This window comes from Legionella nautarum, from assembly GCF_001467895.1.
In the GTDB taxonomy this organism is placed as follows: domain Bacteria; phylum Pseudomonadota; class Gammaproteobacteria; order Legionellales; family Legionellaceae; genus Tatlockia; species Tatlockia nautarum.
On the sequence record NZ_LNYO01000013.1, the window covers coordinates 777,134 to 892,476 of the forward strand.

Genomic DNA, 115,343 nt, shown 5'->3' on the forward strand with positions numbered 1-115,343 from the left:
ACTCAGGTAGTTAAGTTCGATTTACGTACGCAAAAAGCTGACGAAGAAGGCGTGATACCAAGCAAAGAAATGCTTAATCTGACTCTTAAAACCTCGGTTAACTACCATCTCAATAAATCTAAAATTGGTGATATTTATAACAGCGTAGGCGTTGATTATTTCAATAAACTAATAGAACCTCACATCCGCTCAAGCATTCGCCAGATAACAAGTAATTACAATGCAGATCAGTTCTTCTCAGGAGACAGATACGAAATAGCTGCTAATATTCAAAAATCATTAGTACAAGAATTAGAATCAAGAGGGGTGATTATTGAGTCGATAATGCTTAAGGAAATATTGCCTCCCGAATCAATCCGCCGAGCAATTGAAAATAAACAAGCTCAACAACAAGAAGCTGAAGGGATGAAATTTAGGCTACAGCGAGAAAAACTGGAAGCAGAGCGTAAGAAAATTGAAGCCGAAGGTATTCAACAGTTCCAAGAAATTGTTAAGCGCGGAATAGACCAAAATTTATTGGCATGGAAAGGAATAGAGGCTACCGAAGCTTTAGCTAAATCGCCAAACACTAAAATTATCATTATTGGAAATAATGAGAAGGGTGGTTTACCGCTGATAATGCCAACTAAAAATTGAAATCCCGCGCCATATAGAGATTTAAAACTGTATGAGGAATAAGGAGTCCATGACCGCCAGCAATATAGATTAGGTCTGATTAATAGATAATCAGACCCAATTGCTTAACCGTTCGCAACGTTGATTAAATAATTTATATTTAGCAACATTGTGAAGCGTTAACATGAAAGTTCAAAAAATAAAGCCCAGTCCTTATGACTATAGCCGGATCGTTCTTGATAATAATCATTTGCCAATTAAGCAAAATTTATTAAGTTTTTCAATTGGTTCAATAACATTGAGTTGATGAAAATTCAAACGATGAATAAATTCCAATATGGTGCTCAATCAATTAGGATTAAGTGCATTTAGCAAAATAATCGAGTCAATCAATGAAACAATATATTGGAATGGTGTATGACTAACAGAACATCAGATTTTCAAGAACAGCGAGTTCTTAAAATTTCTATAATAATTACCTTTCTTCTCGCAGTAGCAGGTATTTGTTTTGGATTGGTGTCGGGGTCATTAGCTATTATATTTGATGGCATGTTTAATATGGTTGATACTGCCATGTCCATATTATCCCTCTTAGTCGCAAGGTTATTAACGAGTAAAGGAAGTCGTAGATTCCAGTATGGTTATTGGCATGTTGAGCCTATGGTACTTGTCTTTAACGGTAGTATGCTCATATTGATTTGCGCCTACGCAATGATTAATGCGATTGGTAGTTTGCTATCAGGTGGTCGCGAATTGAATTTCGACTGGGCTTTTGCTTTTGCATTATTAATGTCTGTGGCTTCAATTATAATGTATGTCTATGTACGCCAGGCAAATCTTAAACTTAATTCTGAATTTTTGCGGCTTGATAGACAAAGTTGGTTAATCTCAGCATCTATTTCTAGCTCACTTTTGGTTGCTTTTGGTATTGCTAATCTCACTGAAAAAACTCCTTATAACAATTTAACCCCCTATTTTGACCCTATTCTTTTAGGAGTACTTACTTCATGCTTAATTTTTGTGCCTATGGCCGCCGTCCGAGATGCTGTGCGAGATCTGTTCTTTGTTGCCCCTTTTGAGCTGGATCAGAAGATCAGATTGTTTTTAAATGAATTGATAGAAAAACGAGGCTTCAAAACCTATTCAAGTTATATAGCAAAGATAGGTCGCGCGCAATTCATCGAAATACATATTGTTGTACCACCAAACCATTCTATTTCAAGCATGGAGAACTTAGATACTATTCATCGTGAAATAAGAGATGCTATGGGTGGAGATAATCCTCAACTTTGGTTAACAGTTGCTTTCACAGCAGACGAAAGCTTGATCTAAAGAGAACTCAGATCGAAGTCGAATCGCAACTCCTCATTACTGAGGAGCGCCCTCTAGGAACGATGCGGGCTAGTTTCCCAGCACATCGCTCAAGTCTTCATAAGGAAGTTTGTTTAATTAATTTTTTCATCAGGACATGAGTTCCGGAGGATTGGGCCATTTAGGGCGATAACGTACGCTAAAAAAATTAATCATAAGCACACGCTTGGAACTCTTTTTCAAGTAAATGCGATTTGTTATTAGTAATTTGGCCACTTAAGTTGCCCAACTCTCCTTGAGCTTGAGTTAACATCCAAATAAAAAGAGATTCTAAATCATTTCCAAAACGTTTCGTGATTTCAAAATCATCAAAATATATTTTAGCAGTGTAAGTAAACACTTTAATTCTCGATATAAAGGAGATAAAGACGCAAATATGAATGCGAACTAGAGAAGGTATAGTATGACGAGGTCGAAAAGAAAAAACGTTTATACACTCTAATTTAATTATCGCTCAGATACCATAATAATTTTAGGGTTTAAAAAACTTATATATTAAAATAAATGAAACTCCTGCAACAGCACAAAAAACACTTGCCAATAGTATCCCTAAGCGAGCAGCATTGATAGTTTCTTGAGAGAACGCTAAATTAGCGATAAAAATAGCCATGGTAAATCCAATCCCTGTTAATATACTGCCACCAGCTAACAAAATCCAATTGAGATCTTTAGGTCGAGTTGCTAATCCAAAAAACACGGCGATAAAACTAAACCCAAGAACTCCTAAGGGTTTCCCTAAAACGAAGCCTAAAAAAACCGCAGCGGTTATCTCGTGGTTAAAATCTGCAGAAGATATAGGTATGCCTGCATTAGCTAAGGCAAATAAAGGTAAAACTAGATAGCCTATCCATGGGTGTAAAAAAAACTCCAATCGTTCAACGGGAGAAAGAGCTTCACGAGCAGCTACTTCGGTCACGTGAAGTGCTTTGCGGTCTTCAGTATCGCCACTCCAGTGCTCTCCAGGTGGATATGAAACCATATGTTCTAAAATTTTATGTAGTCGTTTATCACTTACCCACGTTTTAGTCGGAGCGATTAATCCTAAAATCACTCCGGTTACTGTGGGTTGAATTCCTGATGCATCTATTGCAATCCAAATGAAAAAACCAACAAAAAAATAGGCGCTAATATTACGAATCCCTATTGTTTTCATTATCTGTATAAAAATCAATCCTAATACCGATATAAAAAGGGATGTCCAAGAAATTCCATGACTATACCCAATGGCAACAACCAGAATTGCACCGATATCATCAATAATTGCTAATGACAACATGAATATACGAAGACTTTGAGGAATATGTTTACCCAGAAGTGCCAAGCAGCCAATTACAAAAGCAGTATCAGTTGCCATAACCGTACCCCATCCTCTCTGTCCTGGATCACTTGGTTGGAGTATGAGGTAAATTAGAGCAGGAATAAGCATACCGCCCAAGGCGGCTGTAATAGGAAATGCAGCCTTCTTTGGCTCTCGTAGCTCACCAAACACTATTTCTCTTTTTAATTCTAAAGAGACAAAAAAGAAAAACAACGTCATTAAGCCATCATTAATCCATGTATGCATTGAACGAGAAAATTCGAAATTACCAACGTGGATTCCCAATGATATTTCCCAAATAGATAAAAAAGATCTTGACCAAGGAGAGTTTGCAATAATTAATGAAATAATGGTAAATACCAATAATAAGCATGCTGTACTTGTCTCAACACGAATATAATACGCCAACGGTTTGGATACCAAATGAATGGGCTCTTTAGGCAATTGCGGATTTAGAGGCACTAATTATAACTCCATTTAATGTGTCCTATTATTTTTAGGGTTCTGTTGCAAAACAGGTTTTAAAAGAGTTGGTTTTACCTATTAACCATCATCAAAAATTAACCAAAGCAAACTAAGAATTATATTTTATGTTAAATTAAGCACTTTACAAATATGGTTTATTTTCTGTTCTATTCTCTTAACTCGTATCTCAATGGCAACCAATTCATCATAGAGTTCCCGCATCAGCTCACGCGATGAGGCAGTCAACTCGCAATACCATATTCTAAATTTAATCCTCTGATTTCATTTATTAATGCTGTTCTGTTCTTGACTAATCGACTGCGTACTCGGTGTATCGACTGAATATCTTGCTGCTCCACTTGTTTAATCGGAACATAATGCATCGAAGGACGACTTCCGTACATATTTTATACAAATCAATCTTCAATGTTTCGTCAACTCATAAGATCAAAAGGGGCTGACTCGATTGATTTTTTTATTCAAAATAAGTCGAGTGTGTCCCCTTTGATTTCAGCCTTATACAATTTGACACATGCATATAATATCGCTAAAATGTTTAAATTTTAAACCGGCAGGTATGGGGCTGGTTGGTTTCAAAAAGTTAGACATCAAGAGCAAATTATTATGAAAAAGTATTACATAGTAGCACCAAAATCAAAACTCTATCCTCTCAGGGATGGTATTTCTGGATCTGTGAAGAGGAGCTATGAAAATCTATTGGATGAGAAACAAGTCTTTGTTTTTTATGAAAATAAAGAAGATGCTGAACAGGTCCATAAGCATGGAAGTCTTATTTTTGAAATTTTGGTATTAGACGAGGATAAATTTAAATCTTCGAAAGAGGGACCACAAAGCAAAGAGATTAAGTCTCCGTTTCAGCCTAGTAAAATAATCCATTTCAAAAATAAGACTTACGAAGCAACTTTTGACCTCCGAAATATGATTGCCATGAGCCTCGAGGGATCATATACGCCTTGGCAAGAAGAAATCCAAATTAATATGCCAAATCCTAAACGGGTGCCAGAAAAATACTGTGGTTTTTTTAGAAAGAACTCTAATTTCCATGATTATTTTACTAAAACCCCCAAGAAAGAAGCTAAAATTACTGCTTCAGAAGCAATTGATGCAGCGATAGATCTGTTTGACGACTATGCTAAGAAATCATGGTTTAATCGAAGTACTGACAATGCAAGCATTACTGATTGGCTAGTATCATGGTTTCATTATGGACGCAACCATGCAGAACTGGCTCGTAGGATAAGCTCGGATTTATCAAGTAAAGAGGGAAATGCGGATGAGGCGTTAACCTATCTTATAATGACCCGAAAAACTCTTGCTGAGAGAGGAGCTAATATGTCAGGCTCAATGATACGCAGACTAGATTTTGCCATCTCTAATTTAGCACAGATGACCTCTGATAATGAAGAAACACTTGACAGTGAAAGTAGTTCCGTTCAACCAAATTAGATCTTCCTTTAATTAAATCAAAGGGGCGATTGATTTTTCCAACGATTTTCAATCGAGTCTGCCCCTTTGATTGTAATACTTCTCCGACAATGCCATCCAACCACTTTGCGTGAGTACAAATCCATCACAACAGCCAGGTAAAGCCAGCCTTCTTCTGTCCAACAATAGATATCACTCACCCAATAAATACTTCTGGAAATTACGAGTAAGTAATCCTTATGTTCATTAAAATGTAAGCACTATTTGTTGAATACGGCGCAAGAATAGGGTGGCCATTGCTATTGTTTAAAAATAGGGACAACCACCAGTGCCGAAGGATAGGAAGAGTTAACTTGGTTTCTAAAGATCCTAGGCGCTTAAACCTAATTTAATTAGAAGAAGGACCTTTAGACTCAATAATAGCTTTAGACTCTTTAATTACTGATGAGTTCTTTGGCTTCTCTTCTTCTATTGAAAATAACTGAAGGCTAGAACTGTTACTTCTATAGCTTTGTACTTTTCTATGAGCAATCAAACCCCTATCTAAAACAGACGTCTTTGCTTCTAAAGGGCTTGGAGGTACTGGTTTTTTTGCAGTTTCAACAGCCTCCGTTGCTTCTTTTAGCAAATCTTCAGCATTAGTTTTTTTTATGGATTTAGTAGGTTGGTTGTTAAGCTTCATAGAATATTCCTCATCATATAGTTACAAATTTTACATCTGAGGACGTAAAATCAAGGTTGCTCTTAGCTCCTTAGCTAATAACTAGATCACTGTTAGCAGAACCAGAAAAGCTAGGCCATCTAAAAGATATAAATTAAGCGCATTGTAACAAATTAATACAGAAAGATAAATAGCCCCCCGTCAACCTAACTATCCTTAAGGCAAAAAAAAGGTCGAATATTAGGCGCAAAGAATCTCTGCAGCAACGGCACTTCAAATTCTTCTTCAGCAGAGGAGTTTCACCCGAGCTCATCCTGACTCCTTCAAGGACCTCATTCATTAAATCCAATAGCGTATAATTTGAGGCGACTAAATTCTTAGCATATTCAAGGACTCGAGGTTCTTTCGAATCGGATTTTAACAATTCAGCAAACCCTACGATGCCCCAATTCCTGCAATGACATCAAGAAGAGAATTCAAACGTTGCTCCATTTCACTGAAGCGTGAAGGCTCCGCTTTTTGTTCTTTAATAACGGCTTTCCGTTGTGTGATTTGAGTGTTTGAATTCTATCGCTAGTCCATTAGAGAAATCCCATTGTGTGGGCGATAATGGCTTTTTGCACATGCAAGCGATTACTGGCCACATTATAAATAACTGAGTTTTTTCCACTCGCGACCCTATCTTCCACTTCGCTCCCTCTGTCGATGGGCATGGGGTGGGTGAAGATGGCTTGGTCTGTGGTTTTCATTTTGGACTCAGTCGTTATCCAATCGGGATATTGCAAAGCTTTGTCAATTTCGTCTTGTTTCGCAAATTGCCCGTCTTTATAGGCGTGCTCTGAAATCCAATTGCGTGAATACACAATATGTGCGCCCTCATAGCCTGAGACTGGATCGTCAATGACCTCAAATTGACTACCCTGTGCCTCACAATTTTGTTTAATTTGTTCATAGATAGCTAAATCCATATCATAGCCTTCCGGGCGCGCGAGTGTGATATCAAGACCAAATCGGCTCGCTAAGAGCAAGCTTCCTTGAGGACTGTTCCATGAGCGCGCAAGTGAGCCATGCCCCCAAGTCACTAATAATTTTTTACGTTTAAGCACACTAAAATCTATGGCTTCCAATCCTTGAGAAAACCATTCTGCCCATCCCATGAGGTCGGCTAAGGATTGACAAGGGTGGCAGACATCATCGGCCATATTAATCACAGGCACTTTGGCGTGTTTTGCGTATTCTCGTATCATCTGGTGCCCTTCCCCATAGTGAGACAGCGAACTTTCCATAATGCGTATTCCTATGCCTGCCATATATTGCGACATCACGTTCGCCGCATCCTCAATGGTTTCCCCAGCGGTTGTTTTCGATTTGAGCTTACTCATTGTCGTTGGTGCTAAATATTGGGCATGCCCTCCCAGTTCGCTGGCTGCTGTGGTAAAGGAGAGATGAGTCCTAACAGAAGGGCTAAAAAACATCATAAGAAAATTACGCCGTTCAAAGGCAGTGGCCCATTTTGGATGAAAGCGCTCGGCTTTCATGGCAATGGCTGTTGTTAAAAGAGTTGAAAGTTCGTCAATAGTCCAATCTTGCGTACAGAGTAAATCTTTTCCATAGAGGTTAATCATGAGTTACCTTTATCCAAAAGACTAAATTTTAATTATTCATAAGCGATAGCAATGCCTCTAAAGCCTCATCAATATGATTCTCATCAAACACCTGGACACCATATTTTTTTAATAAAGCTGCCGTAACGCCCTCTCCCTGAATAAGCGTTCGCGTGAAGGTTCCATCGTAAATTTTATCCGAACCACAAGATGGGCTTTTCGCTTTTAAAATCGCTACAGAAATATGATGTTTTTTTACCAGTTCAAGCGCTTTTTCTGCGCCTTTTAGAAAACACTGCGTCACATCCTGCTGAGTATTTGTTTTTACCAGCGCTCTATTTTCTAACACAGCATAACCAGATTGTTTATTTTGAATTTCCGCTGGTGCTCTTGGAGTAGCTAAGCCACCCACTATTTCTGGGCAAATGGTAATTATTCTTCCTTCTTTAAACCACTGCTGCAAGGCTGGATGATTTTGGAAACAATCCCCGCCATCATAACGGACTTTTTGTCCTAAAAGGCAGGCACTCATCAGTATTTTGACTCTATCCACTCTCTAATTCTCTAATGAAATCATTTCAACAGGTTTGATTATACCATCGATAGCCGCTTAAAAAATTTGGTAGTTCTGATAAATTGTAATATTTTAGATTAAACGCTAGTTGGCCTAAAAATAATGGATAACATCTTTTCTTATAAAAATGCAATGACTAAATTTAGTCTAGTAATACTTATTTCCTTCCTGTCTGTGACACAAACCTATGCTTTTTTATCCACGGACAAACAGCAAGCTCAAGCCGCCGAACTTCAAGCTAAACACCGTCGTGAAGTCGTTGTATTAATCCATGGCCTAATGCGAACTTCTTTGAGTATGAGCTCGCTTAAATACTTCCTCCAAAGCTATGGTTATCAGGTTTATGTCTACAGTTATCCTTCGACGCAACATGATATCCATGAGCATGGCATTGATTTATATCAATTTATTGCAACTTTATTAGAAAAGAATCCTGATATAACAATTCATTTTATTACGCATAGCCTCGGCGGTATTATTATTAGAGAATCTTTAGCTAAATTTAGCAAAAAAGAACTAAACCACGTTGGCTGTTTGATTATGTTAGCGCCTCCTAATCAAGGTTCTTTACTTGCAAAATTAACTGTAAAAATGGTTCCAATAATTAGCAATATAATAAAACCACTTGCTGAATTAAGTTCTGATGAAAATGCTTATGTACATCAGGTACCTATACCCAATATTAAAATGGGTATTATTGCCGGGCGATTCGACGCAAAAGTTCCACCTTCTTCAGCACGTTTACCGGGACAAACCGAGCCAGTCGTTATTAATACTAATCATGCTTTTATTATGAATAATTCGCAAACAAGAGAGCTCATTTTAACCTTTTTAGAAAAAGGAAAATTTGAGGAATAAACTGAAAAATTAATCTTATCGCCAATTAATTAAATTAGATGTAATATACCCGGGCTAAATTTTTAGCGAGTTGATTTTTACAGATTAGATGGAGTACGTACTTAATGACTGATTTAACCACTGTCACTGAAATTGCTAATTTGCATCGTGATTGCATTATCCGATGGAAAAATAGTGGACTCCAATTAAGTTATCAACATTTTTTAGCCCTTGTTGAGGAAAATCATGCCTTTAACTATCAATTGTGGCATGCAGAAGATAGAGCTAGGCGCGACGATATGGGCTATGAATTCGTTTATTTAGCGAAACGAGAAATTGATCATTGTAATCAACAACGAAATAATCGCATGGAGGCTATGGATGAATGGCTTTACAACAGCCTTCAACCTAAAAGTCCAATGAATTGCCCAGTTCATTCTGAAACACCAGGAATGATGATTGATCGACTGTCTATCCTTGCGCTTAAAGCCTATCATATGAATTTGCAAGTTGAGCGGGCTGAGGTTGATGAAACACATCGCGAAAACTGCCGGCGAAAATGGGAAACTATCCTCGCCCAGCAAAATCAATTATTGGATTGTTTACAGCAGCTCATTGATGAGATCAAGGCAGGTTCACGCAGTTTTAGAGTTTATCACCAATTCAAAATGTATAATGATCCGGCCCTTAACCCCCAACTGTACTTAACTACTGAGGAGTCACTCTAAACTCTGGTTGGCTGCTGTTCTCTAAACTCGCCTGGATGAGTAGGATGTTCAGTTCTACTACCGAAGAAAGAGCATAATGTATACCAAACTGAGGTTGAACGTTGGCTGTCTCTTCCAGTTTCTGCAGTAGTGGATACATCTCCACTTCTTAGGTCTAATTTCGGGTTCTTTTCGCCTCTGGTGTGTTCTTCTAGTTTGCCTTCATCACCATGAACTATCGCGGTTGGTCTTTGGCATTCGAACGAATCACATGAGTTATCTAATGAAGTAAAATCCGAATCGTTTCTATCTTGTTTATTGACCATAAAAGGCTTTTCGAGAGGATCTTTTCCCATTCGAGCATAGGCCCTCGCCGCTAAGGTAATGGTATGGATAAAGGCACTAAATGCAATAAATCCCATCATAATCAATGACTCATGATAATGCCCTTTATCATCAGTAACTTCTAAGGGATTCATCATAAGCCCAATCGCTTTAGATCCTTTTCCAACGCCAGAAAAAAAGGAGCGAATCACTTCAAACCATTCTTCAAAGAAAAACTGAGGCGTAGGATCAATAGCCATTCCATCTAGAACAGCTTCTTTTACTCTTTCAGGCTCAAGGTGTTGGACATCACAGCTAGCGTCATAAAGCCATTTAATATGGATTAATTTTTCATCCTCGATAGGACACATAGTACCTAGCTCAGCCTCTATTATCTCTTTTTGCTTAAGGCGATGTTGATGAGTAGTAATAATCGAATGAGCAATAAAACCAATTAGCAAGAGCATGCCAATGCTAATACAGCTAACCAATAAAAAAGGAGGAAAAGGCGTTGAAGCGAGAACAAGAATAGTTCCAACTGCAAAAACGAGACTTGCTAAGGCAGAATAAGCATATAACCCTCGTTTTGCGCCCGCTAAAACAGCTGAGGTATAGGATAAAGTGGTTATAGAACGGTAATTTTTGCGTTTCTGTTCGAATAATTGTATTGCTATATTAAATTGCTCAACTAATTCTTGTTGTTCCTTTAACAAATCAATATTATTCTTTGTGCCAGCAATTTTTAGATGTAATAAGTGTAATTTTTTAACCATTAATTCGATGGTTTTGCCACTGTGGGCTAGTTCTATTTTTGCCTCAGCAATACGCAACTTACGCTGATAATCATATTCTTCATAAATACGTGTAGCGATACTGGATAGCATATAGATACTAGAAAATACCGTCATTGCAATTAAAAGTGGCGGAGCAAGACTGCAAAGACCAAAGACACCGATATACAGATAGAGGCCGTCAACAACCCCACCATAAGCGGCTGAAAGTAACGCCGCTAATCTTACAGGCTTGCTTTGTCTTTTTATTGGGTTTGGATTATCGAGATCAGTTGGATCATCGGTGATTCTGGGAAGAAGGTCGAAGTCTGTCGTGTTTTGAATTTCTTCCAATAATTTGGCATTTGCCTTCATCATCGTTTTGCGCTCAGTGAGCATTCGACGATACCAAATACGGTTTAAAACCGATATCCCTCCTAACGCTAAACCGATTGGGACGAAGAGGTGGGCCAGACTTTGCCCGCCACTCAGGGTCTCAATCAATTGAAGCATGCTGCGAGAGCCTTTATAAGCATTTTTCAAACCCTTCATCGTATCGCGACAATAGGGCCAAACAATAGCTATATAGCGTTTAAATAGGTTCTCATCATCGTCACTATAATGATTAGCGAGCATTGAGAAAACAATTAAGGTAATCGAACCACTTGCGGCAGCCAGAGCACCTTCAGGCTCAATCAACCAATCATGCATCTCATCTGAATTAGAGGCACTCCCAAAAAGTACGTCCCAAAGGTATTTGATCATACTGTAGGACAGACTTAAGCCATCTAATGCGCCATATATTCCATAAATAAGATGCCACTCGTGTAATTTTTTCGCCAGGGGCGGTGGGCTCTGATCCTTTCTCCTAGCTAACAGATCCATATAATAATCTGATGATTCTTTAGACATGGAATTTTAAGGCATCGACTAAGATGCGATGAATTGTACCTAATCTTGATGTAATTGACAACTAAATTTTCATGTTGGATTAAATTAGAACAAAAAGTATACGGCCATCGACGATTTTATCATAAAATTTACTGTAAAAGCTCTAACTCTAATGCAAAGATTTGGCAAAAAATGACCTTACTAGCCATTGCTTGGGCATTTTAAAGACGGGAATATTATTAGACTTTTATTCTTGCCTCTGTGCGTTAGCCTACAAATCTGCTAGCATTAGACTATTTGCAAGTAGTTTAAAGGTTTATTGATGAATTTGCGTAGTTTTTCTTGTGTAATTTTATTATTGCTATCAGGATTTTCCATGGCAGCTGATACAAAAATAGTTTATGGTTATGTTGAAAAAGCAACACTTGTTGATAAAGCAATGACCTTGTCGGCAAAATTTGATACGGGTGCAAAGTCAGCTTCACTCAGTGCAGTAGATATCCGAGAAGTGGAACAAAATGGCAAGCCTTATTTACGCTTTAAAGTCCCAGGTAAAACAGAAGAAGTGGAGTTTACCTCAGAGTACTTAGGTAAAGTAAAAATTAAAGTACGCGCGGGAGAACATGTATCTTCCCAAAACAAAACTGCTCCGATTAAACGGCCAGTGGTGATGATGCGTATCCAAATCGGCAATAAGGTGCGTAATATCCCTGTCAATTTAACCAATCGAAAACGCTTTAATTACCCACTACTTCTTGGTAGAGATGCAATCATTGCCTTTGATGGTCTAGTTGACCCAAGCCATGCATTCTTGATCAAAACCCAGAAAGTGGTAAAAAATGAAGTCAAATAAACGTCATGTCTATGGCTTAATTATAAGCCTGTTCGTATTAGGTATAGGACTTTTTCTATATCGACATCTTGTCCTTGATGTGCCTCTCACCGATACTGAAACGGTGAATAGCTGGATGGTAGAGGCCAATTTACGTTTTGTTGCTGATCGCAACACACCAGTGAAAGCAAGCTTTACTATTCCTTATATGCCGCCTTATTTTGCTATTTTGGATGAGTACTTTGTCTCCCACAATTATGGGGTAACAACTAATTTAAGTGGTTACAATCGTCAAACTGTATGGTCACTTCGACGAAGCTCTGGCGATCAATCGCTGTATTATCGCGCTATTTTTCGTGAAATTGATAACAATGAATCTTCCCTCACTAATAAACCACCGGTCGTAAAAGCACAACCTCTTATTGAAACGCAACGCTCTGCTGTTGATGCCATTACAAACCAAGTCCGTCAATCCTCGGCAGATATTCAAACCTTTGCACAAGGCACTATTAAAGAACTCAACAAACGCGACGGTAATGCAAAATTGTTGGTAGGTAATGATTTTACCGATGACAACGTCATCACTGCCGCCATCACTGTTTTAAATCAAGCTAAAATTTATGCCATGCCAGTGAAAGGTGTCTATTTAGGCAAACAAAATAAAGCCGATTTAAAATCTTTCATGGTCGTTCATAACGGCAAAGAATGGACTTATATCAATCCCCGTACTGGCGGAGCAGGCTTTCCGAAAGATTTTCTAGTTTGGCAATATGGCTCTGACCCAGTCCAAGAAGTGGTTGGCGGCAAAAAACCGATATTCAATCTTACCGTATCCCCAACACCAATTAACGCCCTAACCATTGCCAAAGCACGTGGCTTACAAACTGACTCACAATTATTACGTTTTTCCTTATTACAGTTGCCCGTTAATGTGCAAGAAATTTATAAAATCTTGCTGACGGTACCCATTGGGGCATTCATTATTTTGTTATTACGCAATTTTATTGGGCTAAAAACCTTTGGTACTTTTATGCCCGTACTAATTGCTTTAGCTTTTCGTGAAACCCATGTTATTTGGGGAATCACCCTTTTCACAATTATTGTCTCTTTTGGCCTACTAGCTCGTTTTTATCTCGACCAACTGCGCTTACTCCTAGTGCCGCGACTAGCCGCAATTCTTACGGTCGTTATTTTGTTAATGATCTTCATTAGTGTTATCAGTCAAAATCTAGGGTTGGATTCAGGCTTGTCGGTCGCTTTATTCCCGATGGTTATCCTCACGATGACTATTGAACGCATGTGCATCACTTGGGATGAGCGAGGCGCTTCTGAAGCCATTAAATCGGGAGCAGGAAGTCTTATCGCAGCGGTAATTGCCTACGGTGCAATGAATTATGCCCCCATGCAATATCTAGTCTTTGCCTTCCCAGAACTTTTACTCGTATTGCTCGCGTTGATTTTGTGGTTTGGCCAATATCGAGGCTACAGACTTTTCGAGCTATTCCGCTTTAAAGCACTTGCGGGGAAAGAGTGATGTGGAAGTTATATCGTCGCTTACGGCAGCGGGGTATCTTAAGTATTAATCAGCGCAACAGTGATTATGTACTTCGCTATAACAGCCGCAAACGTTATCCCCTGGTTGATGACAAATTGCAAACTAAGCGTTTAGCAATTCAAGCAGGAATAGCCGTACCCAAGCTCTATGAAATTATCGAAAGCGAACATCAAATCAAGAATATCGAAAAAATCCTGGAACCTTATAAAGATTTTGTAATTAAACCTGCACACGGAGCCGGAGGTGACGGTATCATCGTTATTGCTGATCGTGTTTTCGGACGTTATCGCCAAATCAATGGCAAACTTATGACCACCAATGAAATGAGCCATCATTTATCTCGTTTACTCTCAGGCGCTTATAGTTTAGGTGGACATGCTGATTACGCCATTATTGAACATCGCGTTGTGGTCGATCCTGTATTTAAAGAAGTAAGCTATGAAGGAATTCCTGATATCCGCATTATTACTTTATTAGGTTATCCCGCCATGGCAATGGTGCGTTTACCAACACGATTGTCCGGCGGTAAAGCGAATCTTCATCAGGGGGCGATCGGTGCTGGAATTAATTTGGCAACTGGAAAAACCTTAGGTGGTGTTTTCCATAATGATGCCATTGATTTTCATCCAGATACCTTAGCACCGATTGTCGATATCACCGTGCCTTATTGGGATAAAATTCTAGAAATTGCAGCAAGTTGCTATGAATTAACTGGGCTTGGTTATCTAGGCGTTGATATTGTTCTTGATAAAGATCACGGACCTCTCATGTTGGAACTTAATGCACGCCCTGGTTTAAATATCCAAATTGCTAATCGCGAGGGCGGCCTTTCCCGTTATAAACTCATTGAAAGCAGAGCAGCACAAGGCCCAGAACCTATCACCGCTCGTGTCACTTATAGCAAGGAACAGTTTGCTCGCTAAGCTATTACCTCAGGGAACACAATTAATAAAGAACTGAACAACGTTACTCGCTAGTTTCTCCCGCTCACTCTCTTCTCTAAAAAAGTCAAAATAAGTGGTCGAGGTTAGCGAGTCAGTCCTCTGAGAATGTTTACGAAGAAACTCGATACTTTGATTCCCTAATTCATCATATTGTGCAATCGAAACCTCTGACAATTGAGTTTCGATACTCGCTAAATTTTGTGCGCTGGGCGAACGAACCAATAATTTAAGTTGGGGGGAGATCATAGCCGTGGAATCTTTAAATTGTTTGACATCTCCTTTTTCATCCAGAGATAGACCAAAAGGCCGTGCATCGGCATGAGCGCAATGTCTATGACTTAATCTGATGATTTGCTGGCCGTCCTCTCCCACTTCCTCCACACAAGTTACTATTTTGTGAGCTAAATTCATTTCTAGGAGAGTTTCTTGTTTGTAACCAAATAAACCGAAATGTTTTGCTAAAAACCGTTTAAATTTCATGCGCCAGGATTGATGAATAGAGGAATCGTAGACCAATACCGCGTCATCCTTTATTTCTTTACCTTCTTCTGCATAAGAGCTATGAATAGCGAGTTTCGTATGTGCAACAGTGTACCAAGTTCTATCATCAGGCAGACTTGCAAGATGCTTAGCGGTATCTGCGAGCCATTGAGTCCCCCATAAACCGAAGGCGAGAACAGGGCGCAATAAATAACCCAACAAGGTTCCCGCGAAAGGGATTTTTCGCACATAAGAAAGACCAACGTTGGTGGTAGAGGAAAAAGTTCGAGACACATAACAGGCACCTAGTGTTTTTTCAAGTGCATGGAAAAAACTAGCCACATGGCTCGCAATCGCCCCCCCTAATGAAAGCCCGTACAATTGTATGTTTTCATACTTGATTCCTTGAGTAGATAGCCGTTGAACCTGCGCGACCCCGGACAAAACCAGATCATCAATAGTAGAAGGAAAGCCCGTGCTATTTAATACACCGGGATAATTAAAGCGGATCATATGAACTGGAATCCCTTTTTTCGCGCAAGCTTCTAAATAATAAGCATCGAAGGGAATTTCATCTTGATAGCAACCACTATTACCGTTGAAAAAAATAACGTAGGGAATTTGCTCATTATCCGAATGAGCCTCAGCTAGGCGATTGCTCGCCTCAATGCCTGCAACTTGAGATCCATCAGGCATTTCAATATAAAACTCTTTAAATTTGATTGTTTCATCATCAATCTGATATTCAATGTCATCCGTTTCTCTATTTCGATGAGATTCCACCAACTTTAATGCATGAAATTGCTTACTTAATACGGGATCAAGCGTGAGACTACCATCTTGATTGATTTGCGGTTTTTTTGAACCGCCTGGAAAAATAATACGCCTTAGGATATCCGATAAAGTACCCGGCTCCGTTCGATAGTAGGGATTTCCATAGTTCGCTATCGTCGCAATAATTAATCCAATCGTGTATTTGAAAATAATATTATCGAAAATTAAGGTTCTTAAAACGATTTGCAATCCGCTATTTAACCAATAAAAGGGGGTCAACAGCGTTTGTTTTAAGGTTTTTTCTGGCATTTCAAAGCGATAATCGCTTTCTGGCTGAGGAAAAAATCTGCTCTCTTGGCTTTCCCTATTTTCTTGACAGAGCTCATTGTCTTTTTTAAGTGTATCGTAAAGCCCGCTTAAAACAGGATGGATTTTCTCTTCATCATTGACTTTAACCTTATCTTCATCCCCGTTAAATTGCCAAGACAATTGATTTTCTGTTATTTCTATTGTTAAAAAATCTATTTCACGTGGGCCCATATATTGCACGAACGCTTGCGATTGACTCAGTGAAATACCTACGGGGGAAGAGGGATTGGAAGGGTAATCGATCTGCTCTTTAAGGTCATCGACTTCCTCATCCGTTAAATAGACTGGAGCCGATAAAGAACTCAGATCAGAGCGGTAATAAAGTTGATTATTCCATAACAAATAACCGACCTGCACCGAGGTATCGGTTTCTGGATCCGCTTCTAAAAAAAAGCAGGGACGTTGGTCGCAATACTTAACGACTAATCTATCCATTCCTCGTCTGCGCAGATAAGGTTCTAACTGCTCGCGAAAAGGTTGAGCAATGATCGGGAATTCTTTCATCGTTAAAATCAGCAATATCCATTTATAGTTGGACCATTATTATCCAGAGAGAAATTATTTTCCAGAGAGCATTAAGTTCTAGATCGAAATTTGCCTAAAACTTTTTCTCTTAGCTGCACAATGACTCGCCGAATCTTTTGCTCAGGCCGAGGTCTGTACAGGGGATTTGTCAATGAATTGAAGTTGAAATATTCTTCGTCTTCAGGTGATTGTTCAGAAAAAAAATAATTAAAAACACAGCAGCGAGGAGCATCGCATAAAACTCGATTTACTGAATGCCAAGATCGACGATTAGTTTCCATCACAATGAGACGATTGAAAAGGCAGGGGACGACAATTTGATTTTTAATTGACTCATCCCATAACTCATAATTTCCACCATTTTCAAGTTTCCAATTGGGAGAAACATAATAAAGGATATTGACTGTACGATAGAATTTTCTATCCACATCATGCGAGTTATCCAAATGAGGATTAATATAATAGCCTCTGAGTAGGGTACTAATCCCACCAGCAAATCGAGAGGGATCAGGAATTTGATTTTTAATCCCTGTGATCTGTTCTATTTCAGCAACAACTCGAGGACTCTGAAAAGCGGCGTTAATTTCTTTTATAAGATGGGAGGTATTTTTAAGATGGCTAAACTTTAATTTCAACTGGCCCAAGTGACTTAATACATGCATTTTCTTTGGTTTAGGAAAACTAGCATAAATTTTCTCTGCGATTTCAGTCGGAAGCACATTATCAAGTGCAAAATGGCGGGCAACTTTAATCGGATGCTCTTGAAAAAATTGCTTTTTCAAATCTTCTCGCGCCTCATTTAACCTTTGAACGATCAAATCGGTTAATTGATTTTTCATATAACTGGCCTTCCTAATACGATGCGAGACTTCGGGACGCGCAAGCGCCCCCTCAGTCTGAATGGTTTATTATTGTGGGCCAAGGCCCCACTTTTTTACGCTGTTTAGCAAGTTGTTCTTACACTATACAGTCTAACCTTTAAACTGCTATACTGCCACGCAAAGTCCTTGTTTCTAGACAATTAATTCGTGAAAAAATACCGAAGCATTGTTGCTTGCATTATAGGGAATGCGCTTGAATGGTATGAATTTAGTTTATTTGCCTATTTGTCTCCGGTCATTGCAAGCTTATTCTTCCCCGATCATAATCCTCTAACCAGCCTGCTAGCTACCATGCTAGTTTTTGCTGCTGGTTTTATTGTCCGTCCTTTAGGCTCTGTGGTCTTAGGGCATTTGGGCGATCGGTTTGGGCGCGCGCAAACGCTAAAATTTACTATTTTGCTGATGTCGATTTGCTCTATGCTCACTGGATTTCTACCTAGTTATGAGCAGGTAGGATTGATAGCCCCTCTGTTATTAATTATTTGCCGCTTACTGCAGGGATTTTGTATTGGGGGCGAATTTGCTGGTTCAATGATTTATCTCTCTGAATCGGCACAAGCTAAGCATCGCGCGCTGATCTCTAGTATGACGAACAATGGCTCCAATATAGGGGTCTTAGCCGCTATTCTTGCTTGCACGACTTTAAGCACAATAATTGGCAAGGAAGCATTGGCCGCCTACGGTTGGCGGATTCTTTTTATCTCCGGAGGAATACTGGGGGTAATAGGATTGTGGCTCCGGCGCGATCTGTCCGAATCAGACACTTTTTTGCAGCTACAACGTAATATTCATGAAAAATATTTACCCATTAAATATGTCTTTAGGCAGCAGCTTCAGCCCATGATTCACATCATTTTATTGTTATTTATAAGCGCTTGCGGCAGCTATACCCTGATGGGTTATCTCTCCACTTATTTACATGAATTTTTGGATTTACCCCTACAACAAGCTTATGGAATACAAACCTTATTCATTGTTCTGTCCCTATTATTTGTCCCAGTATTTGCCTATATTTCAGATAAACTGGGTCGCAGAACAATTTTAATTTTCTCAACCACAGGTTACCTAGTCTTTGCACTCCCAAGTTTCTGGTTGTTACAAACGACCCCGGCTTGGTGGGTGTTACTTCCTCTAATTATCTTTTATAGCGCCGAACAAGCTGTCACACCCGTGGTAATGGCTGAAATGTTTTCCGGTAAAGGGCGTTATACAGGTATTTCCATGGCCTACAATGTCAGCATGGCTTTGGTAGGCGGTTTTTCTCCGGCAATTAATACCTGGCTAATCAATCGCTTTGATACGCTGATGATTGCTTATTATGTTATGTTTTGCGCATTTGTTTCTTTGCTTGTTATCTTAAGGCATTTACCGAAAGAATATGGTTTGGAAAGAAATTTGGCCGCAGCTTAGGCTCTTTTAAGGATTTAGCTGTTTATTTTTTTTAAACGCAATCGTTCCATCGCCGATATTTCTATATCCGGAGAAGAGAGTTTATCCAAACTCCAGTGGGATTTGGAAAAAGCTTCAAGAATCACTGGAATATGCACATAGGGAAAGCGCTTCAACAGCATATCTTTTTGCATAAAAAGAGAAAAAGTTTTGCCATGCAATAACGGAATTTCTTGAATAGTCAGTTTCTTTTCAATAATGTTGAGTGCTAACCAGGCGGCAGTATAACCCTGCTCCATACTCGAAATTGCAATGGCAAGCATCCCTCCATCGATAATAAAAGCTTCATATACCCCGACAACCGGAATCTTACTATGCTCGTTCATCCAGCGAACTAATTCTCTGGGATTGACCTGTTTATTACCATCCATGATGGTGTAATAAACTGAAACCAGCAAAATATCCGCATGTCTTCCTGCTTCTTGTACCGCAGCCTTCCATTGCGAAAAAGTTTTCACCCGCTGATGAGCAACTAACTCAAAGGACCCCCAATCCTCTTTTGTGATAGATTTGTCTAAGGTTTTAGCCACGGCAGAATTGTCCGATAAATAATAAATACGTTTTTGGTTGCGAAACATAAGCGATAAAATTTCGCGAATCGCTTTCACCGGTATTTGCTCGGTAATTCCCGTGACATTAGGGGTATGCTCATACTCTAACCACCGCCTAGAATCTGTGATCCCTGCTAGAATGACTTTGATCTTGGGTGAATGCCCAAATTCACGAACCGCTAAACTCTGAGCATCATCATCAAAAGCAATAAGAATATCGGGATTCCAAGTTTCAATAGTTGATTTAATCACTTTCGAGACACGTTCTATATAATCTTTCGAATTAGGCTGCCTCGCATTCATATAATAATGACGCAGGCTGATATAAGCTTTATCACCAAAAACGGTTCTAATCCCTTGGTTCAAACTTTGTACCCAAGGCATATTGACGTTATAGCTATGCAAAACAAAAATTCGTGGCTTATGGACTCTCTGATAAGCTAGAAAAGAAAAAACAATCAATAAGAATAAACCGGTACATAAGGTGGTTAAATTTTTAACGCTCATAGCACCCCAATTCTTTGCCAGAATGGAATGCTTAGTAAAATTGCTAAAAGCCGCAATACTGAAAAACACGCATTAACCGACAGCGTTTTTCTAAGATCATAGGCTTGGCTTTCCTTCGCCCATTCTTCGAAACATAAATAATAGCTGGATTGATAAGGAAAAACCCAAGCCTCCGTTGCCATTAAAATAATGAAAGCGACAAGCCAAGCGTTCAGCATTGCCTGTTGCGCAACGGGCATTAACAGCGTAAACATAAGAGCCGGTGCAGCCATGGTGCCAAATAACAAACCACCCAACCAACTAATTATATACACTAAAATAATAAATAAAATTTGTTGGTTGTAGGCAATATCCCCAAGCCAAGATAAGTAATTAATAATCCATGCTTCAATACCAATTTCCTGGACACAGCGCATAATGCCAATAATCGCCCCCAAGTAAAACAGAAAAGGCCAATTGATACCATTTTTGAAGTCCTCTTTATTCAATACACCTGAAGTCAATAAAATAAAGAAAATCGCAAAACTCACCCATGCACTGGGAATTTGATGTAAAGATGAAAACGCTAAGCCTAAAATTAAAGCAACAATACTTAGAATGGCAGCCCATTCATAAATCGTTAAGCTGCCCATTAAATCAAGTTCACGCTTAATTTCTAAGGGATTAACAATTAAGGCATCTTGACTGCGAAATTGAATAAACAGTAAAACAAAAAAGGAAATAACTAATAAAGCACCAGGAACAGAGGAAACTATAAGCCAATTCATCCAACCATACTGCCATTGCGCCTGTTCTGGTAACATCCCAAAAAGAACAAAATTGCTGGATTTGCCCGTCAGAAACATCACCGATAGTAAGATACAACCATTAAAGGCTGAACAAGCAAGGCTATTCGCTGCAATAGAGCGCGGACTAAGTCCTGCAGTTTTGCGCATATCTTCGAGGAGTGGCGCAATCAACGACACACGAGCGCTTTGAGCCGTCATCACTGGTGTTAGCAAGACACCGATAAAGAATAAAACAATTTGGAGTAAAAATTTGTTTCTAGGTAAATGATTCAAAATGAGCAAAGATAGACGATAAAAAAGACGCGATTTCACTAAAACTGCGCCAATACCAAAAACACCTAACGCTAAAAAGAAACTATCAGAACCAAACCCTGATAAAAGAACTGTTTGCTGCGCTAATCCGAGCAACATCGTTGCTAAAATCACAAAAACCGCCGGAACATATTCTGGTAGTAAACGAAAAATCCACATAACTAATGCTGCTGAAAAAATAACCACGAAATTGATGCATGCCCAATTCATCGTTGTTTCACGGAGAAGATATGCAAGGAGAGCCGGAAGAATTAAAGCAGTCAACCATCCAATAACATCAAAAATATAACTCGGATAACGCAAAACTCGCATTAGAAATCGCACTAGTAGCCAATAGTTGTCTATTTTATTTCCAAACTGATAAAAATGCAAAAAAACATGAAGGATTAAGAGCTGGACTATTGCGAATTTTTTAAAATCCTCAGGCGCAAAAGTGCTAACAAAAAAGCGCTATCTTCAGCTAGGAGGGGTATAGTATGCTTTCTAGCACAGGACGTCATTCACTCTTTTTGGAATCAAAGACTATGCTTATTAAGACCGATCATCCCATAATTCTTCATCGAAATAAAATTACTCATAAAATTGCTAATTACTGGGACCAGTTATCCGAAGGCTGGCGCCTTGTCTGGGGACCGCATATTCATCATGGCTATTATGAAGATTCTCATGCGATAAATCCGCAAGACGCACAGGAAAAACTAATCAACAAATTGGCCGATATGCTTGAAATTAAAGTCAATGATAAAATTTTGGACGTTGGTTGTGGTATGGGCGGGTCTAGTCTTTATTTGGCGCAAAATTATCAGACCAAGGTCACAGGAATTACCATCAGTCCGAAACAAGTTGGGATAGCAACCCAGCAATCTCAAGAAAAAAACATTAAAAATGTCAGTTTTATAGTTGAAGATGCTCTGGATTTAAAAAGCATGCAAAATGACTCCTTTGATCTTGTCTGGTCTTTAGAAAGTTGCGAGCAATTTTTTGATAAAAGCCTTTTCCTTCAGGAAGCCTATCGCGTGTTGAGGCCTGGAGGCCAACTGATGTTGGCAACCTGGTGCTCGAATGCAGAACAGTATTACGGCAAATTTGCCAAAAAATATCGAAAACTCTGCTTCGCATTTGATCTTCCATATATGCCAACAATTAAATACTACCAGCAACTCATTAGTAAACAGCAATTTGCTTTAAAAGCAGTAGAAAATTGGTCCCCTTTTGTTAAACAAAGTTGGGATATAGGAATCTCTCGTTTGCAGGCTTACAATTTCTTACAGATCATTAAAATTGGCGGCTGGCGTGGATTTCGCTTTGCAAAACAAGTCAAATTAATGCAAGAAGCCTTTGAGCAAAATAGGGTTCAATATGGGGTGTTTATTGCTAGTAAACCAGAGTAGGTCTTGGGGTTCGTTCGAGCTCTGAGGTATGCTCACGAAATGAAATAGACTGTTTAGTTCCTTGATCGTTTTGTTTATCCCGTTCGCACTGAGGAAGCGCGCAGCGCTGTCTCGAAGTGTCGGCAAAAGGCTCCTCCCCTTCGAGAGCCTCAGGACAGGCCTTCAAGGGCATAGGGACAAGCTCCTTCGAGGAGTCCCCTCAGGATAGGCTTCGAGACGCACGCCATGCTCCTCAGCCCGAACGGAATAAAATTAATACAACTCTTTAGATACTCATTTCAATGGGGCGATACCTCAGAGCCCGACGGTTAATTAGATAAAATTAAAGCAATTATTTGATTTAATTGTTACAATTCCCTCTCTTTTTTGCGCCAATAATTTAGAGAATCTTCATGAAAAAACTCCTTCTTTTCTTCAGTTTATCTTTCTGTTTTATGTTATTTTCATCTTTCTCTTATTCTGAGAATAACAATCAACCATTTTCCATAAAAACCTATAAATTTACTTTCTCTAAAGAAGATCAATTCAAGGTTTCTTTTGCCGATTATCCGAAAGGTGAAGAAGATTTTTATGAGCTGCAATTTGCAGAGGATGCCCAATTACCCGCCGAGATTACAACCACTTCACGGAGCTTAAAAATATCAGGTAACAATCACAGCGATGACTTATTTATGTACGCTTATAAAAAATTAGAAGGGCTTAAAGCGAATACCAAATATCAAGTTCATTTTTCTGTAGAATTTGCGAGTAATGGCGCTGCTGATAGTATCGGTACAGGTGGGTCGGCTTCTTCTGTTTATGTAAAACTAGGTGCGGTTGCTGAAAAGCCTCAACGATATTTAGATGAAGCTAATTTTTATAGAATGGCGCTTGATAAAGGTAATCAATTAAGTGATGGTAAAGATATGATTTTGTTAGGCTCTATTGGCGTAGATAGTCAAAGCGCCGTTTATAGAATTAAAACCTTATCCAATTTATCAAGTCACTACAGCGCGACCACTAATTCAAAAGGTGAATTATGGTTGGTACTAGGCACTGATTCTGCCTTTGAAAGTAAAACAACGATTTACTACACAAATATTATCGCTACGTTTAAGGAAATAAACAGTGACTAAGAAAAAGTGGGAGCATTTTGTCCATAAAGCAGATATTGGCGTGAGAGGAATAGGCCCCTCTCTGGCGAGTGCTTTCGAAATGGGAGCAGTTGCGCTAACCAATGTAGTCACCGACAGCAAGAGTATTCATGCCACACAGGAATTACAGATCTCCTGCAGCGCCCCTGATCTAGAAATTCTCTTTGCTGATTGGCTAAATGCTATTATTTATAAAATGGATACTCTAAATCTATTGTTCTCTGAATTTCATGTGCAAATAAATGAGTTAAGCTTGGAAGCGGTCATTAAAGGAGAAAAGCTTAATAGACTTCGGCATCAACCTGCCGTCGGTGTTAAAGGCGCCACTTATGCTGAATTAAAAGTTTACCAAGAGAATGAAATCTGGATAGCCCAGTGTATTGTTGACGTTTAGGATTTAAATCGATGGATCTCAAATTATTCGAAAAAATAAGCGATTACGAATGGCAAATTGTTCCGCAGCAATCCATGCGAGTTCCGGCTGTTATTTTCGCGTCTGAAGCACTGCTTTGCGAGATGGATTTGAAAGTCTATGAGCAATTAGCCAATGTGGCCAAATTACCAGGAATTGTTGGCAGCGCATTAGCCATGCCGGACGCGCATTGGGGTTATGGTTTTCCTATCGGCGGTGTAGCTGCTTTCGACCCTGAAGAAGGGGGAGTTGTTTCTGCTGGTGGCGTAGGCTTTGACATCCTCTGCGGAGTCAGGTTATTGACTACCGGGCTTCACCGCAGCGAGTTTGAACCCTTTAAAGAACAATTAGCGGACGCATTATTTGCGCGCATTCCGGCTGGGGTTGGTAGCAAAAGCCGCATTAAATTAAACAAAAAAAGCATGAATGCCATGCTGGAAGGTGGCGCACAATGGGCAGTACAGCAAGGCTATGGCGAACGCGAAGATTTAGAACGTATTGAAAACCGAGGCTGCCTTGAAGGGGCAAGACCAGATCAAGTGTCTGAGCATGCCAAAGAACGACAAAAAGAAGAAATGGGCTCTTTGGGTTCGGGAAATCATTATCTTGAAATTCAAGAAGTAACCGAAGTCTATCAGCCAGAAGCAGCAAAGGCCTTTGGTCTGAGAAAAGGGGAGATTGTAGTGAGTATCCACTGCGGCTCGCGAGGCTTAGGTCATCAAATTGGGACCGATTATTTACGCTCGATGACCATTCATGCTGAGCACTACGGTATCAAATTAGCTGATCGCGAATTGGCCTGCGCCCCTATCTTATCCCCTTTAGGTGAAAATTATTTGGGCGCGATGCGGGCCGGTGGTAATTGTGCGCTTGCCAATCGCGAAATTCTGACTCATTTTCTGCGCGAAACCTTCCAGGATGTTATGCCCGGAACAAAAATCGGCTTGGTTTATGATGTCTCTCATAATATTTGTAAAGAAGAATGGCATGAAATCAATGGCAAAAAAAAGCGCCTATTTGTGCATCGCAAAGGAGCGACGCGTGCCTTAGGCCCAGGAAACCCAGAATTGCCAAACGATTTTATCACTGTTGGCCAACCAGTCATTATAGGGGGCAGCATGGGTACCGCGTCTTATGTTTTAGTGGGAACGACAACGGCTGAAAAAAAATCGTTTAGCTCGGCTTGTCATGGTGCAGGACGAGCAATGAGTCGCCATCAGGCAATGAAAAAATGGCGTGGTCATCAGATCATCGAGGAATTAGCAGAACGAGGAATCCTGATTCGCAGTAGTTCCTATCGGGGAGTTGCTGAAGAAGCACCCGGGGCTTATAAAGATGTTAATCTGGTTGTTGACGCGGCCCATGATGCAGATTTAGCCAAAAAAGTGGTGTGCCTAGAGCCTCTAGTTTGTGTTAAAGGTTAGATGATGTAAAACTAAGACAAGGACTAAAATGGTGAGGACTACTAGCGAATAATGCTTAATTAATTTGAAAAGAGCCTGTTTTATCCCGTTGCGAGCAAACACTCTTAAGCTAGCATTTTTTTGTTCGCGGTTATCAACTAATTTCTCATTATTAGAATTAACCAAATTACCATCTAATTTAAACTTAAAAAGCTCAAGCTTATCAAAATATTTTTTACTGTAATTAAACAATAACTGGTCACCTTTTTTAATATCTCTGAGCGCAAAAAATGCCATTACTTCGATACCAAAAATATTATAACTTATTGAGATAAGATTCGCTGTCATAAAAGAAGGAGGGCAATCTTTCGCATCAGGAGCATGGTTTATGAATCTTGCGATATTTCCACATTCTCTGGCATCAATGCCCATATTTAAACTATCTAACTTAGGATGGAAAAAATAATTCATTTTTTGAGGTTTTAATTTTTTCTTTCCGTAATAAAACGAAATACAAGTTCCTTTGCTAAGATTTTGTCGAGCAAAAACACCAAATCCGATGAAATGATTGATATATCGTAACTCTAAAGTTTCAAAATCATCGGCTTGCTCGAGTAACTTCATTAGTTTTTCATCTTTTGTATACAGTGCATCACCATCCACTTCAGCGGGTAAGTCACTATAATGAAATTCGGTGTTAATAACTAATTTATCTTGAAACTGAAATTGAAAATCAGAAAAATAACTGACGATATTATTTAATTGATTAACAGTGATTCTTTCTTTTGCCTCCCTATGAAAATCAAGTGAAAAGGGAATTTGATAGATGGTTTTTAATTTATAAAAAGAGGCTGAAGGGGAAAGCGTGAACTTAGTATCAGCGGAATTATTATTGTGAATCAGAGCGCCATAAATTCGTCTTGGCAACAACCATAAATCGGCTAAATCGTCAAAGTGATAGCAATAAGAATTTGTTGGCGAATGATCTAAGGTCTCGCTCAATAAAGGGTGAGAAAAATCCAATTTCTTAAAATAATATAAGTTAATTTTATCTTCATTGTTGAGTAAGCAAGTACGCTCAGAGAGATCCACAATCGCCGTTTTATAAAGCGAGTTGCTGTTTTGATTAGTCAGAGCAATTCTTACCATATTCAAATCCCAAAATAACTATTCAAAACGACTAATCTCTGAGTGGATGTTTAACTATCATCTGACATTTTAAGGTCGAATTTGTCCGTCGCCTCTAATCAACCATTTATAACTGGTTAAAGCTTCTAGAGCCATTGGGCCTCGAGCATGTAATTTTTGCGTACTAATCCCTATTTCGGCCCCCATCCCAAATTCGCTTCCGTCAGTAAAGGCAGTGGATGCATTAACATAAACAGCAGCCGCATCAATTTGGGTAAGAAAATAAACAATCGCCTGCTCATCTTCTGCAATAATTGCCTCGCTATGCCCAGAGGTATGGCGTTTGATGTGTTCAACCGCTTCTTTTAGAGAATCTACTGTTTTTATTGCCATTTTATAAGAAAGAAACTCTTGGCCAAAATTTTCAGGGCTTGCTTTATGAAGTAAAGCGCTTGGATAGGAAGATTGAAGCGCTTGATAACTTAATTCATCCGCAAAAATTTCAACCTCTGCTGCAGGGAGTAATTCAACTATTCTAGGTAAATGGGCGAGGGATTTTTCATGAATTACTAGGCTGTCTAAGGCATTACAAACACTGACCCTTCTAGTCTTAGCATTATTAATAATTAATCGCGCCTTTTCTACATCGCCACTGACATCAAAATATGTGTGCACTATACCCGCGCCTGTTTCGATCACGGGAATTTTGGCCTGGTCACGGACAAAATCAATTAAGGCTTGACTACCCCGTGGGATACAGACGTCAATTAAATCTCGCGCTCTTAGCAAGACAGAGGTTGCCTCACGATGAGCAGGTAATAAATAGATAACCTGACTATCAATTGCCTGGGCTTCTAACGTTTGTTGGATGAGTGCAGTAAGTATTTTATTACTATGGGCGGCTTCTTTGCCACCTTTTAAAACACAGGCATTACCCGTTTTGAAAGCTAAAGTAAACACATCAATAGTTACATTGGGCCTGGATTCATAAATAACCGCTATCACTCCAAGCGGCACTGAAATTCTTTGCATGCGCAAACCATTTGGCCTCGTTTTATCTTCAATGATTTTATTGAGTATCTGCGGTAATGAAGCCACTCGCTCGACATCATCGGCGATAGAAAAAATTCGCTCTTCCGATAGCAATAGCCTGTCATAGCGCGGATCATCCTTGGGCATCAGAGCCAAATCTTTCTGGTTTTCTGCGATTATTTTTGCGGCTTGCTGGCGTAAATTGTTTGCAAGACTCAATAAAACGCTTGTCCGCTTTTCCTCATCTAAAGCGACCAAATGCTGGCTTGCTTCTCTTACAATTCTTAATTGACTTACTATTTCATTTTCATCAATCACTATGAGCTCCTAGAAGATATGCAAATGATCATAATGAATAAAATCAGGTCTATCTTTCTGTCCCAAATATTCTCGGAGTTTATTAATATCATATTTGGCAAGACCAACCCCAATTTTTTGGCCGTCTGATGTTAGAATCTCTACGACGTCTCCTTTTTTGAACTCCCCTTTGCATGATTCTATTCCTACAGGCAAGATACTAATTACTCGTTTATTTTCTTTTAGAATAGCAAACAGCCCGGAATTAATTGAAATTGAACCGGTTTTCTTTTCACCACTATAGGCTATCCATCGTTTGATATTTGATTTTTTCTTGCTGGGTAAAATCGTTGTTCCTAACTGTTCTTCTGAGATGATACGCATAATAACAGATGGTTTCTCGATGGTTGCGATATGAGTGGTGATACCTAGGCTTGACATTTTTCTTGCCGTTCCAAGTTTAGAAATCATACCTCCACGGCCCTGGGTACTTTTCAGAGCAGAAACTGCCGGCCAATCTTCTTCGTGACGAATAATAGGAATAAATTGAGCTCCGGGTTCATCAGGATGTCCGGTATACACACCCTCAACATTAGATAAAATAATTAACTTATCCGCATTCATTTGTGCAGCAATCAGTCCGGCAAGCTCATCATTATCGGTAAACATGAGTTCTTCAATAGCAACGCTATCATTCTCATTGATGATGGGAATAATATTTTTTTGCTCTAAGATTTCGCGCACTAATCTGGCGATATTTAGGTAATGTTGCCTCGTTTGAAAATCTTGCTTGGTCAGAAGTAATTGGGCCGCGAGGAGATTGTGCGTTTTAAACATAGAGGCATAAATATTCATTAATTCATGTTGACCTAAAGCGGCTAAAACCTGTTTTTCGCCAATAGAACTTCCATACTGGCGGCTAAAAAATTGTCGAGCTATTTTTCGCCCTGAACCTACCGCACCCGAACTAACTAAGACAACATGATGCCCCGCTTTTTGCAACGTTGCGATTTGCTCAACTAACTGCCGGACAATGGGTTCGTAGGGTGTTCCATCATGGGCTAAGATACTTTGCGTTCCAACCTTAATCACAATTTTCATCAAAAACTTACCTTCCACTCATAATTAATATATCTCAGAGTACCGCGACATCATTCTCGCAAAAATAGCGACAAAATATAACTAGCTATTTGACCCTGCAAAAGGATCTTATTTCCAGCAAATTACGAAAAGAAAAAATTGCTTTGCAGAATATCCTGGGAGCTTAGTGGGATAGTTTTTGGGTATGAATAGATTCTTCAAGGTTTTCTATTAATTTTTCTCGATCTTCAAGAGTAAATAATTCGCAATAATCCACAGGTTCTTTTTTCTTAGAATGGAAATGCCCAGCTAATTCTCTAACCTTTTTTTCAGCCTCGCGCCATGGAGTTTGACCTTGCTTTGCATCATTAATATATCTTAAATGGAATCTGATGAGGGGGGGTAACTCTTTTGGTTTATCTGTATCCCAGTTTGCGGCAAGATACTTTTCTAATACTTCTAATAATTGTTTAGCTTCATTATCTTCTTTTTCAAAATAAAAACTATCTTGAATACTAGGAAAGTACTCATTATTGATAAAGTCTCTAATCTCTTTATCTAAAAAAGGAACTGATTCATTGGTTGAAAGTACCTCAACGTTATGTACTAATGGACTATAAGGTGTATATCTATTGCATCCTTTAGAAGCAGAGAAAAAATGTAGTTTATGGGGTTCATTTGATAATTCAAATACTAGATTGAGTGAGGGATCACAAATCACACGGTGAGAATGATCGCCAAGACTTACAACAATATGACTTCTTTTATTAATACCAAGGAGCTCAAGATTTAGCTCATTGAGTTCCAGGGCAGGATAATTTTTTCTAATATAATTAAAAGCGAGTACGCTATATTCTTCGCAATTACCTATCTGATGCAGAATAGTTAATTTTTCTAAAACTTGCATATGAATAGCTCTATGACGAGGATCTTCCGTTGATTCAATATTGAATTTTTTACAAATCTCATCGGTAATCCTTTCCATTACCTTTCTTATTTTAAATTGGCGCTCGCTTAATTGATAACGTCTTACGTACTCTACACCAGGGGCAGTTTCACTTTCTTTAATATGATACCTGGCATATCTACAGGCTTCCTTAGCAATATCAACTAATCTGTTAGGATTTTGCATATTCACTCATCGCTAATAACTTTATTATTACTCAGTTTAGGCGATTATGAGCATTTTTTCTACTGAGAACTCGGTGTAGGTTGAGCCTTGGCCCAACCTATTGTTGAATCTGATACTTTCGACTAGGCAGACTTATGTGCAGGATTGTCATAAACCGATAAATCACGGATTCTAGCTACTTCGATAGCAAGCAACTTGAAATAATCGTAAGACATATAAAAATCGCCTTGATTCCCTACTTTTTTACCCCAGGAGTTACGTAAGGTAAACAGACCACGATGCTCACGACCTTGATCATCTATCGCCACCGCATCATCGTCATAACCAGTAATTACCATTTCATGGCCACCAAAGTTTGGTCTTAAATAAACATCTCTTGCAATTTCAGGCGTTAAAACCCAGGTATCGCTTTCAGCTTGATGTTTCCCCACAGCACCCATGATTCCTAAATCAAAATCAAGTAATAATACGCCAAACGTTAAGCGATCACCGGCATTTAACGCTGCTTTGATATTATTGATTGTTTTATTCGTATCGATGCGATCAGCGATTGCATCATAAACATCTAAAACAGGTGACCAAAGGACTTTATCGTTTAAGTCTTCGCTCATTTGACGAAAGTCTTCTACTGACATAGCACCTTGAATATCAGCAGTATCATTCAGCGGATAGCTATTTAATCCAGCACAGCCTTGAGCTTGTTGCTGTTCTTTATTAATAACGCCAAAGGTCTCTATCTGACCTAAAATATAACGACCCCAAGAACCTTCCCAACCACTGACGGAATAAGCATTTTGCTCTAAATAATTACCCAATTGCAGTGAACACAGTTGGCTCACATAATCACCTAGCTTAAGTGCTGCATCAATAGCAGCAGTCACAGCAAAGGTGACGCAAGTTCCATGCATACCTTGGTTAAACACTGGTACGTTATTCATACCTAACTGCACTTGCTCTGGATAAGCTGACACTTGTTTAGTCGTAGCAAATTGTCGGGTATGGGATAAAGCGTTTTTTGCTTTGTGAGCAAGGGATTCTTTTGCTTTATCAGAAAGTTCGACTTTTAATAAAGAAATTTTTTCAATTGAATCAGCAGCTCTAAGCGCATTTTTCGTTGCTTGCGCCTGAGGAATTTTCACTGATTGAGTGATCGTACCCACGATTTTTACATCCTGTGCTATCAAGTTTCCACTAAACATCGCTGATAAAAGAGCAAAATGGACTAATTTCATATATGAGTCTCCAATGTAATCCACGGGATCGTGGGGTTGGACAGTATATCATATGAGTTAATTTTATCCATTAAGATCTAGTCAGCCGCCCATAGCCGGGAACGGAAATACGTTGTCTATCTTGTAAGCGCAGAGCAGTTAAATCTCCCCCCCATAAACAACCAGTATCAATTGCAAAAATAGTAGGATCTGGGGAGAGGCCCTCTAAAGCAGCCCAATGACCGAAAACAATATCAGCATTAATTTTTTTACGATTAGGCACCTCATACCATGGCATTAAATTGGCAGGAGCATCCGCGAGAGTACCTTTATAGGTCAAAACCAAGTTACCTTGCTTATCGCAAAAACGCATGCGCGTAAAATAATTAGTAATCACACGCAGTCTTTCTATACCAGTTAATTCAGCGGACCAATGATCCGGTTGATTACCATACATATGCATCAGGAAACTGCGGAAATTATCGCCGGCTAAAACAGCTTCTAATTCCTGTGCACAAGCTTTTGCTAAAGCGAGATCCCAAGCTGGAGCGATACCGGCATGACAGATCACCACCTTGAGCCCTGGATCATGGTATAAAATAGATTGTTTACGTAACCAATGACCTAATTCTTCGCCATCATCCGCGTTGAGTATTTCAATTAAGGTGTCATCTTGATTTCTAAGCGTTCGTTCAGCAAAAAGGCTGGCTAGCAAATGCAAGTCATGATTTCCTAAGGTGATACGTGGTGTAAGTGGTAAATTCTTAATGAACCGAAGAACGGCCAGGGATTGTGGGCCGCGATTCACTAAATCACCCACAAACCACAGCCTATCCTCTTTTTCATTAAAGTCGATTCGGTCAAGAAGGCGCTGTAATGGGTCATAACAACCCTGTACATCGCCAATAGCATAATCAGGCACGCGTCAATACTCCGGGCCGAAGAGAATCCTGGTGGGAAACAGAGTGCTCAGCTACCCATCGCCCGGAAGCATCCAAATGAGGCATGGGCTCAACCGCAAGAACTGTTTGTTTTGAAGTAAAATAACTAGAATTAAACTGAGCTTGGTGAATGAGTTCCGTTGAGGAAACTGTGCTGGTTTTACCCGTATGTATATTATAAAGCTGAACTGTTTCAGGCAAGGCAACCGCATAATTTTCAAAAATAATTCCACTATGCATTTGCTGGTTAGACGCTTGTTCAAAGCGAAAAACAGCATTGCCATCTGCTCCTAAGCGATGCATACCCAGCGATAAAAATCCGTTTCGAATGGCTTGTAAGGAGTTATATTGCGGATTTCCCCTCATAAATAGCTCCCACATCTCAGGGCAGATCAACAATCCACCTGGGACCATAAGTAAAGGTGCCTTGTTGATCATAATCATTCCAGATTCTAATGATTTACTGAGCCATTGGATAAATTCAACCCCTATTTGCTGTTCTATATCAGCAATCGATTCTGGAGTACGATCGGTAAAAGTGCCCATACGACCATAACGCCCCCCTCGTCCGGAACCATAACCTCTTAAAGCTAATTGGTTGAAATACCGTTGAATCGCAATCGCATCCGCACGCACTAAAATAGCACCGAGCGTTCCTGCGCCTTCGATGTCTTCATTGAGTAAAGCAAGCCAAACCGCCAACACTTCGGGATTAGAAGCAATCCATGCGAAACCATTTGCTGGCATTAGCAAACGCGCAAGCAACAAATTGAGACGGCGACGAAAATCTTCATTGGATTCTTTTTGAAATTCATAACTATAATAACTACCCGTAGACACCAGGTTGTCCAATAAAGGGTTCCATGGTTTTAAAAATTGCCCTTGGTTGTCATATAAATCGATCTGAAAATCGATTTGTAATTTACCAATACCTTGCAGAATTGCCGCAGAAAACAAGACATATTGCCATAATTTTTGCTCTTCGGATGGTCCCTCTTGCCCGTCTTGAATTAAAAAATGTTGAAATAGACCCAATGCAGCTTCGGTACGATTTAAAGCATGATCTAATAAACCACCTGGCTGAGAGTAATAACTGGATGAAGTTTCGGGTAAATTTTGGCAATGGTTAACCAAATTATGCACAAGAGTAGCGCATAAACTGTCATAACGCACTTCCTCTAAGGCAGAAGCGTCTTGAATTTGTCGTAATAAAACATCGCGTTTTTCGTCACCAAGCAATAGGGATGCAGCAACGATACGTGTTAAGTCTTTTAGTGACTTAGTTTGCGACGATTTTACTCTTTTTCCATAACGATGAAACAAAATCAACCTCCACTAAGCAGTACTGTATTAATTTTACACTAATTAGCGATTGATTTTGCTATTTGGACATATTCCATTACAGAAATCTGTTCCGGTCGAGCAAGCGGATCTATGCCTAAATCGCATAATTGTGCAGCACTAAGCAAGGGCTTTAAATTATTCGCAAGTGTTTTTCGACGCATTGCAAAAGCCTTTGCTACTAATTGCTCAAGTGCATTCACATCCACTTTTGGATAAGGTGATATCTGATATGGAATTAAACGCACAATAGCCGAATCAACTTTTGGCACAGGATAAAAAGCTTCAGGCGGGACATCAAATAAAGATTCAACCTCACAGTGATACTGCATCATCACAGTTAATCGTCCATAAACCTTAGTACCCGGTTGAGCAGCCAAACGAGCAACTACCTCCTTTTGTAACATAAAATGCATGTCCTCAATAAAAGAGGAATAATTAAGTAAGTGAAATAATAAAGGCGTAGAAATATTGTAGGGCAAATTACCAACGATACGAAGTTTAGGTCCCCATTGACTGTAATCAACAGTTAAAGCATCAGCAGCTACTAAATTTAACTTGCCGCTAGTCATTGGCAAAGTGCCGAGGTGCTCCTGTAAATCGGTATCGATTTCAATAGCAGTTAAATTTTCTATGCATTTAAGCAAAGGTTGAGTTAAAGCCCCTAAACCTGGACCAATTTCAACTACATTGTCATCCTTTTGCAGATGCAAAACATCAAGGATTTCATTGATAATATGCTTGTTTTGCAAAAAATTCTGACCAAAGCGTTTACGTGGACGATGACTCACTTTGATTTCACCTAAAAACAGAGGGGGATTATACCTTTTTTTGCCGTAAAGTGCACTCTAAACAGCAAGAAACATTGGTTTTTCAAACATTATAACCTTTTTTTAAGAAAAAACTGTTTTTTGGACGTCAAAAATTATCTTCGTGCGGTTTTTTTTATCAACTTGCAGATATTTTTATTTCCCGATGACGATTTACTGTACAATCCTTCAAAAAAACAGCGTCGACCCTATTGCGATCGGAGTTTTATATGCTCAAACAATTTCACCATCATCCTTCTATACGCCATACCACAGAAATTAATCATTTATGTGAACCGCTAACTCTTCTTGATATCACTAGTTTTTCTCATCTGCGAGTATTTAAAAATAATCAACTGACTGTGCTCTGTAATCAATCGCAATTCTTGCTGAATTATTTGGATAAAAAATATTATGCCGCCGATCCCTGTGTTAATATTAACCCCGAATCGACTGAGCTGGGGGAATATCTGATCTGGGATGCAGTCGATTGTTCAGGTCAAACAGCTCAAATGCTGGCAGACTCTGCTGCTTTTGACTTCAAACACGTCTTTACCATCATCAAAAAACAAGCTAATTACAGGGATTTTTATCATTTTGGCACCCATCTTTCGAATCCAGCTATTCATCAAATTTATATCAATAACCTTGATATTCTCGATCAATTTATTAGATTTTTTAACTCAAAGATTAACCAGTCAAAAGAACTGGCTCACGCCTATGATATTGTGCTTAATGCGGATCAAATTTCTTCACAAGTTGAGCTAAATTTATTGCAGAATAAACAAGTAAAACGCGACTTAATCTTAGAAATGTTAATCCCTAAAGAGCCATTTTTGACAGCAAACGAAATTAAATGTGCAGAATTAATACTGGAAGGTAAGACTGCAAAAGAAATTGCAAAAATATTAGCTTTGTCTTACCGAACTATTGAGGATCGAATTAATGCTTTAAAAATAAAATATAATGCAAAAAATAAAGCAGATTTGATTGTAAAATTAGTTAAAACCGGTGAATCATATTTAAAGGCTAAGGGTACGATTAATAATGTGCTGGGCGACTAATTCTTGCATCTGATGCAAATACAGTGGCTTGGAAAATACTTTATTCATACCAGCCTGCAAACATTTACCCTCCGACTCGCCAAGATCATGAGCGGTCAAGCCGATAATTGGAATTTCAGTTTTCTTTAAAGATTTTTCCCATTCACGAATAAGATAAGTTAACTCAACTCCAGAAATTCCTGGTAGGCCTATGTCAGTAATGATGAGATCAAAAATATCATTTTTCGCTAATTCTAAGGCTTTTTCACCATCAGTCGCCGAGATAAAGCGACATCCCGCTTGTGAAACAATGGTTTCTACAAAACGCAAAGCAACAAGATTGTCCTCCACTAACAGAATAACAGGAGCCTCATTTGATACAGCAGTTTTTTTGATAATAGCCATTTTTATTGTATGAAAGTAATCAAGTCCTTAATTTGCTCTATCTTACAACTTTGAGCTTCTAGAACTAAGATATCCCGTTTGTACATGAATTTTGAGTAAATTATTAGGCTCAAATGGCCATTCTTGCCTTCGCAGTGATGACAACCATTGTAGGATATATCAGTTTTGGAGGATTATACTCACTATCTTAAAGAAAAAGATGCTTAAAATAAGCGTTTTTTGCAAAAAAGTCGAAAATAATTAACCTAAAGCAATAGATTTGCTCAAATTTAACAATTATAAAATTGCCATCTTTTTAGTAATGGTTTATTTTTAATACATAGATGGTATTCTTTGCTCAGCTAACACTAGGAATTAGGGGGCCAGACTTAAAGATACGGTGAGCAAGCTTAACTTGTATTAAGAAGCCTAAAGTATCTTAGGAGGCGTCCACAATGAACTACAGAACTGTAGCAGGAGTACCATCCCCCATTTTAGACTCTTGAGTGGATCTGGTACAATTCTCCAACAATTCCAGCTTATTTTTGATTATGCTAAATCACTTGCTAGAACTTCGAAGGCGCATTCTGTACGTTTTTTTATTTTTTCTCGTCCTTTTTTTTCTCTTTTTTTTCTATGCAAACCATCTATTTCACGCTTTAGTAAACCCTTTACTTAAGGCTCTAGCAAATCAAGATTCTATGATTGCTACACAAATTACTTCGCCGGTGCTTATACCCATCAAGCTCGCTGCGGATGTCGCTATGCTTTGCTCAGCTCCTTTTGCTTTATTACAACTCTGGTGTTTTGCCGCTCCAGGACTCTATAGGAAAGAGCGCTTTCATCTACGTAATGCGATAATTACTAGCTTATTACTATTTTGCCTCGGAGCTTTATTTTGTTTTTACTGCATTTTGCCCTACATGTTCCAATTTTTTGCTAAATCAGTCCCTGAAGGCGTTCATCTCATGCCAGATATGGCTGAAACCTTAGATTTTATTACTCGCATGCTGCTGCTTTTTGGCCTTTGCTTTCAAGTGCCTCTTCTTTGTTTAACCGTCGTGCGTTTAGGCTGGGTTGAGTTGGCCGTGCTAAAAAAAATTAGACCCTACATTATTGTTATGGCGTTTGTAGTGGGAATGCTGCTAACACCACCTGATGTATTATCACAAATCATGCTGGCTGTGCCGCTATGCTTACTTTATGAGCTTGGTATTTTCTTAGCATCTCGCAAAACTTACAATTCAACAGGCGATTTAAGGGGAAGAGACATCGACAAGCGAGAAATTTGAAACTGCACCATTCTCTTAATCATTTCTTCGAAATTGACGGAGGGTTTCCAACCCAACAGTTTTTTTGCTTTTGAAGGATCAGCGACTGTTTGAGTTGTTTCTAGTGGTCGAACAAAAGCTGGGTCACTGATAACATGATCCCGCCAATCTTTGCCCACATAATGGTAGGCTACTTCACATAACTCTCTAAGCGTATGGAGTTGTCCTGTACCAATAACAAAATCGTTGGGCTCATCTTGCTGCAACATTAGCCACATTGCTTGGACATAATCAGGCGCATAACCCCAATCTCTAGCCACCTCAAAATTACCTAAAGCAAGTTTGCCTTGTGAAACAATAGGTAAGCCTCGCTCATTACGATCAGGAGAATTGATGATATCTAAGGCAGCGCAAGCAGCACCGTAAGCAACTTTCTGAGTGACAAAATGCAAGGGGCGCCGCTCACTTTCATGATTGAATAAGATCCCGCTGGCAATAAACAACCCGTAACTCTCCCGATAAATCCGCACCATTTGGTGGGCATAAACTTTGGATGCCGCATAAGGATTAGTCGGGTTAAAGGCAGTCTCTTCAGTTTGAGGACTGATTTTAGTCTGCCCAAACATTTCCGATGAAGAAGCGTGATATACCTTAGCCGTTGGACAGGCTGTCCTTACTGCTTCAAATAGGCGGATTGCGCCTAATCCATTAATACAAAGGGTTTGCGCTGCTTGAGCCCAGGACTCTCCTGGTCTTGATTGAGAGGCAAGATTGTAAACTTCATCAGGTTTAACTTGTTCGATGGCAGAAGTGATATCTGCTTCTTCAGCAATGTCACCGTAAATAAGTTGTAGCTCACCAGGCAATTGAGCAGTTATTGCTGTTTTTTGCTGGCTTTCACGCGCAAATCCAACTACACGATAGCCTTTCTTAAGTAATAATTCAGCTAGGAAATAACCGTCTTGTCCGGTAATACCTGTAATTAAAGCGCTACGCATTCAGTATCCTCATAATACCCCAGCCCTATATGGTAAAAATATCGGATAAATACTCCAGAGCAGAGCGCTTAACCTGATAACTCTTAATTAAACTGAAAAGCTATCTCACCATAAAGTCAGCAATCATCCTTATTGATTTGCCTTTTTCACAATTTTTCGCCAGAGTACTTTTTCCATCAAAAAAAGTCAATGAGCATAGCTATGAGATCTTTTATGCCATCTGGTATACTATCGCGTTCTGAGAAATCGAAACAACACAATTTTTGTTCAATGAGAGAGTTACTCCACAACCTTAAGGAAACAAGGATCGAATTTCATGCTGACTAATCATAAAATGCATATTGGCTTTGATATTTCCCAAACGGGGAGTGGTAAAGCCGGCTGTGGCTTTTTTGCACATGCAATGATCCAAGCAATGTTAGATCTTGCCCCAGAGCATCGCTATTCACTTTATCCAAGTTTTGGCGATTTCTATTTTGACGCCTTAATGCCCCTCCAAAACCCCTATAAAGTAGGGCATTATGGTCCGCGGCATCTGACTCGTGATCTGGCCGCCTCTTTTTGGACAAAACAAGAACTGGAAAACTCCTTAGGAATACCTGATATCATCCATGCCAATAATTTTTGGTGCCCGACCCAACTTAAAGCAAGCCGACTTATTTATACCTTTTATGATATGGGTTTCGTGGTGAATCCCAACTGGTCTACGGAAGCGAATCGTCTAGGCTGTTTTAATGGTGTTTTTCGCTCGTCTCTCGCTGCTGATTGGATAGTTGCCATTTCTGAGGCTTCAAAAACACATTATTTAAGTGTATTTCCTCATTTTCCAGAGGACAGAATTCGCGTGATTTATCCTTGCTCACGTTTTGCTAATACTCAATTAGAAGGCAAACGCCCCAAGGCACTTAAATCAATTTCTCCCGGTCAATTCTGGCTCAATGTCGGCACTATTGAGCCGCGAAAAAATCAGCGTTGCCTAGCACAAGCCTATGCGCGCTACTTAGCTCTCAATGGCAAACCTATGCCCCTTGTCTTCGCAGGTGGTGAAGGTTGGCTAATGAATGATTTTAAAGCCCATTTGCAGGAACTAGGCATTGAGTCACAAGTTATTTTTACAGGTTATATTTCCGATGAGGAATTGATTTGGCTTTATCAAAATTGCTATGCAAATCTTTATTGCTCGCTGTTTGAGGGCTTTGGCTTACCTATTTTAGAAGGCATGCAATTTGGCGCCCCCACGCTCAACTCCCATTCCACTTCTATGCCAGAGATAGCAGGAGATGCAACAGTATTACTTTCCCCTGAACATGCTGAAGATTGGACACAAGCGATGCTAAAGTTAGCCACAGAGCCCTCAGAAAGAGAAAGGCTTAGCTTAGCTGCCCGAGAGCAAGCAGCTACTTTTATTTGGAAACAAAGCGCTGAAGCCTTGCTGGAGCTTTATAACGAAGCACTGGCAGCCCCCAAACGAGAACAGTTAGCAAAACCTCCAAAAATGATGGAGGTTTTGTAATGATTAAACCTGTCATTCCCTACGAAAAAGGAGAGTAAATGCGCAGATGTTGGTGTGGTGATCATTCACTTATTTCTTTTAATGAAGAATATGTTGTTTGCCAATCCTGTAAAACCTTGATTTCGCAAAGCGAACTTACGAATGACCAATATTTAGTGACCAATGATGAAACCGATTTTTACGGTAAACAGTATTGGCTTAGCCATCAAAGCCAAGAGTTGGGTATTAGTGATATCTATGCGCGTGCACGCTTAGATTTGGGCGAAAGAAATCTGCACTGGCTCAAAACGATATTGAAATACAAATTGCCTCCAGCCAAAGTTTTAGAGCTAGGTTGTAGCCATGGCAGTTTTATCGCCTTATTACGTCAAATTGGCTATGACGCAATGGGTGTCGAACTCAGCTCCTGGGTTGTTAATTTTGCCCAACAAACCTTCAATGCACCGGTCTCTCTCGGCCCGCTAGAGAATTTAAGCTTATCCAAAACTAGTTTTGATGTCATTGTTCTCATGGATGTTCTTGAGCATTTACCTGATCCGCTAGCAACCATTAAATTTTGTATGAGCCTGCTTAAACCCGAAGGTTTTTTATTAATACAAACACCGCAATTTCAAGAAAATCTGAACTATAGTCAGTTACTCGAGGAAAAAAGTCCGTTTTTAACGATGCTTGTTAAAGATGAACATCTTTATTTATTTAGCAAAAAATCAATTAAAGTTTTTTTTAATCACCTTGAGGTTCAATATCTTCACTTCGAACCAGCTATATTTGCACAATATGATATGTTTTTCACCGCCAGCCGAACGCCGCTAAAGACTAATTCATCTGCTGAAATTGAAGCAACTCTTCTTGCTAATCCGCAAAATCGATTTATCTTAGCCTTACTCGATTTACGGGAGCGCGAATTACATTTGAGCAAATTACTCGAAGAATCTGAAACGGATAGAGTTGCTCGCTTAGAGCAAATTCATACTCTGACCGCTATGATTAAAGACCATGAATCCGCGAGCTCTGCCCGCAGAAAACAAATTGAACAGCATAAAGCTAGCTTAGATACTTTATTTTCTCGACCAATGTTTCGCTTGTTAAATTGCTTTGCTAAATGGCCTGAGCTCAAAAAATTACAAAACTCGTTTAAAAATACAGGACTCAAAACCATTGCCGTCGATCTGACGCCAATTCTCCCAGGAGGAGAAAATGGGGGAGCAAAAATTTTTGTGCTTGAGCTGCTTAAGCAATTAGCAGCATTAGCGCCTGAAACCCAATTTATCTTACTTACCCAAGCCGCCTCTCACGAGGAACTTAGCGCGTTAGAAAGCAGCAACATGAAATGTATGATGGTGCTCGATAAACCGGTAAAAAGCTCTCTCTGGTATCGCCTGTTGTCTGCGAGTGCGCGAAGAATTCCTTATCTACCGCGAAAATTATCCTATTTAGGCTATCGTCTGAATGTTTTATTGAAGAGAAAAGGAAGCAACTCCTTATTGCACAATCTCGGTGCTGACTTACTGTTTTGCCCCTTTACTGCACCCACGTATTTTGAGTTAGGCGTACCGACTGTTTGTACACTTTACGATCTACAATATAAAACTTATCCTGAATTTTTTACTGCCGAAGATGTCGCTCATCGCCAACATACTTTTGCTGAAGCCTGTCGTCGAGCCTCAATGCTGACCGCTATTTCAGAATATTCCCGCCAATCCGCCATTACTCATGGAGGTATTAGACCAGAAAAAATACGGACCATTTATTTGCAAATGGCACAGCGCATTTTGCCTGAGGCGGCTCAAGATAAAACTATCTTGACGAAACTTAAACTTAATACAAAACACTACTTGTTATATCCGGCCAATTTTTGGAAACATAAAAATCACGAAATGCTGCTAACCGCATTTGGCATGGCTTGTAAGCAAGGGTTAGCCTCCAACATCAAATTGGTTTGCACGGGAGCAGAAAACGCCCGCTTAACTTTCTTAGCCGATGCTGCAGAAAAGATGAATCTGGGTGAACAAGTTGTGTTCCCAGGCTATTTGAACAATAGCGAATTATCAGTCCTCATGGCGAATAGCTCCGGGGTCATTTTCCCCTCGCTTTATGAAGGTTTTGGTTTACCCGTTATTGAAGCAATGGCGGCCGGTATTCCCGTTGCCTGCAGTAATTTAACTTCTCTGCCTGAGGTGGTGGGTGAGGCTGCTATACTTTTTAATCCCCGTATCCCAACGCAGATTGCTGAGGCTATTATCTCCTTGCAAAATGATAAAAAATTACGCGAACAACTGATTGCAGCAGGAAAAGAACGGGCAAAAAGCTTCTCAGATTCTCAACGTATGGCCCAGGAATACTGGTATCTATTTCAACATGCCATTAAAGAAAATCATCATGAGGATGAACTCACTGGCGCCTATGAAGATGGTTGGGTAGGTTCACGTATGAATGTACAAGTTGCGCCCCATACCTCTAAACAAACACTCGAATTGGAATTGTATGTACCCGATTGGCTGCCGCAATCGAAGATCCTAGTCAAAGCCGTTCGCGATGGGGTAGACCAAAACAATCCTCTTGAGATTAGTCGCGGCAAGAAAGCCTTATTGACGCTTCCTCTCACCACTGAAGGCGGGCATTATGAAATCAGGATGGAACCTACTTTCGTTCCTGCAAAAACGGGGTATAGCAGTCATGACCAACGAGAGCTTTCCTTGATCGTTCAACGTTGCTCTGTTCTTCGCAATGGCGAATCCGTTCAATTAATTGCAGAGAAAGGACTAGTATGAAAATAAGTATTATCACTCCCTCGTTTAACCAAGGACAATTTATTGAGCGCACTCTATTAAGCGTCGCTCAGCAAACAGGGGGGGAAATTGAGCATGTTGTATTCGATGGTGGAAGCACCGATAACACCGTTGATCTGCTTAAAAAGGCAAGTTCTTTAACGAGCTGGGTCTCTGAAAAAGATAAGGGGCAAACGGATGCTGTCAATAAAGGCATCCGCGCAACCAACGGTGAAATCATTGGCTGGCTTAACTCCGATGATGTGTATTATCCCGGCGCGATCGAAGAGGTTCTCAATTTTTTTGCAGCAAATCCTGAAGTTGATGTGGTTTATGGTATGGCCGATCATATTGATATCAACGATCAAGCTTTTGAAACCTATCCTACCGAAGCCTGGGATTTCGAGCGCTTAAAACAAACTTGTATCATCTGTCAGCCCGCACTCTTTTTTCGACGTAAAGTTGTAGAAGAACATGGTTTATTGGATGAATCCTTGAACTACTGCATGGATTACGAATACTGGCTGCGATTAGGTAAGGCAGGCGTCCGATTTGCCTACCTTGAAAAAAAACTTGCTGGCTCCAGACTCTACGCAGAAAACAAAACGCTTGGAGCAAAAGTCAAAGTTCATTATGAAATTAATAACATGTTCAGAGATAAGTTTGGCAAAGTCCCCGATCGTTGGTTATTTAATTATGCGCATGCAGTAGTAGAAGCTAAGACCATTCGGCAAAAAAATCCCAATCGGTTTATGCTTTCTCTTTTCTTATCCTCAGTCTGGTCTACTTTCCATTGGAATAAAGGTCTCTCTGCTAGCTTTACCAAAAGCTTATTTGGTTGGAAAAATTTATAACCGGTGGTTACAATTTGGCGAATTATTTTCCGATATGAGAGCAGTAAAACCCATTATTTTGGATTGCATTATTATTTCGCATTGTAAATCTGAATAACTAAACTTGATGTACCTAGCCTTCTCTTAATAGCAAAAACAAGGCTTACCCCCATTCTTCTTTGAGTCTTTAAGTATGAAAACTTATTATGAAATATTAAACGTTGCAAAAAACGCAGACTCTGCGGAAATCAAAAAATCCTTTCGTGCTTTAGCACTAAAATGGCATCCTGATAAAAATAAAACTGTAGGGGCTCGAGAAAAATTCGAAGAAATAAATAAAGCTTATTGTATTTTAATAGATCCTGAAAAACGTAAACGATACGATGAAGCACTACAGAAACGTAGCTCTTCCTGTTTTAATGTAGATCTCGATGATTTGCTGTATAGCAATTATAGTAAGCAAGGATTGCAGGCTTTGTTAACGGCCTTAATGAAAGAAATAACAATTTTTTCTTCGAAATCATTTGATGGATTTTTCGTTAATAAAACTGAGATGATTTCAGCATTCCAAAAGTTTTATCAAATTGGGCACCGGCACCGATGTTCAGAATATGGTTGGGATGTGGAAACAGTCGATTTTAGCAAAAAAATGCTTGCTCTCCTATTAAAATTAAATGATGGCAATAGCGAAAATATTGAGGATATTATACTTAGATTTGGTGAAAATATTGGCTATTATCCGGGGTTTAATAGTGCAGAAATGGGTGAAATTTTCAATGCTATTATGCTTAATAGCATCGGCATCACACTCGAAGAAACAGATGTTTACAGGCTCATAGGTTTAGATAAATTGGATACTGAAATCAATCGTCTCAGTAAACTTACAAGCAAATCCGTCGCGACAGCCCCACATCAGCAATTTTTAAATTCTTTATTACACTTTAGAACTGAAGTCAGAAAAGACATAGAAATCATAAAAGCCAGAACAGTTTCTGATCAACAAAATACAGAGATAATGCAAAGCGCCACTGTAGCGATCGTTAAAGATACTGTATCCATGTTATCAGCACTGCATTATTTACCATCAACTCAACAAAATGACATGGAACTTCTTAATGCTTATAAAAAACAATGCCAGTTTTACACACCTTCATTTTCAAATTTCATGCAGGCTATCGGTGTTGTTATGTACTGTGCGTTTATTCATGGCATCACTCTAGGAGTTTTAGCTTGTGTAATAGGCAATGATTTAATCTTATCGGATGGTAAAAATCTATGTGGCATTCCACAACATGAAAGCATTTTAAAAAGATTAGTATTTCAGCCAGCAAATCATGCTCCACTAGCAGCTCATCAGGTGATAAAAACTGCGAAAAACTTTATTCAGCCTTCACAATACAATTTTTGTTTTTTCGCCCATGATGGGTCTGAAGGGAATAGTAATATACCTAATGCAACTGAGCTGAGTCCTGCATGATTATTAAGCCCTAGCCCTAAACAACCAGCTCTCACTCAGCTTGCGGATTTCCAGGAAGAAAAACAGAACGCCGACGCAGTTTCAAGAGGGCTGAACTCAACTTTTTACCCAAGTTGTTTGATGGAACTTCGATCCATCGATAAGTCAGGCTTGACAGTAAGATAACGAGAGCTAAATAACCAAGAGTAAAGCCAAGCATATTAAAATAAGTGCCGGTGAAGTTATATTGGGTCTTCAGATATAAAAATAGAGGGAAATGAATTAAATAAATACTAAACGAGATTTTTCCCAAATACCGTATCGGGGCAAGTCGAAGGAAAGCATTAAAATAAGACTGCTTTTGGGAGGTGATAAATAACAAAATAAATGAGCAAGCTAGGATTTCGGGAAAAACCCAAGATTGCCAATGACCATAATTCCAATCTCTTAGGCCAAAACTAAACTGTGGTGCTAAGAGCAACATCATTGTCGCTAAGCCTAAAAGCAGAAAGCTATAGTTTTTCGGCATAAATTTCGTCGCTTTTGGACTCAATTTGTCAATAATCAATCCCGCATGAAAGAAAACAAGAAATTGAATATAGATAGGATCCTGCCAACAAAAACTTAGGTAGCTGAATAATATAAACAGAGCAAGGTTAAGTACTTTGCCGCCAAATTCAAACAGCAAGAAAATAGCTGGAAAAACAATACTACAATACAACTCAACTTTTAATGACCATAGCGGCACATTAAGGTTTATATCATTTAAGAATAAAGTGCTAACTAGAAGTGAATACTCGAGCTTCGTCATTAAATTCAATAAGAAAAACGCAAAAACTGTAGTCGCCCACATCAAAGGAATTAATCGAAATGCGCGTCGACAAAGATAAGCTAGAAACGAAAACAGATCGGCTATCGGTTCCTTTCTAAGTTGACGCCCTAAAACAAGACCACTAATCGTAAAAAAAAGCAGTACCGCAGGCTGAGGATCAAACAGACCGGCTATGAGAACCGCGATGGGATCATGGTGGGAAGGGGTCACTGGACGTCCAGCATATAATAGCGGTAAAAAAAGAAGCAAGTAAAGATGCCCCATAACAACCGCAAAAGAAGCGACGCCTCGCAAGGATTCAATCTCAGGGGAAAAAGAGCTCGTTTTGGGTTGAGGACTTGTTTTTTCTACAGCACCTAAAGTAGTGACCATAATGCCTATTAAACCGTATGATTGGGTTACAAATATAAGGGAAAAATCCATTTGTGCTTCAGAAATAACAAGTACTTCCCTTCGACAAGCAACTCGGGTTGCGGATTTCCTATAATAATCCTTTGCTCTATACTCCACAAGCTCTAGTGGAGGTTCGGCCTTAGCTAATCCCGACCTATATCAGCGCTCCATAACTAACCGACGCCATCCCTTAAAACCATTCAGAAAGTAGACAGGAAATTTTATTTTACTCGCGCCTACAAGTAGGTGAAATATGGACAAAAATCAGTATAATCCCGTATCGACTCAAAATTCTACATTCAAGAATTAGCAATTGAAAATGAATATCGCTACACTCTTGGCTACTTAATAAGGCAAAACAATAAACTTGGACAGTTATAGGACACTAAGTTTCGTTGTAGATAAGGGGATTTTATGAAGGCAGTCATTTTAGCGGGCGGCTTAGGTACAAGAATCAGTGAGGAAACATCGGTTCGCCCAAAACCAATGATTGAAATAGGAGGCAAACCTATTTTATGGCATATTATGAAGCTATATTCTGCTCATAATATTCATAATTTTGTCATTTGCTTAGGCTACAAAGGTTATGTAATTAAAGAGTATTTTGCCAACTACTTCTTACATATGTCGGATGTCACTCTCGATATCACCAATAATAAAATAGAAATCCATCAGAATAATGCCGAGCCTTGGCTGATTACTCTCGTTGAAACAGGAGAGAGAACAATGACTGGTGGGCGAATTAAACGCATTGCTAATCATATAGGAAATGAGGATTTCTGCCTCACTTATGGTGATGGCGTCTCAGACGTTAACATTAGTGAACTCATTTCTTTCCATAAAAAACAGAAAACCCTGGCTACTTTAACTGCCATTCAGCCTCCCGGCCGCTTCGGTTCACTTCTTATGGATGGTGACAAAATTACTGGTTTTAAAGAAAAACCTCAGGGCGACGGCGGCTGGATTAATGGTGGTTTTTTTGTTTTATCACCCAAAGTTATCGACTATATAGAAGGCGATGACACCATTTGGGAAAAACATCCTTTAGAGCGCCTGGCAGAGGAAGGCCAATTATCCTCATTTACTCATGATGGTTTTTGGCATCCGATGGATACCCTTCGCGATAAGACTTATTTAGAAGAATTATGGGAATCCGGTAAAGCACCATGGAAAACATGGTAATTATTGGGGATATCTAGTCTTTAAATTTTTAGAGAGAAATAATAATGAGCACTCAGCAATTTATCCATGTACCTTACGGAAAAACTGTACACGGCGAAGAAGAAATTGAAGCAGTTGTTTCCGTGTTACGCACCTCCACACAAATGGGCAAACACGTGCGCGAGATGGAAGAGAAAGTCGCCAATTTATTTAGCAAAAAACATGGAATTATGGTTAATTCCGGCTCTTCTGCTAATTATTTGGCCATTGAAATCCTCGATTTACCGGCAGGCTCCGAAGTGATCACGCCAACTTTAACGTTTTCCACTACGGTAGCGCCTCTTATTCGCAATAATTTAATTCCTGCTTTTGTGGATGTTGAAGAAGGTACTTTCAATATCGACGCCAATCAGGTCGAGGCCATGATAACCCCCAAAACCAGGGCGATGATGATCCCTAATCTGCTAGGAAATCTGCCTAACTGGAAAATGCTCAGAGAACTAGCTGATAAATATAATCTCATTATTATCGAAGATTCTGCAGATACTTTGGGTGCAACAATTGATGGTTCCTCTGTAGGCCGCTTCAGTGATCTTAGTACAACCAGTTTTTATGGTTCACACGTCGTCAACTGTGCTGGAAACGGCGGCATGCTCTGCGTTAATGAAGATCGGCTCGCTTCTCACGCAAAATTATTACGAAGCTGGGGCCGAAGTTCTTCTTTATTTATTGAATCAGAAGCTATTGAAAATCGCTTTAATATTCAAGTAGATGGTATCGATTACGATGCAAAATTTGTCTTCGAAGCACTCGGTTATAACCTAGAACCTTCCGAAATGGGTGCTGCTTTTGGTTTAGTACAACTCAGTAAACTAGGACAAAATATTGCGGCGCGTGACCACGCATTCAAATTGCATACGGAGTTTTTTAGCCGCTACAAAGATTGGTTTATTCTGCCAAAACAATTGCCTAACTCGCATACAGGTTGGCTAGCGTTTCCATTAACAATTAAAGATAGCGCACCATTTTCACGCAAAGAATTACAAATCTTCTTAGAAAAGCGTAATATCCAAACTCGTACTGTCTTTACTGGTAATATCTTACGCCAGCCAGGATTTAACAACATCGAACGACGTGAGTCTGCGAAAGGCTATCCTAATGCCGATCGTGTGATGCGTGGTGGGATTTTGCTTGGTTGCCATCATGGCTTAACTGCTGAAATGATGAACCATATTCACCACTCATTTGAGCTCTTTGCTAAAATTCATGCTGGGGTAACTGCCTAAGCATTCCCTTTTTAGCGGAAGATGAGTCTGGGTGACTCATCTTCCTTCACTGACAATTAGTTGAGAATCTCTTATGAAATTAATCAGTATTGTTACGCCTTGTTATAATGAAGAAGCAAATGTTGAAGAAATACATCGACAAGTCAAAGCAATATTCGACGAAATTCCCAATTATCGCTATGAGCATATTTTTATCGATAATGCCTCAACCGATAATACAGTAGCTATCTTAAAAAAGATTGCTGAACAGGATTCTCATGCCAAAGTTATCGTGAATGCAAGAAATTTTGGCCATATTCGTTCACCCTATCATGCCATGCTTGAAACAAATGGTGATGCAACCATTTTGATTGTCGCTGATCTGCAAGATCCACCCGCTATGATTAAAGAATTTATTCAAAAATGGGAGCAGGGTTACAAAATTGTAGTGGGCGTAAAACCTGAAAGTCAGGAATCAAAATTGATGTTTGCTATTCGCCGTGCTTACTATAATTTCGTCACGCGAATTGCCGATGTTAAATTAATAAAAAATTTCACGGGGTTTGGCTTATACGATAAAGAAGTGATTGATATCTTACGTACTCATAAAGATCCTTATCCCTATTTTCGCGGCTTAATTGCCGAAATTGGGCTTGAAATCGCCGAAGTTCCTTATAATCAACCTCGCAGGGCCCGTGGCGTGACAAAGAATAATTTCTATTCCTTGTATGATATGGCGATGTTAGGAATTACCAGCCATTCCAAAATTCCTTTGCGCTTAGCAACCATGGCTGGATTTTCGCTTTCTATCATTAGCCTACTCATTTCTCTTAGCTTTTTTGTTTTGAAATTATTTTTTTGGAACAGTTTTAATCTTGGTGTAGCACCTATACTCATCGGTTTATTCTTTTTCTCATCCGTACAACTATTTTTTATTGGATTATTAGGAGAATATATAGCTTCAATCCATACACGGGTTACTAAGCGTCCTTTAGTTGTCGAAAAAGAACGTATTAATTTTTCTCAATAATATGAACACTAATCCTTTAGCCAATGATTTAAACTACATCCTTGATAAAACCTTGCCACTGTGGGAAGAATTACGTGAGCAACGGATTTTTATCACCGGTGGAACTGGTTTTTTTGGCTGTTGGTTATTAGAAAGTTTTGCCTGGATAAATAATAAACTTGATCTTAATGCCGAGGCCGTTGTACTCACGAGAAATGTTGCTCGTTTTGCTAATAAACATCCCCGACTCTTTCATTCACCCTCACTAAGATTTCATGAAGGTGATGTTAGAAATTTTGCCTACCCTCCGCAGTCTTTTTCCCATATTATTCATGCAGCAACCGATACGAATGCAAAACTAAACCAAGAAGATCCGCTCGCTATCTTCGATAGCATTTTACAGGGCACAAAACACACACTTGAGTTTGCCAGGCAGGTTAAGGCAAAAAAAATTCTTTTAACTAGCTCCGGGGCTATCTACGGCAAACAACCTTCCGAACTGACGCATATTCCAGAATCCTATCCTGGCCAAGCTTATTTGACTACGCCTCAATCCACGTATGGAGTGGGTAAATGTGCTGCCGAACACCTGGGCTATTTATATGCTAGACAACATGGATTAGATATAAAAATTGCTCGCTGCTTTGCCTTTGTCGGCCCCTATTTACCCTTAGATGAACATTTTGCAATTGGCAACTTTATCCATAACAGTTTGCAGGGGCAAAGCATAGAAATCAAAGGCGATGGGACACCATTCCGCTCTTATCTTTATGCTGCTGATTTAGCGATTTGGCTTTGGACTATTCTTTTTAAGGGTAAAACGGCTTACCCTTATAATGTTGGCTCTGATGAAGATTATTGTTTAGCTGATGTGGCACAGGTTGTAGCAAACACGAGTGATAAATCGATTACAGTCAATGTCAGACAGGCTAAGCCAGAAAATCACCAAGTTGAGCGCTATGTTCCTAACATCGATCGAGCTCGAGAAGAGCTCAAATTAGCCCCGCAGATCAAACTAACCGATGCTGTTCATCGAACGAGAGCCTGGCATTTAAAATCCTTAGAATACGAATCGTCATAACCCAAGAGGTTGGTTAAGACATAATTTGGATACAATAAGATGAGTTCAAAAGAAGAGTTAATAAGATATATTTTAGTGGGTATTTTAAATACTTTATTTAGTTATTTATGGTATGCCTTTTTTATTACTATAGGGCTGCGATATCCTGTCGCTTTATTATTCTCAACTGTTTTAGGTGTTTTATTTAATTTTAAAACTTTTGGTAAACTTGTATTCAAAAATTCCAATAATCAACTGATTTTTAAATTTATCGGTGTCTACACTTTTCTCTATTTTTTTAATATCACGCTAATCGGTTTTTTAAAACAGATATCAACCGATCTCTACCTTACGGGATTTATTTCAATCATTTTTTCTGCAGGTTTAGGCTTCATTTTAAATAAACATCTTGTTTTTAAGACAAGTTATTAAATTTTTCAACAAAGGCCTTTAATACTGTTGGGGAGCATGATAGATTCGGCATTTTATTTTTAGGGGTCTATACAATGAAAAAACGCTCAATCGCAGCTGCCTGCCTGATTAGTTTAATTCCTATGTTCTCTTTTGCTGGTAAAATCGACTTCAAAAAAAACTTCTGCAGTAATATGGAATTTTTAGGTAATCCAGCCGCAAAACGTCCCCATTTGCATTGCAGCACAACTTTTATGGCTTACAAAAAACCAACGGGTGATCATTTGAATATTTCTGAACTCGGCAATTGCAATCGCACAGATTTAGCCTTTGATCACTTAAAAGCAAATCGTGGAGCGTTTGAAAACTTCCAGGCTATTTATAATGCACTTGTGCTCTATCATCAAGCGGGTTGTCCAAATCAGTAATCCACTCAGACTAATGTTGGTTGGGCGCAAGCCTAACCTACCCAAAGCTCTAGCGATTCATAACCAGCGTCTAAACTTTAAGTCGCTTCCATACCCACAGGCCTTGTAAGCGGTTCCATTTCTGTAATTGGTCGGCCAAAGGCAATCTTAGGATAGGCATTTGCACGCATATCGACCATGACTTGCAGCAAAGCAGCTTCTTCATTATCCCAGAACCACTCGAGATTCGATTCAATTTCCTCGGAAACTACAATTGTTTTTGCTGGGATACCATAAGCCTTGGCAATGGCCTCAAAATTAGGCGCACTGTAGCCCCAATAGGTAGATAAATAGCGGCTGTTGAAATAACTATCCTGAAATTGTCGGATCATGCCTAAGCAATTATTGTTCAGCACAATCATTTTCATTGGAATTTTATTTCTAACTATGGTTTGTAATTCTTGAATATTTAATTGGAAACAACCATCGCCAGCAATCACGACAACCGGACTCTTATTATGTGCTAAAGACGCACCAATTGCGGCAGGTAAAGCAAAACCCATTGCCCCCATGCCTCCAGAAGTCATAAAAAACTGTTGCGGATTGATTTCGAGGGATTGGGCCGACCACATTTGATGATTACCTACATCGACAACATACCCTTTCGCTTTTTGCGAAGATTGCGATAATAAATGCATAAAATGGTTAGGGTTAATTCCGGATATCTCTTGTAATTCTTTGGTATCCGGCCATTCTTTTTTCAGCTGAGTAATTTCATTAAACCAAGGTTTATTCAGCGCTAGCTTTTTATTATCAAGAATCGTTAATAGCTGCTCAATAAAATCTGCAGCATCCATAACTATCGGTACGCAATTTTTAACGCGATTATTAATTTCACTCGGGTCACAATCAACATGGAATATTTTCTTATTGAGGCGAAATGATTCTACATCGGCGCCAGTTTGCCGTATATCTAAGCGGCTGCCGATAACGATTAATAAATCGCTATGGCCCAAGGCAATATTTGCCCAACGATTCCCATAACTACCGATAAATCCAACACGTAAAGGATGCTCAAAATCGATTGCATCAACCGCTAAAAGAGAAGTAACCACGGGAATCTGTAATTTATCGATTAAATGGCGGAATTCTTTGAGAGCACCAGCACCATTAATACCACCGCCGGCTAAAATTAGCGGTTTTTTCGCTTGCATAATCGCAGTTAATAGCACATCAAATAAACCGCTATCTACGGGGTTATCGATTTTTTTCCTAGTGATTTTTTCAATTGGGGCGACTTCAATTTCCGCTCGTTGCAAATTCATTGGGATATCAATCAGTACCGGTCCTGGTCTATCGCTAATCGCAATTTCATAAGCTTCTTTAAGGACAGGTTCAATCTGATCTGCCGCTGTGATGTTATAGCTTTTCTTGGTGATAATACGAGCCATGGAAACAATGTCGGTTTCCTGAAATCCGAGCTGCCGGATCCCTTTATCTTTCTTTTGCTCATGAGTATTAACTTGGCCGGTTATAAAAAGGCCGGGGGAGGAATCAAAATAACAGCTTGCAATCCCAGTAATTAAATTTGTGGCCCCAGGTCCGCTTGTAGCCATACCTACCGCCACATTTCCGGTGCACCGTCCATAAGCATCGACTGCAAAAGCTGCCGATTGTTCATGGTGCATGCTGACAATATCAATGCCGCCTTCTTGATCAATAGAATCTAAAATCTGAGTGATCATGCCTCCCGACATTTCAAAAATAAATTTTATGTCTTGGGCTTTTAAAAATTTAGCAATGTAATCACTCGCTTTGATTTTCATTTTAATTTTATATCCTTAAATACAATAAGAATGGCTTATTTTCTCATATTTCGAACGAGCAAAGCGTACTTTTTTAATTATCTAAAGTCAATTGAGCCTATTTTCAGCATGAATTAAGCTTATTTCTATATAAATCAAAGACCTTTAAGGATTTCATCCTTATTTTGACTTACTAACTTGGATTGGTTAGTCTTAGCTGCATTGTTAAAGAAATCAGTGATTTTTAGCATAAATTAAGAAGTTATTTGGGATAATTTAAGCAATGGACAATAATTACTTCTCATCGATTAAAAAAACTCATGACCTAGCTTTAACTATTTCACTACTTCTCTTATTTTTTATTATTTCTTCGATTCCCTTATTTCAATTTGGTTTTTCAGGTGATGATCTATATAACAGCCAGATTAAAGGTATGTTAATCACCCAAAATCAAACCATGTTTGCCTTTGCAAAAGGCATCATTATCCAATGGATAAATAGCGGTAGATTGTATCCTATTTCCTTCATCACAACCTATCCACTGTTTTATTTAATTGGTGATAATGTCATTCTTTATAATTTAATTCATTGGCTTGCAACCTTAGTTAGTTTAGGATTTGTCTGCTTATTTTTATACAAGTTCAGCAACAAAAAGGAATATAGTTTATTGTTTTGCAGTTTAGTTCCGTTCTGTTGGTTTCTTTCCCCTAACTCACCTTGGGTTGCCCAGGCTTTTCTATTGCCGCTCGTTATTTCATTTAGCATGCTGACTTTAATTAATTATCTTAATTTTATTCAACAGTACAAAACTAAATATTTGTTCTATATGCTGCTATTTTTTAGCTTATCACTGCTCACTTATGAAGTGGCTCTCATAGTTCCTGTGCTAATTCTTGTCTTACATTGTTGGGGAAAGGAATGTGCTAGCCATGCTAAATTAACTGGCACTGCGGCTATCCTATTGCTCATGTTGGCTTATTTTGTAGTTATTGTTTATCTGCGCCGATCTTATGGAGTAGGTTATGAAGGAACTTCTTTAGGTAGTATGCAATCTTTTATTCCTACTTTTTTCAAACAGTTTATGGGTGAATTTCCGCTAGTCAATCTTTACCTATTTCGTGAAAAATTATTTTATTATCCACTTTCAAAAAGCACTTATTTTATTACTTTATTACTAGTGTTTTATTCAACAGTGCTTATCTATAGGCTGCTCCATAAGGTCTCCACCATTAAGCACTCCAGCTACGTTTTTTTGCTAAGCTTGCTGTTGCAAATCGCTCCTGCTGCACTGATAGGAATGAGTAAACGATATCAACTCGAATTGCAGTTTGGTATGAGCCATATTCCAGTTATCTTGCAACAAATTGGGCTCTGTATGATGCTCGCGTTAATTATCAACAATACCCTTTCATTTTTATCAAATTATTTAAATAAGCAATTAAACTATCTAAAATTATTTTTTGCGATCTTGATAAGTAGCATGATAAGCATTTCATTCCTAGCCAATCAAATGACTGCTAACTGGTACAATCAACTGACTCGCTACTCACGTGAAATATTTGAAAAATCACTTAAAAATGGATTATTCAATAACTTACCACCTCATGCGATGGTAATCACTCATTTTGCAGGCGCCGAACCTTGCTGGAATTCAACACAATTAAGGGCACAATTAATTAATCGTGCTGATCTCTTAGTTTTTGATTTAAACGGCGAGGCGCCTTTTACAGATAAACACTATGAAAGCGATTTTGCAGAAAAATTTGCTAGACTGACGCCGAATAATTTTTATTATCTCGATTACGAACATTTAATAAAATCACCGAAATCTGGTTATGCTTTACTCGCTCATATTAATAACTATTCTGGTATACAACCTCAGTTAACTTTCGCATTAGATAAGATTAAAATATTTTATTTCGCAGAGTCTAAAAAAGATTTAAAAAATTTGCTGAGCAAAATCTCAAAACGATATCAGCTTAAGAACCTTGAAAATAATCGCGCTGCCAATTTATCGGGATTTATTAGCGTCCCTATGAAAATAGCTTTTAGCACTGAAGGGCTAAATAATCGACATTTGGCGTCTTGATTACGCCATTGATTAGGAATTAAAATGCAATCCAATTTTTCTCACAATTTATCTTTTTGGCATCCTATGCGGCATGATTGGAAATGGCTATTTATTGGCTCTGTTTTTTCTGTTTTATTTGCAAGTGTCTTACTTTCTGGATGGCCATCAGGATTAATCCCTCACTTAGATTATCCTTATACGTATAGCGGTGATACGAATTTTACCTCTTGGCTGGTGCAAAGAGTGATGGATGGATGGCTGTTTGATAACCCACGGAGCGGCTATCCTTTTGGCTCGAATTTTTTGGATTATCCGCAATCTGATAATGGCAGTCTACTTGCTCTTAAATTATTTGGAATACTAACAAGCTCTTATTATGGCGCACTCAATTTATACTTGCTTCTTAGCTTCCCCCTTGCTTTTATTTCAAGTTTTTTAGTGCTTAAAGCATTCTCATTCAGAGCCGTTTACGCGTTCTGTGCAGCCCTTCTTTTTACCTTTACTCCCTTTCATTTTTGGCGTTTCTTTGGCCACATTTTTTATACTTGGTATTTTGTAGTTCCGATCTATTTTTACTACGGCTGGAAAATATTTTTAGCTGAACCTTCCATTTGGCCTTTCTCTAGCGTGAAGAAATTTATCTTCCTATTTGCGACCTTTATTTTTCTAAGTGCATTCGGCGTCTATTACGCATTTTTTGGAATAATTAGTTTTGTTGTTTCTGGCTTCGCTTCCGCAATTAAAAATAGATCGGCTCGAGGCTTAATTATATCCATCATTTTTTCCGGCATGCTTGCCTGCGGGGTAGGTCTTAATATTTTACCCAACTTAATCTATCAGCATAAACAGGGTGCTAACGTGGAAGTAGCGCATCGGGAACCCAAACAAACTGAAACCTATGGGCTTAAAGTAGCGCCTTTACTCTTCCCAACGTCTAATCACCGGATTGCCAAATTTTCGAAATTAGTTACTGCCTACAGCAAGTATTTTGAAGTGACCGAAGCCGTTTTTTCAGAATCCTTAGGTATCATGGGGTCTGTGGGATTGCTTGTCCTGCTTATAGCGCTTTTTGCTGCTACACTCGGTAAACAAATTGATCTTAGGCTGCGCTTCTTTTCACTTCTAGTTCTCGCTTATATACTGATTGCAAATACAGGTGGTTTAAGTGTTTTATTTGCTTTAATTATTTCACCAGCCATTCGCGGCTGGAATAGGATAAGCATCTTTATTTCTTTTGCTGCCTTAGCGGCATTATTTTTAGTTTTACAACAAAATAAAAAAATTGAAGCCTTCTATAAAAACAAAAAATTAGTTTATTACGCTATTCCATTAATACTGTTATCGGTCGGCCTTTTTGATCAAACCCCTTCATCCTATACCACCATAACAAACAGCGCCAAAAATAGGTTTATCGAAGACAGGGATTTTATTAAAAAAATCGAAGCGATGCTGCCTCCTGGCTCAGCAATTTATGAGTTACCTTATATGGGATTTCCTGAGTATGGCAGCAATGTTAACTTAGCGGATTATGATTTACTTGCTGGCTGCCTAAATTCAAAAACTTTACGCTGGTCTTATGCCGGAATGAAAGGGCGAAAAGGGGATTTATTCTATCGTTATCTTTCTAAAGAATCAGTTGATAAACAACTAGAAGTAATCAAGCGTTTAGGTTTTGCAGGTATTTATATCGATCGTAATGGATTTGCTGATCAAGGAAAGGCATTGATCGGCCAATTAAATGCCTTACTAGGTAGTCCGACGCTGGTAAGAAATGATGATCGGGTACTTTTTTATCGCATTAGCCCATCTTCCCATGTGGAGCTTGATTCCTTGAGTTTTAGACAAATCATGGAACAAGCAGGTTATATCATTACAGAATCTGGGCCTTCTTATCGTGCGACCTTGGCTGAGGGCATTGATTTTACTCGCAGCGGGCTACCTTTTTTTATTAAAGATATTAAAGGCCTATCCGGTGTTGAATCCTGGGGTAGATGGTCTGATGCCAAATTAGCCCCTGCAGTGCGTTTGGATTTTGCCAAACCCTTACCCAATCAATTTGATTTAATACTATCAACTACCGCTTACGGTCCTAATGTGGGCCATAATTTAAAAATTATTGCAGGCACAGAGACTTATTATATTACCCTTCACGATAAATTATCTGAATCAAAACTAACTATCGATCTCAAAGGAGAAAAAGTAAGCTCCATTGAATTGGTTCCTCCTTTTCCTGCAAAATTTGAGTCGAGAAAATTAGGGTTTGGCTTAGCTCATTTGAAAGTAATTGACAAACTTGGAAGATAAAATCTTTGATAATTTCTATTGCTGTCAATTTAATTAACAAAGATAATCATCCATCTTAAAATAAATTATTTACTTCGCAAAATGTATAAATTAACTTCATATAAACTAGCTATTCTCGTAGTATTAAATGTTCTCTCTCTGTCTACAGCCTCGGCTGACAACGAGAGATGTGATGATAATACTTATCATGAACGTACCATTTATAATTATTCCACACAAACATGGTTTATTACTGGAAGAGGTGTCGGGGTTCTTGGTTTAGGTAGTACTTCCGTTCGGTTTAACCCTTGTAATGAAAAAACAAGTTTTGGTTGTGCTATACCTGCTAAGGGCCAAATAAATATTTCATATGCTGGTAACGGCGGGCTGGTTCCCCGTCCCCCTGCGGGATACATTACAATTACTGATACGAACGGAACTGCTCAAGAATTTTTCTTTGGATGTAATAAGCAAGATATTTACATTTTCGGCTCCGCTGATTCTACCGTGATGTTACTTAATCGGCCTAGAAATGGAGATATTATGATAATCAATATTAAATAAGATTTTATTTTCCTCTTCTTAGAGAAGCCCTGTGGTTTGACCACGGGGTCGATTTTAACAATGACTAGAAAGTCTTGCGTTTCAAGAGTCAAAAGCCGTGGAGAGTCACCTGAAATTACTCGCTCAAGCGTAGAAAGAATTCCTTAAGCCAGTTGCTGGGTTAAATTTGAATCCCAGAACGCCAAGCGTGAATCTGATTCAAGGTTAACTCTCTTACCGCAGTTGGGTTAGCATAATAATCTCGGTACCAGGCCGCGGTTTCTGCGATGATGCGCTGAGTATCCCAAACAGGTTGCCATTTAAGTAGGGCTCTGGCGACGGAGCTATCAAGCGCAAGAGCATTGGCTTCTGGGAAAGGGTTTTCCATATAAGTTAATTCCGGGCGCTGCCAATGTTGGCTCATTAACTCAAGCACATCGCGCACTGAATAAGATTGAGGATCCTGTGGGCCTAGATTCCAAGCACGGGCGTAGGCTGATGGATCATCAGATACTAAGCCAGCCAATAACATTAAATAACCATGTACCAGCGCGAGCACATGCTGCCAAGGGCGAGTTGCATTCGGATATCTTAAAGTTAAGCTTTGATTTTCGATGATAGCGCGTACAAAATCCGGAATTAAGCGATCTTCGGACCAATCACCGCCCCCAATAATGTTCCCTCCTCTCGCTGTAGCAATGGCTGGGCCTTTGTTTTCACTCCAAGGATAAGAAGCAGCATAACTTTGAATAACCATTTCAGCAGCGGCCTTAGAAGCACTGTAGGGATCTTTTCCCCCTAAGGGATCTTCTTCACGATAGGGCCATAACCATTCTTTATTTTTATAAACTTTATCAGTAGTTATACACAAAACAGCGCGCACGCTTTTGACTAAGCGAGCCGCTTCAAGCACATGGACAGTTCCTTGAGAATTGACCGCAAAGGTACGAACCGGCTCGTGATAAGAGCGTCGCACTAGCGGTTGAGCAGCTAAATGCAGGATAAGTTCCGGTTGAAAATTATCAACTGCAGCGAGGAAATTGGGATAATCACAAATATCACCAAGAGTAGTCTGAACGGAATTTTTTAGGTTCAAGTCATTAAATAACGAGGGCGTTGTGTTAGGAGCTAAAGAATAACCGGCAATCGTCGCTCCAATGGATTGTAACCAGAGGCAAGCCCAGCTCCCAGTAAAACCAGTGTGACCTGTAATTAGTATTCTTTTGTTAAGAAGTGACTGTTCAAAAGCCAGCAAACTCATCTTTAGAACTCCATCTTTTGATAAAGATTAACCAAATTCCTATTTACTTACCCTTAATTGAGTGATAAAAAGAGCCCATTCAATGTTATAGGTTCGGATAGTACGATACCTCAGGTAGTAAATGCAATTTGGTTAGGCCTTTATTTTTATATCTATTGAACAGTTCCTTAGGCAAAACAACCGTAAAAAAATTCGCTTATCTACAACAAAGTGCTAGTATATGCAACACTTAGGAAATTCAAACTTTATCATCAATAATTGGCAGTACGCATTGATAACTAGAAAAATAGAGACTAGGGAGAGTTTATGTATTTAATTCCTACAATTCTATGCGGTGGAGAAGGGTCGCGCCTTTGGCCTGTTTCGCGTGAATTACATCCTAAACCTTTTATTCGTTTAGACGATGGACAAAGTCTGCTGCAAAAAGCCTTTCTGCGAGGTACAGCCTTACCCAACATCCAAGAAGTTTTAACTGTGACAAATCGAGAACTTTTCTTCAAAATTGAAGATGAGTTCCGCGAAGTGAATAGAGCAGGGATTTCTACTTCTTTTATTTTGGAACCGTTTAAACGCAATACCGCAGCCGCTATTGCTGCAGCTTCACTACAACTCATTAAAACTTATGGTGAAGACAGTTTGATGCTGATTTTAGGCACAGATCACTTAATTAATGACCAAGATGCTTTCCAGCAAGCAATTTCAGATGCTATTATCCCAGCCACAGAGGGTAAATTAGTTGTTCTTGGGATTAAACCTGACGATGAAAACAGCCATCATGGTTATATCGAAGTAGAAGATAATAAAATCCTTGGTTTTATAAAAAACCCAACGTCAGAACAAGCACAAGAAGCACTTAAGACAAACCGTTTACTCTGGAATTCTGGTATCTATTTATTTAAAGCTGGAACAATTTTACAATCCATGGAAAAATACTGCCCAGATATTTTATCCACGGTTAAAGCCTGTGTAGAGCAATCGCCAACCATCGAAGGAAAAGATTTTGCCCGCCTAGAGCTTGAAGCCAATAGTTTTTTTAATGTTCCTGAAAAAGATATAGAAGCTATAATTATGGACAGTTCTGCTCAGGCGGCTGTTATACCTTGTAACCTTCGTTGGACTGCATTGGGTTGCTGGGACTCTTTCGGTGAGCTTATTGAAGCAGATGCGAATGGTAACCGTCTTGAGGCAGAAACATTCTTGCATGAGGTAGCCAACTGCTATATCCAAAGTGATAGCCGCCTCGTTGGGGCTGTGGGAGTTGAAGATCTCATTATTATTGATACCCCGGACGCTTTACTGGTAGCAAAAAAATCACATGTAAAAGAGATCGAACAAATTTATACGCAATTGAAAAGCCAAGGGCATGATGCACATAAACTCCACCGCACGGTTCATCGCCCTTGGGGAAGTTATACTGTTTTAGAAGAAAGTACTCGCTTTAAAATAAAACGGATTAGAGTGAAGCCGGGAGCAAGTTTAAGTCTACAGATGCATCATCATCGTAGTGAACATTGGATTATAGTGAGCGGAATGGCCAAAGTAGTTAACGGAGACGAAACTTTTTTTGTGAATACCAACGAGTCCACTTATATCCCTGCGGGACATAAACATCGCTTGGAAAATCCAGGCGTACTTGATTTAGTGATGATTGAAGTACAAAGCGGCGAATATCTTGGTGAAGATGATATAATACGCTTCCAAGATATCTACGGACGAGTTTAATAGATCTCGGACTTGAGAAATCTTCCGAGGAAAGTTGCATACCCCCTGAACGCTTACTCCGAAAACCTAGCATTTCGAAGTAGCTGGGGTATAATTCCCTGAACTTGATATGATTCAAAGGAACAAAATGAAAAAAGCGTTAATTTTAGGCGTTACAGGACAAGATGGTACTTATCTTGCCGAGCTACTACTTGAGAAAAATTATATTGTACATGGTATTAAACGCCGCGCGTCTTTATTTAATACTGATCGAATCGATCATCTTTATCAAGATCCCCATACCGCTAACCGTAATTTCATCTTGCATCATGGCGATCTAACAGACTCCACAAACCTCATCCGCATTATTCAAGAAGTACAGCCGGATGAAATTTATAATCTCGCTGCAATGAGCCATGTCGCGGTTAGCTTTGAAACGCCAGAATATACTGCAAACGCAGATGGCATCGGAACCTTACGTATTTTAGAAGCTATCAGATTACTTGGACTTGAGAAAAAAACACGTTTTTATCAAGCATCTACCTCTGAACTTTATGGTTTGGTACAAGAAGTCCCACAAAAGGAAACTACACCGTTCTATCCTCGTAGTCCTTATGCTGTTGCCAAATTATATGCCTATTGGATTACTGTTAATTATCGCGAGGCTTATGGTATCTATGCTTGTAATGGTATATTATTCAATCATGAAAGCCCTCTTCGTGGAGAGACCTTTGTTACTCGTAAAATTACTCGTGCCTTAGCGCGGATTAAATTAGGGTTACAAGATTGTCTCTACCTCGGTAACCTCGACGCTTTACGAGATTGGGGACATGCGCGCGACTATGTCGAAATGCAATGGCTAATGCTGCAGCAAGATGAACCTGAAGATTTCGTCATTGCTACTGGCGAGCAATACAGTGTTCGTGAATTTCTTGAGACGGCTGCTGCTGAAATTGATCTAAAAATTACTTGGCAAGGTACTGGAGTTGATGAAATTGGTACTGATCAGAACGGAAAAGTGATTGTCCGAGTCGATCCGCGCTACTTTAGACCTGCAGAAGTAGCTACTTTGCTAGGTGATGCCACCAAAGCGAGAGAAAAACTTGGGTGGGTTCCCAAAACGAGCTTCCAATCATTAGTCGCTGAAATGATGCGTGGAGATCTAAATGCTGCAAACCGTGATGAATTAGTAAAACGCCATGGATTTGCAGCCTACGATTACCACGAATAAGGAGCCAGCAAAGTGAATACCCCTAAAATATATATTGCCGGCCACCGAGGCATGGTAGGCTCTGCCATTGTAAGAAGACTGGAAGAAGCCGGCTATACTAACTTATTGCTGCGCACTCATGCCGAGCTAGATTTAACCAATCAAGCTGAAGTGTTTGATTTTCTCGCTCGAGAAAAGCCAGATTATATTTTTCTGGCCGCTGCTAAAGTAGGGGGTATTCATGCGAATAATACTTATCGTGCTGAGTTTATCTATCAAAACTTGATGATTCAAACCAATATCATTCAAGCCGCTTGGAAAGCGGGGGTACAACGCTTACTATTTCTCGGGTCAAGTTGTATTTACCCAAGAAATTGTCCGCAACCTATTAAAGAAGAATATTTGTTAACGGGCTCGCTTGAATATACCAACGAACCTTATGCAATTGCCAAAATTGCGGGCATCAAACTTTGCGAAAATTATAACCGTCAATATGGCACACAGTATGTCAGTGTTATGCCGACTAACCTCTACGGCCCTAATGACAATTACGATTTAAATAATAGTCATGTATTACCCGCACTTATCCGCAAATCACATGAAGCAAAAATCCATGGTGACAAGCAGCTTATCGTCTGGGGTTCAGGTACACCCATGCGTGAATTCCTTTACGTGGAAGACATGGCCGATGCCTGTGTGTTTCTAATGGAAGAACAACCATCTGACGGTCTTTTTAATGTGGGTACTGGTACAGACATTAGCATTCGTGAGTTGGCTGAAACCGTTATGGACGTGGTAGGTTTTACCGGTGAAATCGTTTTTGATGAGACTAAACCTAATGGCACCCCACGTAAACTGTTAAATGTTGAAAAAATGAAAAATCTTGGTTGGCAAGCCAAAACCGATTTGCGTACCGGCATCGCCAAAACTTATAAAGATTTTTTAAAAACTGAACAAAATAGCTATGCCTGATCAACCACAAATTACCATTGCTGTTCCCTCCTATAATCAAGGACGTTTTTTAGATAAAGCACTCTCTTCAATTTTTACGCAAGAAGTTCCAGTTGAAGTGTATGTGTTGGATGGCGGCTCCACTGATAACTCCGTTGAAGTCATTCGTAAATGGGAAAGTTACTTAGCTGGGTGGCGAAGCCATCCGGATCAGGGACAATCAGCAGCCATTAACGAAGGAATCGCCAAGGGTAAAGCTGATTTTGTTTGTTGGCTAAATAGTGACGATTGGTTTTTGCCAGGTAGTTTAGCGAGTTTATTAGAAACTTTGAACAAAGCTCCCTCAGCACCAGCAGCCTATGGGAAGGCATGGAATTTCCTTGAAAAGGATCAAAGTTCGCACCCAGTTTGGGTAGAGGCATTTAATGTTCGACGCCTTGCTTTACGCTGTATTATAGCCCAACCAGCCACCTTAATTAGACGCTCTGCTTGGGAAACAATAGGTGGGCTCAACGAAAGCTTACATATGGCAATGGATTATGACCTGTGGTGGCGCTTATTTAAAACCTTCGGCCCCTTGCAATTCTTGGATGAATTTGTTGCCGTTAATCGTGAGCATGATCTGACAAAAACAAAAAATAATCGTCGTTTACATTATAAAGAGGCGATGCAAATAGTGAAAAAATATAATGGATCTTTGCCCTTAAAATGGTGGTTGGCGCAACCTTACAAAGTGTGGTTCCAATCCATTATAAAATAGTTATAACTCAGCCCAATGCTGATGGTTTCTGCTATTAAGTTAAGGAATTGCTCCTAACCCGATGTCTCAGGGCTTGTCCGCGCAATCCAGCAATCCCAGAGACTCTATGGAGCCCGCGGACAAGCAGCGGGACGTCGACAAAGGGGTTTCGGCAGTGATGCTAGTGATAGGTTGCGATAAGGAACGAAATTGAAAGCGAGTTACCAGCAAATTGCATTAAGAACAGAAACTATTTTTCTGCTTATGTTAGCTATTGCACTAGTATTTAGCTTCTTTTTAATCAACGTGCTAGGGCAGATCTCATCAGAATCATCAGCCGCTCTCAATTTATTTACTCAAGGGGCTCAGTTCTTAGTCCATCCCAAAGCAGCAGAGCGCAATACTTTTCTGATTGTAACCGCAACGCTTCCCATTCTCATTTTATTTGCAACTAAATATCAAACCCGTTTCGACAAAGTGGCTTATTCTAAATACGCTTCCATTGCCCTGCCATTAATTGTCGCAGTCCTTTTATTTTTGCCAATCTATAAATCAGATTTTTTAATGATGCTTATTTTTGGCAAAATTTTTTTCATGCTCCATCCCACGGTTTTAGTCCTTATTTGTTTGAGTCTTGCGACCCTTTGGTGCTTTAGCATAGCTAATTTTCAACCGCTAGTGCTGGCACCGAAAACAACAGCCACTGTGATTTGGGTTATTTTTATTCTTGCTATGCTGCTCCAATTATTATCTTGGCGGATAGCGAGCATTAACTCCGTATCCTATGATCCCGCCTGGACAAACCATGCGGATGCAGCCTTTTATGCTTTGAGCCAAGTCGTTGCAGGAAAAACCTTATTAGTTGATTTACCTTCCCAATACGGTCTGTTTCCGGAATTAATCGCTCCCCTGTTTAAATGGATCGGGGCAACTATTTTAAATCTGAGTTTGTTTTTTGCGAGCTTACAGTTTATTTCACTCTTTGGTTTATTTTTTGTTCTTTCTAAATTGGTTAAAAACCCAGTTTTATTATTACTGGGCGGGCTAAGCCTACTGACCTTAACCTTTGGCACAACCATTTATTTTTCAGGTTCGCATGACCGATATTTTCAATATTGGCCCATTCGCTTTTTTTGGCCCGCTTTTTCCGTGCTTGTTTTTTACTATTTCGCTCGCAATAAAACTCTATACAGGGCTACAGTAGTTTCTTTAGTGAGCGCTATTGGTACATTTTGGATCATGGACACCGGTTTGTTTATTTTCTTGTCTTTTACGGCTTATCTTACGGGGCGCTGCATTATTTTATGTTCTAACGATAAACCGAATAGGTTGATTCACCTTAAAGAATATCTCCTTGCAATCAGTTTGCATATTCTGATTACTGGAGCAGTTATTGCCGCATTACTGGGGGTAATGTGGCTTAAATCGCATCAACCTTTACAGCTGCATCGCCAATTTGAATATCAAAAACTATTTTATGGCTTAGGTTTTGCCATGCTACCTCTTCCTAAGCAAATTCATCCCTGGATGTCAGTTTTAGGGGTTTATTTATTAGGAATAATTATTTCATCAGCTGCTTGGTTTCAAAACAAGAAAGATAGTATTCGCGTCGATCTCATTTTATATCTAAGCTTGCTCGGTATTGGACTTTTTATTTACTACGAAGGCAGAGCTCATGTTGCCAATTTGATCACCGTCTGCTGGCCCGCTTTAATGGTCATGCTCATTGCAACCGATTGTACGATTAAAAAGATTCGCGAAAAAAACTTAGCTTTCACGCAAATGGCTATACCCATTGCAGCCATTGGTTTCCTACTCCTCTGTAGCGTTAACTTTATTGCCCATGTACCGAAGATGTTTCACGACATGAAATATGTTTTTAAAACAAGACAAGTCATTTATTTCCCCTATATTGCGAGTGAGTTAGCTTTTATCAAGCAACAGGCGCAATCAAAACATGAGTGCCTCATTCTATCTAAACGTCAAAGTATTTATTATGCAGAAACTGGATTGGCCTCACCAATCAAAGGACCTGGCCTAGTAGAAACTTTGCTCAAGTCAGATGAAGAACATTTCATGACAGAATTATTCAAAGGGCAACTTGACTGTGTTTTCCTCGGCCTAGGGGAAAGTAGCCCCTTCTTAATCATCGATACAGCAAAATTAACTCAGATTTACAAAGTGTCCAGCATCAATTCAGAGCATACTATGCTTTATCTCACCCCAAAGGGTTAGCCCTTATCGTTGTAACCACGGTTGGTTGGCTAGCCAAATGACCCAGTGATTCAGATGTTGGCGGAATACAAGGACAAAAAATAGCAATCCTAGCACTGCATACCGATCAATGTAATATGCTATTCCGAGTTTCGTGGGCAAAATTGGAGCTTGCCTCATCAACCAATTTTTTATTGCTAGACAAACTGGAAAATAGAGTAATACAAAGATTTCGCTGAAAATTCGAGACTCCATAAAATTCCCAACTGATAATAAAGCAAAAAAATAAAATAGAGCAAGGTAGCGTAAGGGCCTTAGCTGCAAGGGAAGGTAATCGAAAAAAGAAAACCAAAATAAGGGCAAACCAACAAGAGCAAAAACAAGTAACAAGATATTTTGCCCTTCTAAGAGCCAAAGCAAATTCACTTCAAAATAAGTATGAGTTGAGAAATGAAAATACCAATCCATTAATTGGCCTGGAACCTTATGTAAGACAGTAAGAATAAGTATGCGCGCTAATAAATAGGACAATAGAGCGAAAATGAGCGGCTTTATAATCCTACGAATTTGCTGCCAATACAATGCCGGAATCAATAACACCAGCAGAATGCTGCTTTCGCGATTTAAGGTAGCAATAAATACCCACGGAATATAATAAGTCCATTTTGCTCGTAGACAGAGTAAGAAGCCCAGGGTCATAAAAAACAGGGCGGCAGTATCAGAAGGATAAAAAAAGGGGGCACTCCCATAGACTCTGAAACGATAATTAACGACTGTCATCAAGGGCAACAGCAAAATACTAAGCCAAGCTAATAATTGTGCTTGTCTTTGGTTAAATTCTAGTTTCAGTAATTGGAATAAGCTGAAATAAAATAAACTAATAAATAACCATTCCAGTAAAAAAAATAGTTTATCCACCGTAAGCGGAAAAACCCGAGACAAACCATTAGCCAGCGCCGGAACTAATATACGTTGCTCGAATGGCAACCGCGCAGAAAAATTCATCAGTTGCTCTAAGCTGCTTTCTGTATAAACTCCAGACAGTTGGGTATGAATGAATGCATAACCAAGAAGCAAAACTACGCTTATAAATCGATACTTATAATGCAAGATATCCTTATTGATCATGTTGCTTGGAATCCCGTTCAAGATTTATCGAGGCTAACCGATATTAGAGAAGGAAAGCAAGTTCTCCAAAAGAATAGAATAATGACACTGGTCAAACCAGGAGGGCAATGATGAAAGATATGGCAAAATTTAACGTGGGCGAGCGAGTAATCCATCTAAAATTAGGTTATCGGGCTGTGATCATCGACGTTGACCCTCTCTTTCAGGCATCTGGCCGGTACAATCCCCAAGCCTATAAACGCGAATTCGCAACTCGCAACCCCTGGTATCGCTTACTCGTTGATGGTAGCAGCCAAATGACTTACGTTGAAGAATGTTTTTTAAGAACGGATCCAAGTGAGTTAACCATTGATAATCCGCAAATTAAGCAATATCTGAATGAGTCTCAAGGAGGCTATCATGCAATTACGAGCAGACATTAGATAGGTTCGCAATAATCCGCTCGTGCTCTGAGGTATCACTTCGCTGTCATCCGCTGCCTTCGCAGGAATGACAATTCAAGCGCAGAATTACAAATAGCGCAGCATAAACACTAAAAAAGCGATGAATGCAATTAAAATGAGCGCTAAAAAACCCATTGTAGAAAAGCTCTTACTAAGATTTTCACGACTAAATTGCTCGGGCCGACCTTTTATCATTCGATACAAAATCCAAACAATAAGCCCTGCTCCAAGGAGCCCGAGTATTTGATACAAAGTTTCCATCACTTAATCCCCTTTCCCTCAAAACTAAAAGCATCTGAAAATAATTGCTCAGGTGACACGCCCTGTGCAAGCAAAATATCTCTTGTGGTATAGACCATATCAAAAGGGCCACCAATGACAAACTGCCAATCTTTCAGATCAGCATGATGCTGACCAAGAATGATAGAGGCCAAGGTGTCTTTAGAACTATTTGATAATAAGGAAAAATACTTAAATTGAGTAACATGCGATTGCCATTGACTCACTTTTTCATTCATATACAAATCGTTTTGAGCACGTGCACCCCAAAATAATTCAAAAGCTCGTTGATCACTCGATGCTAATAATTGTTCAATCATGGCCTTAATCGGCGCAAAACCAGTGCCGCCAGCAATAAATAAGATAGGTTTATCTATCTCCAACTTATCCAGATAGCAATCACCCAGTGGCAGATGGAGCCTTAATTCTCCTTTTTGCTTGATTTCATTAAGTAATTGCTGATTGTAAGGATTATCTAGGCTATGGCGAATATGTAATTCATATTTATGCGAACCTAAAGGCGCATTGGCTATTGAATAACATAAGGTTTCACCTGCTGACAGAATTTCTAAATATTGACCGGCCCGATAGTCTACATAAGTTTCTGGCGTCAAAATAAGCTGCAAAATACTATCTGTTAGCGGAGTAATACTCTCAACTTTTGCAAGAATGGATTTATTCTTCATACATCCAATCCAAGTTCCGACCAATAATTATCAACTCGTTGCACAATTTCCTCATTCATCGTGATTGCTTGTCCCCATTCTCTCTGCGTTTCACCCGGCCATTTTGAAGTCGCATCCATTCCCATTTTTGAGCCTAAACCGGAAACAGGCGACGCGAAATCAAGGTAGTCAATTGGTGTATTATCTACCATCACTGTATCCCGCAGAGGATCCATTCTTGTCGTAATCGCCCAAATCACATCTTGCCAGTTACGCGCATCGATATCATCATCACAGACTATAACAAATTTAGTATACATAAATTGTCTTAGAAACGACCAAACTGCCATCATGACCCGTTTTGCATGCCCGGGGTACTGTTTCTTGATGGTGACCACTGCTAAACGGTAAGAACAACCTTCCGGCGGTAAATAGAAATCAACAATTTCTGGAAATTGTTTTTGCAATAAAGGAATAAATACCTCATTAAGCGCCAAGCCTAAAATCGCAGGCTCATCCGGTGGACGCCCTGTATAGGTACTATGATATATAGGCTGTTCGCGATGGGTCACACGCTCTACTGTAAATACAGGAAAAGTTTGTACTTCATTATAGTAGCCTGTGTGATCACCAAAAGGACCTTCTGCTGCTTCTTCCCCCGGCTCAATGTATCCCTCAAGAATGATTTCAGCACTTGCTGGCACATGCAAATCATTGCCAAGGCAACGAGTAAGTTGTGTACGTTGCCCACGCAATAAACCGGCAAAGGCATACTCCGATAAACTATCAGGGACCGGAGTGACTGCCGCGAGTAAAGTTGCTGGATCTGCCCCTAAAGTCACTGCCAAAGGAAAACGCTCGCCGGGGTATTCCTGTTGCCAAGCTTGATAATCTAAAGCACCCCCACGGTGAGATAGCCAGCGCATGATTAACTTATTCTTACTCAGCAATTGTTGTCGGTAAATTCCCATATTTTCACGGGCTTGATGAGGCCCTTTAGTCGTCACCAAGCCCCAAGTAATAAGCGGTGCAACATCGGCTGGCCAGCACTTCTGAATGGGTAAACGCGTTAAATCAACCTCATCCTCTTCCCACACGTATCTTTGGCAAGCCGCATCGCTAACATATTTGGGCGCCATATTTAGTGCTTGCTTCAGCAAAGGTAATTTTGCAAAAGCATCTTTAAATCCTTTAGGCGGCTCGGGCTCCTTTAATGCGGCCAACAGCTTACCCACTTCACGCAAAGCGCTAATGGTTTCCTCACCCATTCCAAGCGCTACTCGTTCTACGGTACCAAATAAATTAGTGAGCACAGGCATGCTGCTATTTTTAGGATTCGTAAAAAGCAGGGCAGGTCCGCCAGCTCGTAAGACTCGGTCACTCACCGTAGTCATTTCGAGAAAAGGGGACACTGGATAATTAATTCGCTTTAGTAATCCGCGAGTTTCTAGTTGCGCGATAAAATCGCGTAGGTCGGCATATTTCATGAGCAAAATTTAAGAAAATTAATTGCAGGGATTATGACACAGGCGACGGTTTAACAAAATAAAGACCTTTGTTTTGGGGGGTATTGGTATTTTTGTAGGTTGGGCCAAAGTCCAACCTACCTATTTTATCCGTTCGGGCTGAGGAGGCCGTAGGCCGTCTCGAAGCCTTATTTTGGGATGTACCAGCTTCGAGACGGCCTACGGCCTCCTCAGCCCGAACGGATCTGTCATTTCAACTTGCGAAGAGCTCTTCAACCACAACAGCCATCTTCTACTCTTGGCGCTTCATCGCCTCAAAGAACTCTGCATTGGTCTTATGATTTTTCATACGTTCCAGCAAGAATTCAATCGCATCACATTCATCCATAGACTGTAGAATTTTGCGAAGAATCCAAGTACGGTGCAATTCTTCTGGAGATAGCAGTAAGTCTTCACGACGGGTACCTGAGCGGTTAATATTAATAGCAGGGAAGACGCGACGCTCAGAAATATTACGACTTAAGTGGATTTCCATGTTCCCGGTTCCCTTAAATTCTTCATAAATGACCTCGTCCATTTTAGAGCCGGTGTCAACAAGTGCCGTTGCAATAATCGTTAAGCTACCACCTTCTTCAATATTACGTGCAGCACCATAAAGACGCTTAGGTCTTTGTAAAGCATTCGCATCCACACCGCCAGTCAGTACTTTTCCTGATGATGGAACAACGGTATTGTAAGCTCGGGCTAAACGAGTGATCGAATCGAGTAAGACAACCACGTCTCGTTTATGTTCAACTAATCGTTTTGCTTTTTCAATAACCATCTCCGCCACTTGTACGTGACGATTCGCTGGTTCATCAAAAGTACTAGCTACAACTTCACCTTTTACTGAGCGCTGCATTTCAGTCACTTCTTCAGGGCGCTCATCAATCAGCAGCACGATCAAATAACATTCTGGATAATTCTTCTCAATTGAATGAGCTAGATTTTGCAGCATTAACGTTTTACCTGCCTTCGGCGGAGAAACGATAAGACCACGCTGGCCACGGCCAAAAGGAGCGCAAAGATCAACAACGCGAGCAGTTAAATCTTCTGTACTGCCATTGCCCTGCTCCATGACCAAACGCTCAGTGGCAAACAAGGGAGTTAGGTTTTCAAATAAAATCTTACGTTTTGCACTCTCAGGCGAATCAAAGTTAATTTGATCAACTTTTAATAAAGCGAAGTAGCGTTCGTTATCCTTTGGTGGCCGAATTTTACCGGTAATTGTATCACCAGTACGCAAACCAAAGCGTCTAATTTGACTGGGGGAAACATAAATATCATCAGGACCAGCTTGATATGATCCATCTTCAGAGCGAAGGAAACCGAAACCGTCAGTTAATACTTCTAAAACACCACCACCAAGAATGTCTTCACCTTTGTGGGAATGGGCCTTGAGAATGGCAAAAAGGATATCTTGTTTGCGCATGCGGGCAGTATTTTCAGCCCCCATGTCCTGTGCGATGTTGACAAGTTCGGCAATAGGTAATTGCTTAAGTTCACTAAGATTCATACTTCTCTCTTGATGGGTTGGTTAAACGAAATGGGTTTTCCGGGATAATTTAAATTGAAGGACAGTTTGGTAAGCCGCTGTCCACTAGCAATCTCTCAAACTCTCCGAATTCATTACTCTATCAGGTCAACTGCTCATCAACGATTAGTGTTCGATAATATCCCAGTTGTAAAACAAATTGGGTAACTTGAAAAGGCAACCTGAGAACGTGGCTACACATTGAGATAACAGCCTAGCATAGCTTTTTAATCAGATCCAGAGATTTTTCTCTTTCTACTTAAAAAAGTTAGAAAGAGAAAAAAGAGAGTGTGAATATTAGACATTGCTCTCAACAAAAGCACTTAGTTGTGATTTTGAGAGCAGCCCCATTTTCACTGCCTCCACCTGACCATTCTTAAATAAAATCAGAGTGGGGATACTCATAACACCATATTTAGAAGGAGTCTGTGGATTTTCATCGATATTAATTTTGGCAAAAACAATATTATCACTATGGTTTGCTGCCACCTCTTCGAGAATTGGAGTTAATGCACGGCATGGACCACACCACTCAGCCCAAAAATCAACCAAAACCGGCTTGCCTGAATTCAACACATCCTGTTCAAAACTAGAATCAGTGATTGTCTTTATATTAGCACTCATGAATAAAACCTCAGTTATTTAAAATTAGATGATCTGAGAAACATTATAGATCACCACAGACAGCTTGCAACACGCTAAGCGCTGTAATTGCTGCTGTTTCGGTACGCAATACTCTTGGCCCTAAACATAAGGGCTTAAAATCAGCAGCAAAAATCTGTTGGAGTTCTTCTGGACTAAACCCGCCTTCAGGACCAATAACTAGACTAAGTTCAGCTTCATCGAATTGATAATCGCGCCAGGTTTTCGCACCTCCGGGGTCTAATACTAATTTTAATTGACCCTCATTTTTCTGCAAATACTCATCGAGCATCATCACAGGATTCACTGTAGGAATTTGATTGCGCCCGGATTGCTCACACGCTGCGATAGCAATCGCTTGCCATTGAAGACGCTTTTTTTCCATTCGTCCTTGATCCAATTTCACCACAGAGCGTTCCGTAATCAGGGGACTGATGCTACTGACGCCCAATTCCACCGCCTTTTGCATGACAAATTCCATGCGCTCGCCCTTGGAGAGCGCTTGAGCAAGATGAATTATGCGCGGTGATTCTCTGCTTACTTCTCGCTCTGTTTCGATATTCACAATTACTTTTTTCTTATTTACACTCTGCAATGCGGCATCAAATTCACGATTATCACCACAAAATAAAACAATTTTATCACCAGGCTGCATCCGCAAAACAACGCCCACATGCTGGCTTGCTTCTTGAGTAAGTTCTATAGTTTGGCCAAGAACGAAAGAACCGGCCTGATAAATACGAATTTTTCTCACCACTACTCACAAAAAATGAAATTAAATTCTGGTTTTACTATACCCAAACTACTCCAAAATGCTAGACGAAGTGCTCTCCTGTTTTTTGAACATGAATTTGAGCTCATTGCCTTATCATCCTATACAGGGATGAAAACAATTCCTGGGAATATATCAGAATGGGTATATACTGCACAAAATGTTGATGCTATGTTAGCGCTTTTATTTTTAAGAGGATTAATCGTCATGAGCAATACACGTATTGAGACAGACAGCATGGGTGAAATTGCTGTTCCTGCCGATCGTTACTGGGGCGCGCAAACCGAACGCTCTCTACATCATTTTGATATCGGGCGCGATATTATGCCTCGCGAAGTGACTCATGCTTTCGGTATTTTAAAAAAAGCCGCTGCTTTGACTAATCTTGAGCTAGGCAAGCTGCCACAAGATAAAGCGGAACTGATTGTTAAAGCGGCAGAAGAAGTTTGCTCCGGTCGCTTAGACGAGCATTTTCCCTTGCATGTTTGGCAAACAGGCAGTGGCACGCAATCGAATATGAATGCCAATGAAGTCATCTCCAACCGCGCAATAGAAATGGCTAAAGGCACTATGGGCTCTAAAGCACCCATCCATCCTAATGATCATGTCAATATGTCGCAATCGTCAAATGACACCTTCCCAACCGCTATGCACATCGCAGCAGCAATCGCTATTTATCATAAATTGCTCCCTGCGGTGCGTAATTTGCGTGATGCCTTAGCCCACAAAATGCGAGCGTTTAAAGATATAGTAAAAATTGGCCGCACTCATTTGCAGGATGCTGTGCCAATGACTTTAGGGCAGGAATTTTCAGGATACGTTGCGCAATTAGATGCCTGCATTCAGCGTATAGAGCAAACTTTGCCCGAATTGTATGAACTGGCTTTAGGCGGTACTGCAGTAGGTACTGGATTAAACACGCATCCTCAGTTTGCTGTTAAAGCAGCAAGCCATATTGCTAGCATTACCAAGCTTCCTTTTAATTCTGCTCCGAATAAATTTGCAGCCTTAGCTTCTCATGAGCCCTTAGTTATGGCTCATAGCGCTTTTAAAGCCTTGGCTTGTGCCTTAATGAAAATAGCGAACGATGTTCGCTGGCTTGGTTCAGGTCCTCGTTGCGGTATTGGCGAACTTATTCTGCCTGAGAATGAACCGGGTTCATCCATCATGCCAGGTAAAGTCAATCCGACTCAATGCGAAGCAATGACCATGGTCTGCGCTCAAGTCATTGGCAATGATACCACCGTAGCGCTTGCTGCTAGCCAAGGAAACTTTGAGTTGAATGTATTTAAGCCCGTTATTATTTTTAACGTTTTACATTCTTTAAACCTCTTAGCGGATACCTGTCGTTCTTTCCAAGAATTTTGTGTTGAAGGCTTGGAGGCAAATCACTCCGTGATTGATTATTATTTACATCATTCTCTTATGTTGGTGACCGCGCTCAATCAGCACATTGGCTACGATAAAGCCGCCAAAATTGCTAAAACAGCTCATCACGAAGATATTTCATTGCAAGAAGCAGCGATCAAACTTGGCTTTTTAACGGCTGAACAATTCAGTGAGTATGTTAAACCCGAGGAAATGGTTAATCCTTAAGATAAACGGAGTTGATGCCCTAGGGCGTCAACCTGATATATCTGTTGTCAATCTCCGCGAAAATAGGGATGACAACAAACCATAGAAATGACTATTGAGTACAATGAGAATAATTGCTAATTAGTTAAATCGCCTTAGTTCTTCTAAAGACTGGGCGATTAAACTGACATTATTACTAAAAATCCATTGCAAACCACGATTTAATTCTCTGTATAAGCTAAATTTTGAATCAATCATTCCCACACCGACTCGCTTTTTTGCTGAGCGCAACCGTTTAATTTTGCTGTCATTAAATAAAAGATAATGACCTAACACACCGCCATACTTTTTTTGTAGGCAAAGGTTTAAGAACTGGGTCACATTATTATGTACAGCGACTAATAACAGACTTTCTGGTAAAAACGACTTGAGGGAAGCAAAAATAGGTTCGCTGAGACTAAGCAAATGATAATCAACGCAAGGGGTGAGTAATTGTAAGTCATTGTAGAGACTTGCTTCGGCGTGGAAGGGTTCTTTTAACTCAATAAATAAATGAAGACGCTTACCATAACGCTCCACCACCTCTGCCAAGGTTAATATTTCAGGAACCAATTGTCTTAATTGCTTAAAACTCAAGTCTTTGATAGCAACATTTTTGCTCCAAAGCCGCTGTAAAGTAGGGTCGTGATTAACCACTAAAACCCCATCAGCCGTTGCACGAAGATCAAACTCAATGCCCCAGCAACCTAAATCCAGTGCAGCAGCAAAAGCCGCATCCGTATTTTCAATAGTATTATTTTTTTTATCATGCGCGCCGCGATGGGCAATAATACAAACATCTGAAACTTTTAAACAATCCGGCTGTTTTTGCGGTAAAAAGGAGAAAAAATAATCCACTGATTTTTCAAGAGCTTTTAAAAAACACATAGTTATTAACACAGCAAAGAGTTTGGGAAATTTTGCAATTTTTTTTGTATAAAAACTACAATTATTAGAATCTTCTTCCATTTAATTTAAAAATTAATTTAATAAGAAAGAGTTAATTAGTTCTCCACAATGTTCTTAAGCGCAAAACTGCTCAATAATTATACTGCTTAATATTCCGGTAATTTTGTCAATGTAAACTGTATCTATAGGGAAAGAATACAGTTCAAGAACGGCATAAATTTTACATGAGGGTGTAATCATGAGAGAAAAATTACTTAACAACCTCAAAGAACTCCAAATATTGACCAACGTTGCTGATGATAATGAACAGATCAATGAGTTTAAAAAAGAGCTTAACACCCTAAGTGAAATAGTCAAGAGTACAGATGGAGCTCCTTTAGCTAAACTTGATAGCACGGTTAAGGAACTGCTTAAACGCCCAATTGTACTCAAACTCAGATTACTCAATGAATTAGAAGCAACTGCTTCAATGATTATCTCTGATTCAAACCTCTCTCAAAAATACTTAGAAGATATCTCAAAATATATTTCCCAAGCCTGCGACACTGATAAGTTTGATGAGTTAACCAAAATACAATCAGAATTTCAATTAATTGCAAGACCCATACAATTAGCTCTGCTAAGGTCGATGATTCAGCCTTTAACTACAATGACCACTTCTCCAGAAACTGAAATAACCAGTGCTGCCCCTAAAACAGCTCAACCAAATCAAGCGTCTGCAACAGGAAAAAGTCAATCAGGCTGGATCAGTATAACTAGCAACCTAGCCTCTAAACTATCTACTTTTGCTAGCGAAACCAAAACTAAATTAGCCGATTATACAGCAGAAAAATTGAGTTCAAGCTCCCCCCAAACAGTGCTTCTAGACTCACTTAAAAAATACCATAGAAATCTTAGCGAAATTAAAAATTTAACTTACCCAGCAGCCAACATGTTATCCCTTAAAGAACAATATGATGGGCTAACTTCATATCCTCTTGCAACAGTCACTGCGGAAAGCAAAAAATCAAAATTAACCAGAAAAAAAGTGAAACGCCGAATCGCTGAAATTATTGAACCCAAGGATCGGGAACTTAGCCAAAATGCCTATCGAGAATTACTAAAATTTCAGGAATTACAAGAATTAGATAAATTAACTGAAGAACAGCGTGAAGAATTTAAAACAGCCGGGATTAGTGAAGAAACAGTCTATGAATTGATAAAAATGAAATCTTTCCTTAGCCTCAAAGCTCAGGAGGAATTTATAACTGCCTTTAAAGCAGCAGGGATTAATGAGGAGGATAGTCGTAAGGCTCTTGAAGAGTTACAAAAAATGGGAAAACTTAGCGCGAAAACCATCGCTGTGTTTGCAGAAATGAAGGTCGGTGTAGAGTCGCTTAGAGCACTACGAAAACAGTCAAGAGTAGCGAGATTTGAAAGAATTGGCGTTCTCAAAGATGAGCTTAAAGAACTAACGACCATTAGCGAAGACCTATTGAAAACTGAGGGAGTTACGATTAGCTCAAAAGCCCTTAACGAATTACATCAGTCAAAATTGAGCATAAGAGCCCGTGAGCAATTAGAAGATTTAAAAACAATCTTCGAAGGACTAGAGGAAGCACTTCAAAAACAGCGAGAAGAGATGGGAGAAGAGGTTAGCAAACTAGCCGCGCAAGAGAAAACTCAACCCTTCTCCGAAAGGTTGCTAGCCTATCAAAAAAGCAGAGTTAGCGAAGAAACTCTCAACGAATTAGAACATAGTCATCTGAGCGCAGAAACCATCCAAGAATTCGAAAAAGCGGGAATTAGTCCTGAAATTCTGGCAAAAATACAGCGCTCAGAAAAGGTGGACTTTCAAGAAACTAAACTTAATGACAAGGTTCTCAAAGAACTGCAAAAACCCAAGCTTAGTGAAACGACTGTCAAAGAATTGCAAGAACGAATCACTTTGGCAGAATTAAAAGAACAAAATGATGAGTTAGATAAAGAGGTTGCCTTCCTAATAGGAGAATTAAATGGTTACCTTAACCTTGCTAAAACTAGAGAACTTACCTTAACAAAAGAAGTATTGGCTCATCCATTGATTAGTACTCAGCTAGGGGAAATTAAGGCATTACAACCATTAATAGAAAAAAATATTGGAGAATTTAATGGACTAATCATTGAAGTAAGTAATGTAGCAAACTGGAAACATAGGCATACCAAGCTGAAACTGATACAGGATGCCCTTAAAAAATCTTATGATGATATTGAAGTGGCTACAAATCGAATCAATGCGCAAATTGAAGATCTAAAAGCCCAAGCCAATGAATCTTTTACAGCTTCCCCCTCACAACCACCCAGCTCCACTTTCGAAAGGTCACAAAGCATGAAAGGCGAGTTACAGCCATCTCAGCTAACTGACCATCAAACTCAGACTCCAATAATTGAAACAGCGGTCTCTGCCCCCCCTTTAGTTGAAACAACCTCAACCCTAGAAAGCAATGCTCAGAAAAAAATCAGTCTTGAGACAGAATCCACAAAAGAGCAGCCTTTCAGCACTTTGAGAGAAGAATGTAAAAAATTAGAAACCACGTATTTTGCTCGAGTAGAGAACATTAATAGTGCAATTGATCGCTTTGCAACAACCAGAGCAGTAATAATCAAGACTCTTAACTTAGAACAGACTGATGATGGAAAAAAGGCCCCCCCTAAAGAACCAGAATCCACTTTTATTGAAAGGAGAGTTAAAGAAGTTAAAAGTATTGAAAGGGGTGTTAAAAGTTTATTGGGAGCAAGTGAAGGCTCCGTCAGCGAGAATAAATCAGCAAAACCGATGGACAAACCTGTGTTGACAGAAACCGCTTTCCAAAAACAGATCAGGTTAACAAAGTCAAATTTACTGAGTAATAACGCTTTTATGGAAGCTCTAGAGGATTACAATGCTTTGGTGGATGAGTTTTATAAGACAACAAAAACTAAAGAAGAATCCTTGGTGGAGCTGTCTAGCGATAACTCCAAATCCACAATAAACGATAGTGAAAGACTCAGACGACAAAACGAGGCTATAGCAAACTCTAATCTAGCTTTACAAGAAGTAGAAACTTCGCTGACAGCCACAGTGGCAACTCTCAATAACCTAATTGCTAAAGAGGACGAAAATAGAAAGAATTTAATAGCTGCTAAAGGAGAAGAAATTTCAAAATTACTCTCTACACTAAGAGATCTATCTAAAAAAACTAGTGAAAACTCTAGCTATAGTGGCATTATTATCAACGACAAAGAAGATGGTAATACTTTAGATATCGCAAAATTCGAAGCAAAGGTTAAGAAAAATGTAGAAAATTTATTAAATTTTTCAACGGACCGAATTTCGGTTGATGCAAGTTTTCAAAAAGAAAAAATCGAGAAATATATCTCAACTTTTGAGAAAGCAATTATTGATGTAAATATGAGATATTTAGCCAATTATGAAGCCGCTAACAACCAAATAGAAATACTACGTAAAGCGCAATCCGATTTTAGCCTAGCGCAAATAAAAGCCAAGAATCCCTTAGTACAAGAAAACCAAGCTGAGATTGAAGCACAATTAAAAGCAGAGGAAGCTGTTGTGGGCCTAAGGGAAGGCTTAAACCAGCTAACTAAACCAGAGCTAGACGAGCAAAAGCAACCTAAACCTATTTGCTATAACTTAAATAAAACGGAGCTGATGCTATTACTTGAGGAAACTACAAAGCACCAACAAATATTGGCGCGACATTCATCAAATTTAAAAGCCCGAGCCTCCTCGGAGGAAGTTAAAATAGTTCGAGAAATGATGAGTATCGCCACGGACGCCGCAGCAAATTTACCCCCTCCGCCCCCAACGAAATCAGGAATGAAAAAAGCAGACCCTGCTTCGGAGGTTCTTACAAAAATTACAAAAGGGCTACAAGAGCATTTGGATACCTATTTCACCAATATAAGTAAAACAACTGAGGAAGAAAGAACCCACTTTATTACACAATGTATAGATACTATGTATAAAGAGCTCAGCGAAGAAAATTTAATGAACTTATCCCAGCGTAATGAAGCACAAACCATTATAGTGGAAACCATTAATTCGTTAATCGAACTAATCTCTAATTTAGCTAAGTTTTTAAGTATTCCGGTCTCAGCTCAAAAACGCAAGTTTAATACCCAATTTTGGGCTAGCCCCACGGAAGAGACGATGGCCGCGGCTGCAGAAAATGCTCATACTCAATTGAAGGAACTGAAAGGTAAACTGGATAAGAACCTACCTAAACCTGAGACTGAGACTGAGACTGAGACTGAGACTGAGACTGAGACTGAAGAGAATAGAGTAGTTCAAAAACTATAACTTTGTATACGAGCTGATCCTAGAATAATTATTGACAGCTCAATCATTCTTAAGTATGTTAGCCACCAATTGCCGAGGTGGTGGAATTGGTAGACACGCTAGCTTCAGGTGCTAGTGGGGGCAACCCCGTGGAGGTTCGAGTCCTCTTCTCGGTACCATTTTTTCAAAGACCTGCTCTATATCTGAAAAATCACACAAAAGTGCTGCAGTTTTTCGTAGCAACTCCCTCGTACTAATCCCGAACCTACGTAAATCATCTCGAGCCGTATCCATCCCTATTTGGCATTGTATACCCCTTGGATGGATAGTTCTTACACGCTAGTTCAACAAGCCTAGCGCAAATACTCAGAATTCTTGGCAACCTTTCTCTCCCCTCTCCTAATTGGCATTCTGTCAATTAGGTAAAGAAGTTTCCGCTAGACGTTTAGGGTTAAACAGTCATAGTGGTTGGTTCGGTTGGCGTAATGACCCTCCCTGCTTCTACCAGCTCTGTTAACTGAGCAGAGGATGCAGAGGATCGAAGATTACTCCTGACCCCTACTAGACATGGATTGGACGATGAGAAAAATACTTGGCAGGAATTTAAAATGCTTCTCGCACTATGCCGCTCTGCCCAGTCAATACTTCTCGCCCAGATACAAAAAGCCAGGGCCATACACATAAGCATTCCTCCAAATGGAGGCAAAAGACTAAACAATGCCATTTCTCCACTACTCAAGGTTTTGATGTATTCAGTGAGATAATCAACTATAGCAAAACCTAAAAAAAGACCTACAGCTCCAAAAATGCCAACTAAACCTAGGCAAACAACACATACAACGTCAGAAAAAGAAAAGGTTTGATAGCACTCACTCCAGCAGGAATTATCCAACTCAGTGACCGAGCCTTCATCTTGAGGGAGAGGTCTATAAGCTAATCTTTGGTCAGTTACGTCCTCAAAAACTAATCTTCGATCTGTTGCGTCACCAGAATTTTCCTCAAAATTTGGCTCTCTCTCAAAAAAACGCATATCCAATCCCTAGTTTGTTTATAAAAAAAATTAACCAGCCAAAATATAAACGATCTTGAATTAAAAACAATGTATGAAGGGTCTTTTATTTCAGAATAAAGGGGCAGGATGGCGCCTTCTACTGATCAGATTGTCCAAAAGCTTGGCCATAGCGAATCGTATCCCCGGCACGTAAATGATCAAGCCAATGCACACGTTTTCCATCCGCGAATAAAAGCACAACAGTAGAGCCTAATTTAAAATAGCCCATTTCTTCGCCTTGTTTTACAAGAGTCTCTGATTCCTTAAGCTCAGCAAAGTTAAAGTATCGTTTTTGTTTTGATCGTTTAATATCACCTTGCCAACGCGTACCAATCGCACCAACGATAGTTGCTCCAACTAATACCATTGCCATCAAACCCAATTTCGTTTCAAAAAAACAGACTAAGCGCTCATTGCGTGCAAACAAATGAGGCACAACTCGAGCTGTGGTGGGCTGTACCGAAAATAACTTACCCGGGACATAAATCATTTCTGTTAACTTGGCATCAATAGGCATATGGATGCGATGATAATCTTTGGGTGAAAGATATAATGTCGCAAAACGACCATGGGTAAATTTCTCACTTAAACCGGCTTCACAGGCTAATAGTTCAGCAACTGTGTAATAGCGACCTTTGGCTTGTAAAATTTGACCTTTTTCAATTGGACCGAGCTCGCTGATGGATCCATCTACAGGCGAAACAATATCAGCCTGCGCTAAGGGTCTGCATTCTGGTTTTAAATGACGAATAAAAAAATCATTGAAACAGCTATAGGCATTCAAACTTTGTTCTTTTGCCTCACTCATATCGACGCCATACTGTTGGATAAAAGCTTGTATCAATCCATTTTTAATTATTGGGATTTTTACATCAGCCATTAAACCAGCCAAATGAGTCAAGCTATGTTTGGGTGCCACAAATTGAGGCAGTGTTTTTAAAAGGTCACTTAGCATAAAAATCAAATACAATTAAACAGATTTTTGAATAATACCTTGAAAAGACTGGGCTTGTCATTTTAAGAATAGCAGGCCGTCAATTATAGTAAAATCAGAGCTGGCGAAAAAGCATTCTCACGAAGAAAATGCTTTGATTCTTCAGAATGCAGGCTGTTCTGTTTCAGAGTTAGCTACGAACACAAAATCTGAGTCTAGCTCTCTTTCTTCCTTTTTAAGGGCGGGTAAAGTATAGGATTTTTCTTTAGCATAAGGTTCTAAAGAGGCAAGAAGTGGACAAGGATGGGATTCGCTAATTTCTGCTTGCAAAACAAGATCCTGCGTTAACTTTAGCATTGTTTTTTTAACTCCTTTTGCAATTTCTTGGCTCTGGATATCCCCTGTATCGGGGTTTTCATCTTTCTCGCTTCTTTTTTGCTTTATGTCTTTTTTCATCGCATCCAAAATAGTCTTAAATAATAGCGGGTTTAAAGACGTTGAAGTAATTCCACCTTCAGCAAAAATGAAAGCTAGAATTCTTTCGTTAGAAAGTCCTGGATTTTTGGCCTCATCAAAATAGTCTCGGACAGTTTCGCCCCTTACGCGATTCATTAAAATATTCCACCAAGGTCCCTCATAAGCAGTTACTGCCTTTAAAACCATTTCTTGGAATTCTGCCCTAGGCATGTTAGCTACCCATTCATACATATAATCCTGCAATAGAAAGATATTCCTTTTTGCATAAATATGGGCAAATCGTTCGTCAGTTAAAACAAATTCTCTTGCTTTTTGAACATAAAAAAGTTTATCAAACTCATCCTTATTAAAGGCGGTACGAACACTCAATAAATTCACATCAATTTGCTCTGTATCCGCGAGCATTTTTGGAATTAAATGGGCAATCAATTGCGTGTTTAAGGAGTTGGATTTAAGACCACTTACACTTAAAATAGTTGCCAAACGGTCGGCAGAATTTTCATTCGCCGATTCTTGTAAATAATCTAACACGGGGTTTTTACGCCCACGATTAGCAGTCACATTATAGAAACTGGGTTGATAATCTTGCTCAATGATTTCTTTAATATACTTGTCAAATTGACCTGCAGGAAGCTTCGATACCCAATTAAATAAAGCAGTTAAACAAGAATTTACTACTTCGTCTTCAGTATGTTTGCGTTTTAATAAAGCAGGATAATCATGTTGCACTTCTGCATTAAGCGATTGATCTTCTAAGGATAAATGTCGTTGCAGATTTAATCCGCCATAAATGCACTGTAAGCCCTCAAAAAATTTAGTAAATTGACCCGACCAAACATTCAGTTCCTTATTACCCAATATGAAATCAAGATCTTTTTCACAATTCTGTATTAGTTTGATCATCCCTTCGAGAAAGATATTATTTTTTTCTACAGTCAAATCCCCTAGATCCAAGTTTTTATAATCACTGAAAAGGATATGAAACCGTTCAAAAAATTGCTCGAACCTAATTAAGGCTCGCAATAAATTATGCTCGGGGTGACAATCAATTTGCTCTGATTCATTAATTTTTTCAGGTTCGCCTAAAAGCATCCAGGCTTTTGCTAGCTCTTGATCTTCTCCCTCCAAACGCTTTTTTTTAGGCATAGGAATGGGCACAGTTCTCAGCTCATTCGCCACCTGATTAGCTAGAATTTTCGCTTCTTCTATAACTGAGCTCAAAATGGGAACATGTGAATCTCGCCAAAATTTATGGTAATTATTTTTCATCCGCTCCAAGTCATAATGACCTTCTGGAGCAACATCATAAGCATTGAGAATAGGTTGTGAGACAGGGGGTTCCTTAGCTTTTTGCAAATCCTCCTTTGCTGTTTTTTCTAGCTCCCGAGCCTCCATTTTTTGATTCTGATTAGCAGCCCATTCCTGTATTTTTTTATAGGCCGAAGGCTTATTACGTAAAAATTTGGCAAATCCAGACACCGGAATGCCATATTCATTTTCTTCACAACCCTGGTAATAAACTACTTGCGAACGAAATTCATCATATTCATTCTGAAAAACTGTAACCATATGATCAACAAATGATTTTTTGTCGGTTTCGCTATTAAATAAGAGAGGATACTCTCGCTCGTAATCAGGTCCTGAAGGAAGGGAACTATAATCGAGGGGTAAATCACCTAGATATTCTTTAAGGCGTACACGCAACATCTCCGGATCAAAACTTAGTAATTCTTTTAACAAAGCTTCAAACATTTGCTCCTGGAATTCAACTGATCCTGCTAGAGATTGAAATGCCTCAGCCGCCTGATGATGCTTATAATAATTAAAATTCCCAGGTATAGTATTGGCCGGCCAATGGGTTCTATTAAGCACATTAGGAAAATTATCTAATTCCTCCGCTTTTAAACTCATCCCCTTTTTAGGTATGGGTTTAAGAATACCGTCAATATACCGCCCACCTTTCATAATATGGGTAATGTGGTAGAGGATCATATCCCAATCAAGTAAGCCGAAAAGGCTAAAATTATCAGGATGACGGTCGTCACATTTATAACGCCAGGCTGCGACTAATAGTTCAGCGACATTGTATTGAATAAGCGTTTCTTTAGAGGGGCAAACCAGTTCTCTTTCTTTGGGATCGGTAGGAATATTTTTACCCGCACTTAATAAGGGCTTATAATCAGGTAATTTAAAAGAGAGTGTTCCCAGGATTTTCTTTCCCGTCTCATCAAAAACGAGCCTCTCTTCAGCAGCTCTATCTGCTAGAGAAAGGCGCAGGGCAACACTTGCAGCGACAGAGTATTTAGCTAATAGAGGGGGATAATCGTCAGCGATAGGCTTAAAATACCCAACCTGTTCTTGACCATCAGCATCAAATAAGCGAACCATTTTAACTTCATGGCCTGAGGGAGTAACTACTTGCCCTTCGAGGTATTGTAACTGGCTAATATAAAGTGCCTTCAATGGCAGAGACATGGCTCTTTCCTAATTCTGAATCCTTGAATAATTCATATTAATCAGAAATGAGAGAACAGTTCAATAGTATTAATAAAAGCTAAACTGCATTTTCATGAAATAAATTGTAAATTCACTAATCAGAATTGATAGTTTGGTAAGCTCTTAATTGGTTATTGCTTCTACAGTTAAACTATTTTTGGACGAGCGTTGTTTAGATCTGAAAAAGAGCAGGCTTAAAATCGCTACCGTACTCACTAAAACACCGGGTAGCCAATTCGCGCCTAATTTGACAGCTTGTTCTGCAAGGGGAAGACTGACAGCACCGAGGCTAGCCGCTAGAGCCCAAACCGTTGATACGCCTTGACAGCGATATTGAGCAGGTAATTGCAAATACAGCAAATAATACAGCACTGAACAAGCTAAAGCATTGCCTAAGGCATAGCCTAACACGGACAGCAAAACAGCTTGAGAAAGATAAACCGTCGTAAAGAAAAAAAGGCAAGGAGCAGCTAGACTAATAACAACCATGCTAGCCTGCATTAAACGGTAAACCTGAGAGGGCTGTGAAAAATAAGCGATAGGGATAGCGAATAATGCAGAGAGTAATTGTGCTAGCGAACCAAGCCAAGCACATTGTGTTTTAGTCCATAATTGCTTATCAATGGCAAATGATACCCAAAACACATTGCAGATATAAACCATCACACTTACAAAAGCGCCGAGAATTGCAATATTCAACAAACCGCGCCAATGAGCTCGCCAAATCGTTCGAATAGACCTATTCTCTTTTTGGAACTCCGGGGATTCGCGCAGGCGCTTCCGTAAACGACAGACTCCTAGTGATACCATAGCAACTACTGCAAAAATCAACCGCCAGGCCCACAGGATATTTAGGTATTGTAAAAGGGTAGCTAGTGAAGCCCCAAAAAACATGCCTAAGGCACCACTTGCAGCCACCAAACTACCAGCCATTAATGGTCTCTTTGGATGATGCTCTACCAAAAACATGGCAGAAGTATTAATTTCTCCTCCTAAAGCGAGACCTTGAGCAATTCGTAAACCAAGTAATCCCCAGGGAGCAAGCAAACCAATTTGTGCATAAGTGGGCAATAAACAAATACCTAAGGTGGCAAATCCCATTAGAGCAGCAGAAAAAACCATCGGATTGCGTCGGCCGCTGAGATCCGCTTTGCGACCAAAAAACCACCCGCCTACTGGTCGAGCAAAATAAGCTGCTGCAAATAGGGCAAAACTTAGCATTAAGCTATAAGAAGAAGGCGGGAAAAAATCATCCGCAAACACTGATTTTGCTAAATAAAGATAAAGGCTAAAATCAAGCCATTCAAGAAAAATAAGCGCTAATACTAAGGCTAAACTACTCCGCTTCATCATGCACTCGGTGCTGCTGTGATTATGGTGGAAACCTCCTGATTCAACTGCTTACCTAGCGTGTTGAATGCTTCACTCGAAGCAGGCCGGTAGAAAAATAGAAAATCACCTGTATTCTTTTGGTGTACAAAATTAGCAATCGAAGCGGTAAGCACAAGAGTAAGTATATTGGCGATAATTGCCATTGCCACCCTAAGTTCAGGATGTCGGTCTATTTCAACAACCTCTTTTATATAATTTTCCGCGCGACTAATTCCGGCAGTTAGTTTCTCTAGTTTTTGTTCAGTAGGCATCTCTTTAGGTGCATTCAAAGCGTCATAAATTGTCTGGTATAAATCCTTACGATAAAGATGTTCAGAGCGGAGTAAATGCTCATATTTATCATCTGCACTCTCATCTATTTTTGCTTCTTTTTTTAACCTAGCCCTTATCGTTTGGCACTCCTCTTCAACTCGCAGGATTGCTCGATAGAGCTGTCTGCTTTTTTCATCATTTCTAACTACATACTCAATAAACAGATCATCAAAGTCGAGTGCACGTAGACGATTGATCAGAATTAAAGACTCATCCAAATTATAAGCTTGTGTTCTAAGGCGAGCATTTTCTATATTTTTGCCGATGTTGTCATAGTCAGCACTTATTCTCCGATTGCTGATTCCAGTTTGTAATAGTTCGACTAGATAAGGCGGGAGCTTATTTTTAGTAGTTATCCTTGCCAATAAAAGACGAAAATCATGACCCTCTGTATTATCCTGTATAGCTAATCGGAAAGCAGACTGACTCTCCTCCGGGGCAATTTGCTCCAGTTTAACCAGAGCTGCTGCCGCTCTAGTTTGCAACGGTTCAGCAAAATGAAGTAGCAAATCATCAACAGGTAGCCCCTGTTGCTGTAGTACCAGAACTGCTCTAGCAAGGGATAGATTCCCTAACAATAGGCTAAAAGGAAGATTTGTCGAGCCTTGCAAATGAACACTCGCAAAGGTTTCGATAGCAGCAGACGTTAACTCGGCTGACACATGGTCGCAAGCTTCTAGTGCTGTAAAACTAGTAATGACCTCTTTGAATAACTTATTTTCCTGCTCTTCACTTAGGGGGGATTCTCTCTCCTCAGTCAGTTTAGAGGTCAGTAAATCCAAGGCTCGGGCTAACTCTTTAGCAATATTTTTTGTTTTGCTAAGTTGCTGCGCAGGGGGAATTTCGCATCGTGTTGCCAACGCAAAGACTTGCAGCTGCCCTGAAAATAACTTAGATAACTCCCTGTCAAGCTCCGAGAGCTGCAGTCTTTTATATATTAATCTGGCATTCTCTTCTTTTAACTGACTTTGAACTTCTTTCCAAGTGATTTCATGGTTAATAAACTGTACAACAATCGGTAATATGGCCTCTAAATAGTCTTGAACTACCTCATCTAATTTTTTGCCTCTCACTAAATGGACTACCGACATGATTAATTGACGGGTAAAAGGCTGCTCTAATTGCTCGAAACTGAACTCAATATTACTACTGGCTAGAAGGCTGGCTGTTTGGTGTAAATCTGGAGTAAAAGCCAGCTCTTTTATCTGCTCTGGCAAGAATTTTTTCTCCTGTGCTTTAACAATTTGTGAGGCTAGATTTGGATAAATCTTAAAAGCTTCAATCAACTGACTAAATTCAACTGGACTAAGCTGACCCTGACTGAATAATATAAGACATGCTTGTTTCCATTCCCTATTGTTTAGCCGATGAATTTCGCTGAAAGCCACTAATGAAATTTCTTCTCTAAGTAGATCTCTAAGAGCCGATTCTAACTGGCAACTTGCCAACAAATTAACAGCAGAGACCACAGCAGGGTTTACTAAATAACTAGCTAAGAGTAAATGCTTAAAACCAAGTTCGTTTAGAATGAGAGCTGCATTTAATTGTTCCGCAGAGCTGCAGTAATAAAGCGATTCTAACAATACCCGATCTTTGCCTTCTAAGAACCAATTTGCTAAGGTCGACAAGAGCTCTTTCGACAGGGCTTTACCCGTAAGCTCCGCTGTTTGCTCATATTTTTGTAAAATATGATTAAAAAAAGCAGATAGTCCGAGTAAGCACTCATTGTATTGATTTTCTTTCTTATCCTGTACCAAATAATCTGCTAGGATCAGTGGATCAAAAACTCGTTCGAGGACTTGAACAATCTTTGAGTCTCCCAAAGTCTCATATAATTGCAAAAGAGTAGGCTCAGAAATAGTTGAATGAGTTAATAACAATCTGCACATTAGAGTATGGCGAAAATTATCCTTGGGAAATTGCCAATCATAAGCAATAATATGTTCAAATTTCAACCAACAATCTTTTGTTCCCTTGATTTGCTCTAATAAAGTCTCGTGATAATTATTTTGAATAATAAAACGCAGGCTAAGGGTTTTCTGTGCATCCGCTAAATACTCCGACAACAGCTCGTCATGTTTACCAGGAATTAACCGATATAACTTCTCAACTAAAAACTGATCAGCCAGAATAAGATCCTGCCTTTCAGCACTCAGACCATAGCGTTCAAAAGCCAGCAGGAGTTCTATTTGATGAGTAGCTAATATTCTATTACCAACTTCTAATGCACTGAGCCTTGTATAGAGATCAGAGCTTGAATCTAAACATTTTTGCACTTGCTGTGAGCTAAGCTTTTGTTCAAAGCCATTCAGTAAATTTAAAAGTTTGCTCTCTAAAATCTCAGGCATTCTTGCGTCGAAGAGTTCTAGTAATTTCTCACTATCTTCAGAGTGGTCATAGGGTAAAAATAAATTAATAAGACCTGCAGCGGGATTGATCTCTCCAGTAGGGGTTAATATTTGTCTGAGAAATTTTTCGAGAACCGGTGATGCTATGTCGTCAATTAGTCCGTTATTATCTATAGATACTGCACTGATATCACAGGGAAACCTACAAAATGGTTCTGGGTCAAATGAAGTTAAAACCTTAAGTTCTACTTGCTCCGGCGGTAAATTAGGATTTTTCGAAAGCCCAATAATCCATTTGCTTGGCTCATCTTTTCGATAAAAAAGAGAGAGTCCGCGCAGATGGTTATCTTGATCAAGATAGCCAAAGCAGATTTTCTTAAAATGAAGAATAGCTTGCACTTCGACCTCATCTTCCTTTAAAAAAGGGAGAGGCATAGAAGGCACCGTCTTCGAAGTAAAAAGCAAAAATAAATTGCCAGCAGTCCTATTACCCTGCGCATAGTTGTTTGGGGGGCTTTGTTTTTCATCTTGCCATCTCTCTTGGAAGGCGAGATATTGTTCGAGGGTACCAAAAAAACGAGAACGCAGCTTATCGAGGTCAACTTGCTTTTTATCTGTACCAGGAGCAACGTATTGCGCACGTCTAAAAGCAGGAAAAACAGTTTTTGCATTACCTTGGATTAAATGGGGCATTATCAGCTCCTCCTAACTACTGGGCACCAGCTATTGTAACACTTAGCTTACCCTTATACGTCAATCCCGAGCTGATATCTTCAGGAAATGAATAGATGGAAGTTGTATTAAGTTTTTATCTTTTTCAGCCTGAGGATCTCGCAACAACATACTGGGAACCTTTTAAATTTTGATGTTGGTTTTTAGTTAACTCTAGGTTTCATGTGAAACCTTTGAGCTTGCAGAGACCTGCAAAGCCGTTGCATTTTGCAAACCACGTGGTAAGCGATTACCACGGCGGCCTCGTTCTCCCAGATAAAAATTAAGATCTGCAGCTTTCAAAGTAAAATGGCGCTTTCCTGCATGAACCGTTAATGCATCTTCAGGGTGGAGGACTTGCAAATCAATGACTAATTCTTCGCGTTGCTCCGCTTTTGCAGAAGAGATATTAATTAATTTGTTTCCCTTACCGCGAGATAGCTCAGGTAATTCCTTGATAGGAAAAATAAGCAAACGACCAGCGCTTGTTACAGCTGCAACCAGTTGTGACTCCTTATTAGCAATTAAACGAGGAGGCATAACGCGACTATTTTCAGGCAATTTAATACAGGCTTTACCATTGCGATTTTTCACATATAAATCTTGTAGTTTGCTAATAAAACCATAACCCGCATCGCTAGCTAATAGCACCCAATCCTCAGCATCTCCGGAAATAAGGCCCTCAAAAGACATACCGTCGGCAGGATTTAATTTACCAGTTAAAGGTTCGCCTTGCCCGCGTGCAGAGGGAAGTACGTGACCGGGTAGAGTATAAACCTTTCCTTCACTATCAAAGAAGATCACCTGCTGATTACTACGCGCATTGGTTTGGGCTTTAAATTCATCGCCTGATTTATAACTCAATTCACGACCATCAATGTCATAGCCCTTTGCAGCGCGAATCCAACCTTTTTGCGAGAGTACAACAGTAATGGGTTCGTTAGGTAAAATATCCTCTTCTTTTAGAGCCTGAGAATCTTGGCGCTCGATTAGAGGGGAGCGTCTAACATCCCCGAACTGATCTCTATCTGCAATAATTTCATCTTTGACTAAGGATTTTAACCGTTTTTCACTGGCTAAAATTGCTTGTAGGCGATCGCGCTCCTTACTCAACTCATCTAATTCGCCTCGCAGCTTAATTTCTTCTAATTTGGCTAGATGACGCAATTTCATTTCTAAAATGGCTTCAGCCTGCCTATCACTGAGTTGAAAGCGCTCCATTAAACCTTGTTTGGGATTATCATGTTCGCGAATAATGGCAATCACTTCATCAATATTGAGATAGGCGATAATTAAACCTTCCAATACGTGAATACGATCCAGTACTTTATCAAGTCGGTATTCTAAACGCCTTTTCACTGTTGCCAGGCGATAAGTTAGCCATTCTTTTAAAACAGTGAGTAACGATTTGACGCGCGGCTTGCCATCTAAACCTATCATATTGAAATTGACACGGTAACTTCGCTCTAAATCGGTCGTAGCAAATAGATGTGACATCAGTCCTTCAACGTCAACACGATTAGATTTCGGTGAAATCACTAGGCGAGTGGGGTGTTCGTGATCGGATTCATCACGCAAATCTTCAATCATAGGTAATTTTTTTTGCTGCATCTGTGCAGCAATTTGTTCAACTACTTTAGCGCCTGAAACCTGGTAAGGCAGGGCCGTGATCACGATATCATGCTTTTCCTGCAGATAAATTGCACGCATTTTTATCGAGCCGTTACCTGACTCATACATGCTTTTAATCGCTTGATTTGGCGTAATAATTTCTGCTTCGGTGGGAAAATCAGGACCCTGAATATGACTACAAACGTCTTCTAAAGTTGCTTTTGGATTATCCAACAAAAGAATACAGGCATTGGCTACCTCCGTTAAATTATGGGGCAAAATATCTGAAGACATACCCACGGCAATGCCAGTTGCTCCATTCAATAAAACATTGGGTAAACGCGCAGGGAGGAGTGCTGGTTCCTGCAAAGTACCGTCAAAATTATCGACCCAATCCACTGTACCTTGTTGTAACTCTGATAATAATAATTCAGCGTAAGCGGATAAACGTGCTTCAGTATAGCGCATTGCGGCGAAGGACTTTGGATCATCCGCAGATCCCCAGTTTCCTTGCCCATCGACAAAAGGATAACGGTAAGAAAAAGGTTGTGCCATTAAAACCATGGCTTCATAGCAGGCCGTATCGCCATGCGGATGGAATTTACCTAAAACATCCCCCACTGTGCGGGCTGATTTTTTGTATTTAGCTGTCGCTTTAAGCCCTAATTCCGACATTGCATAGACAATACGTCTTTGCACAGGTTTTAAGCCATCAGCAATATGAGGAAGTGCCCTATCAAGGATTACATACATTGAATAATCAAGATAAGCCTTTTCGGTAAACTCGGTTAGCGCTTTACGCTCTATCGCATCATTCATAAGATTCATTTCAAATTTCAATTCACAGAAATTATGGTTATTCCGATGCTATTTTAGCATCAATTATAAAGGTCGCTAATAATAACTGTCTCAAACTGTGAATAACTTTGTAAGTTCTTTCAAAATAAGAACAGTTAGCTTTATATCTCTTTGATAAATATCAAAATTTTGTCGAATTAATTTTTTCATACCAGGTTTTCCTGTGGATAACCTTGTGGATCGACAGTTGAATAACTTACTTAACTCATTATAAAAATGAAAATACTAAGCCCGTGGTTAATGTAACATAGGAATATATACATTAGCGAGAGCTCAGGTAATAGCTCAGCTCCGCAACTCAGAATGGTATGAGGCACGAGATTGACGTATGAGATCAAAAAAAGCATTGATGAATTAAAAGTGATATTTTTAATTCATCATTTCCTATCTGCCGCGCTTTGTCTGCGGCAGATTGGTGGTAGATTACTTAAGATTGTGTCTAACTTTCTTGATAGCACGGATTTGAGCAGCTGCACGGGCTAACTCAGCGGCTGCCATCGAATAATCCAATTCCGTATTTTTATTAGCTATTGCTTCTTCTGCGCGAGCTTTAGCTGCTAGAGCAACAGCCTCATCTAGATCTTCTGCTCGCTCTATCGCATCAGCCAAAACAGTAACATAGTAAGGTTGCACCTCCAGCATTCCACCAGAAACATAGTAAACTTCTTGCTTACCACCTTGCAAAGTGACGCGGATTTCTCCTGGTTTAAGCACTGTCAGCAAGGGAGCGTGACCTGGGGAAACCCCAATCTCTCCCATCTCGCCAGTTGCTACTACCATTTCTACGACGCCAGAGAATATTTCCTGTTCTGCACTGACGATGTCTAAGTGCGTTGTTATTGCCATGTCTGTTTGCCTCATAAGGTTTTAGCTTTAGCAACAGCTTCCTCGATGCTACCAACCATGTAAAATGCTTGCTCAGGTAAGTCATCATATTCACCAGCAAGAATTCCTTGGAATCCTTTAATCGTATCCTTCAATGATACGTATTTACCTGGTGAACCTGTGAACACTTCAGCAACGAAAAATGGCTGCGAAAGAAAACGTTGGATTTTACGTGCGCGGGAAACAACACGCTTATCTTCCTCAGACAATTCATCCATACCAAGAATAGCAATAATATCTTTTAATTCTTTATAGCGTTGTAAGGTCTGCTGAACACGACGGGCTGTGTCGTAATGCTCTTGACCGACGATTAAAGGATCCAATTGGCGTGAAGTAGAATCCAAAGGATCTACTGCAGGGTAAATACCTAACTCTGCAATTTGACGTGACAGTACCACTGTAGCATCCAAGTGAGCAAAGGTTGTTGCAGGAGATGGGTCTGTTAAGTCATCCGCTGGAACATAAACTGCTTGAATAGAGGTAATAGAACCTGTTTTGGTAGAAGTAATACGTTCTTGCAACATACCCATTTCCTCTGCCAATGTTGGCTGGTAACCTACTGCTGAAGGCATACGGCCTAGCAACGCAGATACTTCAACACCTGCTAAGGTATAACGATAAATGTTATCGATAAATAACAGAACATCACGACCTTCGTCACGGAATTTCTCTGCCATAGTCAAACCAGTCAAAGCCACACGCAGACGGTTTCCTGGTGGCTCATTCATCTGTCCGTAAACCAGGGATACTTTATCCAATACATTAGAATCTTTCATCTCATGATAGAAATCGTTACCTTCACGAGTACGCTCACCGACTCCAGCAAATACAGAGTAACCACTGTGCTCATGAGCAATATTGCGGATTAATTCCATCATGTTAACGGTTTTGCCCACACCGGCACCACCGAAGAGACCCACTTTACCCCCTTTAGCAAAAGGACAAAGTAAGTCAATTACCTTAATTCCAGTTTCAAGCAATTCTTGGCCGCCAGCTTGATCTTCATAGCTAGGTGCTTGACGATGAATTGTCCAATGTTCTTCTGCATCGATTGGACCTGCATCATCAACTGGACGACCTAGAACATCCATAATTCGTCCTAAAGTCTTTTTACCGACAGGAACACGAATTGGTTCACCAGTATTTTCTGTTTTGAGGCCACGTTTTAAACCGTCTGTAGAGCCCATTGCAATAGTACGCACAACACCATCGCCTAGCTGCTGCTGTACTTCAAAAACTAAATCACCTTCAACGAGCTTTAAAGCATCGTTTACTTTGGGAACACCTTCGCGGGGGAATTCTACGTCAACCACCGCACCAATAACTTCAACTACCGTTCCTACACTCATCGTATACCCTCTTATAAAGCGTCTGCACCACCGACAATTTCAGCCAATTCTTGGGTAATGGCAGCTTGTCGGGCTTTGTTATAAGCCAATTGAAACTCTTTGATTAAATCACCTGCGTTGTCAGTTGCGCTTTTCATCGCAATCATTTTGGCCGCTTGTTCACAAGCAATATTTTCTACTACAGCCTGATAAACCTGTAACTCGATATAGCGCTCCAACAAAGCGTCAAGCAACTCTTTGGCATCAGGTTCGTAAATATAATCCCAATGATGCCCAAGTGATTTTCTGTCTTCTTCTGCTCTAGGTAAAGGCAGTAATTGTTTGACAGTCGGCTTTTGTGTCATGGTGTTAACAAACTCATTGTAAACGACATGCAGGGCATCAATTTCGCCTTTGTAAAATGCGTCCAGCATGACTTTAACAGCGCCAATTATATCTTTAACACCTGGTTTATCCCCCAATTGATCAATTGAGGCAATGACTCGTCCGCCAACACGTTTAAAAAACGCCTGACCTTTGCGGCCAATAACACAAAGGTCAATTTCTTTTCCTTCCTGTTGCCATTGGCGGAGGACACGAATCGTTTCTCGCAAAAGGTTTGAGTTTAAACCACCACACAATCCCCGATCGGAAGTGACAACAATTATCCCAATACGCTTAATATCACGATTTTCCATAAAAGGATGACGATATTCGGATGTTGCACGAGCTATGTGTCTGACAACATTATATATTTTAGTTGCATAAGGCTTTGATGCACGCATTCTATCCTGCGTTTTACGCATTTTGCTTGCTGCAACCATTTCCATTGCTCGAGTAATTTTTTGCGTGTTTTTAATACTCGCAATTTTTGAACGGATCTCTTTCGCTCCAGCCATATCTTGCTTCGCCTTTAATTAACAGACTGTGTAGTGAGCACAGTCTGCGTAATCAATTAGCCATTATCTGCCTATGCAGAAATGACTCTAAACTTACCAACTCCCACTGCGTTTAAACTCTTCCACAGCAGCCTTAATTTGTGACTCAATCTCACCGTCATAGGCGCCTGCTTCATTAATTTTCTGTAATAAAGCGGCCTGTGAAGCGCGCATGTAGCCATGTAAAGCATGTTCGAACGCACTTACTTCACTAACAGGGATATCATCGAGATAACCTTTTTCAACAACAAAAAGTGAAATTGCCATTTCAGCAACTGAGAGGGGTGAGTATTGCTTTTGCTTCATTAATTCAGTGATTCGTTGTCCGCGCTCTAATTGCTTACGAGTTGCGTCATCAAGGTCTGAAGCAAACTGAGAAAATGCCTCTAACTCACGGAACTGCGCTAATGCTAGCCGTGTACCACCACCCAGTTTTTTCATAATTTTTGTTTGCGCAGCACCACCGACCCGAGAGACTGAAAGTCCTGAGTTAATTGCTGGGCGCACCCCTGAGTTGAATAAATCGACATCAAGGAAAATCTGACCATCGGTAATAGAGATTACGTTGGTTGGTACGAAAGCAGAAACGTCGCCTGCCTGGGTTTCAATAATTGGCAGGGCAGTCAGTGAACCTGTCTTACCTTTTACTTCGCCTTTTGTTAATTTTTCAACTTCTTCAGCATTAATTCGCGCTGCACGCTCCAATAAACGGGAGTGCAAATAGAAAATATCACCAGGATAGGCTTCTCTTCCAGGAGGACGTCTTAATAACAGAGATATTTGACGATATGCCCAAGCCTGTTTAGTCAAATCATCATAAACGATCAATGCATCTTCGCCATTTTCCATGAAGTATTCACCCATGGTGCAACCAGAATAAGGAGCGATGAACTGAAGTGCAGCTGAATCGGAAGCACCTGCAACAACCACGATGGTATGTTCCATTGCTCCGCTTTCTTCTAATTTACGTACAATAGCCGCAACAGAAGAAGCTTTCTGGCCAATAGCGACATAAATACATTTTACACCAGTGCCTTTTTGGTTGATGATCGCATCAATTGCAATGGCGGTTTTTCCAGTTTGACGGTCGCCAATAATAAGCTCACGTTGGCCCCGGCCGACAGGAATCATCGCATCTACGGCTTTCAAACCAGTTTGAACAGGTTGATCAACTGATTGACGGCTAATTACGCCAGGCGCAACTTTTTCAATCGGTGATGTTTTAGTTGCTTCGATGGGTCCTTTACCGTCAATTGGATTACCAAGTGCATCAACTACTCGACCTAATAAAGCTTTTCCAACCGGCACTTGAAGTATACGGCCCGTGCATTTTCCTTGTTGACCTTCCGATAAACTAGAATAATCCCCAAGAATTACAGCACCGACAGAATCGCGTTCTAAGTTTAGAGCTAATCCATAGATACCACCTGGAAATTCAATCATTTCTCCTTGCATAGCATCTTCAAGGCCATGCAGACGAACGATACCATCTTTTAAGCTAACAATTGTTCCTACATTCCGTGCTTCTGAAACAACAGAAAACTGTTCAATTTTTTTTCTAATTAACTCACTGATTTCAGATGGATTTAAAGCTACTTGTTCTGACATGAATTCTATCCTCTTATTACGCGGCTAAATCGGCGCCTAATTTATTTAACTTTCCAAGCACCGAACCATCGATAACTAAATCGCCTGCACGAATAATCGCGCCACCTAACAATGATTTGTCTTCTCTAAGGTTAAGTGTTACTTGGCGCTGTAATCGATGGCTGAGCGAGTCGATTAATTTCTTTTGTTGATCAGTTGAAAGTTCTGAGAAACTGATAACATCTACCTTCAGCGTTTTTTCTTGCTCAGCGCGCAGTACTTCAAAAATCACTTTAATGTCGGGTAACAACATGAGTCTTTTATTCTGAGCTAACATGCTAATCAGATTTTCAATCTCAGTATTATCCGAACCGGATTTTGCGAAGAGAGCCATTAACAAAGTTAACTGCTGTTCCACGGTGACAGTCGGGCTCAAAATAAATTGCTTTGCTTTTTCATCGAGTACTGCAACAGCAAGATACTGCAGTATTTCAGACCATTCGCTTAGTTTTTTGGTCGCTAGCGCGTGTTCAAAAATGGCTTTAGCATAGGGCCTGGCTATCGTAGTAGTATTAGACATATCAAATCTCTTCAATCAGATCGTCGAGCAGTTTGCTATTGGCTTTTGCATCGATTTCGCGATTTAGAATCTTTTCAGCACCGGCAATTGCCAACTGAGCCACTTGGCTACGCAAGCTATCTTTTGCATGGTTAATTTCCTGCAATAATTGCTCATGAGCAAGCTTAGCTTGTCTTTGTGCTTCCAATTTAGCGTCTTCTTTCGCTTCTTCTATCATCTGTGCAGCGCGACGATTCGCTTTTTCCACGATTTCCGAAGCCTGTGCTTTCGCTTGTTTCAGTTCATCTTTTACACGATGCTGGGCAAGTTCTAATTCCTTTCGCCCGCGTTCAGCCGCTGACAAACCGTCGGCTATTTTGTCTTGGCGTTCTTCCATCGCCTTAGCCAATGGGGGCCAGACAAATTTCATGGTAAACCAAACAAATGCGGCAAATACCAACATTTGTATAACTAGAGTTAAATTAATATCCAAGGTTTTATCTCCCGTAGCAATTAGGGCGCCTTGCGCCCTGATTTGGTGTTATTAACCTAAGTTGCTGAGGAAGGGGTTGGCGAAAGTGAAGAATAACGCGATACCCACACCAATCATTGTTACCGCGTCAAGAAGACCAGCAACGATAAACATTTTTACTTGCAACATAGGAACCATTTCGGGTTGACGCGCAGAACCTTCAAGGAATTTTCCGCCTAATAAACCGAAACCAATCGCAGTACCTAAAGCACCTAAACCAATCAGTAAAGCGACTGCAATAACAGTCATACCTTGAACCTGTGCTATCAAATTTGCAGCTTGCATATAAATCCCCTTAATGGACAATGATTAAATAAAAAACTGATTAATGATCTTCATGAGCCAAACTTAAATAAACTATCGTTAGCACCATGAAAATAAATGCTTGCAACGTAATGACCAATATATGGAAAATTGACCAAGCTAAGGCCAACAAGAATTGCGCTACACCTAAGGTGGTTGCTCCTACAACAGAGGCAGACGTTGCATTCAAAGTTAACAAGGCTATCAGAATAAAGATTAATTCGCCAGCATATAAGTTACCAAACAAACGAAGAGCCAGAGAGATTGGCTTGGCGATTAATCCTACTAATTCAAGTAGCAAATTAAATGGAATAAATAATGGGTGGTTAAATGGTTGTAAGGTTAATTCTTTTACAAAACCTTTTAGCCCTTTAATTTTTATGCTGTAAATTAAAATAAGCATGAATACAGATAAGGATAGGGCAAAAGTTAAATTCAGATCGTTGGTAGGAACCACTTTTAAATAATGAATACCTACCGTCTGAGCTGCTAAAGGCAGAATATCGACCGGCAGAATATCCATAAAATTCATCAGGAAAACCCAGACGAAGATGGTTAGGGCTAGTGGGCCAATTAATTTATTTTTACCATGAAAACAATCCTTGACCTGATTATCCGCAAAATCAAGCATTAACTCGGCAAAATTTTGTAACTTCCCCGGAACACCAGTTGTTACTCTGCGAGCACCAAAATAAAGTAAAGTTAGAATCACAATTCCTGTTACGACAGAGAAAAATAAAGTATCTAAGTTGACTGTCCAAAAACCATCAGCTCCAAAACGCATTGTTTTAAAATCGAAGGTCAAATATGTTAGATGATGCTTAATGTATTGGGTGCTTGATACCATTTCAGTCACTTTCAGGCCTATTTTGTTTGTTAGCAAAAATCAGTGGTGCAAACCAATAGTTCATTAGCACCACAATGTAGGTGAAAAAAAACGCAAGAGGGGTTATTTTGAACCACATAAAAACCAATGTAAATAAGATAACAGACGACAAAATTTTCAAAGCCTCTCCTAAATAGAAGCTTTTAACAATTTGTCTTGCTGCCCTAGCACCCTGGTATTGAAATAATTTTCTAGCGAAAAGAGCTGAGGGGATTATTGCCACCATGCCGCCTAAAACCGCCGACATTGCTTCTTTTTTACCGAAAATTGCTAATAATACCAAAGAAATCAATACACTAGTCAACAGTTGAATTCCTAGCATCCGCTTTACACCGCTAATGCCAAGCTTATCTTTCACATTTTCACCCATCTTTTATCGCGCGGATTATAAAGTAATCAACTTTGATAAGCAACGTAAACCGCTGTTAATCTGTTGAAATTACCGACAATTGTACATTTATGATACATAAAAATCAATATGTTTGATTATTTTCCATTGTTTTCATCCTTATTCCTGAGATCTACACTGGAATATTAGCTATAAATTGCATATATTTTAAATAGGGGTTCTGCTGTCGTTTTTTTGACCGAACCTTTTCAAAAAAATGCCCATCAGAACTCGCAATTTACCTCGCAATTAAGGAATTGACTATGTCTGAAAAGCAACAACGCACCGCAGCCAGTATGCGGGAAAAGATGCTCAATCGGTATGGTGATGGACTCCACCACAAACATGATAAAAACCACAACCCTTATAGGAAACATTTTAGATCCCACCCAGTTGAAACTTTAAACGGTTATGACGAAGAAAGAGATACTCATGCATCGACGGGTTCTTTACGTGCATTAAAATTAAGAAAAATTCGTAAACGACTGGATAAAGGTCGCTTCCATTGATAAAGTAAACGGTATCCTCCAGGTTAGCCACTTCCTGGTTTGGAAAAACAGTACCCCGTGGCCTGGATGTCCAGGCCACAATGCGATTTAGCTGCGCAAAGTGGATATATTTAATCTAAGTTGCTCATAGCAGATACGATTTGACTGTCTTTCCATGACACAGACTAGTGTATCCTAACTGTCAGCCACAGCATGCTGACTTAAATGGTAGTATTTAAATAATTTTACCACCCGGTCCACTCCTTCTGTATTTCTTGCGATATCGATTACCCGCAGTGCTTGGCGAGGTTTCACATCTCCCATAAGATACACAATATGATCCGAAGTTATTACTTTAAATGCACGAGGATCAATCTCAGCATCAGCAAAAATTTGACTCCGTATTTTTGCGGTAATCCAACTATCCTCTATCGTAGAACTTGGCTCTTTGCTTAAATCCAACTGATTAATGACGCGGCGATAACCTCTCAGTGCTGAAACGCGTCTTAGAGCTTCATGTCGCAACTCGTCAGTCGGAACATGTCCAGCAAGTAAAATATCTCCGTTGAAAACAGCCAAATCGATTGAGCAGCCTTGTTGCTTAAACAATAAATCATCATAAAGAGCATGGCCTGCTTCAGCCCCTAACTGGTAATCATCCATTTTTTTGTAAACATTATGGCGATCGTAGACCATAGTTGCTCCAGTCCACAATTCGCTATAACAGCCTCCTAATAAGGTAAAGCCTGATAGGAGGACAATCAAACATCCTTGTTTTTTCATACCCGATTTTAGATTATATTTTTAGACTATGTATTGAAAAACCTTAACCACTTTTCTCACGCCATCAACCTGCCTTGCAACATTGACCGCTAGATTAGCTTGCTCATGAGTCGCAATTCCCATTAAATAGACAACACCATTCTCCGTCACTATACGTATAGAGCCGGACTCTAGACCTTTTCTAGCTAACATTAAACTGCGAACCTGGCTGGTAATCCAAGTATCTTTGGTTCTTTCGGCTATGGGTATTGGATAGGCTACCGTGATTTCATCATAGACTCTTCTTACATTAGGCGTAGTCTGCGCAATTTTTTCAGCCATCACTCGTAAAGAAGCTGCAGGTGTTTGGCCAACCAATAAAACTACACGATTAAAACTAGTGACTATAATTCGAGAATCGTGGAAACGGGGGTCTTTTACTATTGCCGTATGTATTTTATGGAAGATACGAGCGTCACTCTCAATAGTGACAACGCTACGTCTATCATAAACAACTAAACTTGCAGCAGCACCAGCTACCATTGCTGCTACACAGCCCATAAGTAAAGTACTTATTAGCAAAACAATGATCGAACGTATTTTCATAATTTACCCCAGCATTTGCCCAAATAAGGATTGATCTATCAGATCACAAAAACAATGCAAAATGAATAAATGCGTTTCGTGGATACGAGCTGCATTGTCACCCTGTACTCTCAACTCAATATCTTCTGGACCAAGATGATTACTTAGCACGCCGCCATCTCGGCCGCTTAAGGCAATAGTATCCATTCCTCTGTCATTTGCCGCATTCACTGCATGTAAAATACAGTCTGCATTCCCCGATGTCGAGAGGGCGATCAATACATCCCCTTCTTGACCCAATCCCTGTATCTGGCGCGCGAATACTTGATCATAATGACCATCGTTAGCAATGGAGGTGAGGACCGCCATATCGGCTGTTAATGCAATAATAGGGAGAGCAGGGCGTTCGACTTCGAAATGATTAATCATTGATGCAGAAAAGTGGAGGCAATTTGCTGCTGATCCGCCACTGCCACAAATTAATATTTTGCCATCATTGAGTAAACAATTGACTAAACGTAAACCTGCTTTCGCTATCTGAGAAGACAAAGCATCTGCGACTGCAATTTTTGCTTCTATACTGATACCAAAAAGCTGTCTGATTCGGTCTTCCATCTGTGCCATTTTTATTTCCGATTATTCATCATGTTAAAAGCAGTATTAAAAATCCATGTCAAAAGCATTCTTTATCCATTCAATCTGCAATTCTTTTCCTTCAATCCCGAGCACATCAAAACGTACCGGTTGTTTATCGTATCTTTTGTTGCTTGCCAAATAATGAGTAGCAGCTCGAGCTAGTTTGCGCTGTTTAGCGTAATTAACACTCGCTAGTGCACCACCAAAACCTCGTGAACTGCGGGCACGTACTTCAACGAAGACCAGGTAATTTTGCTCTTGCATAATTAAATCAATTTCACCCCAGCGGCAGCGATAATTGCTCTCTACCCAATGCAAACCTTGTGAAATAAGATAAGCTCTCGCTTGCTCTTCTGCTACTAAACCGGTCTTCAATGACATCTATCTTCTATCCCAATTAGGTTAAGCTGGTCTCTATTGCAACACCACCTTTAAATTGTCCCCAAGCTGGAATCCTTGCAATCTGTTGTATTCGATTCAAATAAAGTACACCACTCTTATCATCAATGCCCATAGCAGGAAAAAGCAGTAATTGATTCAATTGGTTTGTTAAGGTATAGCTATCCATACCGAGCGCATATAAGCGATTATAGCTGTTTAACTGCTCTGGCCAATTTTTATTAGCCATCTGATGGGCAAACACCCAAGGCATATCACTAAAAATAATCCCATCGAGATCTTTATCTTTCATAATATTGGGGCTGCCAGCATACACTGCTGAGGTAGCAAAGACCGGAATATCTCCTGCAAAATAATATTTTAATAGAGGCATGATTTGCCGTGCCTTAGAAGGATAGGCAAGTAAAAAAATCATATCGAAATCTTGTCGGCGTCGGGGTATCGTTTGAATTTTTTGTCCCAATAAATGTCTTAGTTGTTTTTCTCTAGACTGACTATCTGACACATGAAGTAAATCTCGCACCGAGACGTTCAAATCCTCATTATTTCCGTAGGCTAATTTGTCAACCACAACACCGCCATTGGTTTTCCATTGGGAACTAAAAGCCGCAACGATTTCATCTCCCCAAGCCCCGGCTGGAGCAATCACCAATGCGCGCTTATAGCCTTTTTTCTCTGCTCGTGCTGCTACTTGTCGAGCTTCATTGCTAGGAGACAACCCAAAACGGTAAGCATTGGTATTGTTCGCCACATCCATATCATTGAGTAATAAGGTGGGTACTGGATGTTCCATTGCCGCAACGACAGCAACATCGGCTTTACTAAGAGGCCCTACTACATAATCAGCTCCATCGTTTAAAGCTTGTCGATATAAAGCCGCAACATCCCCTGCCGCTGTATTATATTGACGAATATTCGCTGACGAATTCGTTGAAGCCGCCATAAAACCATCACGAATTGCACCACCAGGACCTGCTAGAGGACCGGTTAACGGCAATAACAAAGCAATTTGTTTAGGACTGCTATATAGATAAGGTTTCACTGCAGCAAGTGGTGAGGGTAATAATTTATTCGCTGGATGCGCAGGATATTGTTCCTGCCATTGCTCCACTTGTGCATAGAGTGCTTGCGCATTCTCATAGTTTTGTCGCGGAATTAGCGCTAATTTCATCCATCCTTGTAATTCAGAATTATCCGATGCTTCGACAGCTAGGGTATTTAGCTCGGCTACTGGCAGTTTGGTTAAAGTAAGCCATAAAATACGACGATTATTTGTTTGGGCAGCTTCATCGGGAATCAATCTTTCCAATTTAATTCGTTCGACCACCGATTCTGCAGGATTGCCTACAGATTCATAGGCAGAAGCTAAAATTTCATGATATTGAACTTGATAGAAGGCCGACAAATTGTTAGTTTCACGCACGGCAGCTAATCGAGAAATTGCGGAACGTGGTTGGTCGCGTAGTAAATCCGTTTTTGCAAGAAGAATGTTTTTTGCATTAGCCTGCTCCAGCGATAAATTGCTAGTTTGTGCTAAGGTGCGAAGGCCATCACGAAGCTGACCATCATAGATAAAACGGCCGGCTGCCATTATCAACATATTTTGCTTTTCGATATCCGCCTGATTTTTGGCAAGAGCAAGATAGGCTGTAGCAGGCATAGTATAGGGAGTTGTCAGTGCTGCCGCTGATTTTACTTTGACAGAAGATTGAATTTGGGGCTCAGGAACCTTCATACATTGTGAAAGTAAAAGAGCAGAACTAATAATTGCAACTAATTTGATGAGCGATTTTGCAAACATGAAAATAGGTCCAAAACGCAGGAACGCAATAGGATAAACTATGGTAAAAACTTCAGCAACCTCTGTTGGTATACTTTACATTGTTGCCACACCGATTGGGAACCGCGATGATATCAGCCTAAGAGCTTTAGCAACCCTCAAATCCGTTGATGCCATTCTTGCAGAAGATACGCGCTATTCAGGGCAATTGCTTAGCGCCTTAGGTATTCATAAGCCTTTGTTTTCCTTGCATAGCCATAATGAAGCCAATAAAAGTGAAGCCATTATTGAGGCTTTACAACAAGGAAAATCTTTTGCCTTGATAAGCGATGCAGGCACGCCCTTGATCAGCGACCCAGGCTTTCCCTTGGTAAGGCTCGCTCATGAGCAGCAAATTCAGGTAGTGCCGATTCCTGGTGCTTGTGCCCTAATTACCGCACTCTCCGCGGCAGGGGTTGCTTGCGACAGCTTTACTTTTATTGGTTTTTTACCTGCCAAACAAATGGCAAGACGGACAAAGCTAGAATCCTTAAGACAGAGCGCACACACTATTGTCTTCTATGAGTCCACGCATCGAATTCTTGATTCGCTTGACGATCTGATTGAAGTTTACGGACAAAACTATGAGTTCGTTGTTGCTAAAGAATTAACCAAAACCTTCGAGCGTTTTATTGGTGGAACGGGACAAGAGATTAAAAATTGGTTTCTTGCTGAGGAAGCACATACAAAGGGGGAATTTGTTTTTATTTTACCTGCGCAGCCTGAGGAAGATAAAACTAATCAGCAAGAAAAAGATCTTTTATTGCTGTTGCTTAATGAAGTAGCGTTGAAACAAGCGGTGAAAATAGCGAGTTTGATCACTAAGAAAAATAAGAATGAATTATATAAACTGGCTCTGGAGTTAACTAAGGACTAAAGTCGATCATGTTGGTTGAGCCTTGGCTCAACCAACATGAAAATTTGATATACGAGGAAGCACAACTGGTTCATTTGACTCATCATTGTCCGCTGAGCTCGATACTTCAATAACTGGATTTTCCCCTTCAACTTCCAGCGACTTGTGCTTCTCTTCGTAGTTGTTATATGCCGAATAAAGCTGATAAGCAATATATACTGCAGTAAGAACGACCGCTGCCTGCCAGCAAATTGCAAAAGTGGCAATAAACAGTGTAGGCAAAAATACGTTTTTAAGCATAGTGAAGATGAACTCATTTCTTGCTGCATAATAAGCCGCAATCGCTTCATTATTGCTCGGGTCGTGGTTTGCTTGCAGCCTTTTTTCTTCATAATTTTTGTAGGCTCCAGCCGAGAGATATATCGCTACACCAAAAGTACAAATTGCATAGCAGAGGATTGCTACTACTGGTGCAGTAAATACCATTGACGCGGAAAATCCTACTGCAAGCAGTAATGCGCCAGCACAGTTAAACCAAAAATAGGAACTTTCCGCACTCCAACTAAGCTCCAACTGGTCAATTTCGTCATTTAATAATTTAAGATGTTGGCCAATCTCTTTTATTTTTTCTTCCGTTAACGGTTGCCCATTTTCATCAACGTACCTCAAGAGCAAATTAGTATAAAATTCGCGATCATTGATCAATTGTTCTTTTTTAGCTTGATATTCTATTTCTGCCAAATGCCGCTGCCAGACTAGCCAACAAAAATCAAAGAAGAGAAATCCCGCAACAATCCATCCTGCAGTCGGATCAGGTATTCCAGTCAGCCAATTATAGTTGGTAATGAAATTGACTACTCCCCATACCAGATCATTCACCAAGACGGGATGGCGCTTATACAGTTCAGAGTTTAAACGCAGTAAAGCGTCGTAATCTTTTTCCTTATCCGATCCATGGCTATGCTTAACCAGCATTGCCCCATTAAAAATAAAACGGAGGGCAAAAAAAGCCACGCTGCATACTCTAAGAACTGGATTTGGAGATTCTAAGGTAGCAATAATGTTATCAACATCGATATTGCCGAACACGCTACCAATTCTATCAAGCATTTCCAATTCACGTGCTAATAGCAAAGATTGAGTTACTGTTGTGCGACAAAAAAGCCAATAAATACGTTCAACGTTTAAAGCGGAAACCCAGTCACGAATTTTTGATACTTGGGTTGGTGCTCTCAGCAAATCGATTAAGCCATTCCAGATTCTCATTCCGAGATATTCAAAAAAACTTTCATTACTGTCTTGCTCAGATTTAGTTTTTTTGTCTGGCTGTGCTTTACCGTAATTTCGAGATGCGATCCGTTCTTTTATTTCTATTCTTAGTTTTAAGAACTCATCCGCCTTACTCTCTTGGCCATAGGCGCGATGGTAATTTTGCAACATAATGCAGCAGTAATAGCCATAAAACCAAAAGACATCTTGATCGATATCGCCTTTTTGTAGACGGCCCCATAAAAGTTCGAATTCTTTTTTAAGGAGTTTTTCGTTGGGGGCTAAAAATCCATAATTATGGCTCTGGGCTCTCGCCCTTGCATCCTTTAGTGTTTTGATTTCTGCAAAAAATCGGCGTTTATCGTTAGCGAAATCTTCAAAATATCCTTCAAAGGCCATAATTACCAACTCATCAAAAAAATACACATCTCGTTTAAAAAATCAAACTTAACATTCTATTAATTAACACACAAGTCGTTTTGTATTTAATTTTTTCATCTTGTTTAGTATTAGTATGTTATTGTACAAATCAGGAGGGGTTAGAGTTGCTGTTTATTTTCCAATACAAAAGCTAGAAAATATCCGACCCAGCAAATCATCAGAAGAGAACTCTCCTGTGATTTCGCATAAGGATTGATGAGCAAGGCGTAAATCTTCAGCAAGTAACTCACCGGCTCTTAGCTCTGTGAGTTGTAATTGTCCGGCAAGTAAAAAATCTCTCGCTTGATCTAAGGCTTGTAAATGGCGTCTCCGAGCTAAGAACTGCCCTTCGGCGGGGTGATAGCCAACGACTTCTTTAATTTTTTCTTTTAATAAATCCACACCCTGGCCTGATTTTGCAGAAAGATAGATCTTATTTTCCTCTCTTTTTGCTTCTATCTTGGCTGCATCAATTTTATTAAATATCTGAATAATGGGGACTGAGGAGGGCAGAGCGGCCTTTATTTCTTCACTTAACTCCATACAAACTGGGCTATTCAGGTCGATAACCATTAATAGGCAATCAGCTCGGCTCACTTCTTGCCAAGCTCGTTTGATTCCTTCTTTTTCGACCAGATCCTCACTTTCTCTTAAACCGGCTGTATCTACAAGATGTAAGGGGATATCGTCAAGCAAAATATGTTCTCGCATCACATCCCTGGTCGTGCCAGCCACATCAGTCACAATTGCAACATCGCGACCAGCTAAGCAATTAATTAAAGTTGATTTTCCTGCGTTTGGACGTCCGGCAATAACCACAGATAAACCTTCACGCATAATTGCCCCCTGTGAGGCATTGTCTCGTATATCGCTTAGTTCTTGTAAAACCTCATCTAACATAGCAGCGACTTTACCGTCACTTAGGAAATCAATTTCTTCTTCAGGAAAATCAATGGCAGCTTCAACAAATAATCGTAAATGAATAAGTTTTTCATTGAGTTCGTTAATTCGCTTAGAAAAATCGCCTTGAAGCGACCTGAGAGCCATGCGGGCAGCAGTTTGCGAACTTGCATGAATTAGATCTGCAATCGCTTCCGCTTGGGTTAGATCGATCTTGTCATTAAGAAAGGCGCGCTCTGAGAATTCGCCAGGTTTTGCTAGTCGTGCACCTAAAAGTACCGCTTCATTCAATAGCCTATCTAAAACAATAGGCGCACCATGCCCCTGAAATTCAACAATATCTTCTCCGGTGAAAGAGTGTGGTGCTTTAAAATAAATCATTAGGCCATTATCAAGTATTTCATTCTGCGAACTGAGAAAGGAACAATAAGTTGCGAGACGCGGGCTAAGGGGTTTATTGCCATTAAGTTGTAGTGCTATGGGATAAGCTTGGGGGCCTGAGAGGCGAACAATTCCAACTCCACCGCGACCGGGTGGAGTGGCAATTGCTACGATTGTATCATTTTGCATCGTTTGCTGAAGCTAGAGTTTTCTTAGGACGATCATCGCTGTATTTGCGGGTAATGTACCATTGTTGCAAGATCGACAGCGCATTGTTGACTATCCAGTATAAAACCAAGCCTGCCGGAAAATTCCAAAACAACCCGGTAAACAGGATGGGTAAAAACATCATGACTTTCGCCTGCATCGGATCCGGGGGTGCGGGGTTTAAACGTTGTTGAATCAACATGGTCGCGCCCATGATAATCGGCAAAATATGATAGGGATCAGCGACAGCCAAATCTTTTATCCAGAAAATAAAGGGGGCTTGTCTTAACTCCACGCTTTCTAATAAAACCCAATAAAGAGCAATGAACACAGGAATCTGAATCAAGATAGGTAGGCAGCCACCCAAAGGATTGACCTTTTCCTGACGGTACAACTCCATGGTTGCCTGACTCATTTTAGCTTTATCATCGCCATAGCGTTCACGTAAAGCCTGTAATTTAGGTTGTAATTTACGCATGCCTGCCATGGATTTATAGCTAGTGGCCGATAAACGATAGAAAGCCAGTTTAATTAATACAGTGACTAATACAATAGCCCATCCCCAATTCCCAACAACCGAATGAATTGCTTTCATTAAAGAAAACAATAGCGACGATAAGAACCAGAGCCATCCATAATCAACGGTTAAATCAAGGCCAGGCGCAATTTCTTTTAAGGTGGAAGTAATTTCAGGGCCAACATACAAACTAGAACCAATCTCTTTCTGCGCACCAGGTTCTATAGTGATCGCCTGGCTAACTGCTCCAATTGTATAATCACCGTCAATAGCCCGTGTATAAAATAGATTATGACTATCGCTTTTTGGAATCCAGGCACTGACAAAATAATGTTGTTGCATGGCAATCCAACCACCTTGCGCATTCACATCAAGATTTGACTTAGTCATATCCTTGAAATTAACTTTTTTGTAGCGTTGCTGTCCGGGGTTAGAGTAAGAAGCACCAGTATAAGAACCTACATGGAAAATGCTTGATTTATCTTCTTGCGGTGAAGTGCGCAATAATTGGGTATTCATGTATCCTTTCCAAGCTGTTGTTCCTTGGTTATCGATAACATAGTTCACTTTAATCAAATAACTGCCTTTGGTGAAGGTAAATTCTTTTTTGACTGCTAAACCCTCAGGCGTTTTACCATTTAAAACCACTACCAGTTTATCTTGGCCTGGAGCTAACTGATATTGCTGTTGTGGAGAGGTAAAGCCAAAATCAACATTTTTTACCTGATTTTCATTAGTAAATAGGCTAGAGTTTGCAACATAACGTTCACCGGGTTGATTTTGTAAAAGGGTTATTGGCTTATCTTTTTCATCAACACTTACAGGGTAATCAAGAAGTTGCGTGCTGACTATATCCCCTTGCTGCAGATCGATGCTTAAATCGATTACATCGGTTTTTACTCGTACAGGGGCGCTTGAAGAACTCGTCAACGAGCTATTTTGTTCGGGTTTCAGATCTTGCTTCGGTTGATTATTCGCGGTATTAACCAAATTAGGCAGCAGGCTTCCTTGATTAGCAGTCGCTGTCGTTTGACTCGTTAATTGTTGTGGGGTTGCCGGATAATCATGCTGCCAATTCATCCAGAGGGAATAGATAACCAGCGCCAAAGCTGCATACAAAACTACACGTCGTATATCCATTAAAACTTCTCTTTGTTAGGTGATACTGGGTCATAGCCACCCTTAGCCCAAGGATGACATCGTAATAATCGGCCAACTGCTAGACCTATGCCTTTGAAAATCCCAAACTGTTTAATTGCTGCCAGGGCATATTGCGAGCAACTGGGGTAATAGCGGCAACAGGGTTTAATGATTGGGCTAATTAAAAACTGGTATAAAACAATAGGCATGCAAATCAGGATGCGTATAAAGCGATTAATTTGTCCCATATTTTACCTAATCCGGCAATAATTGTCTTATTTTCTTTTTCTGCTAAGCCGTGCTTTGCTAAAAATATCACGTCCACCGCAGGTAATTGTGTTGTACGAAAAGTTTCCCGTATTAAGCGCTTTATGCGATTCCTATCATGCGCTTTCGGTACCAATCTTTTCGATATTGCTAATCCAAGTCTGGCATTCCCCAGAGCATTTATACGATGTAGCACAACAAACTCAGGGGTAGCCAATTTTTTTGCTTGCGCAAAGACGCGGTCATAGTCACTTTTTTTTAGCAACCGCCGCGTTTTGTCAAAACAATCCACTTAAGCTGATAAACGCTTACGACCTTTTGCACGACGACGCTTAAGAACTAAACGGCCACCGCGAGTTGACATGCGTTGTCGAAAACCATGATCGCGTTTGCGCTTCAAATTACTTGGTTGAAATGTGCGTTTCATGATGAACCTGTAGTTAATTAAATTTTAAGGTTGGCAATGATAGAAAACTTTACATCTGCTGTCAAATAAGCAGGCATTCTTTTCTTAAGTTTCCGTTTTGTTCCTTGGCGCTCGCCAGTAATTATAAGTTAATTAAACTTTTTATTTTGTTCTTATTATATAGTTTTTTATTTCTGTTGATTGTTATTAAAAATCACTAATAAACATAGAGTTATATAATTTTTTATTTGTAGATAAACCCTGTTTAATGGCTTAGTTAAGATCTGGATAACTAAGCTCTAAGAAAAAAATACCTAGTTATACCCCTATTCATCCCCTAAGTTTTCCCTGTTTATCCATAGCTATTGAGAATGCAGAGTGGGCTGTTTTTTTACACAAGACCAATATATAGTTGCTTAAACGATTTTAATTTTTATCCTATCTGTGGGTAACTCTGTTTTTTTATATATTGCTCGGTATAATTGATCCTCTATCGCTTAATTTGGGGTAGCATCTAATTGCAAATTTAAATCTATGTTTGAGTGCTATTGCTTTGATAGACTCATTCACTGTCAAGTTTAATGAATTTCCCTGTCCTGCTTGGCAGCTATTTCATTTGGCGTAAGTTCGGTAGTAATATAACCTTGAGTTTTTTTGCGTGTTGCTAATTTTATTTTTGGCCTTGTCTGAGGAGTTTTTGTGTTTGAAGATGTTTGGAATAAATGCCGAGAGCTCCTAGAAGAGGAGTACTCGCCGCAACAATTCAATACCTGGTTACGTCCTTTACAGGCTGAAATTCATGAAACTGGTCTTGTTTTACTAGCTCCTAATCGTTTTGTCGTCGATTGGGTAAAGCGAAACTTTTATTCCCGACTAAAAGAGTTAATTAGCCAAATTGGTGGCGACGCTTGTACTTTGATAAGTATTGGTATTGGTACAAAAACGACTGAGCCTGTTAGTATTGAAAGTCAACCTGCTAAAGTAACTACAACTATTCCCAAAACCTCTCCTAAAAATACGGCTGATTATAAAAATTCCTACCTTAATAAGAAATTTGTTTTCGATAGCTTTGTGGAGGGAAATTCAAACCAACTCGCTCGTGCTGCGTCCTGGCAGGTTGCCGAACGCCCTGGTGATGCTTATAACCCTCTATTTATCTATGGCGGCGTGGGTTTAGGAAAAACCCATTTAATGCATGCTATTGGTAATACAATTTTAAAGAACAATCCCGAAGCAAAAGTACTTTATCTTCATTCTGAGCGTTTTGTGGCCGATATGGTTAAAGCTTTACAAACTAATTCTATAAATGAATTTAAACGTTTTTATCGCTCCTTAAATGCACTACTTATTGATGATATTCAGTTTTTTGCTGGTAAAGATCGATCCCAAGAAGAATTTTTCCATACTTTCAATGCCTTACTCGAAGGCCAGCAGCAAATTATCCTCACCAGCGATCGCTATCCCAAGGAAATCGAGGGTATGGAGGAACGACTTAAGTCTCGCTTTGGTTGGGGATTAACTGTGGCTGTTGAACCGCCTGAGCTGGAAACTCGTGTCGCAATCTTAATTAGTAAAGCCGAGCAATCAAATATTGAGTTGCCTTACGAGGTTGCCTTTTTTGTTGCTAAGCGCATACGCTCTAATGTTCGTGAACTAGAAGGGGCCTTGCGTCGGGTTATAGCGAATGCTCATTTTACAGGTAAGCCCATTACTATTGATTTTGTCCAAGATGCTTTGCGTGATTTACTTGCCTTGCAAGACAAATTAGTCACTATCGAAAATATTCAAAAGACTGTGGCTGAATATTATAAAGTGAAAGTGGCTGATTTGCTTTCTAAACGCCGTAGTCGTTCAATTGCCCGCCCTCGACAGATGGCAATGGCTTTAGCAAAAGAGTTAACTAATCATAGTTTGCCAGAGATAGGGGATCATTTTGGTGGCCGGGATCATACAACAGTTCTCCATGCTTGCCGCAAAGTTAAGGAGCTAATCCAAGATGACAATGATTTTGCTGAAGATTATAAAAACCTGATGCGTACTTTATCATCATGATCTGAGATGGAATATGTTTGATCTAACACTTACAAAAGAGCAGTTACTTACCCCCTTACTGACTGTTGCAGGAGCTGTGGATAAGAAACAATCATTGGCTATTTTATCCAATATTTTACTTCGTTTTTCTGATAATCAGTTACTGTTAACTGCTACTGATTTGGAAATGGAAATTAGTGCAAGAATTAATTGCGAAGCGAGTCAGAACCCCGGTCAAATCACTGTTCCAGCTAAAAAATTCATTGATATTATTCGCTCGCTTGACGACGAAGCCTGTTCGACAATCTCAATGAAATCAGGAACCGTTATTATCAAAGCAGGCCGCAGCCAATTTAAGCTGGCCACTTTACCCGCCGATGATTTTCCCTCTTCAGAAACTGAGCTGCACGAAGTTGAGTTTTCACTTCCAAGAGCCACCCTTATCCATCTTTTACAATCCACTCATTTTGCCATGTCTCAACATGATGTGAGGGTGTTTTTGAATGGTTTGCTAATTGAGTTAGATGCACAAACTATTACTTCAGTGGCAACTGATGGACATCGAATGGCTGTATGCAAATTGCCTTGCGAACTTAATTTTCCCCATCAGCGTTTTTTATTACCCAAAAGAGGGGTGCAAGAAATCTTGCGTTTATTAAATAATGTTAATGATGAAAAAATTGATATCGCCGCGGGTAAAGCCCATTTTAAATTATCTACTCAGGAGTATACTTTTCAATCTCGCTTGATAGACGCCCGGTTTCCACCTTATTCGAAAGCGATTCCCCGTAATCAAGATAAATTTGTTCGTATTGACAGAGATTTGTTAAAACGAGCTCTTTCACGTATCGCTATTCTGGCTCATGAAAAATCTCGAGCTGTAATGCTTCATGTGCAACCAGGTACTTTAACCCTTATTGCCAACAATCAGGAACAAGAAGAAGCAACTGAAACTTTAGAAGCTCATACTGATGGAAATGAATTAAAAATTGGGATTAATGCAAGTTATCTTCTCGATGTGTTAAATTTTGTAGGCGAAGGACTTGTTCGTTTATCCATGTCGACTACCGATAGCAGTATCTTGGTTGAATCCTTACAGGATGAACTTTATCAATATATTATTATGCCTATGAAATTATGATTCTTGCTCAATTGCATATTCAAAATTTAAGGAATATTCAAGCTGCACGATTTAATCTTCATCCTCATCTCAATATCATTGCTGGACCCAACGGTTCTGGAAAAACTTCTTTTCTTGAGTCAATTTATTTATTAGGTACTGGACATTCATTTCGTACCCGTGAAATTACTCCTCTGGTTCGTCATGATTCAGATAGCTTAGTTGTCTTTGCTCGAACAAATGACGAGCAATCTGTGAGCATACAAAAATCGACTTCTTCACCCACGCAGGTTCGTTTAAATAACTATCCTTGTCAGAGCAGTAGTGAACTTGCTCATTTCCTTCCTTGCCAGGTTTTTTACCAAGATCTTTTCCAAATCATCGATGCTGGTCCCTCGACTCGCCGTAGTTTACTCGATTGGGGATTGTTTCACGTGGAACCTAGTTACCATCTTTTATGGAAAAATTATCGACGTTCATTAAAGCAAAGAAATAGCCTATTGAGGCAAAAAGCAAAACAAGAAATGGTCAAACCCTGGGATTTAACATTGGAAGATTTAGCCACTCAACTTGATATTATGCGTCGCGACTATTTTCGCAAATTAGATGAGGAGTTTAAAAAAATACTTCCAAAAATAACGGATCTTGAATGTAGTTTGAGCTATTACAAAGGTTGGGATAGAAAGGGAACAAATAAATCGCTGTCAGAGATTTTAGCTACATCCTTCTCTGCTGATTTATCACGTCAATTTACTCAGTATGGTGCTCACCATGCTGATCTTATAATCGAATCGCAGGATTTACGAGTTAAGCAATTTTTATCTCGTGGACAACAGAAAATAATACTTATTGCATTGAAACTGGCACAAACAATTTTGATGTCTAAGCCCTGTATTTTTCTTTGTGATGATTTGTCATCAGAACTGGATGCTAATCATCTATCTTCACTACTTGAATTAATTAAATCAATAAAGGGTCAATTTTTTATAACGACAATTGATGTCAATACATTACCATTAGATTTAGATCAACAATCTTTTGTATCAATAGCGCTGTGATAAAAATGTTTCACGTGAAACTTTAATTAGAAAATTATATTTATATTAATTTGATTCTCGGGACTGATGGTTGAGTTAAACCTTTTGCTGGCTCCGGACGTAGTCTTAAGCCGGTGTATCCCCGCGAAATGAGTATCTAAGGACAATTGAATTAATTTAATCTCGTTCAGCCTGAGGAGCACGCATGGCGTGCGTCTCGAAGGCTTGGCTCTCGAAGGCCAGTCCTGAGGCTCTCGAAGGGGGGCTCTTTTGCGAC

99 protein-coding genes, 1 tRNA gene, 1 other RNA gene and 1 pseudogene are annotated in these 115,343 nt (G+C 39.8%); 43 read left to right on the top strand and 59 right to left on the bottom strand.

Annotation, left to right across the window (positions count from 1 at the left end; translation table 11 throughout):
* Together Lnau_RS06810 and Lnau_RS06815 are read left to right on the top strand one after the other, a co-directional pair.
* Positions 1-636 (top strand): prohibitin family protein (locus Lnau_RS06810; protein ID WP_193786800.1); only part of this gene is annotated, 636 nt, incomplete at its 5' end.
* 396 nt (positions 637-1,032) lie between these two features.
* Positions 1,033-1,947 carry a cation diffusion facilitator family transporter gene (locus Lnau_RS06815; RefSeq protein WP_058504382.1) on the top strand — a complete coding sequence of 305 codons (915 nt, stop codon included), beginning with the start codon at positions 1,033-1,035 and terminating at the stop codon, positions 1,945-1,947.
* Positions 1,948-2,134: 187 nt separating this feature from the next.
* Here the strand turns inward: Lnau_RS06815 and Lnau_RS06820 are convergent, their stop codons facing one another.
* From Lnau_RS06820 to Lnau_RS16650, 3 genes and pseudogenes are all read right to left on the bottom strand, one after another.
* Positions 2,135-2,326, bottom strand: coding sequence for a hypothetical protein (locus tag Lnau_RS06820; protein ID WP_058504383.1), 192 nt, complete (start codon positions 2,324-2,326; stop codon positions 2,135-2,137).
* Positions 2,327-2,458: 132 nt separating this feature from the next.
* Entirely contained in the window at positions 2,459-3,766 is a 1,308-nt protein-coding gene (nhaA, locus tag Lnau_RS06825) for a Na+/H+ antiporter NhaA (RefSeq protein ID WP_058504384.1), read from the bottom strand.
* A gap of 254 nt (positions 3,767-4,020) precedes the next feature.
* Positions 4,021-4,164 (bottom strand): annotated as a pseudogene (locus tag Lnau_RS16650) (hypothetical protein); the annotation flags it as partial.
* A gap of 322 nt (positions 4,165-4,486) precedes the next feature.
* On the opposite strand from Lnau_RS16650, the gene Lnau_RS06830 reads away from it, so the two are divergent.
* The gene (locus tag Lnau_RS06830; RefSeq protein ID WP_238585925.1) at positions 4,487-5,236 is read left to right on the top strand and encodes a hypothetical protein; all 750 of its coding nucleotides are present in this window, start codon (positions 4,487-4,489) and stop codon (positions 5,234-5,236) included.
* A 367-nt stretch (positions 5,237-5,603) separates the two neighbouring features.
* Here Lnau_RS06830 and Lnau_RS06835 read toward each other — a convergent pair whose 3' ends face one another.
* From Lnau_RS06835 to Lnau_RS06845, 3 genes are all read right to left on the bottom strand, one after another.
* Positions 5,604-5,897: a hypothetical protein gene (locus tag Lnau_RS06835; protein ID WP_058504386.1), complete on the bottom strand. Its 294-nt coding sequence runs from the start codon at positions 5,895-5,897 to the stop codon at positions 5,604-5,606.
* A 560-nt stretch (positions 5,898-6,457) separates the two neighbouring features.
* Positions 6,458-7,501, bottom strand: a complete 1,044-nt coding sequence (locus tag Lnau_RS06840; RefSeq protein ID WP_058504387.1) for an ornithine carbamoyltransferase — start codon at positions 7,499-7,501, stop codon at positions 6,458-6,460.
* Positions 7,502-7,529: 28 nt separating this feature from the next.
* Positions 7,530-8,012, bottom strand: coding sequence for a 2-thiouracil desulfurase family protein (locus Lnau_RS06845; RefSeq protein WP_058504388.1), 483 nt, complete (start codon positions 8,010-8,012; stop codon positions 7,530-7,532).
* A 144-nt stretch (positions 8,013-8,156) separates the two neighbouring features.
* On the opposite strand from Lnau_RS06845, the gene Lnau_RS06850 reads away from it, so the two are divergent.
* A complete protein-coding gene (locus Lnau_RS06850) occupies positions 8,157-8,912 on the top strand; it encodes an esterase/lipase family protein (RefSeq protein WP_058504389.1) in 756 nt (251 codons plus the stop codon).
* 104 nt (positions 8,913-9,016) lie between these two features.
* On the top strand, positions 9,017-9,619 hold the full coding sequence (locus Lnau_RS06855) for a DUF4254 domain-containing protein (RefSeq protein WP_058504390.1): 603 nt from the start codon (positions 9,017-9,019) through the stop codon (positions 9,617-9,619).
* On the opposite strand, the gene Lnau_RS06860 is transcribed toward Lnau_RS06855, so the two are convergent.
* Positions 9,616-11,604 carry a hypothetical protein gene (locus tag Lnau_RS06860; protein WP_133134934.1) on the bottom strand — a complete coding sequence of 663 codons (1,989 nt, stop codon included), beginning with the start codon at positions 11,602-11,604 and terminating at the stop codon, positions 9,616-9,618. The two genes, Lnau_RS06855 and Lnau_RS06860, sit on opposite strands and share 4 nt — an antisense overlap.
* Before the next feature lie 301 nt (positions 11,605-11,905).
* Between Lnau_RS06860 and Lnau_RS06865 the strand changes: the two genes are divergently transcribed.
* Genes Lnau_RS06865 through Lnau_RS06875 form a run of 3 tightly spaced genes read left to right on the top strand, consistent with a single transcriptional unit; the run spans position 11,906 to position 14,893 of the window.
* Positions 11,906-12,436 carry an ATP-dependent zinc protease family protein gene (locus tag Lnau_RS06865; RefSeq protein WP_058504392.1) on the top strand — a complete coding sequence of 177 codons (531 nt, stop codon included), beginning with the start codon at positions 11,906-11,908 and terminating at the stop codon, positions 12,434-12,436.
* Positions 12,423-13,949, top strand: coding sequence for an inactive transglutaminase family protein (locus Lnau_RS06870; RefSeq protein WP_058504393.1), 1,527 nt, complete (start codon positions 12,423-12,425; stop codon positions 13,947-13,949). Before Lnau_RS06865 ends, Lnau_RS06870 begins: the two co-directional genes overlap by 14 nt.
* Positions 13,949-14,893, top strand: a complete 945-nt coding sequence (locus Lnau_RS06875; RefSeq protein WP_058504394.1) for an alpha-L-glutamate ligase-like protein — start codon at positions 13,949-13,951, stop codon at positions 14,891-14,893. The genes Lnau_RS06870 and Lnau_RS06875 overlap by 1 nt, the downstream gene beginning before the upstream one ends.
* Before the next feature lie 9 nt (positions 14,894-14,902).
* Here Lnau_RS06875 and Lnau_RS06880 read toward each other — a convergent pair whose 3' ends face one another.
* Complete coding sequence (locus tag Lnau_RS06880) at positions 14,903-17,041, bottom strand: alpha/beta hydrolase family protein (protein WP_058504395.1); 2,139 nt, start codon at positions 17,039-17,041, stop codon at positions 14,903-14,905.
* A 71-nt stretch (positions 17,042-17,112) separates the two neighbouring features.
* Positions 17,113-17,901 (bottom strand): 2OG-Fe(II) oxygenase, encoded by a 789-nt coding sequence (locus Lnau_RS06885; protein WP_058504396.1) that lies wholly within the window; start codon positions 17,899-17,901, stop codon positions 17,113-17,115.
* Positions 17,902-18,090: 189 nt separating this feature from the next.
* On the opposite strand from Lnau_RS06885, the gene Lnau_RS06890 reads away from it, so the two are divergent.
* Positions 18,091-19,353 (top strand): MFS transporter, encoded by a 1,263-nt coding sequence (locus Lnau_RS06890; protein ID WP_058504397.1) that lies wholly within the window; start codon positions 18,091-18,093, stop codon positions 19,351-19,353.
* 14 nt (positions 19,354-19,367) lie between these two features.
* On the opposite strand, the gene Lnau_RS06895 is transcribed toward Lnau_RS06890, so the two are convergent.
* Together Lnau_RS06895 and Lnau_RS06900 are read right to left on the bottom strand one after the other, a co-directional pair.
* A complete protein-coding gene (locus tag Lnau_RS06895; RefSeq protein ID WP_058504398.1) occupies positions 19,368-20,450 on the bottom strand; it encodes an ABC transporter substrate-binding protein in 1,083 nt (360 codons plus the stop codon).
* Positions 20,447-21,862 carry an SLC13 family permease gene (locus Lnau_RS06900; RefSeq protein WP_058504399.1) on the bottom strand — a complete coding sequence of 472 codons (1,416 nt, stop codon included), beginning with the start codon at positions 21,860-21,862 and terminating at the stop codon, positions 20,447-20,449. Before Lnau_RS06900 ends, Lnau_RS06895 begins: the two co-directional genes overlap by 4 nt.
* 164 nt (positions 21,863-22,026) lie before the next feature.
* Here Lnau_RS06900 and Lnau_RS06905 point away from each other — a divergent pair, with 164 nt between their 5' ends.
* Entirely contained in the window at positions 22,027-22,941 is a 915-nt protein-coding gene (locus tag Lnau_RS06905) for a methyltransferase domain-containing protein (protein WP_058504400.1), read from the top strand.
* On the opposite strand, the gene Lnau_RS06910 is transcribed toward Lnau_RS06905, so the two are convergent.
* Positions 22,925-23,113 (bottom strand): hypothetical protein, encoded by a 189-nt coding sequence (locus Lnau_RS06910; protein ID WP_058504401.1) that lies wholly within the window; start codon positions 23,111-23,113, stop codon positions 22,925-22,927. The genes Lnau_RS06905 and Lnau_RS06910 overlap by 17 nt on opposite strands.
* Before the next feature lie 220 nt (positions 23,114-23,333).
* On the opposite strand from Lnau_RS06910, the gene Lnau_RS06915 reads away from it, so the two are divergent.
* Genes Lnau_RS06915 through Lnau_RS06925 form a run of 3 tightly spaced genes read left to right on the top strand, consistent with a single transcriptional unit; the run spans position 23,334 to position 25,910 of the window.
* On the top strand, positions 23,334-24,056 hold the full coding sequence (locus Lnau_RS06915) for a hypothetical protein (protein WP_058504402.1): 723 nt from the start codon (positions 23,334-23,336) through the stop codon (positions 24,054-24,056).
* Complete coding sequence (locus Lnau_RS06920) at positions 24,049-24,468, top strand: archease (RefSeq protein WP_058504403.1); 420 nt, start codon at positions 24,049-24,051, stop codon at positions 24,466-24,468. Before Lnau_RS06915 ends, Lnau_RS06920 begins: the two co-directional genes overlap by 8 nt.
* Before the next feature lie 11 nt (positions 24,469-24,479).
* Positions 24,480-25,910 carry an RtcB family protein gene (locus Lnau_RS06925; RefSeq protein WP_058504404.1) on the top strand — a complete coding sequence of 477 codons (1,431 nt, stop codon included), beginning with the start codon at positions 24,480-24,482 and terminating at the stop codon, positions 25,908-25,910.
* On the opposite strand, the gene Lnau_RS06930 is transcribed toward Lnau_RS06925, so the two are convergent.
* The 8 genes from Lnau_RS06930 to rsmA all read right to left on the bottom strand — a co-directional run bounded on the left by Lnau_RS06930 (position 25,890) and on the right by rsmA (position 34,842).
* Entirely contained in the window at positions 25,890-27,038 is a 1,149-nt protein-coding gene (locus tag Lnau_RS06930; protein ID WP_058504405.1) for an SET domain-containing protein-lysine N-methyltransferase, read from the bottom strand. The genes Lnau_RS06925 and Lnau_RS06930 overlap by 21 nt on opposite strands.
* A gap of 69 nt (positions 27,039-27,107) precedes the next feature.
* Complete coding sequence (locus Lnau_RS06935; protein WP_058504406.1) at positions 27,108-28,367, bottom strand: glutamate-5-semialdehyde dehydrogenase; 1,260 nt, start codon at positions 28,365-28,367, stop codon at positions 27,108-27,110.
* 9 nt (positions 28,368-28,376) lie between these two features.
* Positions 28,377-29,447 (bottom strand): glutamate 5-kinase, encoded by a 1,071-nt coding sequence (proB, locus tag Lnau_RS06940; RefSeq protein ID WP_058504407.1) that lies wholly within the window; start codon positions 29,445-29,447, stop codon positions 28,377-28,379.
* Positions 29,448-29,610: 163 nt separating this feature from the next.
* Positions 29,611-30,558: a hypothetical protein gene (locus Lnau_RS06945; protein ID WP_058504408.1), complete on the bottom strand. Its 948-nt coding sequence runs from the start codon at positions 30,556-30,558 to the stop codon at positions 29,611-29,613.
* A gap of 122 nt (positions 30,559-30,680) precedes the next feature.
* Positions 30,681-31,790, bottom strand: a complete 1,110-nt coding sequence (locus Lnau_RS06950) for a C1 family peptidase (RefSeq protein ID WP_058504409.1) — start codon at positions 31,788-31,790, stop codon at positions 30,681-30,683.
* A 70-nt stretch (positions 31,791-31,860) separates the two neighbouring features.
* Complete coding sequence (locus Lnau_RS06955; RefSeq protein ID WP_058504410.1) at positions 31,861-32,691, bottom strand: symmetrical bis(5'-nucleosyl)-tetraphosphatase; 831 nt, start codon at positions 32,689-32,691, stop codon at positions 31,861-31,863.
* Complete coding sequence (locus Lnau_RS06960; RefSeq protein WP_058504411.1) at positions 32,684-34,033, bottom strand: TraI domain-containing protein; 1,350 nt, start codon at positions 34,031-34,033, stop codon at positions 32,684-32,686. The genes Lnau_RS06955 and Lnau_RS06960 overlap by 8 nt, the downstream gene beginning before the upstream one ends.
* A gap of 38 nt (positions 34,034-34,071) precedes the next feature.
* Positions 34,072-34,842, bottom strand: coding sequence for a 16S rRNA (adenine(1518)-N(6)/adenine(1519)-N(6))-dimethyltransferase RsmA (gene rsmA / locus Lnau_RS06965; RefSeq protein ID WP_058504412.1), 771 nt, complete (start codon positions 34,840-34,842; stop codon positions 34,072-34,074).
* Between the two features lie 248 nt (positions 34,843-35,090).
* Here rsmA and Lnau_RS06970 point away from each other — a divergent pair, with 248 nt between their 5' ends.
* Positions 35,091-35,924: a helix-turn-helix transcriptional regulator gene (locus Lnau_RS06970; RefSeq protein ID WP_058504413.1), complete on the top strand. Its 834-nt coding sequence runs from the start codon at positions 35,091-35,093 to the stop codon at positions 35,922-35,924.
* On the opposite strand, the gene Lnau_RS06975 is transcribed toward Lnau_RS06970, so the two are convergent.
* Positions 35,883-36,308 carry a response regulator gene (locus Lnau_RS06975; RefSeq protein ID WP_058504414.1) on the bottom strand — a complete coding sequence of 142 codons (426 nt, stop codon included), beginning with the start codon at positions 36,306-36,308 and terminating at the stop codon, positions 35,883-35,885. The genes Lnau_RS06970 and Lnau_RS06975 overlap by 42 nt on opposite strands.
* A gap of 357 nt (positions 36,309-36,665) precedes the next feature.
* On the opposite strand from Lnau_RS06975, the gene ssrS reads away from it, so the two are divergent.
* Positions 36,666-36,741: non-coding RNA, 6S RNA (gene ssrS, locus Lnau_RS15985), on the top strand.
* Positions 36,742-36,838: 97 nt separating this feature from the next.
* The gene (gene tatC / locus Lnau_RS06980; protein WP_058504836.1) at positions 36,839-37,579 is read left to right on the top strand and encodes a twin-arginine translocase subunit TatC; all 741 of its coding nucleotides are present in this window, start codon (positions 36,839-36,841) and stop codon (positions 37,577-37,579) included.
* On the opposite strand, the gene Lnau_RS06985 is transcribed toward tatC, so the two are convergent.
* On the bottom strand, positions 37,525-38,556 hold the full coding sequence (locus Lnau_RS06985; protein ID WP_058504415.1) for a GDP-mannose 4,6-dehydratase: 1,032 nt from the start codon (positions 38,554-38,556) through the stop codon (positions 37,525-37,527). The two genes, tatC and Lnau_RS06985, sit on opposite strands and share 55 nt — an antisense overlap.
* Positions 38,557-38,872: 316 nt before the next feature.
* Between Lnau_RS06985 and Lnau_RS06990 the strand changes: the two genes are divergently transcribed.
* The 4 genes from Lnau_RS06990 (at position 38,873) to Lnau_RS07005 (ending at position 45,147) form a co-directional block, all read left to right on the top strand.
* Entirely contained in the window at positions 38,873-40,069 is a 1,197-nt protein-coding gene (locus Lnau_RS06990; RefSeq protein WP_202972571.1) for a glycosyltransferase family 4 protein, read from the top strand.
* Positions 40,070-40,107: 38 nt separating this feature from the next.
* Complete coding sequence (locus Lnau_RS16110; protein ID WP_083503783.1) at positions 40,108-42,840, top strand: glycosyltransferase; 2,733 nt, start codon at positions 40,108-40,110, stop codon at positions 42,838-42,840.
* Positions 42,837-43,691 carry a glycosyltransferase family 2 protein gene (locus tag Lnau_RS07000; RefSeq protein WP_058504416.1) on the top strand — a complete coding sequence of 285 codons (855 nt, stop codon included), beginning with the start codon at positions 42,837-42,839 and terminating at the stop codon, positions 43,689-43,691. Before Lnau_RS16110 ends, Lnau_RS07000 begins: the two co-directional genes overlap by 4 nt.
* 172 nt (positions 43,692-43,863) lie before the next feature.
* On the top strand, positions 43,864-45,147 hold the full coding sequence (locus Lnau_RS07005) for a J domain-containing protein (RefSeq protein ID WP_058504417.1): 1,284 nt from the start codon (positions 43,864-43,866) through the stop codon (positions 45,145-45,147).
* Between the two features lie 31 nt (positions 45,148-45,178).
* On the opposite strand, the gene Lnau_RS07010 is transcribed toward Lnau_RS07005, so the two are convergent.
* Complete coding sequence (locus Lnau_RS07010) at positions 45,179-46,381, bottom strand: acyltransferase family protein (RefSeq protein WP_058504418.1); 1,203 nt, start codon at positions 46,379-46,381, stop codon at positions 45,179-45,181.
* A 384-nt stretch (positions 46,382-46,765) separates the two neighbouring features.
* On the opposite strand from Lnau_RS07010, the gene rfbF reads away from it, so the two are divergent.
* The 6 genes from rfbF to Lnau_RS07040 all read left to right on the top strand — a co-directional run bounded on the left by rfbF (position 46,766) and on the right by Lnau_RS07040 (position 51,685).
* Positions 46,766-47,533 carry a glucose-1-phosphate cytidylyltransferase gene (rfbF, locus tag Lnau_RS07015; protein ID WP_058504419.1) on the top strand — a complete coding sequence of 256 codons (768 nt, stop codon included), beginning with the start codon at positions 46,766-46,768 and terminating at the stop codon, positions 47,531-47,533.
* A gap of 44 nt (positions 47,534-47,577) precedes the next feature.
* Entirely contained in the window at positions 47,578-48,798 is a 1,221-nt protein-coding gene (locus Lnau_RS07020) for an aminotransferase class I/II-fold pyridoxal phosphate-dependent enzyme (RefSeq protein WP_202972572.1), read from the top strand.
* A 73-nt stretch (positions 48,799-48,871) separates the two neighbouring features.
* Complete coding sequence (locus Lnau_RS07025; protein WP_058504420.1) at positions 48,872-49,807, top strand: glycosyltransferase family 2 protein; 936 nt, start codon at positions 48,872-48,874, stop codon at positions 49,805-49,807.
* A complete protein-coding gene (locus Lnau_RS07030) occupies positions 49,773-50,867 on the top strand; it encodes an NAD-dependent epimerase/dehydratase family protein (protein WP_202972573.1) in 1,095 nt (364 codons plus the stop codon). Before Lnau_RS07025 ends, Lnau_RS07030 begins: the two co-directional genes overlap by 35 nt.
* 39 nt (positions 50,868-50,906) lie before the next feature.
* Positions 50,907-51,278, top strand: a complete 372-nt coding sequence (locus Lnau_RS07035) for a GtrA family protein (protein ID WP_058504422.1) — start codon at positions 50,907-50,909, stop codon at positions 51,276-51,278.
* A 74-nt stretch (positions 51,279-51,352) separates the two neighbouring features.
* Complete coding sequence (locus tag Lnau_RS07040; protein WP_058504423.1) at positions 51,353-51,685, top strand: hypothetical protein; 333 nt, start codon at positions 51,353-51,355, stop codon at positions 51,683-51,685.
* A 77-nt stretch (positions 51,686-51,762) separates the two neighbouring features.
* Here Lnau_RS07040 and Lnau_RS07045 read toward each other — a convergent pair whose 3' ends face one another.
* A complete protein-coding gene (locus Lnau_RS07045) occupies positions 51,763-53,490 on the bottom strand; it encodes a thiamine pyrophosphate-binding protein (RefSeq protein WP_202972574.1) in 1,728 nt (575 codons plus the stop codon).
* 262 nt (positions 53,491-53,752) lie between these two features.
* Between Lnau_RS07045 and Lnau_RS07050 the strand changes: the two genes are divergently transcribed.
* The 3 genes from Lnau_RS07050 to Lnau_RS07060 all read left to right on the top strand — a co-directional run bounded on the left by Lnau_RS07050 (position 53,753) and on the right by Lnau_RS07060 (position 58,387).
* Entirely contained in the window at positions 53,753-55,558 is a 1,806-nt protein-coding gene (locus tag Lnau_RS07050; protein WP_058504424.1) for a hypothetical protein, read from the top strand.
* Between the two features lie 24 nt (positions 55,559-55,582).
* Positions 55,583-57,844: a DUF7024 domain-containing protein gene (locus tag Lnau_RS07055; protein ID WP_058504425.1), complete on the top strand. Its 2,262-nt coding sequence runs from the start codon at positions 55,583-55,585 to the stop codon at positions 57,842-57,844.
* Positions 57,845-57,925: 81 nt separating this feature from the next.
* A complete protein-coding gene (locus Lnau_RS07060) occupies positions 57,926-58,387 on the top strand; it encodes a hypothetical protein (protein WP_058504426.1) in 462 nt (153 codons plus the stop codon).
* A gap of 160 nt (positions 58,388-58,547) precedes the next feature.
* On the opposite strand, the gene rfbG is transcribed toward Lnau_RS07060, so the two are convergent.
* The gene (rfbG, locus tag Lnau_RS07065) at positions 58,548-59,627 is read right to left on the bottom strand and encodes a CDP-glucose 4,6-dehydratase (protein ID WP_058504427.1); all 1,080 of its coding nucleotides are present in this window, start codon (positions 59,625-59,627) and stop codon (positions 58,548-58,550) included.
* A 306-nt stretch (positions 59,628-59,933) separates the two neighbouring features.
* Between rfbG and Lnau_RS07070 the strand changes: the two genes are divergently transcribed.
* From Lnau_RS07070 to Lnau_RS07090, 5 genes are all read left to right on the top strand, one after another.
* Positions 59,934-61,349, top strand: coding sequence for a mannose-1-phosphate guanylyltransferase/mannose-6-phosphate isomerase (locus Lnau_RS07070; protein WP_058504428.1), 1,416 nt, complete (start codon positions 59,934-59,936; stop codon positions 61,347-61,349).
* A gap of 127 nt (positions 61,350-61,476) precedes the next feature.
* Entirely contained in the window at positions 61,477-62,559 is a 1,083-nt protein-coding gene (gmd, locus tag Lnau_RS07075; protein ID WP_058504429.1) for a GDP-mannose 4,6-dehydratase, read from the top strand.
* 12 nt (positions 62,560-62,571) lie between these two features.
* Positions 62,572-63,510: a GDP-L-fucose synthase gene (fcl, locus tag Lnau_RS07080; protein ID WP_083503784.1), complete on the top strand. Its 939-nt coding sequence runs from the start codon at positions 62,572-62,574 to the stop codon at positions 63,508-63,510.
* A complete protein-coding gene (locus tag Lnau_RS07085; RefSeq protein ID WP_058504430.1) occupies positions 63,503-64,249 on the top strand; it encodes a glycosyltransferase family 2 protein in 747 nt (248 codons plus the stop codon). Before fcl ends, Lnau_RS07085 begins: the two co-directional genes overlap by 8 nt.
* Positions 64,250-64,438: 189 nt before the next feature.
* The gene (locus Lnau_RS07090) at positions 64,439-66,463 is read left to right on the top strand and encodes a hypothetical protein (RefSeq protein ID WP_058504431.1); all 2,025 of its coding nucleotides are present in this window, start codon (positions 64,439-64,441) and stop codon (positions 66,461-66,463) included.
* A gap of 3 nt (positions 66,464-66,466) precedes the next feature.
* On the opposite strand, the gene Lnau_RS07095 is transcribed toward Lnau_RS07090, so the two are convergent.
* The gene (locus tag Lnau_RS07095) at positions 66,467-67,570 is read right to left on the bottom strand and encodes a hypothetical protein (RefSeq protein WP_238585926.1); all 1,104 of its coding nucleotides are present in this window, start codon (positions 67,568-67,570) and stop codon (positions 66,467-66,469) included.
* 110 nt (positions 67,571-67,680) lie between these two features.
* Between Lnau_RS07095 and hspQ the strand changes: the two genes are divergently transcribed.
* On the top strand, positions 67,681-67,992 hold the full coding sequence (gene hspQ / locus Lnau_RS07100; protein WP_058504432.1) for a heat shock protein HspQ: 312 nt from the start codon (positions 67,681-67,683) through the stop codon (positions 67,990-67,992).
* 87 nt (positions 67,993-68,079) lie between these two features.
* On the opposite strand, the gene Lnau_RS07105 is transcribed toward hspQ, so the two are convergent.
* The 6 genes from Lnau_RS07105 to Lnau_RS07130 all read right to left on the bottom strand — a co-directional run bounded on the left by Lnau_RS07105 (position 68,080) and on the right by Lnau_RS07130 (position 73,392).
* On the bottom strand, positions 68,080-68,274 hold the full coding sequence (locus tag Lnau_RS07105) for a hypothetical protein (RefSeq protein ID WP_058504433.1): 195 nt from the start codon (positions 68,272-68,274) through the stop codon (positions 68,080-68,082).
* Positions 68,274-68,978: an NAD(P)H-flavin reductase gene (locus Lnau_RS07110; protein ID WP_058504434.1), complete on the bottom strand. Its 705-nt coding sequence runs from the start codon at positions 68,976-68,978 to the stop codon at positions 68,274-68,276. Before Lnau_RS07110 ends, Lnau_RS07105 begins: the two co-directional genes overlap by 1 nt.
* Positions 68,975-70,444 carry a 4-hydroxy-3-polyprenylbenzoate decarboxylase gene (gene ubiD, locus Lnau_RS07115; RefSeq protein WP_058504435.1) on the bottom strand — a complete coding sequence of 490 codons (1,470 nt, stop codon included), beginning with the start codon at positions 70,442-70,444 and terminating at the stop codon, positions 68,975-68,977. Before ubiD ends, Lnau_RS07110 begins: the two co-directional genes overlap by 4 nt.
* A 271-nt stretch (positions 70,445-70,715) precedes the next feature.
* Positions 70,716-71,978: a transcription termination factor Rho gene (gene rho / locus Lnau_RS07120; protein ID WP_058504436.1), complete on the bottom strand. Its 1,263-nt coding sequence runs from the start codon at positions 71,976-71,978 to the stop codon at positions 70,716-70,718.
* 315 nt (positions 71,979-72,293) lie between these two features.
* On the bottom strand, positions 72,294-72,620 hold the full coding sequence (trxA, locus tag Lnau_RS07125) for a thioredoxin (RefSeq protein WP_058504437.1): 327 nt from the start codon (positions 72,618-72,620) through the stop codon (positions 72,294-72,296).
* Between the two features lie 43 nt (positions 72,621-72,663).
* Positions 72,664-73,392, bottom strand: a complete 729-nt coding sequence (locus Lnau_RS07130) for a 16S rRNA (uracil(1498)-N(3))-methyltransferase (RefSeq protein ID WP_058504438.1) — start codon at positions 73,390-73,392, stop codon at positions 72,664-72,666.
* 225 nt (positions 73,393-73,617) lie between these two features.
* Between Lnau_RS07130 and fumC the strand changes: the two genes are divergently transcribed.
* Positions 73,618-75,006 carry a class II fumarate hydratase gene (gene fumC, locus Lnau_RS07135; RefSeq protein WP_058504843.1) on the top strand — a complete coding sequence of 463 codons (1,389 nt, stop codon included), beginning with the start codon at positions 73,618-73,620 and terminating at the stop codon, positions 75,004-75,006.
* Between the two features lie 120 nt (positions 75,007-75,126).
* On the opposite strand, the gene Lnau_RS07140 is transcribed toward fumC, so the two are convergent.
* Complete coding sequence (locus Lnau_RS07140; protein WP_058504844.1) at positions 75,127-75,912, bottom strand: glycerophosphodiester phosphodiesterase; 786 nt, start codon at positions 75,910-75,912, stop codon at positions 75,127-75,129.
* Positions 75,913-76,171: 259 nt separating this feature from the next.
* On the opposite strand from Lnau_RS07140, the gene Lnau_RS07145 reads away from it, so the two are divergent.
* Together Lnau_RS07145 and Lnau_RS07150 are read left to right on the top strand one after the other, a co-directional pair.
* A complete protein-coding gene (locus tag Lnau_RS07145; RefSeq protein WP_058504439.1) occupies positions 76,172-80,251 on the top strand; it encodes a hypothetical protein in 4,080 nt (1,359 codons plus the stop codon).
* A gap of 71 nt (positions 80,252-80,322) precedes the next feature.
* Positions 80,323-80,409: transfer RNA gene (locus Lnau_RS07150), tRNA-Leu, on the top strand.
* A 272-nt stretch (positions 80,410-80,681) separates the two neighbouring features.
* Here Lnau_RS07150 and Lnau_RS07155 read toward each other — a convergent pair.
* The 15 genes from Lnau_RS07155 to Lnau_RS07225 all read right to left on the bottom strand — a co-directional run bounded on the left by Lnau_RS07155 (position 80,682) and on the right by Lnau_RS07225 (position 99,796).
* Positions 80,682-81,260 carry a hypothetical protein gene (locus Lnau_RS07155; protein ID WP_058504440.1) on the bottom strand — a complete coding sequence of 193 codons (579 nt, stop codon included), beginning with the start codon at positions 81,258-81,260 and terminating at the stop codon, positions 80,682-80,684.
* A gap of 118 nt (positions 81,261-81,378) precedes the next feature.
* On the bottom strand, positions 81,379-82,236 hold the full coding sequence (gene asd, locus Lnau_RS07160; RefSeq protein ID WP_058504441.1) for an archaetidylserine decarboxylase: 858 nt from the start codon (positions 82,234-82,236) through the stop codon (positions 81,379-81,381).
* A gap of 141 nt (positions 82,237-82,377) precedes the next feature.
* The gene (locus Lnau_RS07165; RefSeq protein ID WP_058504442.1) at positions 82,378-85,167 is read right to left on the bottom strand and encodes a hypothetical protein; all 2,790 of its coding nucleotides are present in this window, start codon (positions 85,165-85,167) and stop codon (positions 82,378-82,380) included.
* Positions 85,168-85,311: 144 nt separating this feature from the next.
* Entirely contained in the window at positions 85,312-86,541 is a 1,230-nt protein-coding gene (locus Lnau_RS07170; RefSeq protein ID WP_058504443.1) for an MFS transporter, read from the bottom strand.
* The gene (locus tag Lnau_RS07175) at positions 86,538-89,933 is read right to left on the bottom strand and encodes a hypothetical protein (RefSeq protein WP_058504444.1); all 3,396 of its coding nucleotides are present in this window, start codon (positions 89,931-89,933) and stop codon (positions 86,538-86,540) included. Before Lnau_RS07175 ends, Lnau_RS07170 begins: the two co-directional genes overlap by 4 nt.
* Before the next feature lie 192 nt (positions 89,934-90,125).
* On the bottom strand, positions 90,126-92,381 hold the full coding sequence (gene parC / locus Lnau_RS07180; RefSeq protein ID WP_058504845.1) for a DNA topoisomerase IV subunit A: 2,256 nt from the start codon (positions 92,379-92,381) through the stop codon (positions 90,126-90,128).
* Positions 92,382-92,843: 462 nt separating this feature from the next.
* On the bottom strand, positions 92,844-93,266 hold the full coding sequence (locus Lnau_RS07185; protein WP_058504846.1) for a F0F1 ATP synthase subunit epsilon: 423 nt from the start codon (positions 93,264-93,266) through the stop codon (positions 92,844-92,846).
* Positions 93,267-93,277: 11 nt separating this feature from the next.
* Positions 93,278-94,654, bottom strand: a complete 1,377-nt coding sequence (gene atpD, locus Lnau_RS07190; protein WP_058504445.1) for a F0F1 ATP synthase subunit beta — start codon at positions 94,652-94,654, stop codon at positions 93,278-93,280.
* An 11-nt stretch (positions 94,655-94,665) separates the two neighbouring features.
* Entirely contained in the window at positions 94,666-95,532 is an 867-nt protein-coding gene (gene atpG / locus Lnau_RS07195; RefSeq protein ID WP_058504446.1) for a F0F1 ATP synthase subunit gamma, read from the bottom strand.
* 93 nt (positions 95,533-95,625) lie between these two features.
* The gene (atpA, locus tag Lnau_RS07200) at positions 95,626-97,179 is read right to left on the bottom strand and encodes a F0F1 ATP synthase subunit alpha (RefSeq protein ID WP_058504447.1); all 1,554 of its coding nucleotides are present in this window, start codon (positions 97,177-97,179) and stop codon (positions 95,626-95,628) included.
* A gap of 16 nt (positions 97,180-97,195) precedes the next feature.
* The gene (locus Lnau_RS07205) at positions 97,196-97,738 is read right to left on the bottom strand and encodes a F0F1 ATP synthase subunit delta (protein ID WP_058504448.1); all 543 of its coding nucleotides are present in this window, start codon (positions 97,736-97,738) and stop codon (positions 97,196-97,198) included.
* A gap of 1 nt (position 97,739) precedes the next feature.
* Positions 97,740-98,210 (bottom strand): F0F1 ATP synthase subunit B, encoded by a 471-nt coding sequence (locus Lnau_RS07210; RefSeq protein ID WP_058504449.1) that lies wholly within the window; start codon positions 98,208-98,210, stop codon positions 97,740-97,742.
* A gap of 51 nt (positions 98,211-98,261) precedes the next feature.
* A complete protein-coding gene (gene atpE, locus Lnau_RS07215; RefSeq protein ID WP_058504450.1) occupies positions 98,262-98,534 on the bottom strand; it encodes a F0F1 ATP synthase subunit C in 273 nt (90 codons plus the stop codon).
* 40 nt (positions 98,535-98,574) lie between these two features.
* Positions 98,575-99,399, bottom strand: a complete 825-nt coding sequence (atpB, locus tag Lnau_RS07220) for a F0F1 ATP synthase subunit A (protein WP_083503785.1) — start codon at positions 99,397-99,399, stop codon at positions 98,575-98,577.
* Between the two features lies 1 nt (position 99,400).
* Positions 99,401-99,796, bottom strand: coding sequence for an ATP synthase subunit I (locus Lnau_RS07225; protein WP_238585927.1), 396 nt, complete (start codon positions 99,794-99,796; stop codon positions 99,401-99,403).
* 293 nt (positions 99,797-100,089) lie between these two features.
* On the opposite strand from Lnau_RS07225, the gene Lnau_RS07230 reads away from it, so the two are divergent.
* Positions 100,090-100,335 (top strand): hypothetical protein, encoded by a 246-nt coding sequence (locus tag Lnau_RS07230; RefSeq protein WP_058504452.1) that lies wholly within the window; start codon positions 100,090-100,092, stop codon positions 100,333-100,335.
* A 174-nt stretch (positions 100,336-100,509) separates the two neighbouring features.
* On the opposite strand, the gene Lnau_RS07235 is transcribed toward Lnau_RS07230, so the two are convergent.
* Genes Lnau_RS07235 through Lnau_RS07255 form a run of 5 tightly spaced genes read right to left on the bottom strand, consistent with a single transcriptional unit; the run spans position 100,510 to position 104,497 of the window.
* Complete coding sequence (locus tag Lnau_RS07235) at positions 100,510-101,097, bottom strand: BON domain-containing protein (RefSeq protein ID WP_058504453.1); 588 nt, start codon at positions 101,095-101,097, stop codon at positions 100,510-100,512.
* Positions 101,098-101,118: 21 nt separating this feature from the next.
* Positions 101,119-101,682: a BON domain-containing protein gene (locus tag Lnau_RS07240; RefSeq protein ID WP_058504454.1), complete on the bottom strand. Its 564-nt coding sequence runs from the start codon at positions 101,680-101,682 to the stop codon at positions 101,119-101,121.
* Between the two features lie 3 nt (positions 101,683-101,685).
* Positions 101,686-102,285, bottom strand: a complete 600-nt coding sequence (locus tag Lnau_RS07245; protein ID WP_083503786.1) for a D-sedoheptulose-7-phosphate isomerase — start codon at positions 102,283-102,285, stop codon at positions 101,686-101,688.
* A gap of 36 nt (positions 102,286-102,321) precedes the next feature.
* Positions 102,322-102,678, bottom strand: a complete 357-nt coding sequence (locus Lnau_RS07250) for a YraN family protein (protein WP_058504455.1) — start codon at positions 102,676-102,678, stop codon at positions 102,322-102,324.
* A gap of 16 nt (positions 102,679-102,694) precedes the next feature.
* Positions 102,695-104,497 carry a penicillin-binding protein activator gene (locus Lnau_RS07255; protein WP_058504456.1) on the bottom strand — a complete coding sequence of 601 codons (1,803 nt, stop codon included), beginning with the start codon at positions 104,495-104,497 and terminating at the stop codon, positions 102,695-102,697.
* Positions 104,498-104,537: 40 nt separating this feature from the next.
* On the opposite strand from Lnau_RS07255, the gene rsmI reads away from it, so the two are divergent.
* Positions 104,538-105,392, top strand: a complete 855-nt coding sequence (gene rsmI, locus Lnau_RS07260) for a 16S rRNA (cytidine(1402)-2'-O)-methyltransferase (RefSeq protein ID WP_058504457.1) — start codon at positions 104,538-104,540, stop codon at positions 105,390-105,392.
* Positions 105,393-105,419: 27 nt separating this feature from the next.
* Here the strand turns inward: rsmI and Lnau_RS07265 are convergent, their stop codons facing one another.
* From Lnau_RS07265 to rpmH, 6 genes are all read right to left on the bottom strand, one after another.
* Positions 105,420-107,039 (bottom strand): hypothetical protein, encoded by a 1,620-nt coding sequence (locus tag Lnau_RS07265; protein ID WP_058504458.1) that lies wholly within the window; start codon positions 107,037-107,039, stop codon positions 105,420-105,422.
* A 153-nt stretch (positions 107,040-107,192) separates the two neighbouring features.
* Positions 107,193-108,530: a tRNA uridine-5-carboxymethylaminomethyl(34) synthesis GTPase MnmE gene (gene mnmE, locus Lnau_RS07270; protein ID WP_058504459.1), complete on the bottom strand. Its 1,338-nt coding sequence runs from the start codon at positions 108,528-108,530 to the stop codon at positions 107,193-107,195.
* Complete coding sequence (gene yidC / locus Lnau_RS07275; protein WP_058504460.1) at positions 108,520-110,205, bottom strand: membrane protein insertase YidC; 1,686 nt, start codon at positions 110,203-110,205, stop codon at positions 108,520-108,522. The genes mnmE and yidC overlap by 11 nt, the downstream gene beginning before the upstream one ends.
* Positions 110,205-110,453, bottom strand: coding sequence for a membrane protein insertion efficiency factor YidD (gene yidD / locus Lnau_RS07280; protein WP_058504461.1), 249 nt, complete (start codon positions 110,451-110,453; stop codon positions 110,205-110,207). Before yidD ends, yidC begins: the two co-directional genes overlap by 1 nt.
* Positions 110,420-110,764, bottom strand: coding sequence for a ribonuclease P protein component (gene rnpA, locus Lnau_RS07285; protein ID WP_058504462.1), 345 nt, complete (start codon positions 110,762-110,764; stop codon positions 110,420-110,422). Before rnpA ends, yidD begins: the two co-directional genes overlap by 34 nt.
* Entirely contained in the window at positions 110,765-110,899 is a 135-nt protein-coding gene (gene rpmH, locus Lnau_RS07290) for a 50S ribosomal protein L34 (protein WP_028372496.1), read from the bottom strand.
* Between the two features lie 678 nt (positions 110,900-111,577).
* On the opposite strand from rpmH, the gene dnaA reads away from it, so the two are divergent.
* From dnaA to recF, 3 genes are read left to right on the top strand one after another with little or no spacing between them, the layout of a single operon-like run.
* A complete protein-coding gene (gene dnaA / locus Lnau_RS07295; RefSeq protein WP_058504463.1) occupies positions 111,578-112,930 on the top strand; it encodes a chromosomal replication initiator protein DnaA in 1,353 nt (450 codons plus the stop codon).
* Between the two features lie 13 nt (positions 112,931-112,943).
* Positions 112,944-114,050: a DNA polymerase III subunit beta gene (dnaN, locus tag Lnau_RS07300; RefSeq protein ID WP_058504464.1), complete on the top strand. Its 1,107-nt coding sequence runs from the start codon at positions 112,944-112,946 to the stop codon at positions 114,048-114,050.
* Positions 114,047-115,087, top strand: a complete 1,041-nt coding sequence (recF, locus tag Lnau_RS07305) for a DNA replication/repair protein RecF (RefSeq protein ID WP_058504465.1) — start codon at positions 114,047-114,049, stop codon at positions 115,085-115,087. The genes dnaN and recF overlap by 4 nt, the downstream gene beginning before the upstream one ends.
* Positions 115,088-115,343: the final 256 nt, after the last annotated feature.

Bases quoted from the DNA above. Each gene is read 5' to 3' on its own strand.
- atpG (WP_058504446.1), bottom strand. From the start codon at position 95,532: ATGGCTGGAGCGAAAGAGATCCGTTCAAAAATTGCGAGTATTAAAAAC.
- Lnau_RS07165 (WP_058504442.1), bottom strand. From the start codon at position 85,167: ATGTCTCTGCCATTGAAGGCACTTTATATTAGCCAGTTACAATACCTC.
- Lnau_RS06895 (WP_058504398.1), bottom strand. From the start codon at position 20,450: ATGAGCGTTAAAAATTTAACCACCTTATGTACCGGTTTATTCTTATTG.
- Lnau_RS07155 (WP_058504440.1), bottom strand. From the start codon at position 81,260: ATGCGTTTTTTTGAGAGAGAGCCAAATTTTGAGGAAAATTCTGGTGAC.
- Lnau_RS16110 (WP_083503783.1), top strand. From the start codon at position 40,108: ATGCGCAGATGTTGGTGTGGTGATCATTCACTTATTTCTTTTAATGAA.
- Lnau_RS07035 (WP_058504422.1), top strand. From the start codon at position 50,907: ATGAGTTCAAAAGAAGAGTTAATAAGATATATTTTAGTGGGTATTTTA.
- Lnau_RS06945 (WP_058504408.1), bottom strand. From the start codon at position 30,558: ATGCAAAATCCTAACAGATTAGTTGATATTGCTAAGGAAGCCTGTAGA.
- Lnau_RS06990 (WP_202972571.1), top strand. From the start codon at position 38,873: ATGCTGACTAATCATAAAATGCATATTGGCTTTGATATTTCCCAAACG.
- Lnau_RS06930 (WP_058504405.1), bottom strand. From the start codon at position 27,038: ATGGTAAGAATTGCTCTGACTAATCAAAACAGCAACTCGCTTTATAAA.
- Lnau_RS07095 (WP_238585926.1), bottom strand. From the start codon at position 67,570: ATGATCAATAAGGATATCTTGCATTATAAGTATCGATTTATAAGCGTA.
- proB (WP_058504407.1), bottom strand. From the start codon at position 29,447: ATGAAAATTGTGATTAAGGTTGGAACGCAAAGTATCTTAGCCCATGAT.
- Lnau_RS07230 (WP_058504452.1), top strand. From the start codon at position 100,090: ATGTCTGAAAAGCAACAACGCACCGCAGCCAGTATGCGGGAAAAGATG.
- Lnau_RS07185 (WP_058504846.1), bottom strand. From the start codon at position 93,266: ATGGCAATAACAACGCACTTAGACATCGTCAGTGCAGAACAGGAAATA.
- Lnau_RS06835 (WP_058504386.1), bottom strand. From the start codon at position 5,897: ATGAAGCTTAACAACCAACCTACTAAATCCATAAAAAAAACTAATGCT.
- Lnau_RS06915 (WP_058504402.1), top strand. From the start codon at position 23,334: ATGAAAAAACTCCTTCTTTTCTTCAGTTTATCTTTCTGTTTTATGTTA.
- Lnau_RS06880 (WP_058504395.1), bottom strand. From the start codon at position 17,041: ATGAAAGAATTCCCGATCATTGCTCAACCTTTTCGCGAGCAGTTAGAA.
- yidC (WP_058504460.1), bottom strand. From the start codon at position 110,205: ATGGATATACGACGTGTAGTTTTGTATGCAGCTTTGGCGCTGGTTATC.
- Lnau_RS06860 (WP_133134934.1), bottom strand. From the start codon at position 11,604: ATGTCTAAAGAATCATCAGATTATTATATGGATCTGTTAGCTAGGAGA.
- Lnau_RS07110 (WP_058504434.1), bottom strand. From the start codon at position 68,978: ATGAAGAATAAATCCATTCTTGCAAAAGTTGAGAGTATTACTCCGCTA.
- hspQ (WP_058504432.1), top strand. From the start codon at position 67,681: ATGAAAGATATGGCAAAATTTAACGTGGGCGAGCGAGTAATCCATCTA.
- Lnau_RS06970 (WP_058504413.1), top strand. From the start codon at position 35,091: ATGCTCAAACAATTTCACCATCATCCTTCTATACGCCATACCACAGAA.
- dnaN (WP_058504464.1), top strand. From the start codon at position 112,944: ATGTTTGATCTAACACTTACAAAAGAGCAGTTACTTACCCCCTTACTG.
- Lnau_RS06925 (WP_058504404.1), top strand. From the start codon at position 24,480: ATGGATCTCAAATTATTCGAAAAAATAAGCGATTACGAATGGCAAATT.
- asd (WP_058504441.1), bottom strand. From the start codon at position 82,236: ATGCTAAGTGACCTTTTAAAAACACTGCCTCAATTTGTGGCACCCAAA.
- yidD (WP_058504461.1), bottom strand. From the start codon at position 110,453: ATGGGACAAATTAATCGCTTTATACGCATCCTGATTTGCATGCCTATT.
- Lnau_RS06815 (WP_058504382.1), top strand. From the start codon at position 1,033: ATGACTAACAGAACATCAGATTTTCAAGAACAGCGAGTTCTTAAAATT.
- Lnau_RS07010 (WP_058504418.1), bottom strand. From the start codon at position 46,381: ATGGATTTTTCCCTTATATTTGTAACCCAATCATACGGTTTAATAGGC.
- rsmI (WP_058504457.1), top strand. From the start codon at position 104,538: ATGGTAAAAACTTCAGCAACCTCTGTTGGTATACTTTACATTGTTGCC.
- Lnau_RS06855 (WP_058504390.1), top strand. From the start codon at position 9,017: ATGACTGATTTAACCACTGTCACTGAAATTGCTAATTTGCATCGTGAT.
- Lnau_RS07235 (WP_058504453.1), bottom strand. From the start codon at position 101,097: ATGAAAAAACAAGGATGTTTGATTGTCCTCCTATCAGGCTTTACCTTA.
- Lnau_RS06950 (WP_058504409.1), bottom strand. From the start codon at position 31,790: ATGAAATTAGTCCATTTTGCTCTTTTATCAGCGATGTTTAGTGGAAAC.
- Lnau_RS07085 (WP_058504430.1), top strand. From the start codon at position 63,503: ATGCCTGATCAACCACAAATTACCATTGCTGTTCCCTCCTATAATCAA.
- Lnau_RS07175 (WP_058504444.1), bottom strand. From the start codon at position 89,933: ATGCCCCATTTAATCCAAGGTAATGCAAAAACTGTTTTTCCTGCTTTT.
- trxA (WP_058504437.1), bottom strand. From the start codon at position 72,620: ATGAGTGCTAATATAAAGACAATCACTGATTCTAGTTTTGAACAGGAT.
- rpmH (WP_028372496.1), bottom strand. From the start codon at position 110,899: ATGAAACGCACATTTCAACCAAGTAATTTGAAGCGCAAACGCGATCAT.
- Lnau_RS06985 (WP_058504415.1), bottom strand. From the start codon at position 38,556: ATGCGTAGCGCTTTAATTACAGGTATTACCGGACAAGACGGTTATTTC.
- Lnau_RS07205 (WP_058504448.1), bottom strand. From the start codon at position 97,738: ATGTCTAATACTACTACGATAGCCAGGCCCTATGCTAAAGCCATTTTT.
- atpE (WP_058504450.1), bottom strand. From the start codon at position 98,534: ATGCAAGCTGCAAATTTGATAGCACAGGTTCAAGGTATGACTGTTATT.
- Lnau_RS07265 (WP_058504458.1), bottom strand. From the start codon at position 107,039: ATGGCCTTTGAAGGATATTTTGAAGATTTCGCTAACGATAAACGCCGA.
- atpA (WP_058504447.1), bottom strand. From the start codon at position 97,179: ATGTCAGAACAAGTAGCTTTAAATCCATCTGAAATCAGTGAGTTAATT.
- Lnau_RS07050 (WP_058504424.1), top strand. From the start codon at position 53,753: ATGGACAATAATTACTTCTCATCGATTAAAAAAACTCATGACCTAGCT.
- Lnau_RS07040 (WP_058504423.1), top strand. From the start codon at position 51,353: ATGAAAAAACGCTCAATCGCAGCTGCCTGCCTGATTAGTTTAATTCCT.
- rho (WP_058504436.1), bottom strand. From the start codon at position 71,978: ATGAATCTTAGTGAACTTAAGCAATTACCTATTGCCGAACTTGTCAAC.
- parC (WP_058504845.1), bottom strand. From the start codon at position 92,381: ATGAATGATGCGATAGAGCGTAAAGCGCTAACCGAGTTTACCGAAAAG.
- Lnau_RS07240 (WP_058504454.1), bottom strand. From the start codon at position 101,682: ATGAAAATACGTTCGATCATTGTTTTGCTAATAAGTACTTTACTTATG.
- Lnau_RS07105 (WP_058504433.1), bottom strand. From the start codon at position 68,274: ATGGAAACTTTGTATCAAATACTCGGGCTCCTTGGAGCAGGGCTTATT.
- Lnau_RS07255 (WP_058504456.1), bottom strand. From the start codon at position 104,497: ATGTTTGCAAAATCGCTCATCAAATTAGTTGCAATTATTAGTTCTGCT.
- Lnau_RS07045 (WP_202972574.1), bottom strand. From the start codon at position 53,490: ATGAAAATCAAAGCGAGTGATTACATTGCTAAATTTTTAAAAGCCCAA.
- rfbF (WP_058504419.1), top strand. From the start codon at position 46,766: ATGAAGGCAGTCATTTTAGCGGGCGGCTTAGGTACAAGAATCAGTGAG.
- rfbG (WP_058504427.1), bottom strand. From the start codon at position 59,627: ATGAGTTTGCTGGCTTTTGAACAGTCACTTCTTAACAAAAGAATACTA.
- Lnau_RS07000 (WP_058504416.1), top strand. From the start codon at position 42,837: ATGAAAATAAGTATTATCACTCCCTCGTTTAACCAAGGACAATTTATT.
- atpD (WP_058504445.1), bottom strand. From the start codon at position 94,654: ATGAGTGTAGGAACGGTAGTTGAAGTTATTGGTGCGGTGGTTGACGTA.
- Lnau_RS07170 (WP_058504443.1), bottom strand. From the start codon at position 86,541: ATGATGAAGCGGAGTAGTTTAGCCTTAGTATTAGCGCTTATTTTTCTT.
- Lnau_RS06845 (WP_058504388.1), bottom strand. From the start codon at position 8,012: ATGAGTGCCTGCCTTTTAGGACAAAAAGTCCGTTATGATGGCGGGGAT.
- fumC (WP_058504843.1), top strand. From the start codon at position 73,618: ATGAGCAATACACGTATTGAGACAGACAGCATGGGTGAAATTGCTGTT.
- Lnau_RS07025 (WP_058504420.1), top strand. From the start codon at position 48,872: ATGAAATTAATCAGTATTGTTACGCCTTGTTATAATGAAGAAGCAAAT.
- Lnau_RS06885 (WP_058504396.1), bottom strand. From the start codon at position 17,901: ATGAAAAATCAATTAACCGATTTGATCGTTCAAAGGTTAAATGAGGCG.
- atpB (WP_083503785.1), bottom strand. From the start codon at position 99,399: ATGGTATCAAGCACCCAATACATTAAGCATCATCTAACATATTTGACC.
- Lnau_RS06875 (WP_058504394.1), top strand. From the start codon at position 13,949: ATGTGGAAGTTATATCGTCGCTTACGGCAGCGGGGTATCTTAAGTATT.
- Lnau_RS06870 (WP_058504393.1), top strand. From the start codon at position 12,423: ATGAAGTCAAATAAACGTCATGTCTATGGCTTAATTATAAGCCTGTTC.
- Lnau_RS06975 (WP_058504414.1), bottom strand. From the start codon at position 36,308: ATGGCTATTATCAAAAAAACTGCTGTATCAAATGAGGCTCCTGTTATT.
- Lnau_RS07020 (WP_202972572.1), top strand. From the start codon at position 47,578: ATGAGCACTCAGCAATTTATCCATGTACCTTACGGAAAAACTGTACAC.
- gmd (WP_058504429.1), top strand. From the start codon at position 61,477: ATGAAAAAAGCGTTAATTTTAGGCGTTACAGGACAAGATGGTACTTAT.
- Lnau_RS07060 (WP_058504426.1), top strand. From the start codon at position 57,926: ATGTATAAATTAACTTCATATAAACTAGCTATTCTCGTAGTATTAAAT.
- Lnau_RS07070 (WP_058504428.1), top strand. From the start codon at position 59,934: ATGTATTTAATTCCTACAATTCTATGCGGTGGAGAAGGGTCGCGCCTT.
- Lnau_RS06850 (WP_058504389.1), top strand. From the start codon at position 8,157: ATGGATAACATCTTTTCTTATAAAAATGCAATGACTAAATTTAGTCTA.
- Lnau_RS07055 (WP_058504425.1), top strand. From the start codon at position 55,583: ATGCAATCCAATTTTTCTCACAATTTATCTTTTTGGCATCCTATGCGG.
- Lnau_RS06910 (WP_058504401.1), bottom strand. From the start codon at position 23,113: ATGCCCTTGAAGGCCTGTCCTGAGGCTCTCGAAGGGGAGGAGCCTTTT.
- Lnau_RS07005 (WP_058504417.1), top strand. From the start codon at position 43,864: ATGAAAACTTATTATGAAATATTAAACGTTGCAAAAAACGCAGACTCT.
- ubiD (WP_058504435.1), bottom strand. From the start codon at position 70,444: ATGAAATATGCCGACCTACGCGATTTTATCGCGCAACTAGAAACTCGC.
- Lnau_RS07140 (WP_058504844.1), bottom strand. From the start codon at position 75,912: ATGTGTTTTTTAAAAGCTCTTGAAAAATCAGTGGATTATTTTTTCTCC.
- mnmE (WP_058504459.1), bottom strand. From the start codon at position 108,530: ATGCAAAATGATACAATCGTAGCAATTGCCACTCCACCCGGTCGCGGT.
- Lnau_RS06840 (WP_058504387.1), bottom strand. From the start codon at position 7,501: ATGATTAACCTCTATGGAAAAGATTTACTCTGTACGCAAGATTGGACT.
- recF (WP_058504465.1), top strand. From the start codon at position 114,047: ATGATTCTTGCTCAATTGCATATTCAAAATTTAAGGAATATTCAAGCT.
- Lnau_RS07245 (WP_083503786.1), bottom strand. From the start codon at position 102,285: ATGGCACAGATGGAAGACCGAATCAGACAGCTTTTTGGTATCAGTATA.
- Lnau_RS06900 (WP_058504399.1), bottom strand. From the start codon at position 21,862: ATGCGAGTTTTGCGTTATCCGAGTTATATTTTTGATGTTATTGGATGG.
- tatC (WP_058504836.1), top strand. From the start codon at position 36,839: ATGCTAAATCACTTGCTAGAACTTCGAAGGCGCATTCTGTACGTTTTT.
- Lnau_RS07145 (WP_058504439.1), top strand. From the start codon at position 76,172: ATGAGAGAAAAATTACTTAACAACCTCAAAGAACTCCAAATATTGACC.
- Lnau_RS07250 (WP_058504455.1), bottom strand. From the start codon at position 102,678: ATGTCATTGAAGACCGGTTTAGTAGCAGAAGAGCAAGCGAGAGCTTAT.
- Lnau_RS06865 (WP_058504392.1), top strand. From the start codon at position 11,906: ATGAATTTGCGTAGTTTTTCTTGTGTAATTTTATTATTGCTATCAGGA.
- Lnau_RS06905 (WP_058504400.1), top strand. From the start codon at position 22,027: ATGCTTTCTAGCACAGGACGTCATTCACTCTTTTTGGAATCAAAGACT.